General features: G+C 39.4%; 103 protein-coding genes and 1 pseudogene (1 of these 104 running past the window's edge). 49 read left to right on the top strand and 55 right to left on the bottom strand.

Annotated elements, in window-relative coordinates:
• Positions 1 to 474: pseudogene (locus KO511_RS19170) on the top strand (immunity 49 family protein); the annotation flags it as partial.
• Between the two features lie 73 nt (positions 475 to 547).
• Here KO511_RS19170 and KO511_RS19175 read toward each other — a convergent pair.
• Positions 548 to 775, bottom strand: a complete 228-nt coding sequence (locus KO511_RS19175; protein ID WP_215988996.1) for a glutaredoxin family protein — start codon at positions 773 to 775, stop codon at positions 548 to 550.
• Positions 776 to 882: 107 nt separating this feature from the next.
• Between KO511_RS19175 and KO511_RS19180 the strand changes: the two genes are divergently transcribed.
• Both KO511_RS19180 and KO511_RS19185 read left to right on the top strand, forming a co-directional pair.
• Entirely contained in the window at positions 883 to 1,386 is a 504-nt protein-coding gene (locus KO511_RS19180) for a M48 metallopeptidase family protein (protein WP_215988997.1), read from the top strand.
• Positions 1,387 to 1,479: 93 nt separating this feature from the next.
• Entirely contained in the window at positions 1,480 to 1,674 is a 195-nt protein-coding gene (locus tag KO511_RS19185; protein WP_215988998.1) for a hypothetical protein, read from the top strand.
• Positions 1,675 to 1,678: 4 nt separating this feature from the next.
• Here the strand turns inward: KO511_RS19185 and pilW are convergent, their stop codons facing one another.
• Entirely contained in the window at positions 1,679 to 2,356 is a 678-nt protein-coding gene (gene pilW / locus KO511_RS19190; RefSeq protein ID WP_215988999.1) for a type IV pilus biogenesis/stability protein PilW, read from the bottom strand.
• Positions 2,357 to 2,476: 120 nt separating this feature from the next.
• Here pilW and KO511_RS19195 point away from each other — a divergent pair, with 120 nt between their 5' ends.
• On the top strand, positions 2,477 to 3,280 hold the full coding sequence (locus KO511_RS19195) for an alpha/beta fold hydrolase (RefSeq protein ID WP_215989000.1): 804 nt from the start codon (positions 2,477 to 2,479) through the stop codon (positions 3,278 to 3,280).
• Between the two features lie 120 nt (positions 3,281 to 3,400).
• Here the strand turns inward: KO511_RS19195 and metA are convergent, their stop codons facing one another.
• Complete coding sequence (metA, locus tag KO511_RS19200; RefSeq protein WP_215989001.1) at positions 3,401 to 4,342, bottom strand: homoserine O-acetyltransferase MetA; 942 nt, start codon at positions 4,340 to 4,342, stop codon at positions 3,401 to 3,403.
• 125 nt (positions 4,343 to 4,467) lie between these two features.
• Between metA and KO511_RS19205 the strand changes: the two genes are divergently transcribed.
• The 3 genes from KO511_RS19205 (at position 4,468) to KO511_RS19215 (ending at position 7,542) form a co-directional block, all read left to right on the top strand.
• The gene (locus KO511_RS19205; RefSeq protein ID WP_215989002.1) at positions 4,468 to 4,845 is read left to right on the top strand and encodes an AAA family ATPase; all 378 of its coding nucleotides are present in this window, start codon (positions 4,468 to 4,470) and stop codon (positions 4,843 to 4,845) included.
• Positions 4,846 to 4,976: 131 nt separating this feature from the next.
• Positions 4,977 to 6,707, top strand: a complete 1,731-nt coding sequence (locus tag KO511_RS19210) for a glutamate decarboxylase (protein WP_215989003.1) — start codon at positions 4,977 to 4,979, stop codon at positions 6,705 to 6,707.
• 106 nt (positions 6,708 to 6,813) lie between these two features.
• Positions 6,814 to 7,542, top strand: a complete 729-nt coding sequence (locus KO511_RS19215; protein WP_215989004.1) for a protease inhibitor I42 family protein — start codon at positions 6,814 to 6,816, stop codon at positions 7,540 to 7,542.
• Positions 7,543 to 7,792: 250 nt separating this feature from the next.
• Here the strand turns inward: KO511_RS19215 and KO511_RS19220 are convergent, their stop codons facing one another.
• The 24 genes from KO511_RS19220 to KO511_RS19335 all read right to left on the bottom strand — a co-directional run bounded on the left by KO511_RS19220 (position 7,793) and on the right by KO511_RS19335 (position 37,813).
• The gene (locus tag KO511_RS19220; protein WP_215989175.1) at positions 7,793 to 8,758 is read right to left on the bottom strand and encodes a tripartite tricarboxylate transporter substrate binding protein; all 966 of its coding nucleotides are present in this window, start codon (positions 8,756 to 8,758) and stop codon (positions 7,793 to 7,795) included.
• 340 nt (positions 8,759 to 9,098) lie between these two features.
• On the bottom strand, positions 9,099 to 10,067 hold the full coding sequence (locus KO511_RS19225; RefSeq protein ID WP_215989005.1) for a glycerophosphodiester phosphodiesterase family protein: 969 nt from the start codon (positions 10,065 to 10,067) through the stop codon (positions 9,099 to 9,101).
• A gap of 116 nt (positions 10,068 to 10,183) precedes the next feature.
• The gene (locus tag KO511_RS19230) at positions 10,184 to 10,942 is read right to left on the bottom strand and encodes a protein kinase domain-containing protein (protein ID WP_215989006.1); all 759 of its coding nucleotides are present in this window, start codon (positions 10,940 to 10,942) and stop codon (positions 10,184 to 10,186) included.
• Between the two features lies 1 nt (position 10,943).
• On the bottom strand, positions 10,944 to 14,327 hold the full coding sequence (gene tssM, locus KO511_RS19235; protein WP_215989007.1) for a type VI secretion system membrane subunit TssM: 3,384 nt from the start codon (positions 14,325 to 14,327) through the stop codon (positions 10,944 to 10,946).
• Between the two features lie 2 nt (positions 14,328 to 14,329).
• The gene (gene icmH / locus KO511_RS19240; RefSeq protein WP_215989008.1) at positions 14,330 to 15,532 is read right to left on the bottom strand and encodes a type IVB secretion system protein IcmH/DotU; all 1,203 of its coding nucleotides are present in this window, start codon (positions 15,530 to 15,532) and stop codon (positions 14,330 to 14,332) included.
• 5 nt (positions 15,533 to 15,537) lie between these two features.
• The gene (gene tssK, locus KO511_RS19245; RefSeq protein WP_215989009.1) at positions 15,538 to 16,869 is read right to left on the bottom strand and encodes a type VI secretion system baseplate subunit TssK; all 1,332 of its coding nucleotides are present in this window, start codon (positions 16,867 to 16,869) and stop codon (positions 15,538 to 15,540) included.
• Positions 16,870 to 16,888: 19 nt separating this feature from the next.
• A complete protein-coding gene (gene tssJ, locus KO511_RS19250; RefSeq protein WP_215989010.1) occupies positions 16,889 to 17,371 on the bottom strand; it encodes a type VI secretion system lipoprotein TssJ in 483 nt (160 codons plus the stop codon).
• The gene (locus tag KO511_RS19255) at positions 17,371 to 18,309 is read right to left on the bottom strand and encodes an FHA domain-containing protein (protein ID WP_215989011.1); all 939 of its coding nucleotides are present in this window, start codon (positions 18,307 to 18,309) and stop codon (positions 17,371 to 17,373) included. Before KO511_RS19255 ends, tssJ begins: the two co-directional genes overlap by 1 nt.
• 4 nt (positions 18,310 to 18,313) lie before the next feature.
• Complete coding sequence (locus KO511_RS19260; protein WP_252724468.1) at positions 18,314 to 18,976, bottom strand: transporter substrate-binding domain-containing protein; 663 nt, start codon at positions 18,974 to 18,976, stop codon at positions 18,314 to 18,316.
• A gap of 56 nt (positions 18,977 to 19,032) precedes the next feature.
• The gene (locus KO511_RS19265; RefSeq protein WP_215989012.1) at positions 19,033 to 20,025 is read right to left on the bottom strand and encodes an ABC transporter substrate-binding protein; all 993 of its coding nucleotides are present in this window, start codon (positions 20,023 to 20,025) and stop codon (positions 19,033 to 19,035) included.
• Entirely contained in the window at positions 20,022 to 22,571 is a 2,550-nt protein-coding gene (locus KO511_RS19270; protein ID WP_215989013.1) for an MFS transporter, read from the bottom strand. The genes KO511_RS19265 and KO511_RS19270 overlap by 4 nt, the downstream gene beginning before the upstream one ends.
• 20 nt (positions 22,572 to 22,591) lie before the next feature.
• Positions 22,592 to 25,204, bottom strand: a complete 2,613-nt coding sequence (tssH, locus tag KO511_RS19275) for a type VI secretion system ATPase TssH (RefSeq protein ID WP_215989014.1) — start codon at positions 25,202 to 25,204, stop codon at positions 22,592 to 22,594.
• 61 nt (positions 25,205 to 25,265) lie between these two features.
• Complete coding sequence (locus tag KO511_RS19280) at positions 25,266 to 26,195, bottom strand: type VI secretion system baseplate subunit TssG (RefSeq protein WP_215989015.1); 930 nt, start codon at positions 26,193 to 26,195, stop codon at positions 25,266 to 25,268.
• Positions 26,196 to 26,213: 18 nt separating this feature from the next.
• The gene (gene tssF / locus KO511_RS19285; protein WP_215989016.1) at positions 26,214 to 27,965 is read right to left on the bottom strand and encodes a type VI secretion system baseplate subunit TssF; all 1,752 of its coding nucleotides are present in this window, start codon (positions 27,963 to 27,965) and stop codon (positions 26,214 to 26,216) included.
• Complete coding sequence (gene tssE, locus KO511_RS19290; protein WP_215989017.1) at positions 27,958 to 28,380, bottom strand: type VI secretion system baseplate subunit TssE; 423 nt, start codon at positions 28,378 to 28,380, stop codon at positions 27,958 to 27,960. The genes tssF and tssE overlap by 8 nt, the downstream gene beginning before the upstream one ends.
• Positions 28,380 to 29,774 carry a type VI secretion system contractile sheath domain-containing protein gene (locus KO511_RS19295; protein WP_215989018.1) on the bottom strand — a complete coding sequence of 465 codons (1,395 nt, stop codon included), beginning with the start codon at positions 29,772 to 29,774 and terminating at the stop codon, positions 28,380 to 28,382. The genes tssE and KO511_RS19295 overlap by 1 nt, the downstream gene beginning before the upstream one ends.
• Before the next feature lie 62 nt (positions 29,775 to 29,836).
• Positions 29,837 to 31,315 carry a type VI secretion system contractile sheath large subunit gene (gene tssC, locus KO511_RS19300; RefSeq protein ID WP_215989019.1) on the bottom strand — a complete coding sequence of 493 codons (1,479 nt, stop codon included), beginning with the start codon at positions 31,313 to 31,315 and terminating at the stop codon, positions 29,837 to 29,839.
• Positions 31,315 to 31,818, bottom strand: a complete 504-nt coding sequence (gene tssB / locus KO511_RS19305) for a type VI secretion system contractile sheath small subunit (protein WP_215989020.1) — start codon at positions 31,816 to 31,818, stop codon at positions 31,315 to 31,317. The genes tssC and tssB overlap by 1 nt, the downstream gene beginning before the upstream one ends.
• 19 nt (positions 31,819 to 31,837) lie before the next feature.
• On the bottom strand, positions 31,838 to 32,359 hold the full coding sequence (locus tag KO511_RS19310; protein ID WP_215989021.1) for a type VI secretion system tube protein Hcp: 522 nt from the start codon (positions 32,357 to 32,359) through the stop codon (positions 31,838 to 31,840).
• A gap of 35 nt (positions 32,360 to 32,394) precedes the next feature.
• Positions 32,395 to 33,765 carry an ImpA family type VI secretion system protein gene (locus tag KO511_RS19315; protein WP_215989022.1) on the bottom strand — a complete coding sequence of 457 codons (1,371 nt, stop codon included), beginning with the start codon at positions 33,763 to 33,765 and terminating at the stop codon, positions 32,395 to 32,397.
• Positions 33,766 to 33,977: 212 nt separating this feature from the next.
• Complete coding sequence (locus tag KO511_RS19320) at positions 33,978 to 34,280, bottom strand: PAAR domain-containing protein (protein ID WP_215989023.1); 303 nt, start codon at positions 34,278 to 34,280, stop codon at positions 33,978 to 33,980.
• Complete coding sequence (locus KO511_RS19325) at positions 34,277 to 34,846, bottom strand: DUF6931 family protein (protein ID WP_215989024.1); 570 nt, start codon at positions 34,844 to 34,846, stop codon at positions 34,277 to 34,279. The genes KO511_RS19320 and KO511_RS19325 overlap by 4 nt, the downstream gene beginning before the upstream one ends.
• A 3-nt stretch (positions 34,847 to 34,849) precedes the next feature.
• Entirely contained in the window at positions 34,850 to 36,832 is a 1,983-nt protein-coding gene (locus KO511_RS19330) for a type VI secretion system Vgr family protein (RefSeq protein ID WP_215989025.1), read from the bottom strand.
• Between the two features lie 183 nt (positions 36,833 to 37,015).
• Positions 37,016 to 37,813 carry a hypothetical protein gene (locus KO511_RS19335; protein WP_215989026.1) on the bottom strand — a complete coding sequence of 266 codons (798 nt, stop codon included), beginning with the start codon at positions 37,811 to 37,813 and terminating at the stop codon, positions 37,016 to 37,018.
• Positions 37,814 to 38,083: 270 nt separating this feature from the next.
• Between KO511_RS19335 and KO511_RS19340 the strand changes: the two genes are divergently transcribed.
• The 9 genes from KO511_RS19340 to queC all read left to right on the top strand — a co-directional run bounded on the left by KO511_RS19340 (position 38,084) and on the right by queC (position 49,002).
• Entirely contained in the window at positions 38,084 to 38,788 is a 705-nt protein-coding gene (locus KO511_RS19340; protein WP_215989027.1) for a GntR family transcriptional regulator, read from the top strand.
• 12 nt (positions 38,789 to 38,800) lie between these two features.
• Complete coding sequence (prpB, locus tag KO511_RS19345) at positions 38,801 to 39,700, top strand: methylisocitrate lyase (protein WP_215989028.1); 900 nt, start codon at positions 38,801 to 38,803, stop codon at positions 39,698 to 39,700.
• Between the two features lie 103 nt (positions 39,701 to 39,803).
• A complete protein-coding gene (prpC, locus tag KO511_RS19350) occupies positions 39,804 to 40,931 on the top strand; it encodes a bifunctional 2-methylcitrate synthase/citrate synthase (RefSeq protein WP_215989029.1) in 1,128 nt (375 codons plus the stop codon).
• A 240-nt stretch (positions 40,932 to 41,171) separates the two neighbouring features.
• The gene (gene acnD, locus KO511_RS19355; RefSeq protein ID WP_215989030.1) at positions 41,172 to 43,763 is read left to right on the top strand and encodes a Fe/S-dependent 2-methylisocitrate dehydratase AcnD; all 2,592 of its coding nucleotides are present in this window, start codon (positions 41,172 to 41,174) and stop codon (positions 43,761 to 43,763) included.
• A gap of 9 nt (positions 43,764 to 43,772) precedes the next feature.
• Entirely contained in the window at positions 43,773 to 44,957 is a 1,185-nt protein-coding gene (prpF, locus tag KO511_RS19360) for a 2-methylaconitate cis-trans isomerase PrpF (RefSeq protein ID WP_215989031.1), read from the top strand.
• Positions 44,958 to 45,016: 59 nt separating this feature from the next.
• Positions 45,017 to 46,894 (top strand): propionyl-CoA synthetase, encoded by a 1,878-nt coding sequence (locus KO511_RS19365; RefSeq protein WP_215989032.1) that lies wholly within the window; start codon positions 45,017 to 45,019, stop codon positions 46,892 to 46,894.
• A 94-nt stretch (positions 46,895 to 46,988) separates the two neighbouring features.
• The gene (locus KO511_RS19370) at positions 46,989 to 47,465 is read left to right on the top strand and encodes a GNAT family N-acetyltransferase (protein ID WP_215989033.1); all 477 of its coding nucleotides are present in this window, start codon (positions 46,989 to 46,991) and stop codon (positions 47,463 to 47,465) included.
• 173 nt (positions 47,466 to 47,638) lie between these two features.
• The gene (gene queE, locus KO511_RS19375; protein WP_252724456.1) at positions 47,639 to 48,307 is read left to right on the top strand and encodes a 7-carboxy-7-deazaguanine synthase QueE; all 669 of its coding nucleotides are present in this window, start codon (positions 47,639 to 47,641) and stop codon (positions 48,305 to 48,307) included.
• A gap of 11 nt (positions 48,308 to 48,318) precedes the next feature.
• Positions 48,319 to 49,002, top strand: coding sequence for a 7-cyano-7-deazaguanine synthase QueC (gene queC, locus KO511_RS19380; RefSeq protein ID WP_215989034.1), 684 nt, complete (start codon positions 48,319 to 48,321; stop codon positions 49,000 to 49,002).
• Between the two features lie 57 nt (positions 49,003 to 49,059).
• Here the strand turns inward: queC and KO511_RS19385 are convergent, their stop codons facing one another.
• Both KO511_RS19385 and KO511_RS19390 read right to left on the bottom strand, forming a co-directional pair.
• Complete coding sequence (locus KO511_RS19385) at positions 49,060 to 49,413, bottom strand: DUF2750 domain-containing protein (RefSeq protein ID WP_215989035.1); 354 nt, start codon at positions 49,411 to 49,413, stop codon at positions 49,060 to 49,062.
• Between the two features lie 79 nt (positions 49,414 to 49,492).
• Positions 49,493 to 50,686: a class I SAM-dependent methyltransferase gene (locus KO511_RS19390; RefSeq protein WP_215989036.1), complete on the bottom strand. Its 1,194-nt coding sequence runs from the start codon at positions 50,684 to 50,686 to the stop codon at positions 49,493 to 49,495.
• A gap of 173 nt (positions 50,687 to 50,859) precedes the next feature.
• On the opposite strand from KO511_RS19390, the gene yccX reads away from it, so the two are divergent.
• Positions 50,860 to 51,132 (top strand): acylphosphatase, encoded by a 273-nt coding sequence (gene yccX / locus KO511_RS19395; RefSeq protein ID WP_215989037.1) that lies wholly within the window; start codon positions 50,860 to 50,862, stop codon positions 51,130 to 51,132.
• A 4-nt stretch (positions 51,133 to 51,136) separates the two neighbouring features.
• Here yccX and KO511_RS19400 read toward each other — a convergent pair whose 3' ends face one another.
• From KO511_RS19400 to KO511_RS19425, 6 genes are all read right to left on the bottom strand, one after another.
• Positions 51,137 to 51,466: a TusE/DsrC/DsvC family sulfur relay protein gene (locus tag KO511_RS19400; RefSeq protein WP_215989038.1), complete on the bottom strand. Its 330-nt coding sequence runs from the start codon at positions 51,464 to 51,466 to the stop codon at positions 51,137 to 51,139.
• Between the two features lie 127 nt (positions 51,467 to 51,593).
• Entirely contained in the window at positions 51,594 to 52,262 is a 669-nt protein-coding gene (locus KO511_RS19405) for a Bax inhibitor-1 family protein (protein ID WP_215989039.1), read from the bottom strand.
• 198 nt (positions 52,263 to 52,460) lie between these two features.
• Positions 52,461 to 53,207 (bottom strand): amino acid ABC transporter ATP-binding protein, encoded by a 747-nt coding sequence (locus KO511_RS19410; protein WP_215989040.1) that lies wholly within the window; start codon positions 53,205 to 53,207, stop codon positions 52,461 to 52,463.
• Positions 53,208 to 53,228: 21 nt separating this feature from the next.
• Positions 53,229 to 54,326, bottom strand: coding sequence for an amino acid ABC transporter permease (locus KO511_RS19415; RefSeq protein WP_215989041.1), 1,098 nt, complete (start codon positions 54,324 to 54,326; stop codon positions 53,229 to 53,231).
• Position 54,327: 1 nt separating this feature from the next.
• Positions 54,328 to 55,533: an amino acid ABC transporter permease gene (locus KO511_RS19420; RefSeq protein WP_215989042.1), complete on the bottom strand. Its 1,206-nt coding sequence runs from the start codon at positions 55,531 to 55,533 to the stop codon at positions 54,328 to 54,330.
• 67 nt (positions 55,534 to 55,600) lie between these two features.
• Entirely contained in the window at positions 55,601 to 56,629 is a 1,029-nt protein-coding gene (locus KO511_RS19425; protein WP_215989043.1) for an amino acid ABC transporter substrate-binding protein, read from the bottom strand.
• A 462-nt stretch (positions 56,630 to 57,091) separates the two neighbouring features.
• Between KO511_RS19425 and KO511_RS19430 the strand changes: the two genes are divergently transcribed.
• On the top strand, positions 57,092 to 58,027 hold the full coding sequence (locus KO511_RS19430) for a precorrin-2 dehydrogenase/sirohydrochlorin ferrochelatase family protein (protein WP_215989044.1): 936 nt from the start codon (positions 57,092 to 57,094) through the stop codon (positions 58,025 to 58,027).
• 52 nt (positions 58,028 to 58,079) lie between these two features.
• Here the strand turns inward: KO511_RS19430 and KO511_RS19435 are convergent, their stop codons facing one another.
• A complete protein-coding gene (locus KO511_RS19435) occupies positions 58,080 to 58,565 on the bottom strand; it encodes a YajQ family cyclic di-GMP-binding protein (RefSeq protein ID WP_215989045.1) in 486 nt (161 codons plus the stop codon).
• Between the two features lie 19 nt (positions 58,566 to 58,584).
• Positions 58,585 to 59,637 carry a 3-deoxy-7-phosphoheptulonate synthase gene (locus KO511_RS19440; RefSeq protein ID WP_215989046.1) on the bottom strand — a complete coding sequence of 351 codons (1,053 nt, stop codon included), beginning with the start codon at positions 59,635 to 59,637 and terminating at the stop codon, positions 58,585 to 58,587.
• A gap of 224 nt (positions 59,638 to 59,861) precedes the next feature.
• Between KO511_RS19440 and KO511_RS19445 the strand changes: the two genes are divergently transcribed.
• Entirely contained in the window at positions 59,862 to 60,341 is a 480-nt protein-coding gene (locus KO511_RS19445) for a PaaI family thioesterase (RefSeq protein WP_215989047.1), read from the top strand.
• On the opposite strand, the gene KO511_RS19450 is transcribed toward KO511_RS19445, so the two are convergent.
• A complete protein-coding gene (locus KO511_RS19450; RefSeq protein WP_215989048.1) occupies positions 60,310 to 61,695 on the bottom strand; it encodes a hypothetical protein in 1,386 nt (461 codons plus the stop codon). The two genes, KO511_RS19445 and KO511_RS19450, sit on opposite strands and share 32 nt — an antisense overlap.
• A gap of 89 nt (positions 61,696 to 61,784) precedes the next feature.
• On the opposite strand from KO511_RS19450, the gene KO511_RS19455 reads away from it, so the two are divergent.
• Positions 61,785 to 62,621, top strand: a complete 837-nt coding sequence (locus KO511_RS19455; RefSeq protein ID WP_215989049.1) for a CvfB family protein — start codon at positions 61,785 to 61,787, stop codon at positions 62,619 to 62,621.
• Positions 62,622 to 62,667: 46 nt separating this feature from the next.
• On the opposite strand, the gene rsmF is transcribed toward KO511_RS19455, so the two are convergent.
• The 4 genes from rsmF to KO511_RS19475 all read right to left on the bottom strand — a co-directional run bounded on the left by rsmF (position 62,668) and on the right by KO511_RS19475 (position 69,901).
• Positions 62,668 to 64,092: a 16S rRNA (cytosine(1407)-C(5))-methyltransferase RsmF gene (gene rsmF, locus KO511_RS19460; protein WP_215989050.1), complete on the bottom strand. Its 1,425-nt coding sequence runs from the start codon at positions 64,090 to 64,092 to the stop codon at positions 62,668 to 62,670.
• A gap of 81 nt (positions 64,093 to 64,173) precedes the next feature.
• Positions 64,174 to 66,807, bottom strand: a complete 2,634-nt coding sequence (locus tag KO511_RS19465; RefSeq protein WP_215989051.1) for an MlaD family protein — start codon at positions 66,805 to 66,807, stop codon at positions 64,174 to 64,176.
• The gene (locus tag KO511_RS19470; protein ID WP_215989052.1) at positions 66,800 to 68,071 is read right to left on the bottom strand and encodes a paraquat-inducible protein A; all 1,272 of its coding nucleotides are present in this window, start codon (positions 68,069 to 68,071) and stop codon (positions 66,800 to 66,802) included. The genes KO511_RS19465 and KO511_RS19470 overlap by 8 nt, the downstream gene beginning before the upstream one ends.
• 33 nt (positions 68,072 to 68,104) lie before the next feature.
• Positions 68,105 to 69,901: an ABC transporter ATP-binding protein gene (locus tag KO511_RS19475; protein ID WP_215989053.1), complete on the bottom strand. Its 1,797-nt coding sequence runs from the start codon at positions 69,899 to 69,901 to the stop codon at positions 68,105 to 68,107.
• A gap of 85 nt (positions 69,902 to 69,986) precedes the next feature.
• Here KO511_RS19475 and KO511_RS19480 point away from each other — a divergent pair, with 85 nt between their 5' ends.
• The 14 genes from KO511_RS19480 (at position 69,987) to rmf (ending at position 90,803) form a co-directional block, all read left to right on the top strand.
• Complete coding sequence (locus tag KO511_RS19480; RefSeq protein ID WP_215989054.1) at positions 69,987 to 70,460, top strand: GAF domain-containing protein; 474 nt, start codon at positions 69,987 to 69,989, stop codon at positions 70,458 to 70,460.
• Positions 70,461 to 70,560: 100 nt separating this feature from the next.
• Positions 70,561 to 71,190: an RNA chaperone ProQ gene (gene proQ, locus KO511_RS19485; protein WP_215989055.1), complete on the top strand. Its 630-nt coding sequence runs from the start codon at positions 70,561 to 70,563 to the stop codon at positions 71,188 to 71,190.
• 17 nt (positions 71,191 to 71,207) lie between these two features.
• On the top strand, positions 71,208 to 73,223 hold the full coding sequence (prc, locus tag KO511_RS19490; RefSeq protein WP_215989056.1) for a carboxy terminal-processing peptidase: 2,016 nt from the start codon (positions 71,208 to 71,210) through the stop codon (positions 73,221 to 73,223).
• A 130-nt stretch (positions 73,224 to 73,353) separates the two neighbouring features.
• Positions 73,354 to 74,016, top strand: coding sequence for a hypothetical protein (locus KO511_RS19495; protein WP_215989057.1), 663 nt, complete (start codon positions 73,354 to 73,356; stop codon positions 74,014 to 74,016).
• 287 nt (positions 74,017 to 74,303) lie between these two features.
• The gene (gene pepN, locus KO511_RS19500; protein WP_215989058.1) at positions 74,304 to 76,910 is read left to right on the top strand and encodes an aminopeptidase N; all 2,607 of its coding nucleotides are present in this window, start codon (positions 74,304 to 74,306) and stop codon (positions 76,908 to 76,910) included.
• A gap of 91 nt (positions 76,911 to 77,001) precedes the next feature.
• Positions 77,002 to 77,220 carry a DUF2835 domain-containing protein gene (locus KO511_RS19505; RefSeq protein WP_215989059.1) on the top strand — a complete coding sequence of 73 codons (219 nt, stop codon included), beginning with the start codon at positions 77,002 to 77,004 and terminating at the stop codon, positions 77,218 to 77,220.
• A 188-nt stretch (positions 77,221 to 77,408) separates the two neighbouring features.
• Entirely contained in the window at positions 77,409 to 82,250 is a 4,842-nt protein-coding gene (locus KO511_RS19510; RefSeq protein ID WP_215989060.1) for an NAD-glutamate dehydrogenase, read from the top strand.
• 83 nt (positions 82,251 to 82,333) lie between these two features.
• Positions 82,334 to 83,344: a quinone-dependent dihydroorotate dehydrogenase gene (gene pyrD, locus KO511_RS19515; RefSeq protein WP_215989061.1), complete on the top strand. Its 1,011-nt coding sequence runs from the start codon at positions 82,334 to 82,336 to the stop codon at positions 83,342 to 83,344.
• 175 nt (positions 83,345 to 83,519) lie between these two features.
• The gene (locus KO511_RS19520; protein ID WP_215989178.1) at positions 83,520 to 84,071 is read left to right on the top strand and encodes a cell division protein ZapC; all 552 of its coding nucleotides are present in this window, start codon (positions 83,520 to 83,522) and stop codon (positions 84,069 to 84,071) included.
• 469 nt (positions 84,072 to 84,540) lie between these two features.
• Positions 84,541 to 86,664, top strand: coding sequence for a bifunctional 23S rRNA (guanine(2069)-N(7))-methyltransferase RlmK/23S rRNA (guanine(2445)-N(2))-methyltransferase RlmL (gene rlmKL, locus KO511_RS19525; protein ID WP_215989062.1), 2,124 nt, complete (start codon positions 84,541 to 84,543; stop codon positions 86,662 to 86,664).
• 11 nt (positions 86,665 to 86,675) lie between these two features.
• On the top strand, positions 86,676 to 86,918 hold the full coding sequence (locus tag KO511_RS19530; protein WP_215989063.1) for a glutaredoxin family protein: 243 nt from the start codon (positions 86,676 to 86,678) through the stop codon (positions 86,916 to 86,918).
• Complete coding sequence (locus tag KO511_RS19535) at positions 86,896 to 88,812, top strand: ABC transporter ATP-binding protein (RefSeq protein ID WP_215989064.1); 1,917 nt, start codon at positions 86,896 to 86,898, stop codon at positions 88,810 to 88,812. Before KO511_RS19530 ends, KO511_RS19535 begins: the two co-directional genes overlap by 23 nt.
• A 5-nt stretch (positions 88,813 to 88,817) precedes the next feature.
• A complete protein-coding gene (locus KO511_RS19540; protein ID WP_215989065.1) occupies positions 88,818 to 90,464 on the top strand; it encodes a DUF3466 family protein in 1,647 nt (548 codons plus the stop codon).
• Between the two features lie 165 nt (positions 90,465 to 90,629).
• Positions 90,630 to 90,803 (top strand): ribosome modulation factor, encoded by a 174-nt coding sequence (gene rmf / locus KO511_RS19545; RefSeq protein WP_114785731.1) that lies wholly within the window; start codon positions 90,630 to 90,632, stop codon positions 90,801 to 90,803.
• Between the two features lie 80 nt (positions 90,804 to 90,883).
• Here the strand turns inward: rmf and fabA are convergent, their stop codons facing one another.
• The gene (fabA, locus tag KO511_RS19550; RefSeq protein ID WP_215989179.1) at positions 90,884 to 91,402 is read right to left on the bottom strand and encodes a bifunctional 3-hydroxydecanoyl-ACP dehydratase/trans-2-decenoyl-ACP isomerase; all 519 of its coding nucleotides are present in this window, start codon (positions 91,400 to 91,402) and stop codon (positions 90,884 to 90,886) included.
• 91 nt (positions 91,403 to 91,493) lie between these two features.
• Positions 91,494 to 93,137, bottom strand: a complete 1,644-nt coding sequence (locus tag KO511_RS19555; protein ID WP_215989066.1) for a S16 family serine protease — start codon at positions 93,135 to 93,137, stop codon at positions 91,494 to 91,496.
• 169 nt (positions 93,138 to 93,306) lie between these two features.
• Between KO511_RS19555 and matP the strand changes: the two genes are divergently transcribed.
• Positions 93,307 to 93,753: a macrodomain Ter protein MatP gene (gene matP, locus KO511_RS19560; protein WP_215989067.1), complete on the top strand. Its 447-nt coding sequence runs from the start codon at positions 93,307 to 93,309 to the stop codon at positions 93,751 to 93,753.
• A gap of 9 nt (positions 93,754 to 93,762) precedes the next feature.
• Positions 93,763 to 94,074, top strand: a complete 312-nt coding sequence (locus KO511_RS19565) for a DUF3634 family protein (RefSeq protein ID WP_215989068.1) — start codon at positions 93,763 to 93,765, stop codon at positions 94,072 to 94,074.
• Between the two features lie 80 nt (positions 94,075 to 94,154).
• On the opposite strand, the gene KO511_RS19570 is transcribed toward KO511_RS19565, so the two are convergent.
• Positions 94,155 to 94,337 (bottom strand): hypothetical protein, encoded by a 183-nt coding sequence (locus tag KO511_RS19570; protein WP_125321347.1) that lies wholly within the window; start codon positions 94,335 to 94,337, stop codon positions 94,155 to 94,157.
• A 577-nt stretch (positions 94,338 to 94,914) separates the two neighbouring features.
• Between KO511_RS19570 and KO511_RS19575 the strand changes: the two genes are divergently transcribed.
• Together KO511_RS19575 and KO511_RS19580 are read left to right on the top strand one after the other, a co-directional pair.
• Positions 94,915 to 95,682, top strand: a complete 768-nt coding sequence (locus tag KO511_RS19575; protein ID WP_252724457.1) for a substrate-binding periplasmic protein — start codon at positions 94,915 to 94,917, stop codon at positions 95,680 to 95,682.
• 109 nt (positions 95,683 to 95,791) lie between these two features.
• Positions 95,792 to 96,109 (top strand): hypothetical protein, encoded by a 318-nt coding sequence (locus tag KO511_RS19580; RefSeq protein ID WP_215989069.1) that lies wholly within the window; start codon positions 95,792 to 95,794, stop codon positions 96,107 to 96,109.
• 31 nt (positions 96,110 to 96,140) lie between these two features.
• On the opposite strand, the gene KO511_RS19585 is transcribed toward KO511_RS19580, so the two are convergent.
• Complete coding sequence (locus KO511_RS19585; RefSeq protein WP_215989070.1) at positions 96,141 to 96,473, bottom strand: hypothetical protein; 333 nt, start codon at positions 96,471 to 96,473, stop codon at positions 96,141 to 96,143.
• Positions 96,474 to 96,714: 241 nt separating this feature from the next.
• Here KO511_RS19585 and KO511_RS19590 point away from each other — a divergent pair, with 241 nt between their 5' ends.
• Positions 96,715 to 97,722 carry a substrate-binding domain-containing protein gene (locus tag KO511_RS19590; RefSeq protein ID WP_252724458.1) on the top strand — a complete coding sequence of 336 codons (1,008 nt, stop codon included), beginning with the start codon at positions 96,715 to 96,717 and terminating at the stop codon, positions 97,720 to 97,722.
• Between the two features lie 27 nt (positions 97,723 to 97,749).
• Here the strand turns inward: KO511_RS19590 and KO511_RS19595 are convergent, their stop codons facing one another.
• A complete protein-coding gene (locus KO511_RS19595; protein ID WP_215989071.1) occupies positions 97,750 to 98,289 on the bottom strand; it encodes a DUF2726 domain-containing protein in 540 nt (179 codons plus the stop codon).
• A 267-nt stretch (positions 98,290 to 98,556) separates the two neighbouring features.
• On the opposite strand from KO511_RS19595, the gene KO511_RS19600 reads away from it, so the two are divergent.
• The 5 genes from KO511_RS19600 (at position 98,557) to KO511_RS19620 (ending at position 101,410) form a co-directional block, all read left to right on the top strand.
• Entirely contained in the window at positions 98,557 to 99,084 is a 528-nt protein-coding gene (locus tag KO511_RS19600; protein ID WP_215989072.1) for a Dabb family protein, read from the top strand.
• 173 nt (positions 99,085 to 99,257) lie between these two features.
• Positions 99,258 to 99,401 (top strand): hypothetical protein, encoded by a 144-nt coding sequence (locus tag KO511_RS19605; protein WP_215989073.1) that lies wholly within the window; start codon positions 99,258 to 99,260, stop codon positions 99,399 to 99,401.
• Positions 99,402 to 99,505: 104 nt separating this feature from the next.
• Complete coding sequence (locus tag KO511_RS19610) at positions 99,506 to 99,955, top strand: DUF302 domain-containing protein (protein WP_215989074.1); 450 nt, start codon at positions 99,506 to 99,508, stop codon at positions 99,953 to 99,955.
• A gap of 174 nt (positions 99,956 to 100,129) precedes the next feature.
• Positions 100,130 to 100,627, top strand: coding sequence for a hypothetical protein (locus KO511_RS19615; protein WP_215989075.1), 498 nt, complete (start codon positions 100,130 to 100,132; stop codon positions 100,625 to 100,627).
• Between the two features lie 234 nt (positions 100,628 to 100,861).
• Positions 100,862 to 101,410, top strand: coding sequence for a hypothetical protein (locus KO511_RS19620; protein ID WP_215989076.1), 549 nt, complete (start codon positions 100,862 to 100,864; stop codon positions 101,408 to 101,410).
• Positions 101,411 to 101,634: 224 nt separating this feature from the next.
• Here KO511_RS19620 and KO511_RS19625 read toward each other — a convergent pair whose 3' ends face one another.
• Complete coding sequence (locus KO511_RS19625; RefSeq protein ID WP_215989077.1) at positions 101,635 to 102,093, bottom strand: hypothetical protein; 459 nt, start codon at positions 102,091 to 102,093, stop codon at positions 101,635 to 101,637.
• A gap of 220 nt (positions 102,094 to 102,313) precedes the next feature.
• Between KO511_RS19625 and KO511_RS19630 the strand changes: the two genes are divergently transcribed.
• Together KO511_RS19630 and KO511_RS19635 are read left to right on the top strand one after the other, a co-directional pair.
• The gene (locus KO511_RS19630) at positions 102,314 to 102,592 is read left to right on the top strand and encodes a hypothetical protein (protein WP_215989078.1); all 279 of its coding nucleotides are present in this window, start codon (positions 102,314 to 102,316) and stop codon (positions 102,590 to 102,592) included.
• A gap of 15 nt (positions 102,593 to 102,607) precedes the next feature.
• Complete coding sequence (locus KO511_RS19635; RefSeq protein WP_215989079.1) at positions 102,608 to 102,781, top strand: hypothetical protein; 174 nt, start codon at positions 102,608 to 102,610, stop codon at positions 102,779 to 102,781.
• A 592-nt stretch (positions 102,782 to 103,373) separates the two neighbouring features.
• Here the strand turns inward: KO511_RS19635 and alr are convergent.
• Positions 103,374 to 104,591, bottom strand: a complete 1,218-nt coding sequence (gene alr / locus KO511_RS19640) for an alanine racemase (RefSeq protein WP_215989080.1) — start codon at positions 104,589 to 104,591, stop codon at positions 103,374 to 103,376.
• Between the two features lie 12 nt (positions 104,592 to 104,603).
• On the bottom strand, positions 104,604 to 106,235 hold the full coding sequence (locus KO511_RS19645) for a methyl-accepting chemotaxis protein (RefSeq protein ID WP_215989081.1): 1,632 nt from the start codon (positions 106,233 to 106,235) through the stop codon (positions 104,604 to 104,606).
• A 368-nt stretch (positions 106,236 to 106,603) separates the two neighbouring features.
• On the opposite strand from KO511_RS19645, the gene KO511_RS19650 reads away from it, so the two are divergent.
• The 3 genes from KO511_RS19650 (at position 106,604) to KO511_RS19660 (ending at position 111,255) form a co-directional block, all read left to right on the top strand.
• Positions 106,604 to 108,445, top strand: a complete 1,842-nt coding sequence (locus tag KO511_RS19650) for a carotenoid oxygenase family protein (RefSeq protein ID WP_215989082.1) — start codon at positions 106,604 to 106,606, stop codon at positions 108,443 to 108,445.
• A gap of 65 nt (positions 108,446 to 108,510) precedes the next feature.
• Complete coding sequence (locus tag KO511_RS19655; RefSeq protein ID WP_215989083.1) at positions 108,511 to 110,124, top strand: D-arabinono-1,4-lactone oxidase; 1,614 nt, start codon at positions 108,511 to 108,513, stop codon at positions 110,122 to 110,124.
• A 90-nt stretch (positions 110,125 to 110,214) separates the two neighbouring features.
• Complete coding sequence (locus KO511_RS19660; protein WP_215989182.1) at positions 110,215 to 111,255, top strand: hypothetical protein; 1,041 nt, start codon at positions 110,215 to 110,217, stop codon at positions 111,253 to 111,255.
• Positions 111,256 to 111,346: 91 nt separating this feature from the next.
• On the opposite strand, the gene KO511_RS19665 is transcribed toward KO511_RS19660, so the two are convergent.
• The 5 genes in view from KO511_RS19665 to KO511_RS19685 are tightly spaced (at most 6 nt apart) and all read right to left on the bottom strand, a layout consistent with a single transcriptional unit that may run on beyond the window.
• Positions 111,347 to 112,174, bottom strand: coding sequence for a hypothetical protein (locus KO511_RS19665; RefSeq protein ID WP_215989084.1), 828 nt, complete (start codon positions 112,172 to 112,174; stop codon positions 111,347 to 111,349).
• Positions 112,167 to 112,613 (bottom strand): hypothetical protein, encoded by a 447-nt coding sequence (locus KO511_RS19670; protein ID WP_215989085.1) that lies wholly within the window; start codon positions 112,611 to 112,613, stop codon positions 112,167 to 112,169. Before KO511_RS19670 ends, KO511_RS19665 begins: the two co-directional genes overlap by 8 nt.
• Complete coding sequence (locus tag KO511_RS19675) at positions 112,603 to 112,998, bottom strand: hypothetical protein (protein WP_215989086.1); 396 nt, start codon at positions 112,996 to 112,998, stop codon at positions 112,603 to 112,605. Before KO511_RS19675 ends, KO511_RS19670 begins: the two co-directional genes overlap by 11 nt.
• A 6-nt stretch (positions 112,999 to 113,004) precedes the next feature.
• Entirely contained in the window at positions 113,005 to 114,324 is a 1,320-nt protein-coding gene (locus KO511_RS19680; RefSeq protein ID WP_215989087.1) for a FliI/YscN family ATPase, read from the bottom strand.
• Positions 114,308 to 115,343, bottom strand: partial view of an EscV/YscV/HrcV family type III secretion system export apparatus protein gene (locus KO511_RS19685; RefSeq protein ID WP_215989088.1) — the 3' portion only. The gene runs 1,010 nt beyond the window's last position; the window shows 1,036 of its 2,046 coding nt (coding positions 1,011-2,046); its start codon lies beyond the right edge, outside the window — the gene reads right to left on this strand; the stop codon is at positions 114,308 to 114,310. The genes KO511_RS19680 and KO511_RS19685 overlap by 17 nt, the downstream gene beginning before the upstream one ends.

Consider the following 115,343-nt stretch of genomic DNA (forward strand, 5'->3'; position numbering starts at 1 on the left):
CGCGTGCTGTTTCGCTTAGTTAGAGCATTTTTTATTGACGATGACCCAGTGCCAATGGGTGAGCGGATCAATGATTTGGTGCGCTACTCAAGCCCCGAGTATGTTGGTGGAGAGTTAGTGCAAGATTACACCAACTATTTGCTCTTGCCATTGGCTGAGCTTTTGGTGTCGATTCATCACCCAGAAAGGGAAACACGCTATCCAGCTAAGCTTAAGCAAGCGTTGGAGTGTCATATTCAATATTACACTGATGTGGGTAAAGCGGATTCACCCAGTATTAAAGGTGATACAAAAGGCTGGTTTACTATTTGGATCACGGCGCTGGCCGCGCACGCTTTTGAAGCGCGCGGCCTTGAGCCCACCATTGATAGTGAATATATGCCGCTGTGGCTGGTAAAAGGTGAGTTTCCAAAGTTTTATGCCCTAGACCCAGAGCATAAGCAGTTATTCCCTCACCAAGCTGAAGATGCCTAAAAGGCCATAAACCCAAAGCCCCTTAGCTTAAGTGCTAAGGGGCTTTTTTATGCGCTCGGTTAAAACTTGCGCTTTAACTTTTATACATCTTCTCAAAGTTACTCTGGTTCCAACCAATCATGTAACGGTCGCCAATTTTAATCACAGGAAGAGAGCGAGCGCCAATTGCATCAAGTTCTTTACGGCCGCGCTGCATTTTGGCATTGGTGAGGCGGTATTTGTAGCCTTTAGAATCCAAGTATTTTTGCGCATCTTTACAGTGTGGGCACTTGTCTGCGACATATAGGACAAGTCGTTTCATGAGGTGTTCCTACTAATTGATTAACTGCTGAGTGTAATCAAAAGGGGATGAATGGCAAGCTTGAATCCAGTAGAATTTGGTGATTAATGGGCAAAATGAGTATAAGAATGGATCCCGCGCTTCGGTATATACAAGGCTACCCAGAGCATATTATTGCCCCAGTGACGCAGATGTTTGAGGCTAAGCGTTTGCTAACTTGGTTTAAAAAACGCTATCCCGATAATCACCATATCAAAAGTGAGAAAGCGTTATTTGAGTACACAATGGCGATTAAAAATCGCTATATGAAGAAAACGGCGCCGCTTAGAAAAGTAACCTACGATAATAAAATACACGTGATCAACAATGCGCTAGGTTTGCACACGTATGTGGCGAAAGTGCACGGCGGAAAAATAAAATCCAACAATGAAATCAAAATTGCCAGCGTGTTTAAAAACGCGCCCGAGCCGCTGTTAAGGATGTTGGTTGTGCATGAGTTAGCCCATTTAAAAGAAAAGGAACACAACAAGGCGTTTTATCAGCTTTGCTGCCATATGGAGCCGGATTATCACCAACTTGAACTCGATGCTCGATTATTTATGATAGTGCAGCAGATAAGTGATTCGAACTAGGCGTGAATCATAGCGGCTTAAGTGCGTTTATAAAGCTATTCTGATCAATAAAGCATTGGTGTTAGTGCACACGATAAAGAGGATACTAGGCTCATGGAAATCGAAATTTATCTGCCATGTGATCCTGAGTGGTTCTGTGACACATTGCTCGTACTATTTGCAGCACTTTTTCTTATGGGGCTTATTGGTTTTGCTTTTATTGTTCGCAATGAGTACTTAAAAATTCAACGATCTTCGCAAGTGAGGAAACGTCGTAAAACGCCCTTACAGCAACGAAAAAAACAATAGGGAGCTATTTCGGCTGTGTTTTTAGCGGCAATTTTTTCTTTTCTATGTCGGCTAAAAGTGTGAGCGAAAGAGGGTGTTGACCAAATCTATGCTCAAACTGGTTAATATGAGCAAGCGCCGCATCAAAATGGCCGCGCTCTATTTCTAATTGGGCTAAGTTTAACAGGGTTTGTGGCCGATTTGGATCATGTGCCATGGCTAGGCGTAAACTGACAATTGCCTGTGAAGGCTTGCCCTCTTTTAACCAGCATAAAGCGGCGTTTTCGTAAGAATCGGCAATGCGATAATAATCGGGCTGAGTAACAGCCTTAGCAAATTGTTTTTGAGCAAGCTGATATCTTGACCGTTTGCAGAGGAAACTGCCGTAATCATTCAGAGTATTGCCATTGTTTGGCTCACTTCGCTGGGCATTCTCATACATCTTTTGCGCTTGTTCAAATTCTAAAACTGTTTCTAGATAATGTGCCATCGCAAGTTGCGAGCGATAGTACTTGGGCGCATGCTCAAGTGCCATTTGAAGGTTTTGCTTGGCTTTGACCGTATTTTTTTGTTGCAGGTAACGCATACCAAGTGCAATTCTAGCATCGGCTTTAAGCCGTTGGTTTGAATTAACAGCAGGACCCGTTGTTGACGTCACACAGGCAGTGAGGAAAACAATAGTAAAGACGATGAAAACGCGCATTCTAATTCAGTATTTTTTAGATTAGTTTGAATGTATTACGCTTAAGCTCCGGTCTCATCATTATCGACACATTTGTGCGTGTTGAATGGCAAGAATAAAAGCAACATAAGGAAACAAGGTGTGAGAAAACAAGTGGTTTGCGCGACTATTGTGAGCTTTTTGGCGGGGTTGTCGATTAAATCTTCACTGGCTTCAGAATTAGACACGACAACTCACTATACCGATGAAGGTATTGCTTATCTTGAACTCGGTAATCCAGCGAGTGACTATCGTTTGATTTTTATCCATGGCTCACCAGGTAGCAAGGAAGGTTATCAGGACTATTTGGCAGACCCTTGGTTGTTAGAGCATGCCCAATTAATATCTGTGGACCGAATAGGTTATGGTCAATCTCCTAATCGTCTTGAAGCAAAAATTAGCCAGCAATCAACACTTCTTCAACCACTGCTTGCCAAGGACAAGAAGAATATTGTGGTGGGTCATTCTCTTGGTGGACCAATAGCACTGTCGTTAGCCCTTCAAATTCCTGAGTCAGTCAGTGGTTTGGTGTTTATTGCACCTGCGTTTGATCCAGAATTAGAAACACCAAAGTGGTACAACATACTCGCTGATACTTGGTTAGTGAGTTTGTTTCTGAACCACAACTGGTCGATGTCTAATGGAGAAATGATGTCGCTTGCCGATGAATTAGCACTATTGAGTGCTAAAGATTGGCAAAGTTTAGACAACATACCAGTGACTTTGATCCATGGTGACGAAGACACCATTGCCGACCCAGACAACTCAGAGTTTGCGATGGAACATTTAACTGGCAATTTAAAGAAATTGGTCAAAGTTGAAGGTGAAGGACATTTCATTTTGTGGAAGAACCCAGCCAAGATCATTGCTGAAATAAAGCAAATGCTCGAATTAATGCAAAAGTAAAATGAAGCTCCACGCTGATGGCTAAATGGAAGGCTGCAAATGATAGGTTATTTGGACTAGAGCTGCTAAGTTAACTCACTTAAGGCGGCTGGAATAATTCAGCCGCCTAGCTAAGCAGTATTAATCATCTTTAGTAAAGTTTGCTTCGCTAAATTGATTCAAGTCATACGGTGTTTGCTGGTAAACACAATAATTGAGCCAGTTGGAAAACAACAAGTGTCCATGGCTTCTCCAACTGGCAATCGGTGGGTTATCTGGATTATTGTTGGGGTAGTAATTGACTGGCATTACAGGTTCTATTCCTTCACCAAAATCACGAATATATTCATGATGTAGCGTAAGCGCATCGTACTCAGGATGTCCGGTAACAAAGACATTACGCTTGTCTTTGGTCGAGGCGAGGTATACGCCAGCCACATCCGATGTTGCTAAAACATCGAGGTCAGTATGCTCTTCTAAATATTGCGGTGAAAAATCAGCATAACGTGAATGTGGGGCAAGAAACGTGTCATCAAAGCCGCGTAGTAATGGGTGAAAGGCTTGATGAGTTTGGTGATGATACACACCAGACAACTTTTCTTTACGTGTACGTTTAGGCAGGTCATAAAGAAGTTTAAGTCCAGCTTGCGCCGCCCAACAAACGTATAGGGTTGAGGTGACGTGCTCTTTTGCCCACGCCATAATGGTTTGCAGATGCTCCCAATAAATTACATTTTCAAACTGTACTAAGCCAAGCGGGGCGCCTGTAATGATCAATCCATCAAAGTTACGGTCTTTAATGGCTTCAAACTGTCGGTAAAAGTTATTGAGATGCTCAGTAGGTGTATTCTTACTAGGCCTATCGTCAATACGAAGCAGTTCTATGTCTATTTGCAGTGGGCTATTAGAAAGCAGACGAAGAAATTGAGTCTCAGTTTCAATCTTTTTGGGCATAAGATTAAGAATTAATACCTTAAGAGGCCTGATTCCTTGAGTTGAGGCCCGTGACTCAAGCATGACGAAAATATTTTCATGACGTAATACATCACTCGCAGGTAGTTGATCGGGGATCTTAATTGGCAAAGCTTACTCCCTTGGCTATTTGGACGTCTATACATCCAAAATAGCGTAAGTGTATTAAAATGTCGATAGTATTCTTATGACGTTTTACGTTAAAGTTGGAGCCTTGTTATTCGAATTGGTTACTTATGACACTTAAATTAACAATTGTCCGTGGATTGCCAGGATCTGGAAAAAGTACCTTCGCCAAGACGTTGGGTGTGAAACACTTCGAAGCTGATATGTATTTCATTAACGAAAAAGGTGAATACCAATTTGATTCAAATGCAATTTCAAAGGCACACGCTTGGTGTAAAGAAAAAGTTATTCAGAGCTTAAAGAATCGAGAGAGTGTTGTTGTTGCCAATACCTTTGTTAGGAAGTGGGAAATCATCCCTTATTATAAATTAGCTAGTCAATATGGTGCAGAGTTTGAAGTGATCGAATGCCAAGGGGGTTTTGATAACATTCATGATGTGGATTCAAATACGATTGCAAAAATGAAGAAGCGCTGGCAAAAGTGGTAGCGGAGCATTGGTGCGTTAGTCATTTTAATTCGAAGATTCTCTAATGCCTTAATACCTATATGAGCTTGTGTTCATACAATTTGCTTCCTATGCTCAATGGGTTTTAACCAAATAAAGTCAAAGGGCAACAAATGGGAAACATTAACGATATTGAACTTCAAACAGCAAGTACACCGACCTATGGTCGAAGATTGTTCAAAGAGGAGGCACCGACACACAAGATTCCCGATATTGAGCATGATCCACAAGCTGTATACCGATTTATACGAGATGAACTTCAATTAGATGGTAATCCAACGCTGAACATGGCGTCGTTTGTGACCACAGTCATGGATGAAGAAGCGAATCAACTTATCCGCGATAATCTAGGCAAAAACTATATTGATGGTGAAGTTTACAACCGGACATTAGAGATAGAACAGCGTTGTGTAAGAATGCTGCTCGATCTTTTCAATGCACCACATAACATGAAAACTGCCGAAGATCTTGCTCTCGATAAAACCACCCGAAGTGGGTGGGGTACGGTTGCCATTGGTTCTTCTGAAGCACTGATGCTTTGCGCGCTTTCCCACAAAGAGCAATGGAAAAAGAAACGTAAAGCACAAGGTAAAAGTTACGATAAACCGAACATTGTGATTGGTTCCGACGTTCATATTACCTGGGTCAAATACGCTCAATATTTTGATGTTGATATTAAATGGATACCAATTAGCGAAGCTAATAACTTTGTCATCTCATCTGAAGAAGTGAAAAGAGCCGTTGATGAGCATACGACCTGTGTTGTTGCTGTTATGGGGACATCTTACACTGGGCAGAACGATCCAGTAGAAGCGATCAATGATGTGCTGGTTGATATTAAGAATGATTCGGAAAAAGGCTGGGATGTACCTCTTCATGTTGATGGAGCAAGTGGCGGCTTTATTGAACCCTTCCGTGATGATAGCCAAGTGCCGAGATTAAATTGGGATTTCAGGTTAGAGCAAGTGAAAACCATCAATGTTTCTGGTCATAAATTTGGCCTAGTCTACCCTGGAGTTGGCTGGGCATTATGGAAAAACTTCCATGAAATCCCAGACAAACTGTTTATAACCACCAATGTTCTTGGCTTTGATGAATCGACTTACAGCCTTAACTTCTCACGCGGCAGTGCTATGGTACTCGCTCAGTACTACAACTTTTTACGACTAGGTAAAAGGGGCTACAGTGCGGTTGTACAAAACTTGATGTCATTAGCGCATGACTTATCCAATGGTCTAGGCTCATTGCGTTTGACGGTGACTGAACATGACAAAAACACGGGTGAAGAGGAACCAGGTAACATCTTGTTTAAAGACAAACCTATATTTACAGTCATCAATGATGCTGAATACTTTCCTGCTTCCGTTGTCAGGTTAAATTTGAAATATGATGGACAAGATAAGCCATTAACAGATGATGATATTGAAAATTACCTATACTCTGTTCACGATATTTCAGACAAGCTTAAGCAGTCTAATTGGGTGGTCCCCGCTTTTACGATGCCGCTTGAAAAAACACCACCCATCAAAGACGAAAACGATAATGTCATCAAGCCTGCGAATCAGGATGTACCAGCTATTGCGGTTATGCGTATGGTGGTTAAAGAGGGCATTAGCAGAGATATGGTTAGTATACTGATCCAGAACTATGCTGACGCAGTGATAAAACTTGAGCAACAAATTCGTGGTATTCAAAATTCTGATAAGGAATACAAAGCAAGTATCACTTTTGACCAAGAGGCTGCCTGTGGTGCCGTTGATTTGGTTGAGGTCGCATGTTTGAAGCTGCAATACACACAGAAAACCTCAGTCACAGCATCAAGAGTCGCGCTTGGCGCTAAGTAGTTTATAGCCGTGCTAAAAACTAGGTTTTAATGCGGCTTGGCTTAAATGCGAAGTACAGTACAGCTAAACATTTTCTTTCAATTGAATATCAAGTTAGGAGAAAGCGATGAACTCATTGCAAAAAAAGCATGTGCAAAAAGGCAGTATATTTAAAATTGAGCTTAAAGGAAACCAATCTACAGGTTACCGTTGGTGCTTAAAAACACTTCCGAAAAGTCTCATATTGGTAGGTGAAGATCAACACGCAGATCTTCATCTACCTCATATGGTTGGTTATGGTGATACGCAAGTATTCTTTTTAAAAGCCGTAGAGAATACACAAGTTGAAGAAGTTCTAGAGTTTGTGAATATGCGAATACGGAATGAAGACTTAAAAGATATGAAAGTGATGAGCTACAGCATCACAGTTAGTGAATGTGACACAGATGTACCTTACCAAGTAGTCAATAACTACTTCTACAGTGGGCATATTCCCAAAAATGAACAGAAATACTATGTGTTTAGTTCTTTGGAAGAATTTCAGCAGGTATTCTCTCCGGCGGCAACCATGGGACGTCAGGTTTGGTTGACTAAACAAGACTTCAAGAAGAATATTGTTTTGGCCGTGGTAGAGCCACAAAAAGATGCGACCACTGAATACCGTTTAGATGCGAAGCCATTCATTAAGAATGATATGTTAGTGATTGATTATCATACTGAAGACACTAAGACACCTGGAACTGAGTATCGCTTTAGTGAAATTTTGATGGTATCACGCGGTGACTACGATTGCGTCGAATTTATTGCTAATGGGAATAAAGTACAGGTACCAGTTAAAGAAGAAACAACCGCTTAAAATAGTAGGTGGGTAGTTTGACCTTTTTTCCTCAAAAGAAATGCCAGCTAAGTTGGTATTTCTTTTTTATCTGCTTTGTCGTTATCAACCCAATCATTGCGATTTTTGGTGGTGAGAGATAGCTATGCTCCCATAGGAAATTTAGTTTACCGCCGCTGTGCACTGGTGTTCTACGCAAGTTTTCTTCCATCAGGACATAATAATGGCTTTCTATTTCATATACGGGTGGAATGGATAGGGAGTATCTTACCTATTTTAGAAAACCCAGTTTACTTTTCAGATGGCGCATATACCTTTCTTGACCTTCAAGAAAGGTATGAAAATCTTTATCTGCTTTGTAGTTGTCAATCCAACCATTATGGCGCTTAATTTTCTGCCATTCATCAGTTTTGTACATTTTTTGCAGTGCATGATTCCACTTGTTGACTTGCTCTTGGCTGGCCCCCGGCGCTGCAAAAAAACCTCGCCAATTAGCGAAAACGGTATTGTTACCATACTCAGTTAGTGTTGGAATATCAGGTGCAAAATCTAGGCGATTTTGTGCTGTGATAGCAAGGATTTTCATCTGTCCGGATTTAGATAACTCAAGAACCTCACTCAACCCTGTTGATAAGAGTTCCGCTTCATTCGAGAGTAACGCCTCCGTTGCTCTTGCGCCATAGGATGCGTAGTGTATTTTTTGTGGTTCAAAACCTTCGTTTTTTAATGCTAAGGCTATAACTAGATGGTCCATGCTTTCTCGCGCAGAACCACCCGCAATTTTAATTTTACTAGGGTTATCAATAAAGTCTTTAACAACATCTACCCAACTTGTGTATTTGGAGTTAGCGGAAGTGACTATGGCGCCGTAATCAGCGATGGTAGCGGCGACAGGGGTTAAGTCTCGAAAAGATTGAGGAAGTATTCCGTTGAGCGATCTGACTACAATGGGTGTCGAGTTTACCATTAAGGTGTTTGGTTGACGTTTGGCGGTTTCAATTAGATGGGAAATGGCTTTACCACCACCTCCTCCTGATAAATTTTCAAATGACACTTGGTCAACAATCCCTTCTTTGACTAATACATTACCAATGCCTCTAGCAGTCCTATCCCAGCCACCACCGGCTCCCCCAGGTATGAGAAAATGCAGTTTATCAAGATCTACTGCAATAGATTGGCTAGTTAAAGGAGCTGCAATAATAAATGTAATGAGGGGTAGCTTGAATCTATTAAATATAGTTTACGTCCCATATACGTTAGTTTGCCCAAAATTGAGAAATCTATATATTATTTGCTCACGGGCTAGACTGCTTTAAACTAAATGAGGGCTTAACATTATTTATATGCAACCAATTTGTCAATGGTATGTTTGATTATAAAATAATGACTTAAGCGCAAATCTTGCATAATTAGCGACGGTTGGCTTGAGAAGAATACGCATGTTTAAATGCGCTTGTTTATTATTGAGAGGTTTGTGCTTAGAAAATGACTAGGCTACAAACCTCCTCCTATGATTGGAATACTTTATGTGAATAAATTTAGCTACGAAGGTGAATGTGCTCTAACGATATAAAAGACTATTCACATATACTGAGATTTTGTGTCTCATTTCCATAGCACTGAGCTGCTTTAGGTGAATCAACCATGACGGCGTATACACCTAGTGATTTAGCATATTGGTAATCATCTAGGTTATTGACGCCGATTAAAACTATGGTGTTATCACCTGCCTCAAAACATGTAAAATCCTTTTTAGACCATTTGAAAGTGGTCTTCGTTCGGCCTTCTCCCAGCATAAAATGCTCAACCACCTCTACATTTCGTACTAACTCAAATGCATGCCAACCAGGCTGCTCATCTGGAGCTTTACATTGGTTGGAGAGTTTACTGCCAAATAAAATATCTCTTGTTTCAGCGCGACTTTTGAAAATATTTAGAGATGAATATTTTTTGGCTGCATCTGTATAGGATTCCGATGTTGAATAAATACGAGTTCGGTCGACTGAGTCGGTTTGTTCAATAACATCTGCGACGCTTTCAATGTACCTTTTAGCTTCTGCATCTGGAGATTTTAAATCAATGAAGAATTCTGTATGAGGAAACTTAACTAATACTTCCTTTAATGTTGGAATCTTGTACAAGTTGTCATTGTCAGATACTTTATTTTTATAAAATTCATAGCCAGCATCCAACGTTGCTAAATCTCTAGCCTTCATAGAAGACACTTTTGTTGGTTTGGTAAGTTCAGTTAAAGCAGCTAGATCACTCGGTCTATAAAGCACTGGAATGCCATCTTTTGATAACTGTACTGTGATCCAAATAATATGCGCACCACGTTGAATAGATGACTCGATAGTTGGTAGGGTATTCTCTGGGCCATCTGCGGCCCCGCCTCTATGGGCAATGATTAAAGGATTACGATCTTCTGATATGTCATTTACATCATCGGACAATTTTGAAGATATTTCGTTGGGTATGGTTTCTGAGAAGGTAAACCCTATATGACTAAACATAAGCAAAAATAATAAAATCTGAATTTTTTTCATATCCATCTCTATGAACAAAGACTATTGGCCCAATACATAATTGACGGGTAATAGGCCCCTGATATAAACCCGCCTTATCCATCATAAACCATGATTGGTAGGCTTTATATCCGGTATTAACCTGAGTTTTTATCTTTTAGAGGCAGACAGACTAGCTGTTGAGCGTATCTGATCTGTTTAAAAATTAATATTTGGTATCGACTGAAAAGGCTTTCTAACATAGCAGGGTTGTTTGTTTTAACAAAGTCTATTAAAGAGAGCTCAGCGAAGGGGTGAGTTTGCCACATAGTTTGTAGAGAAATAGCCAGTGAGAAATAGTCATGTTGTGGTGATGCCTCTCCAGTTCGTAAATATGGATTTAAGGCACAGAATTTAGGAGTGAGAGAAGGGTTGCAATGGTGCTGATAGTACAAGCCAATTTTCATGATACTGCCTAAATCAATCAATTTAACCTGCCGATCAGATGTGATAATTAGATTTGAGGGTTTGATATCTCCATGAATATAGCCTGTGCCATGTAAAGCGCTTAATGCTTGCTCTGCGCTATTGATGATCAATTTTTTTGTATCAATATCGTGATTATCCACACCATCGGATAAAGAATCAAAAAATTCCAAAATTAGCCAATCGATGCCACTATTCGAACCGTAATCCAAGTATTTGGGCCAATGCAGAGATCTATAGCGATGAAGAAACTCAGCTTCAGTTTTTAGCTGCTGCTTGGTTTGTATGGTATATGCAAATTTAACTATGCTGAGGCCATAATAGGGGTGGGTTGTTAGATAAGTTTGTTGATTGATTAATGAGTACTGGGATATGCCCAATACTCTAAACACGGTTTTTATTTTGTCGCCAAATTCAGTTGGCTCATTCATATCAAATGCTCGATGGCAGTGAGAAAGCTGAGAAAAAATTGGGTACAAATGGGTTATTTTGTCCCTGGGTCTTTATGCTCAACTGAACCTGGCTATCACCGTACTTAATTGCCAATTCTGTCTGTTGAGATGTCGCTGATGCGACTCTGGGTTCTATAAGCCTAAACCATGCCCAGTTGCCTTGGAAACTTTCTGAGGCGATATTGTTGGCCTGAGCTTTAAGTTGAAAGCCAACGGAATCCTGTTCGATTGCTGCAGCGCTCCAGCTTTGTTTAGTCCATAAACGTGGCCCGTGCTGGTAAGTAAAAAGAGGCTTTTCTCCTTGGATAATAAATTCCGTCACATCGGGACTCATTTCCTTAGCTTTTAGCTGGAACTGAAGTGACATACTCTGCGGATCGGCCAAAAACAAAGCACTGCGAATATCACGTGCTTTAGCCATCATTTGCCATACTAAAGGATCTAATGCAAAGCCGGTGTTTGGTAACAATCCATAAAGGTAAGGAGCTCTCTCTTCTGTGGAAAAGTTTTTTAACTTGGTTTGGTAGTATTGATCTAAGGTTCCATCTAACTTGAAGAAAGTGGCAACGTCGGCTGTGCTGGCATCTGAACTAGCCCTTTTGTTGAATGGATAATAGGCTGCAATCGTGGTTTTGTATGGCTGGTAAACCTCTGTTTCCCAAGTGGTATTGAGATAATCGTGGGCTAGACTCATTACGAGCTCATTGGATTGTTGTGTTATTTGACTCAGAATTTGCTGCGAGAATGAAGGTTGTGATGCTTCTTGCTGAGCCAAAACGGAGATTGGATTGCTAGTTTTTATCGTTGCCGTGAGTGCTTGATAAGCGACTTTTTGTGGTTCATCTGCTTGGTAGAATTTGTCTAACCATGTTTCAGCTTGGGTCACTTTACCAAGCAGAGAATCAATGGGCTTGTTTCCTTGCTCGTCTGTAGTGACTTGGTCATGGAATCGTTCAAAAGCGAGTTGAATTTGTCGTGCAGATTCTTTTTTGTCAATATCTTGTTCCGCTGGTTGAGCGTTTTTATCTTTAGTCGGTGTTTGTGGTAATTCTACAGAGGTGTATTTACTTATTGTATTATAAAGTAATGCCAAGGGGTTGTTTGACGCAGTTGTCAGTAATGCCAAGGTTTTTTTTAGCTCGTCAGCATTGGATACATTGGCTATTTTGATATGAGAAATAAAATCACGCCAATAATTTATATAGTCACTCTGATATCTTTGTTTTAAGTCCCGGCTAATACGATACATTTCTGAAGCACTAGGGGAAGTACCAGCAACACCTTCATATGCTTTTAGAGCTTTTTTTAAAATTGGTGAGTCGACCGATAAATCTAATTCATTAAAACCAGAAGGGGTATATAAATAAGGTACCATGTAGCCTGCATAGTTTGGTGAAAAAGACATCAGATTCTGAAAATTACTACCTAACTCTTGGCGGATATCAATTCGTTTTGAATAAACTGATGAATTGAGAATATGCTGGTAAAGCAGGGTTTCGACCCCTGTTTGGCTGATCACTTTTTTTGCCAAGTGCTCCAGTCCTAAATTTGCTTTAATAGGGACGAGGCCTTGAGCAAAAACATCATCAAGTAGAATTCCCAGTTGGGCAATATTAACACTGTCAGCTTCACCTTGTTCTTCTAAAGTGGTAATAAAGTACTTCTTAAGCGCAGCAATATTACTTCGATCAACATTAAACAGTAAGCGATAGTTGTTTAATAGAGATAATGTTTTGGCTTGATCTTCCAAGTTCACATAGACAAACAAATCTTTTTCCAATGTATTTTCCATTGAAGTGATCAGGACTCTTTGCAACTCGTCGTAATAAGCAGTTCGTACGTCATTGACAATACTTGAAGTAGGCATGAAAGGTAATGTATACCATGGCTTGGGCTCTAGGTAGAGTGTATAAATTCGGTTAAGAGAATATAGGTTGGGTATGTTATCTGCCATGTTTTCGATATTGTAAGGTTGTGCTGAAATGGCTTCTTTATACCGCTCAAGCATTGAGTCAGCTTCTGCTTCTATTTTACTTTGATAATCGAAATCTAGTTTTATGTCGATGAGAACAAAAGAAAACAAACTTAACCAAAATAGGGTATAAGCTGTTTGCATCGTTAGTAGTAGGTTTTCTTTACGTCGGTTGACACCTACAAGTTCATGCTCATTGATGATGGTATGTGTCATCAAATGTTGAGCAAATAAAGTTTGTTGTACAGGGATTTGTTGATGTTGCTGAAATTGCTCATACCCTAAGTTTTGATTTACTACATTCGCTAAGACGTCATGTTGTTTTTGAACAACACCGCTATGCGTAAAATAGAAACCTCTAAAATTTAGGCCTTCTTGTAACTGTTCGCCACGATATAGACGGTACAGAAACTCCCATAAACTTTGTTTAAGTAAAGCAAATTGGTATGGAGCTGAACAAATAGCATTGCGATAATCTTGATTCAACTGGGACACTAGTGCAGAACTCATATTCGAGAGTAATTGGGTGATGAGGTTATCGTATTCTTTGTTAAACCAATCGGCTTCAATACCGCCATGAACCAAAATGGGTGAGGTCGCACCAAATACGTCATTTCTTTTTGCTTCATCAAACCCTGAGAAAAACTGGCAGAAGTCGTTAATTTGTCCCATCTGGGTAATGATATTGTAAATAGGAAGATTCAAACCAAAAACACGATTGAACCCCTTAATCTGTGACTTAATCTGATCCGCTTTTTGCGTAATTGTCTCCGTTGATTCTAATAACTCTTTCACATCTGTCGTCAGAATAATGCCATTGAGAGCTTGACGTGGACGCCACTTATTTAGGTTTTGACATAGCGTTTTAACATAAGAAGTATGCTGTTCTTCCCCTAAACTTACCGAGATAAGAATGGAATGATCACTGAGCCAAAATAAAATTGGGAATTCAATATCATTGCCAAAATCATCAACTTTATATGCTTCATAGCCCATTTGAGTAATCGTACTTTTGTCTTTTATAGGGTTATCGCTGAGCAGAATATAACAGGGAAGATCATAGCGACTAAACAGCCGTTTTTTTCTTTTTTGGATGCTTAACATTGATTTAAAATGCTTTGTAAGCAACTTACAACGTTTGTTAATCAATGCTTTTTCTTGATCGGTTGTTTTAGGTTGTAACTTTCTTTTTGAGAGTTGCCAATAAAGAAATAAACCGAGTACTAAAGAAGTCAATAAGGTTATCAAAACACCTACTAAAGTATGGGTAGGGTAAGCGAACCTCCAAGTTAACAGGCCACCTAAAACACAAATGGCGGCGACAAGAAGGAATGTCCAGAGCAGGGAACTTAGCCTGTTATTCTGTGATTGGGACGAATTTGATTCTACCATTGCTAAGGAGCCTCTGAAGTATTCTTGGTATCACTTGTTGTTTTGCTTTGTACTATGATTGCTTTGATTGAATCTTTGTCGTAGTACCAGTCTTTTATTTCTTCTGCTTGCCGAGGGGAATCGCTGCGTACAATGACACGGTAGTAAGAACGTATTTGTTCTACGGTAGGCATGTAGGCTGACGGCGATAAACTTTTAATGAATGAGTTGGCATTTTTTTCTGATGAGAATGTGGCTAGTTGAACTAACCAACCAGATTTACTGGTTTTAATACTTGGTGGTGGTATTGCGTCTATCATTTCGACTTTACTTGCTTTTTTGGGTGGAACTACTAAGTCATCATCTTGGCTGATAAAAACAATATCTTTTACCTCTCCAGACAAAATATAGCGATCGCTAAATGATGGTAGAGTAGTAAAGTCTCGAGCTCTGGGAGGAAGAGTCTCTTTATACCAAAAGTGAGTAAGGCCGATACTCAGCGCAATTAACGTGCTGAAAAATAATGTAGTTAATAGATAATGTTTACGCCGAATAGGTTTACGTGCTTTAGGCTGTTTTACTCTAGTTCGACAATGAATACCATTACTAGTGCGATACTGTGCGATAACTTGCTCAAGTTGATGGGTGAAAATTTTGAGCTGCTCACTACCTGTTTCTCGATACTGACCTTTGAAACCAATGTTAAGAAATATATAAATAACTTCCAGTAAATCGATAAGTTTATGAGGCTGACGTATTGCTTTTTCTGCAACGGTAAAAAACAATTCACCGCCATTACGCATCCCGAATAATTCACTAAGTAATGTCTTATTTTCCCAACAACGTTTTTCTCCCCACTGACTATAAATAATGAGCTCGTCTAACACGACAGCGTATAAAAAGCATAGCTTATCAATGACGGCCACAGGGTAAGTCAGTTCTGAACCTTTTGCCTTGATATCATTGATGCTGTTAGCAAGTTGATGTCTTAGAGTTGTTACATCTTGTGGTTCGGGAAGAGTCGATACCTTCAGTGTTGTAGCAAGTAATTCGCTACTAATATTGAGTAGTTGATTTTCAGCCTTATTGAAGTCATTGAGAACATTATGTTGATTTTTGGACGCGTTGATAGGCGTCCAATATGATGTGTTATCTTCATTAACCTTTTCAGTAAATTCAGACTTATCAGTATTCCAAACTAAGGTTTCTTCGTCTAAGTAATCCATGTGCATTACCTCAACGCATACAGCATAACGTCTAGTTCGTTTATGCGAGTGTCAACATGCAAAGCGATAGCATCACGATTCTCTAACATCTCTAGCCACATTCTATCTGAAGTATCGACTTCAAAGTAGGCAACGCCTTGCATTGGTTTGAGTTCACTCGGAGCGACAGGAAGAGGGGCAAGTTTTATGCCTGATAAGCTATTTCGCACTAGTTCAACTATTCTTGCATTGTTGCCAAGCTTGGCAGCGATTGGAAATAATTCATTTAGCTCTGAGCTACTAATATTAGATTTAACGGCCAGAACAAAGCGACGATTTGATACGCTGGCAGTATCTTTGATAAGTGTTCTTAAAAGACGACGCCTTTCAAATAATGAAGAATCCCAACTAAATTCTACAACAGAATCTTGTTGAACCATTGTTAGCATATTTCGGAGGTTGGCAAACAGAGGATTGAAGCTCTCATACAGTTTTTGGTATTGCAGACTACTACAAGATTCAGGTATCGCAGGTGTCAAAGCCATAATTTGAGCCTCAAATTTCCTCAGCTCTAAGTAAATATCATGAGTTTGAAACTTTGGGTTGTTAATTGTGAGTTCGAACCAAGGGAGCCATGTATTTAATGTTTGTAACCATAAATAATCCTGCATCATTGACTGCGGACTCTTTTGGCCTTGACCGGCTTCAATACGTTTAAGTAAGCTATTGGCTCTGTTTGCAGATAGTGCGTGTATCTCCTTCATTCTTTCAACTAATAACATGGATGCGCCATAATGAAGACATGCAGGGATAAAAGAACGGTCAAGAACTACTTCACCAGATTCAATACATTCCAGTATTTTTGCTATTGGTATAAGAGTAAAACCAGAAGTATCTTCGCCTTCAATTTTTATCGAGACATTTAATTGGGCAACATCTATTTCAACACTGGCATTCTCAGAAGTGGAGGTATCAAACACATTTATTGATTGTGTAATGTACCGACTTTGTTCTGACTCATCGTGACCATAATCGTTGTTCCCTTGTAGAGATATTGGCAACGCTAAATAAGCAATCGTTTCGATCGTTCCTTGTGGTATGTCTCGCGCAATTTCTTCTTTGAGGTCAAATTGTGTTCCATCCGGAAAAACACCCGATGAAGAAGATACTGAGAGTTTACCAATTTTGAGTAAACTATGATTAACTGTTAACTCAGTCACACCATAAAAGGGAGAAAACCCTGCCAATGTCTCAATGTTTTGGCGAATATAATTTTGAACATAACGATCCTGCTGCTGAAAATGCTGTGGGGCAATAAACATGCCTTCTTGCCATACTACTTTTTTAAATGCGTCCACGTAATTCCCTCAAATATGATTAAAACAGTTTCCACCAGGGTGAGTCTGGCTTGATCACTTCTAATTTCGTTTTATCGCCTGAAATGCTCAATTGTAGATATTCATCCGAACTTTGGGGTAACACTGAAACCGATTTCGGCTCACTATTTTGGTAATCAATAAACTCGACTAATATTGCTACATACTGAGTTTGGCTATTGATATCTAGAGTGAGCTTGATGTCGCTGCCCGGTATAACTATTGGCAATATCTGCTTGGATATTAGATTCGCGCTAAGTAATTGAATATCATTACTATACAAATCTATAAATGGTTGTTGTTTAAACATTTGTGCATCAGTCAGTTGATATAATCTTACTACCACAGGATTCGAAGTATTGGATTCTGACGGATTAGTCGATTTATCAGACTGTATCGCTAAAGAGTATTGTGCCACCACGGGCGCTGGGTCAGATGAACATCCAACCAAGAATAAAGCCCAAACAAAACACCACTTAGACATTATTTTTCCTCTCTATTTTTTTGCATGTTTTCCATGAAGAGAGCTTTAAATTGGCGTCTAAAATCACCATTTTCCTGACGGTGCTGGAAGTGTTTCCGATAGATTTTCCAGTATTTTTTCTCTTTACTTGTAAAAAGTGAACCAGAAATATAATCATTAAATTGTCTTTCTAACTGGCTGGGTGCAAATTCATTCAGAAACTGATCAACGGTTTGATCAAGTGCTTTAAATAAGACTTCATGATGCAACGCAGGGTTGGCTAGGTACTTTTGGTTTTTCTCCGTTATCGATAGTATCTTTTCCAACGAAGTTTCTATTGGAGTGTCAGGTTTTGAGCTGGCTGGTAGTAATTCAGAGCCGTTTGATTCATGAACTATTGTAGGATTGGAGTTGTCATCTTCTATATGCTGCGAGATGAGTTCATCATCTAAATCTTTGAATGGGTCGGCAGCAAAAGGGTCGTCACTAAGAACATTTTCTTGAGCAAAATCATTGGTTTTTTCACTCGATATTGAGGGCGAATTTTCTTCAAGAAAGTCAGTTTCATCATTATCAAGTTGTAGTTCAAAGGGTTCAGAAAACAAGGGTTCGACCTCGATTGTCTCTTTGGGTTGCTTAGATGAAACTAAAGTGGAAACCAGCATGGTATACCGTTCTATTTTAAGAATGTCACCATCATTGAGCGGATATTCTTTCTCCTTCACCATGGTCTTATCATTGAGCGAAATCGAATTCTGCCCAGTGCTTTTTACACAGAAACCACTGCCTGTGTAACGAATGCTACCGTGGACTCTTGAAATACGCTTGCTTTGATCAGGCAAGGATATGTCACATGAAGAAGAACGACCAAAATCGCCCCCTGCTTCAGGTAGGTACACGACTCTAGAAGTGACTACCTCATCAGAGGGTACAGAGATCAAATGAATGCTTATTGTCATTTGTTTACCCCTCACATTTTAAAATTGCTGAATTAAATGCTGCTAAAAAGCCCGAATATTTTTTGAGAAAATGATTGGAGAAGTAGACTCCCATAGGCTTAGAGTCTTTGAGCTTAGACTGAAAAAAATCAAAAGGAAGTGCGGCGGTTTCTAACTCCCGATGAAATACTTTTTCATCTTCTAGTACTACGTCAATTTCCCTTTGTTTCAATAGCTTTAATAATATTTTAGCATCTCTAGGTTGTTTAACGACATTGAAGCCATTACGTTTTAGCCAAAACCATTTACTGGATCCAAATTTGGCTGAAAAGTTGAGGTTTACCTTAGTGAGTTCGTTAATGTTTGGTTTAACGCCTCGACCAAAATACCAACGCAGTCTTTGTTGGGCTATAGCCGTCGACAATGTTGCATATTCATCACGTTCAGTTGTTTGTGTGGCTATAAAAAATCCGTGTTGTAGACCGCTTTGCACTCGTAACTGTGCGTCAGACCAAGCTGTCATCGTAATTTGATAAGGTTGGCCCATATTATTTAAAGCACATTTAACTTGGTCGAGTGCTAATCCTTGCATTTTACCATCAATATAGCCTTGATAAGGTGGCCAGTTTTGTGTGGTTAACTGAAGGCGAGCAGGCCCAAATACTGCTTGAGCCGATACAGCAGTCATAAGAGTAGAACTGAGTGAAAATATTATGAATAATACAAAATACGGCATAGTCTTTTTCATTCATTTCCTCCAATTAATTCGGAGATTTTCAAAATTGAAACCGGTGGATAATAGTCAAGTTTCTGAGCTGCTCCCACGTTGACTATGTAAGAGTATTGAGTCAATGATTCGATTGGAATTTCACTAGCAGGGAATTGTCCTGTTAGAATTTGTTCTGCTTTATAACCTGCAAATTGGCCTGCATTATAGTAACGACTGACAATACCAAAGAGAGCGTCATTATTTCGTATTGGTGACTCTGTAGCTGAAAAAGTGGCGATGCCGTTTTGATGAAGGTTATCCACGATGTTTTTACCCTGACTTATGATGTACGAATCGGGTGGTAAGTATGCTAACTGGACACCATCTTCTTGCATCATGCTTACGACCTTATCTATTGAACCCGAATCTGGTTTATCATTTCTTGTTCGAAGAGGGTATAGAAATACATCTTTTTTAAATTCTGACGAAAGTGCTTGAATATTCCTAGCCGTCACCACTGAGTTGTTTTCTAAAGGATTGAACATAATACCGATAGTTTCTAGTCCTGAAAGTTGGCTAATTGCTTTCAATTGAACAGTGTGAGGAACAATATGGCTAACGCCTGTGAAATTTCGATGGGAACCTTTAAGAGAGTTGACAATCTTAGATCCCACTGGGTCAGTGACAATGCTGAAAACGACAGGTGTGTTACTCTGTTGCCTAAAAGAACTTGGGTAGTTTTCAGTGCCAAGTAAACCTAGCGTAATTGTTGTACCGAATGTGTAGATTAAATCTGGACTTAATCTATCAGCGCTTTTTAAGTGATTTGCTAGTAATTCTTTATCTCGCTTTGCATCCAAAATCGTATAGTGAGCCGATATTTTGTCGGATAGGTAATCCATGAAACCTCGCTCGGCGTCAGTGATTCCTCTCCAAAGCACCATGACAATATGTTTATCGCCTTTAGATGGTTCTGCTGGTGCTTCAAACGGCAGGATAGCCAGTATAGCTAAAAGTAAAATTCTCATTCCACTACCTCCATTTGTTTTTTGTCTTGACGGATGAAGACGTTGTAACAGCTCAGAAAAATGATAGAGCTTATAAATAACGTAACACCGAACAGCATAATGGTGCTTTGAAAGCCTAGAATGCTTAGACATAAGCCTGCTAACAGAGGCCCAGAAATATTCCCGATTCGTTCGATTAACCGGAATATCCCGATGGTTTTCCCTTTATCTAAATTTGACTCTCCTAAAAGTTCTATAACAAGTGGCACTTGAGGTGAAACTCCAACGCCATGAGCGACACCAACTAAAATGACAATCAATAGTAGTCCTAGAGAACCAGGAAGTGCAACAATGCTCATCAATGCAACTGCCGACAAAATACCACCAACAAAGATGAAAGTGATTTTGTTGTTCCACTTATCTATCAGTATTGCTGAAAGCGGCGCAAAAAATACTATGGATAAGCCGTATGTCATCATAATGCGTCCTGATACAGCATTATTTTCTCCAAGAGATTGCAAGTAAACAGGGCAGATATAGTACAAAAAGCCAGTTAAAATAATTTTAGCAGGTATGGCACTGAAGAAGACAACAAGAGCAAAGTATTTATTAGTCAGCAGAGCTTTAAAGTCAGAAAGCTTGACAGGTTTGCTGGTAGAGTTTGGTCCGCTGCGGTCAAATACGCTAAATACCAGCATCACTCCTACTATGGCTAAAATTGAAGATAGCAAAAATGTCATAGAATAGCCGAGCTTGTCAGCTAATATTCCACCGATGGCTGCGCCACAAAGTGAACCAGAGAAAAACGCTGAAGCAAACGTCGACATACCTTTAGTTCTATTGTGAGAAGCTGTTGTATCAGTGATGTATCCCTGAGCTGAGATAAACACAATACCATAGCCGATAGCTGTGATTATGCGGGTGATAAGCAGAATTTCAATATTTGGGCTTAAGGCAGTGGTAATAAGGCCGCCAGAGATAATGATGCCGCCTATCGTAAGAGATTTTCGTCTACCGACTTTATCAGACCAATGCCCAGCAAAAGGTAAAGAAATTGCCCAGAAAAGCATGAAAAGTGAGATAGATACCCCAGTGACTAATTCCTTAGGTATTAAATGGAATGCACTTGGTATGTTGGTAACAAAATCCGGGAAAAAAGCCAGAGATGTAGCTTCAGCAAAGATCATGATAAAGAGCGGTAGTCTAACAAAGCGATAATCCTGAATGTTCTTACTTGAAAATGTTTTGTCATCGAATGTTCTTTGCACCAACGGATTCAGTTTATTTAATAATATGCTGAGCTCATCATTAGATTGAACACGAACGAGATGAGGGTTTTGTTGTCCTTCATCGATATTTATTAGCTGCTTTATTTGTTTCCATGGTTTGATAATCATCGCGTTACAAACAAATAAAATAATTTCGATTACAAACAGGCCAGATGCTACGAGGACCGTTAGTATATCCATAATGCTATCTTTAATCATTTGTGGAATAATATTGGTATCTGCCATCATTTGAAGCTGAATCGTCCCTGTATTACCTATGGGGATAGACAATAGACTCGCATCCTCATAATTTGGAAATACTTCTGGATATTGATAGATGGCATCTAGATCCTTTTCTATACGAATAGATAATAGCTCCGGATGATTGCTTATATAGGAAGCAAACTCTTGTTCCAATCCCGTTAACCTGTTTAGAGGCACGCCTTCTTCAACTAAGCGACTAACCATGTTTGAGAGAGTATCTCCAATGAGGTTAGATTTTTGTTCTAACTGTTCTTGGTATACTGCAGAAAACGTGCTCAATGACTGATACGAACTACCAAGATTGGATGCAATAGTTAAAAGGATCGCCAAAATGATAATTAGTAGCGGAAAATACTTGGCACGAAAACGCTCCCAACTTGAGCGAGCTTTATTGAGAATAATAAGATCTTTTATTGACTGGAGAATTTGTCTGTCAGGTAAGGCCTCAATATTAGTTAGGTCCGTAGCAGACTTGATTTTACTCAGTAGAAAGTCAAGTAAAGTATTTAGTATTAAGTAGCCTAAGACTGAAGCCACTAGAACCCAAAGCAAAGTGTATATTATTTGCTGAGAAAGCAAATTGTTTTTGATTTCATCTAAGTAAAGCGGTGAGTAGTAGAGTCTTAACTCCCCCTCTTTAACATTGAATGTATTATTAATATCGGTGGTGATCAGTCGGTCAGAGTCAAATTTAGCGACGCCTGTTGTAAACAATACCTCATCATTATTGTTAACCACTTGTATTTTGTTAATTCCATCAACCAGTTCAGAACGCCTTTCTATTAGGGCTTGAATGTTTGAAATGGAGGATAAAGGTAACCCGAAACTTATCGCTTGACGGATATCATTGTCCGTTTCATCCACGACAACTTGGAAGGTAGAGTCACTGGTTTGGGTCAGTCTTTTATCAAAGTTGAGATAGTTTAGCGTTGTATTAAGGCCATTAGAGAACAGCAAGACAACGACGATAGCAAAAATCAATTTGAATCGTAAGGAGATAAATCGTTTTGAGCTATTTTTATATCTAGTATCCATCTTGCTGTTCAATCTCATACTTATTGGATAGTTAACTCAAAACCTGTTTCGTCGTTTGCCGCTATGACCGACACTTGAGTAATAGGTTGTTGTAAACTCAGTCTATTAATACATTCCTCTGCAAGTTTCGGCATTAAGGATCGGTTGATGATCTGTTCAACCGCTCGTCCACCTGTTGTAGGGTCAGTATTCTTGGCCACCACATAGTCTATAAACCCTTTATCCCACGTAAAAGAAGCTTGGTATTGTTCGGCCAACTTTTTCTTAATCCGAGCAAGAGATATTTCTGTAATTTTAGAGAGCTCATCATCATTGAGTGGATAATAGGGGACAATAGTAGTTCGGCCTAAAAATGCAGGCTTAAAATAGTGCTGTAAGTCTGGTCGTATAGCTTCGAGTAACTCGTCATTATCTAATCGTTCACTATTGCCGGCACATGCATCGCAAATTGCTTCATCAGCAGCGTTGGACGTCATAATGATGATGGTATTTTTAAAGTCAATTGTGCGGCCTTCACTGTCTTTAATATGTCCTTTATCAAAAATCTGATAAAATAAGTCGTGTACTCCAGGGTGAGCTTTTTCCATTTCATCCAGTAGAAGTACAGAATATGGATTACGACGTATAGCCTCTGTTAAAACGCCACCTTCTCCAAAACCAACATAACCTGCGGGTGAGCCGAGCAGCATAGAAATCTTATGCTCTTCCTTAAACTCAGTCATGTTGATAACTGTCAGATCACTGTTACCACCGTATAATTGTTCCGCAAGGGCCATAGCTGTCTCTGTTTTACCAACGCCACTTGGACCACACATTAGAAATACACCGATAGGTTTACGATTATCTGTTAATCCTGCACGTGATATACGGATCGCTTTAGCCAGCTCTTGTTTAGCAACATTTTGTCCAATAACGCGTTTGTCGAGTTCTTCCTCTAATGATAAAAGGCGGGCTATTTCATCACTCATCATGTTACCAACTGGGATACCTGTCCAATTAGCAATCACTTGAGCGATTGTATTGTCATCAACCATTGCATTTACAAGAGGTTCATCTCCTTGCAATATCGTGAGTTTATCGATCAATTGATTAAGTTTATCTTGTTGTGATTTGTCGACTTTATCACTGGCTTGAGTATCACTGATTTCTTGCTGGAGTTGCTTTATATCATCAACAATCTCAACTTCTTGTTTCCATCTTGACTGCAAACCCGTTAATTTTTTTTCATTTGTTGTAATTTGTAAGGTTAGTTGATTTATTTCGTCTTCAGCGCCCCCAAATAAAGCATTTTCTTTCTCTAGAGCAGATTTTTCATTATGTTGATAACGAATAGTTTGCTCAAGGGATTCAATAACTTCTGGTTTTGCCCCCTGTGTTAATGCAATACGTGCACTGGCAGTATCTAAGAGGCTGATGGCTTTATCTGGGAGTTGACGGCTGGGTAGATAACGAATGGATAAATGGACGGCAGCAGCAATCGCTGATTCAGCAATAAAGGCACCATGATGTTCCTGTAAAGAGGCAGCGATGCCTCTGAGCATTTGTTTCGCATCTTCTGCACTTGGCTCTTCAATAGACACGACTTGAAAGCGTCTCGTAAGAGCTGGGTCTTTTTCAAAATATTTTTTATACTCAGCCCAAGTGGTTGCGGCAATTGTTTTAAACTCTCCGCGAGCTAATGCAGGTTTAAGTAAATTTGCCGCATCATTTTGACCAGCGGCACCTCCTGCACCAATTAGGGTGTGAGCTTCATCGATGAACACGATAATAGGTACTTCGCTATTTTTTACTTCGTTAATGACATCTTTTAAGCGGTTTTCAAATTCACCTTTAACGCTCGCTCCTGCCTGAAGCAGACCTAGGTCTAAAGAGTGGATTTGTACACCTTGAAGCGCACCAGGAACTTCATTTTCAGCGATTCTTAGAGCTAAACCTTCAACAACAGCGGTTTTTCCAACGCCAGGTTCCCCGACCATAATTGGATTGTTTTGTCTTTTTCTGCAAAGAATATCTATGGCTTTACGAACCTCGGTATTGCGTCCAGATATAGGATCAATTTTACCATCTAGAGCTTGCTGGGTTAGATTCGTTGTGTATTTGCTTAATGCATCATTGCCAATAGGAGCGGTAACATCACCTCCAGTACTTTGGGGACTGGTTTTCGCTCTGGCAACAGCCGCTTTGTTGGTGAGTCCTTGTAATGACTCTAAGGAAACACTTTGTAGGCTTTCCAGTTGAAGTGTGTTCATGCCTAGTACATTTTGTTGGAGTAGTGCTTGGATAAGGTGCAGGCTGATAATCTCACCATGACCATAATTGACAGAAGCAAGCATCCAAGCATCTTTGACAATTTCTGTAAGTGCTTGGCTTAAGGTTGGTTGACTTTCATTTCCTTTAGGCAAGCGAGAGATCTTAGAAGATAACTCATTTATTAAATTATCTTGGGACAAGTTTTGTGACTGGATAAGATTAGCAAGGTGCTTGTCTTGTTGAGAGATAAGCTGCAATAACCAGTGTTCGGTCTCAATTGAAGGGACATTTTGATTCATAGCTGCGCCTGCTGAAACTTCAAGTGCTTGTTTCAACTCAGGTGACAGTTTAGCGACTAAATTTGTTAGTGTAACTTGCGTCATACCATTTTCCTTGTATTTCAAAGGCAGTTAATACCTAGCTCATCGTTTATCCTAAAGTTGTTTACTTCAGAAGAATACTTACTGTTTGTTGAGGTTTTCTTTCCGGCGCAAGGCAGTCTACTTCACCCAATTTTGCCGCATTGTGTTTGTTACTAGAAAGTCTTGGTCGATTTAAATATTCTCGCTTCACATTAAGGTAAACTGAGGTTGACGTATTATCACCAAGGTAATGTTGAATAACCTCTTTCATGTGTTTTGCGAGTAATGGATCTGATTGTATTGTGACAAGCTCACTTTCAGTTTTAGGAGTGATATACACCAGAAGGTGACTAAAGTGAGTTAAGCACGTTTTGCCGAGTAAAAAACCATGGCCCACTCGACTATTAAAATGTGCATCTTTACCTATCCGAGTCAAAGAATCATAAGGTAATTGGCGTCTCTCATTGACTTTTGTTGAGACATTTATATCAAAAGGAAAGTAATCATTAAGTATCTGCGAAAGCGTGCTTAAGTTTCTTTGCCCTTGATTGAGAAGCATCGAATATTGGAAGTACTTTGCATGTGATTTGCTCAATGCTGCAAGATTGTTGAGTAAGGATGTTTTTTGGGGCTGTAATTCATTTTGAACCACTAGCCAAGCACCTGCCTCTAAATGGCTAACTAATTCAAAATAGCGTTGATTGAATACATCAAGAAAATTTTTTAAAGCGTGATCATCTCGATGGAGAGCAGATAGCAGTTCTTCATAAATATAATTTGGAATGACGCCTTTGACACCTGATAGAGCCTGTTTTGCTAGCCGAAGTTTAAGTCGATTGTTTTTTAACGAGAAGTATTGAATCTCACTAGCATCGCCTGTAGGCATGGCCTCAGCTTTTAATTCAAGCTTAACTCTAGTTGGACTCTGGTTTATCCAGTGCGATAGTAATCTCATCGCTTGAGCGAAGTCATATTGTTGGGGGTATTGGCTTAAATCGCTTATCAAGGACATAGTCTTTCCAATTAGCAATTACATTGCTAACTGACTCCCATGTATTTTAGGGTAGCGTTTAGAAATGCCATCCCTACCGTATATTTTTACGGAAAGTTGAATATACCGATCGAAGCTACAAAATTGTTGGAAAAAACGATTAAGTACATCGCTAAAAGCAAGAAAGCTGTTTTGTGTGTCAAGTGTCAATTCGATTTCACTCCCAGGTGAGAATACATTTTTCCCCATGATTCGTATCGCGGAAACCTGTGATTTAACAGATACATTGTGTATTGTCTGGATTTCTTCTGCGGATAGTTGTTCTCTACTGCATAGCAATAGCATCTGCTTTAGTTTCTCGGTAGGGTTTTCGGCATGTAATAAAGATGAAAAGTTACCATTTAAAAGTCCAACAAACTGCCAATGAAGGTTTAAATTCTGTTCTCGTCCAATTGGTGCCGTAGGTGGGTAAATAGCGGTAAAAGTACCGAGTATATCGATATTCTCGGTACATTCCATTTCTCCATTAATCCCGCAAGCTTGTTTACCATTTGTGCAAAGTAAGTTCGTGCCATATAACTTACTAAACTCCAACTCTTGAGTTGGCTTGAGGCTAATGGCAAGCCTAAATTGTCCAGATAAGTCTCTTGCACTTTGCCAATAATCAGCGGTTTGATCAGATTGATAACTGTCACGAAATAATGGTATTAACGGTTTTTCTCCTTGCGGTGTTATTTCAAATACCCTTTTTACTTCAACGATTTCTATGTCACTATCACTATGAGCATCTGCATTGACAGGTATGGTAAGGCAACGTTGGTCATAGCTTGTTGGCTCTCCAGTTTGTTCAAATAAATTGATTGCAGGGATAACATCAAGTTTAAACACATGATTATCGAACAATCTCATGAACTCTGCTGGAATGGCATTCATAAATAAATTGAGTTTGATTTCAGAACTGTCAATTTTTTTTGCCGCTTCACCAAAATCTTTTAGACGAAAAAATTGACGTTTTTCTTTGAAGAAGAAAAACTCACTGATGAGTTGAAAGCCAGAAAATTGATTCCCTTTTTGTGGTAAAAAAAGAAATTTAAGATCGCTAATACGACTTTTTAATTTTTCTGCTGGCAAAACGATGTGCTTATCGCAGCTTATATCTGAAATGGATATTGCTTTCGTTTGACCAAGTAACAACTCAATTATAGAGTCAGCATTATTTTCGAAGCCTTGTACAAATAAATCTAAATCTTGGTGGTTCAGTTGTGAAAAAAGAATGCTAGGGTCACCTGTTGATAGTGAAAGCTGAATGACCGCTGTAGATTGTTCTGCTCCTGCTGGCCGATTAAATTTAAAAGGAGCACTCGAAGCTGTAGTATCAAATAGCTTAAAAGGTGCCGTTTCTAAAGTATCGATTGTAGTGAATTGACACACTCTACCTTTTGCATCGGAGGTAAAGTGGGATCCTTTGGGAATAATTGTCGATTCAGGTGAGTCACCTTGTGAAGATAAATGCATGTAGGCAACGCTGGGTATGGTTTGAGTATAGCTCGGGTAGATAACATTCAGTAATCCTTCGATCACTTCAGGCAATTGTTCAGAGAGTTGTTTTTCTATAGTTGCGTTCAAAAGAGCGACACCATCTAGTAGCCGTGCAAGGCTTGGATCTTCAATTTGTCCTTGATGGATATTAAGTCGTTCTGCATGTTCGGAATGTTGTTGACCAAATTGCCCGAGTGCCCGGCGTACAAATGTCAGCTCTTGCTCAAAGTAACGCATTAAAGGATCAGTCATAGCTGTCCTCCGTCATGATTGTGGTTAGATCATTAAGTGAAATCTTGGAGTCAAAGATAAGTTCTTGTTCACCTTTCGACGTGTTGGCTCTAGCAATAATGTTAAATACTAATGCGTTTTCACTATCGTTACGTTCTAATAGTTCGACCATGACCTGCGAAAGGCGAGGTTCAAAGTGACGTATATAACTCTCTAAGCGAATCGAAAGTTGAGCTTGATCTAGGCTAGCACTGAGTAACTGTACGTCCTCAATACCAAAACGAAGGTTCGAGCGCTGTAGTTGGCTGAACCTATCATCGATGTTCAATAACGGTGACTCTGACTCAAGCAGTTTGATCAGGTGATATTTGATATCGTCTATCTCTTCTTTCTGAGCGTATCCCTTTGATTCTATGAATGCCTTCCAAAATCCCACTAGGCCACCTCATCTAAATCCGTGGTGAGTATGACTTCACCAGTAAAGTGATCGTATTGATATTGAGGTACAATTCTTAATGTGCATATAAAGCTTCCGGGGTGAGTCTCTGACTCTGTCACAGATATCTTAGCGAAGCTAAGCGGGTATTTTGCAAGTGTCTCTTCATTAGCATAGGTGACATTACTGGAGAACTTTTCAATCCATTGAGTCAAAAAAAGCTCGCATTCAGATGCTGTATTAAAGCTGCCTAGCATTTCACGTACCTGTACTTTTAAATAATGAGCAATACGACAAGACATTAGGCTGGTTTGGATCTGGGTTAACACCTTATCATTATCAGATTTTCCGCTTTGCCATATGGAGTTATTGCCATTGAAAAAATATTTATCTGTTAGAGGGCTTTTGGTTAGGGGAATAAAACCATGCTGAGCATAAAATTTTGATATTTCACCAAATAATACCACATTTGTCTGCGGCTCTCGGATAAACAAACAATCATGTTGGTCAATATTAATTACTGCACCTTGAGATTTGTCATTCCAACGAGATTTAAGAAAACCAAACCAATTGACTCTATGATATTCACGCATAACCGTTGAAATAAAAGCAAATCCTGCATTTCCCCATAGCCCTGTTCCAAGCTCATTGTAAATAAAGCCTACTTTTGTATTTTGGTATCGATACCGCATACGTATTGATGGCATAACAAAGCCAACAAAACGACAACTCTGTTTGCTACGAAGCGACTGCCATGCTTGAAAATCAGGCCCCGAAATGATTTTCTCAATTCTGTTTATGTCGGAAATCCAGTCGGCACCAGATTCAACAAAAAACTTATCATTTGTTGAGAAAATCATGGGGCATAATGTGGACTCGCCAAGTTTACTGATGAGTTCAACGGTAAATAAATCGTCATAGTCAGAATCAAAGTCCATATCGATATCAACTGGGTGGGTGAATAAAATACATCCAAATGGCTGGCCCCCCAGAGTATTAAGCTCTTTGTTGCCAATTTTGTTGAATAGACTCGACGCCTTAACATTATATGCTTGATTGACATCAGCAGAGACTTCTTCCCAGTGCATATCAAGCACTTTAACTCGAACGCGTTGATTATTTACAGGCAAGCCTGCTAAGCCCTGCAAGCCTAACCAACTGCTGTGAAGTTGTGCAAAGTCTTTGTGATGTATAATTTTGTCCATTTGATGAGACAGCTTTTGATCTAAGAAAGCAATTAACTTAGCGATAAAATTGATAAGAGAAGGTTTGTTGGATAAAGCACCTGAATCTATTTCAGACAACATAGACAGCGCCTCTTTGAGAAAGTCGCTGTTTGTGTTGTCTAGTTTCGAAAACTTTTTTTGCCAATCAATATTGAAGTTTGCTTGCATACGACTCTTAGAACTAAAACAAAAAAAGAATTAAGGCCGGAATTACCCGGCCTCAGATTCGTTTAGCCTGGGATTTTGGCAACCATGCGTACCGACGTTGTCAGCTCTTCTAATTGTAACCAAGGCCTCAGATGAGCAACCGCAGAATATGAGCCAGGACGACCAGGTTGTTCTACAACCTCGATTCTTGACTCACAAAGTGGTGTTTTAGCTCGTTGTTCATTACCAATTGCACCAGCATTGGTATATTGGTCTATCCAAAGTTGTAGCTCTCGCTGTATGTCTGGTGCTTCTAAGTTAGAACCTAGCTTATCCCGTCCCATTACTTTTAAGTAATGTGCAATGCGACTACTAGCCATGATATAGGGTAGGCGAGCAGAAATTGAAGCATTTGCTGTTGCATCGGGGTCAGTATAAGTTTTCGGTTTTTGCGCTGTTTGGCCACCAATAAAAACACCATAATTTGAGTTTTTATAGTGAACAAGAGGTAAGAATCCTAAGTCACTGAGTTCTTTTTCTCGTTCATCAGTCAGGTTGACTTCGGTAGGGCATTGCTGAACAAGATCTCCTGCTTCGGTTTTGTAGGTAAGGTTAGGAAGATTCTCGACCTTCCCGCCGTTATCTAGTCCTCTGATTGATGTACACCAACCCGATGCCGTATATGCTTGAGTCATCTTCAGTCCAAGTTCATACGAGGCATTAGACCAAACCAGCTGGTCATTGCTTGATGGGTTCGGATTACCATCCATATCTGTATCAAGCTCTTCATAGTTGAACAGCTCAGTACCTAGTCCTTTTTCACCGTATGGTAAACGAGCTAAAGTTCTTGGCAAAGTAAGAGTTACGTACCTTGCATCATCACTCTCGCGAAATGCATTCCATGCGGCGTAGGCTGGTGAATCAAAACCAGCTGCAATAGGCTTGCCTTCATCAAATGTTGTGAAATCGTTAAACTCAAACATTTGTGCATTAGCCGCGGCGACAAAGGGTGCATGGCATGCTGCTGCGACCTCACCCATATAGCGCAGTAGAGCAACATCTTCATCTTTTGAGCTAAATTCATAGTCGCCGATGAAAGTACCGTAAGGTTCTCCACCTGCGGTACCAAACTCTCCCTGATAAACAGCATTAAAAAATGGGCTACGGTCGATTGCTGGTGCGTCTTCAAACTGATCAAGAAGCTCTTCTTGAGTAAAATCAACCATTTTGATTTTCAAGTCACGACCAAGCTCGCTTTCTTTTACTAGCTTTTGTAGACCACGCCAAGAGCCTTCTAACTTCTGAAAGTCTTTCTGTTGCATCACTTCAGACAGCTGTTTCGATAGTTGTTTGTCGATGTCTGATATTGCATTTTCAATGGTTTTAGTAACATTTTTGTCCCATGTTACGGTTCCAGAAAGTGCTTGCTCAGCAAGAACGGAGAAGAGCTCTTTAGTTGTGTCAGCTGGAGTTTGAGTCGTCGCTTCTATTGCTCTATCAAGAAAACTCAGCGAACCCTCGGTGGCTTCAGCTTGTGGTTGATTTTCAGCTTCTGTGCTCATTATTCACCTCCTTCTTTACTTACACCTAGCTCTTCAGACAGTGCAGAGATTGTGTCAGCGCTTTGTAACACTTCTTTTAGTAATTTTTCGAGATCTCGTGAGCGGTCTGCTTTGGAAAGAAGTACTTTGAGCTGGTTACGGGTTTCTACAAGTTTTTTGAGAGGTTCTACTTGCTCGATGATAGCCTCAGGTTCAAAGTCTTTCATTGATTTAAACTTCAATCCAGCTTCAAATTGACTGTCATCATCAGCAAGTACGTTGTCAACTTTTAGAGACAATTCAGGACCTACACGTTTCATTACAGTATCAAAATTGTCTTTATCAACGTTATAAAAGGTGCGATCTTCAACGTCTTCTTTATCTTGTTTATGGCCAGAATAATCACCAATTACCCCAACCACGAAAGGGAGTTCTTTGGTTTCTACGGCGCCATTAGTTTCCACATCGTAAGTAATACTCACGCGGTTTTTACTTACACGTTTGTGCTGGGAATTCAGTGCCACACTGGGCCTCCTTACTTAATTAACTTGCTGATGAGGTGATTTTTGCCGTGGTTGCATCGAAGCCAACTTCTGGTCCTTTTTCAATTTTTCCACCTTCGCCTTCGATATAATAAGCTTTAGAAATTTTAGTGTATGTAAGGGAAAAAGATTCGTTCGGCAGGCTACCGTCAGATCCTGCAGAATTGTAACTAGATATACGCGCTCCTGTAAGAGTAGTTATTTGGTATGGATCGGCCCCAGAACCTTCACGGTTTGGTTTGGTCATAACAATTTCAACACTTTTACCTTCGGGACCAGGGGCGTACAAGAAGGTTTCAATATGTGGTGTTGCACCATCACATCCACGGGTAATATTAATTTCGCCCAATGCAACCATTCCTTGGTCTGCGTTGTTTGCATTACCGACATCAATACCCACACCACGTACTGCATTCCAAGATACAGTATCAATAGCAAAGAACCCGTCTTTACCATTAATTTTTTCTACTGTTGCGGCACCTTTTGGGGTAGTACCATCAATTCTCATAAATATAGAAGCCATTTTGTTCTCCTTTGCTAATTTAGCATGTTATGTTTTTACCATTCGAAATTACTAATACCACTATCTGGTTGAGTCGTATCACCCTCAGTTTTAGGAGGCCTTTCGTTGTATGTGGCAGACTCAGTTGAAGTCTGTATTGTCGGTGCGTTTACATCCGTCTGTGCAAGCTCAGATGGTTGTGAAAGTGCTTTATTTGATGCTGCGGTTATACGGTTTAGCTTAGCTGGTTCTAAGTTATCCATACCTGAAACCTGATTAATATGGGTAATAGCACCTGAGTTACCGCCAGTCATCTCGTTTAAGAGTTCAGGTAAGCTCATGTATCCCCATCGAATTGCTCGCTCTAGCAAAAAAGGGATAGGGCTATGGGGTTCAGTTTGCTGAAAAAATTGTGAAATTTTGCGCAGTTCGTGAAACGCCTGATCGCGACTCGTTATTATGCCGGCTATTGAGGTAGCTTGATTATGATTAGCTTCTTCCACTAAGGCATTATCAGCACTTGGTAGTGTCGATTGTGCATTAGTGGCGGGTACACTAGGCACTTCTGAGTCAGAGGAAGTTTGACTTTGTAAAGTTTGATGATTAATCAGATTGAAGTTACTGTCTAATGGCCATGGTGCAAATCGATCGCCGACTAAATATTGTATTGCTTTGAGTAATTCGGAAAGATTCGCTTTTGCAAACTTAAAACTAACGGGAGATAGGCCCACTTTTTGACATTCTTGTGCAATAAGTTTTTCGGCGGCATTTAAATTTTGATATGCGATAGCGAGATCTCGTACAACATCTTCTATCTCGTTTGAATATAACGAGTAAGCTGTCTCTTTAAGTTCTGAAAGCGTACCACTTCGTTCAGCCTGCAAAAAATCACCAAATGTAATGTGTCCTATTAGATCGGTCAATTGCAACGGCATAAAAAGTGCGGTCGAGTCTTGGCTTTCACCAACGAGTTGGAGCAAGGGTTTGATACGAAACTCAATCAACTCTTTATTGCGCCCTAATTCATCCTCACTTTTGATTTTATCCAAAGGAAGTTGAGGTTGAAGAGTTTCCCAAAATGATTCGATAAATTCGACTAGGACTTTAGTAGATTTTGCTAGATTACTATAAGGAGACGATGTGAACAGCTGACTGGTAATGAACCACCCTAATAATTCAGTATCTTTTGTTTGCGAAGTTAGGGCGTCAAATGTGGTGGTGCGCACTAAATTCCAGTTTGTGTCATTCGCTTCGATTAAGGATTCATTGCTGGAAGCATCAGGAGTTTCGATTAACTGACGAAATGATGATTGTGCCGTATTGTAATGATTTCTCAAAGTACGATAGACACTTCGATCCAATTTGAGGTAGGTACCTGATGGCTGTTCTTCCGATATAGGTTTCAATAATGCTTCAGTATCAACCATACAATGTCCGTCATTAGATGCTAAAATAATTTATTAAGTATTCAATAACTTAATTATTAAAAATATTTGTGCATACCAGAGTCTAGTCTGTTTTGGCAGAAAAAATTCATTAAATTCATTATTTTATTAAAAAAGAGATTTAAATCAGGAAAATGACCCTTAATTATGTCAATTTGGTCAATTTAATTTTTGATCATAGTGAGTTAGAGTCATTAACCTCCTATTAACACAGTAGGCATGCCTAATACAATTGAACCACCATGTGCAGTAGTATCGCCCATTCTTGCGGCAGGCTTACTATTGATTAGCACAGTTGCACTTCCTTTTATAATTGAATCAGGTGGGCCGACACATACACACATATCTCCTAGTGTTGCTGCTGGCATGCTTCCAATCAATACAGTTGGCGCTCCTGGTCCAGTTATTGGACCTCCTACATGCGGTATAGGTGGGACTGCGGGAGTTTGCATTGGGCACACATGCATATCGGTAAGTCGGGCAGCAGGCAATGTCATTCCAATCCTCCATTTCCACCATTAGCAATATTAAGCGCTGATGTAATAGCATTTTCATAATAGACTGCTGTTTGATCCCAATTTGGCAGTGCGGCTGCATGGTTTATGGAACCAGCGACGGCTTTGGAGTATAAAAATGGGTCTGGTAACACTACCGGCAAATCCGGTGCAACTATACTCCCTGAACCGTTCCAAAATACTGCTTGGCTTGCCCAAGATGGTCCACAATTTAGTTCTAGCCTGTTAGCGAGTAGTTCCGACTTTCTTCGAAGTTCCTCTGAAGGGGCCAATGCCCAGTGTTTTGATGTATTTAATGACATTTTTTGAACATCATTCCATACATCATTACGTGATGATAAGCAGCATAAAGCCCACCAAATACTTTCTCGAACAGGTAAAGCATGGGCAAGAAATTGTACTAAGTCATAATTGAGCTCAGCTTTTTGTAGGTGGATGATTACTTGGTCTATTGGAAGATCTTCACCAATGATTTCCTTTGCATCATCGGAGGCTTGGAATCTTGGCATAATTTGAGTACTACTTTGATAGGGAATTTTCTTATACATAGTTTAATTGACCTTAACAATTGCGCCTTTTAACTCGCCTAATAAACCGCCATCGAATGTCCCTTTGAGGCCAGATTTAAACTCTGCGCCTAATGAACCTTCAGCGCTTAGGGTTGTACTCGCTTTTATCTCCACGCTGAGTCCCTTAATACTGTTTGAACTTGTGGCCTCAAGTGCAGTTGTTGTGCCTGATAGCTTATTTGCTGATGTAGCCTTACTCGTCACATTAGTCCCCTCTAGGTTGAGAGAACTACTTGCTTTGATATCTATATCGGTGGCTTCTATTGATATTGAAGAAGAAGACATTGATATTTTGCTGGAGCCCACTTTAAGGTCAATAGTGTCATCGGCTTCAAGTGTAATAGATTTAGCAGAACCACTAATTGCCTTGGTAACCTCTAAACTATAATTATCCTCTGTTTTAATTGTCATCGCCTTAGTGACGGTTTGATTTAGTTCGCCTTTGACTGTTTCCGTATGATTATTTTCAACTTCTTGGGAAATATCTTTGGCGGCATGGAGATATATAAGTTCATTATCTTTTTTGTCATCAAAATAAAGTTCGTTTGCTTCTGCAGTTAACTTCGTTTTTATACCGCTTTTAGTCGTGTTTGCTTCTTTGTACGGTGGAGCATTCTCGCTGTTATATACACTTCCTGTAATAATAGGTTGATCTGGATCGCCATCGATAAAGGAAACTAAAACTTCCTGTCCAACCCTAGGAATAAATTGGGCCCCATAGCCACTTCCTGCCATCATTTGAGCAACTCTGACGTAGCAACTTGTTTTGTCTCCACTTGACTCAGTGTCCCAGTGGAATTGGATTCTAACTCGGCCTTGCTCGTCTTGATTTATTTCCCCAGCAGTGGAGCCTGCAACAGTTGCACTTTGCAAACCTTTGACTATCTGTTTTCCCCTTGGTCTTGGGTAGGTTGGTGTTGATTTAGGAGTAAGCTTAACTTCTGTTGTGCATTGAACATCATTTTTGTAGTGAGTTGATATGCCAATCACCGAGAAATCACCCAATTGGTTTTTGTCTAAATGGCTATCTAGACTAAACCAAGTCGCAATATCGAACATGTCATGTTTCGCATGTGCTACGACTGACTGATAATCTTGTTCAAGATGTTCAATACGTCTTTTAGCAAGGTTACTAGATAGGTCTGTCATGTCACGACTAATTCCTAATTCAGGATAAAAAGAGGACGTCAATTTTGTATTGTTAGCGATAGTATGACTACTATTTTTGGCTTTGCTTGTAATGAGCTTGGATTGTGAATAGTCGTAAGAAGTTAATTCGATACTTGCTCCATGAAACGACATAATTGGAATCCAAGAATGTATCAAAGGTAGGCTACCAGACGGGGTTTCTTGCATATCAAATTTCGCAGCATCGGCCTTATCAAAAGGAGATGTTGCATCTTGAATAACCAAGATATGATCGCCTGTTTCATGCTCAAAATAGTAATGCAGTCCTTCTTCTGCAAGTAATCGAGCGACGAAATCATGATCAGACTCGTTATACTGAAGGCAATATTCTCTTTTTGTTGAAGGTAAGCTAGAAAGTTTATATTTTCCTTTGAAGCCTGCAGTATCGAAAATATCGCTAATAATGTCCTTTGTAGATTGTGTTTGATAGACTCGAAATGAGTGAGTGTGGGTAAGTAGCCAGAACCAAGGCCTAAGTGTTAACTTATATTGCATGAACTGTAGATTAGCATCTAATCCCATTTGCTCTATACGCGCGATTACACCATTAAAGGTCCGCTGCAGTTTGTTGCTACCAGATTCATTGCTATAGCGGTTGATGGTCAATAGCTGTCCAAGCTGCTCTTGAGAGCTAAAAGTTGAAGACACAATAGTGGCAGTTATTTCAAAAGATACCGATAAAGCTTGAGTCACGATAAAATCACTGACTAAGTGCTCTTGGTTTTTATAATCTTTTGCAGAAATTAAGCTAGCTGATGCTGAGTATTTATCAGCCATAGGATATCCTTGTAATTTTATGAAGAATAAAAGTCTTACAAATTATGCTGTTACGTATAGAACATAGCGATTTAATAAAAAGTAGCAGTAAATCGAGCGTAAATAAATCCTACTAGTTGGGAGAACATGTGATTTATATTCGAAGTATGCTTAATGTGTGAGCTACATTGATATATTTTTATTTTAACGACTATCTACCACTAATAATTTCGCCTCGGCATAGGCAAAATCCATACTCTCAGCTTCATTTTTACTCTGCAAAATGGAATCGACCGATGGAAGGATCACAAAGAACACCAAAGGCTCATGATGAAGAGCGCGCCAGAGAGTATCCAAATGATTTTTTTTATGGACACTCATGTTAATGGTGAGCACTAAACTTTCTTCAGCAAGGTTTGAATGAAGGATGTTTCCCAATTCATGTACTGCTCCCCAGAGTGTATTAAGCGATCTTTCTTGTGTACTTTTCAAAAAAAACTCTAATTCAAGATCTCCTGAATCATCATGTACTGTAACGCTTAAACGATGATTAACTCTCAGCCCCTTGGTGAAGGGGAGATGTTGCAGATTATTATTGAGGATTTCAGATGATAATGGACAAAGCTGAACAGAATTAGCTGGCTGTTGACTTGCATACATTTCACAAGTGAATTGTTTTATGACTGCCTCTAATCCGTTGTGAAAGTAGGTATTTTGAATATCTTTTATTGAAGTTGCTGAGCTTGTAATAGCCTCTGAAAATATTTTAGACGCGTTATTATTCACGGCCTCATGGTCCGAAACATTAACATAATCGTTCGATTTAATTGCCTTCCTCACAACATTGTTTGTGTCGATAATGGTTACACTATCATCCGTATACACGCTGTCTCTAAATAAGGGATAGTATGGCTCTCGATCCGTAAGAGAAAATAAAGAACATGCAGTAATATTTAACACCAGTAACGTTAGAGCTATCGTTTTTACAAAATGTGCATTCATTCGATTATCAACTTCCCTACTGGTCCCAGATAAGATAGTAGGCAGATACTTGTGTTAATTCATAGCTTTGGTTCTATTACTGCGCAGTTAGTTCACAAAAATGATTGAACGAAGAGAGGCAAGTTTCTTAAAAGTATGATCCATTAATGATATATGCTACCAGTTTGTCCTGATTGTCGACAATGGTATTGATTTATGACATTTATTTTGGGTATTTTGTATTTTTGGACTTAGTATTGTAGACAATTAAGTTAAAGATCATAAGTAAATATGAATGATGAACTCGCCTACCGTATGGAAACGAAGCTCAAAGAAAGAGAAAGCACCAAATCTGAAAATTTAACGGAGCTTTTGATAGACGTTATCGTTGCTGGAACGCTTGAGCCTGGTAGTAAAATTTCTGAACCAGAATTAGCCAAGCGTTTAAAAGTGAGTAGAGGTCCATTAAGAGAAGCTTTGATGCGAATTGAAGGTTTAGGACTTATCGAGCGTATCCCGCATGTTGGTGCGAGAGTTGTTAAGCTTTCAACTCAGAAATTGATAGAAGTATATTCGGTTAGAGAGGCTCTGGAAGGGATGGCTGCTAGATTAGCCGCTAGACACATATCGGATGATGAGATCTTAAGATTGGAAGCCTTACTTGCAAAACACTCTAGACATATTGATGAGGTTGATGGTGGGTCTTATTTCCATCAGCAGGGAGACTTTGATTTCCACTATCGCGTTATTTTAGCAAGTCGAAATAGCAAACTGATATCTTTACTATGCGATGAATTATACCACTTACTGCGTATGTATCGATATCAGTCCCCGCGGTCTCAATCAAGGCCTATAGATGCATTAAACGAACACAAATTGATATTGAAAGCGATAGGAAATCGTGATGAAGAATTAGCAGAACTTCTGATGAGGCGACATATATCAGACAGCAGAAAATTAATTGAGCAACGTATTTCAATAACTCACAATGATTAGAAGGACATTGTCATGAGTTTATCTCAAGGTGCAAAATTCAGGATTGCTATAGAGCAAAGCAGTCCATTACAGATTGTCGGCGCAATCAACCCCTATTGTGCAATGATGGCGAAAAACCTCGGACATCAAGCGATTTATTTATCTGGCGGAGGCGTTGCAAACGCTTCATATGGTTTACCCGATCTCGGCATAACCTCGCTTAATGATGTCTTAGTTGATGTTGAGCGCATTTGTAACGCTTGCGATCTCCCGCTGTTAGTGGATATTGACACCGGTTTTGGAGGTGCATTCAATATCGCACGTACGATAAAGGCAATGGAAAAAGCGGGTGCTGCAGCAGTGCATATGGAAGATCAGGTTGCACAAAAACGATGTGGACATAGGCCCAATAAGGCCATAGTGAGTCAGAAAGAGATGGTTGATCGTATCAAAGCAGCCGTAGATGCTCGCCATGATCCAAGTTTTGTGATCATGGCACGAACCGATGCTCTTGCGATTGAAGGCATGGATAAAGCCATAGAGAGGGCAATTGCTTGTATTGAAGCAGGAGCTGATATGGTTTTTCCTGAAGCGATGAATAAGCTTGAACAATATACCCAATTCTCCAAAGCGCTGAAACAAGCCACGGGAAAAGAGGTTCCTATATTGGCCAACATTACTGAATTTGGTCAAACACCTCTCTTTGGTACACAACAGCTGGTGGAAGTAGGCGTTAGTATGGTGCTTTATCCATTAAGTGCATTTCGTGCGATGAATAAAGCAGCAGAAAACGTATATGCACACCTATTGAAAGAGGGAAACCAAGTAGAGCTTATTGAGTCTATGCAGACGCGAAACGAATTATATGAGCATCTAAACTATCATGTCTACGAACAAAAACTAGATCAACTTTTTTCACAGGAAAATAACTAATCATAGGCAAAAACTCATCTATCAAATGATTCAATAATGTATTTTTTTTGGTAACCATTAGGTTCCAGTAAAGAGAATTAGCTAGACAGAAAAGGAGTTCTATATGTCGACCAAAGAGTTAGCTGGGGCTGGCCTAAGAGGGCAAAGTGCCGGAAGTACTGCTTTATGTACAGTCGGAAAGACGGGCACAGGCCTGACATATCGAGGGTATGATATTGCAGACTTAGCAAATAACGCTCAATTTGAAGAAGTGGCGCACCTCTTGTTACGTGGTCACTTACCAACTCACCAAGAATTGGATGCCTATAAAACAAGATTAATAAGTCTACGTGGCTTACCTGATGAGGTAAAAAAAGCGCTTGAATTATTGCCACGTCATGCACATCCAATGGATGTTATGCGTACGGGCTGCTCAGTTTTGGGAAACATAGAACAAGAACTTAATTTCGTTGAGCAACTCAATGCAACAGAGAGAATGTTGGCTTTATTCCCAGCAATCATTTGTTACTGGTATCGTTATAGTCATGATGGTGTGAGAATAGATACAGAAGACCAATCTCAGAACTGTATTGGCGGGCATTTTCTAAAAATGTTGACTGATAAAGAACCCAGCACACTGCACAAACAAGTTATGCATTGTTCCCTTATTTTGTATGCTGAGCATGAGTTTAATGCATCTACATTCGCAGCAAGAGTCTGCGCTTCAACTTTGTCTGACATACATTCTTGCATTACCGCAGCGATTGGTACCCTTAGAGGCCCTTTGCATGGTGGAGCGAATGAAGCGGCAATGGATATGATTCAGGATTGGCAGACGCCTGAAGACGCTGAGTCTAATATCATACGAATGCTAGCTAACAAAGACAAAATTATGGGCTTTGGTCATGCTATATACCGTGAAAGCGATCCTAGGAATGCATTGATTAAACGTTGGTCAAAAGAGTTATCTGAGCAGGTTGGTGATAAACATCTTTATGCTGTTTCAGAACGTGTAGAAACCGTGATGAAACGTGAAAAAGGATTGTTTTGTAATGCTGATTTTTTCCACGCATCCGCATACCACTTTATGGATATTCCTACTAAATTATTTACCCCCATATTTGTTATGAGTCGTCTTACTGGCTGGGCTGCTCATGTCTTTGAACAGCGTTCTAATAATCGAATAATTCGCCCATGTGCGGATTATACAGGGCCAGAAGCTCAGGATTGGTTACCTATTGATAAGAGGTAAAAGCGAGAGTGGTTGCTTTGTAGAGGTTTAGAGTTGAATACTGAGCCTCTTTGTCTGTAAAAGACCAAGTTGAGCCATAAGTCGATTCTACTTTTGGCTTTTATTCTTCCAACGGCCCTCTTTATAAAGCTGCTTTCAAGCTAGCCATTACCAACATATTTCCTTTATCTACCTAAATCTCTATCGTTCTGACTTAGAAAAAAATTCAGTCCAGTACGATATTTAGATGGAAACAACACTATGAGTTGTACAGTGAACATAAATTACCGCAAATCACTTCCGGAATCTGATTTAGATTTTTTTGATGCTCGTCAAGCCATTAATGATATCTCTCCCGGAGCATATAATCGCTTGCCTTACACTTCTCGAATTCTTGCTGAGCAACTGGTTCGAAGGTGTAATCCACAGACTTTAGTCGCATCACTTAAGCAGTTAATTGAGCGTAAGAGAGACTTGGATTTTCCATGGTATCCAGCACGAGTTGTCTGTCACGATATTTTGGGTCAAACCGCTTTAGTAGATCTTGCTGGTTTAAGAGATGCCATTGCTGATCAAGGTGGAGACCCCTCAAAAGTAAACCCTGTTGTTGAAACTCAACTGATTGTTGATCACTCTTTAGCTGTTGAGCATGGTGGATACGATCCCGATGCATTCGAAAAAAACCGAGCTATTGAAGAACGCAGAAATGAAGATCGTTTTCATTTCATTGAATGGTGTAAAACCGCATTTGAGAATGTCAGCGTCATTCCTGCTGGGAATGGTATTATGCATCAAATTAATCTTGAAAAGATGTCCCCAGTTGTACAAGTTAAAGATGGTATAGCTTACCCAGATACGTGCGTCGGTACCGACAGCCACACTCCCCACGTTGATGCTCTTGGTGTAATTGCAATTGGTGTAGGTGGGTTAGAGGCTGAAACGGTTATGTTAGGGCGTCCTTCTATGATGAGACTCCCGGAGATCATAGGCGTGAAGCTGATCGGTAGGCGAAGTCCTGGAGTGACAGCGACGGATATCGTTTTAGCTATTACCGAATTCTTACGTAAATCGAAAGTCGTTTCTTCTTATCTTGAATTTTTTGGTGAAGGTGCCAGTAGTCTTACGATAGGAGATAGAGCGACTATCTCTAATATGACACCAGAGTATGGTGCCACCGCCGGAATGTTTTATATCGATGAACAAACGATCCGTTATCTGCAATTGACAGGGCGGGACTCACAACAGGTAGCATTAGTCGAAAAATACGCGAAACAAACTGGACTTTGGGCGAGTGATTTAAAGGAAGTTGAGTACGAGCGAGTGTTGGAATTTGACCTCTCATCTGTCACTCGAAATTTAGCTGGTCCGTCTAACCCGCATCGTCGTTTACCCACTTCAGATCTTACAGCTAAAGGGATAGCAGGCAAGTGGGATAATACAGAAGGGCGCTTACCTGATGGAGCCATTATCATCGCCGCTATCACATCCTGCACTAATACAAGTAATCCAAGGAATGTTATTGCGGCTGGACTGGTGGCTAAAAAGGCAAACCAATTAGGTCTAGAGCGAAAGCCTTGGGTCAAATCGTCTTTTGCACCAGGTTCTAAAGTAGCCAAGCTCTACCTTGAAGAAGCTGGATTACTGCCAGAAATGGAAAAGCTTGGCTTTGGAATTGTTGGTTATGCCTGTACAACTTGTAATGGCATGAGTGGCGCTTTAGACTCAAAAATTCAGCAAGAAATCATAGACAGAGATCTGTATTCTATAGCAGTGTTGTCTGGTAATCGAAATTTCGATGGCCGCATTCACCCTTATGCTAAACAAGCCTTTTTGGCTTCTCCTCCTCTCGTAGTGGCTTACGCTATTGCTGGGACGATTCGATTTGATATTGAGCGTGATGTGCTAGGCCAAAGCCCAGATGGTGACCCTATTTATCTGCGAGATCTTTGGCCAACTGATGAAGAAATTGATCAAGCTGTGGCTGATTATGTTAAGCCTGAACAATTTAAACAAGTTTATATACAGATGTTTAAGCTTGATAATCAGGAGTCGAATGTTACCCCACTCTATGATTGGCGAAAGATGAGTACCTACATACGCCGGCCACCATATTGGGAAGGAGCTCTTGCTGGTAAACGTACGTTATCTTCAATGAGGCCGTTAGCTGTCTTAGGAGATAATATTACAACTGACCATTTGTCTCCTTCAAATGCAATACTTGCATCCAGTGCAGCGGGTGAATACCTTTCCCAAATGGGCGTTCCTGAGCAAGATTTTAATTCTTACGCGACACATCGTGGCGATCATCTTACTGCACAACGTGCCACATTTGCTAACCCCAAGCTGTTCAACGAAATGGTCAAAGACAATGGGGAAGTAGTTCAGGGATCTTTTGCCCGCATTGAGCCGGAAGGGAAAGTATCTCGTATGTGGGAAGCGATTGAAACTTATATGGAACGCAAACAGCCTTTGATCATTATTGCAGGTGCAGATTATGGTCAAGGTTCGTCACGAGACTGGGCGGCAAAAGGGGTTCGCTTGGCTGGTGTTGAAGTCATAGTTGCGGAAGGGTTTGAGCGAATTCACAGAACTAATCTTGTTGGAATGGGGGTGTTACCTCTCGAATTTAAGCTGGGTGAGAACCGAAAATCTTTTAACCTTGACGGTAGTGAAATTTATGACGTAACAGGAAATATCAAAGCAGGCGCAGACCTTAACTTAATCATTACACGCAAGAGCGGCGAACGTTTAGAGACATCAGTCATATGCCGCTTGGACACACAAGACGAGGTCTTGGTTTACGAAGCTGGTGGTGTATTACAGCGTTTTGCTCAAGATTTTCTTGCGCAGTAGGGAGGAGCAATGGTAAATCATCGAACCAATCAAATAAAGGTTGCGGCAACTTATATGCGCGGTGGAACGAGCAAGGGCGTATTTTTCAATGTGAACGACTTACCTCCCAAAGTGCAGAATGCTGGGAAAGAGCGTGATGCGTTTTTATTACGGGTAATTGGCAGCCCTGATCCTTATTCAAAGCATATTGATGGTATGGGGGGAGCAACGTCAAGTACCAGCAAAGTGGTTATTCTTTCCCCAAGCACTCGATCTGGACATGATGTCGATTACTTATTTGGCCAAATTGCGATTGATAAAGCATTGGTCGATTGGAGTGGCAATTGTGGCAACCTTTCTGCGGCGGTAGGACCTTTTGCTATACACGCCGGATTATTGCCACCCGATCGCATTCCTAAAAATGGTACCGCTGTGGTCAAAGTATGGCAATCCAACATCAACAAAACTATTGTCATTCATGTTCCTATCAAAGATGGAAACGTACAAGAAACCGGTGATTTTGAGTTAGATGGGGTTACTTTTCCTGCGGCAGAAATTCCAGTAGATTTTATGTCGCCAGCAGACGGAAAAAGTAACATGTTTCCTACCGGAAACTTAATCGATGAACTCGTTGTTCCAGAGGTCGGAACATTTAATGCAACGTTTATAAACGCAGGTATACCGACCATATTCTTACAAGCAGACTCGCTCGGTTATTCAGGGACAGAGCTTCAAGATGATATCAATAATGATCAAAATGCTTTGGATAAATTTGAGAAAATTCGAGCTCATGGGGCATTAAAAATGGGCATTATTAGCAACATCGAAGCGGTTGAAAGTCACCAGCATACGCCCAAAATAGCATTTGTATCTAAACCTAAGAGCTATCGTGCATCGAATGGTAAATATATTTCTGAAGGCGATGTAGACCTACTGGTTAGAGCCCTATCTATGGGTAAACTTCACCATGCCATGATGGGGACAGCCGCAGTGGCAATTGCTTCTGCCTCAAGTGTCCCCGGAACACTCGTTAATCTAGCCGCAGGTGGCGGTGAAAAACACTCGATCACATTTGGACACCCGTCTGGTGTATTAAAAGTTGGCGCTATTGCGATCTGTAATGAGGAAAGCTGGGTTGTTGAAAAAGCAGTAATGAGCCGAAGTGCGCGAATAATTATGGAAGGTTTTGTTCGTGTCCCTTCCGATATTTTTTAGAGTAAGTCTGTGAATAAATACAGGCCTCAAACTTATCTGGGCATACTGGAGGAATCGATATGTCTGCTTATCAGAAAGAATATTTATTGGCCAAGGAAGATCCCAAACAGTTTTGGCAAAGCCAAGCTGAGAATATCAATTGGTTTCAAAAACCTACCAAAATTTTAGAGTTTGATAACAATGGCATTGAACGCTGGTTTTCCGATGGCGTTCTAAATACATGTTGGTTGGCGCTAGATTATCATTGTGAGCAGGGTCGAGGCGATAATGTAGCTCTAATTTATGATTCTCCGGTTACAGGAAACAAAAGCCGATACACATATAACCAATTACGAGATCAAGTGTCGAAAATAGCTGGAATGCTTGCTAGTAAAGGGGTAGGTAAAGGCGATCGAGTGATTATTTATATGCCAATGATCCCTCAAGCTGCTATGGCTATGCTGGCATGTGCAAGACTAGGTGCAATCCACTCCGTGGTATTTGGTGGTTTTGCTCCTCATGAACTTGCGGTTCGAATTGATGATGCGCAACCTAAAATCATTCTGACTGCATCCTGTGGTATTGAGTTCACAACAGTGATCCCATATAAGCCTCTCGTTGATAAAGCTATTGAAAAAAGTAACTGGAAACCGGATACAGTAATTGTTTATCAGCGACCTCAATGCCTGGCCGAATTAACTCAGTCCTATGACTTAGATTGGAATCAAGCTTATGAACAAGCCCAACCTCATTCCTGTGTACCAGTCTTATCTACTGATCCATTATATATTCTCTATACCTCTGGCACGACTGGCAAACCTAAAGGTGTGGTGAGGGATAATGGTGGTCATGCTGTTGCACTCAAATACTCTATGGGAGCAATTTATAATATTGCCGAAGATGGTGTGTATTGGGCTGTTTCTGATGTTGGTTGGGTATTGGGGCATTCTTATATTGTGTATGCGCCTTTGATCCACGGTTGTACAAGCGTTTTATACGAAGGTAAACCAATCAAAACACCTGATGCTGGTGTTTTTTGGCGTGTATGTGCAGAGCATAAAGTGAATGTCTTGTTCGCTGCACCAACGGCTTTTCGTGCGATAAAAAAAGAAGACTCTGAAGGTACACAAATTAAAAAGTATGATTTATCTCCATTGCAGGTGATCTTTATGGCGGGTGAAAGGCTTGACTCACCCACTATGAATTGGACACAAGAAAAAACGGGTAAACCTATTATCGACAATTGGTGGCAGACTGAAACGGGCTGGCCCATCGTTGCCAATCCAATAGGAATAGAGCCTATGCCTGTTAAAGCTGGTTCATCCACAAAACCAGTACCAGGTTACCATTTGGACATTCTTGACGGCCAGGGGGAGGTGTTAGGGCCTAACCAACAAGGCTTTATAGCAATAAAACGGCCTATGCCTCCAAGTTGTTTACCTACTATATGGCGTAATCACGATAGGTTTAAGTCTGGTTATTTAAATCAATTTCCGGGTTACTATATAAGTGGTGATGGCGGGTACTTTGATAGTGATGGGTATCTATATATTATGGGTCGAATTGATGATGTAATTAATGTAGCTGGCCATAGGCTATCTACAGGGGAAATGGAAGAAGTAGTGGCAGGGCATCCTGCAATTGCAGAATGTGCGGTTGTTGGGATAAGTGATGAACTTAAAGGACAGCTACCATTAGGTCTTATAGTTTTAAAAGATGGAGTTAAGGTGAGCGATATCGAACTGGAAAAAGAGATCATTGATGTCGTCCGTGAGAAAATTGGAGCTGTTGCATGTTTTAAACAGGCACTAGTTGTTGAACGCTTACCCAAAACTCGTTCAGGGAAGATTTTACGCAAAACTATCCGCCAAATAGCAGATGGAGAAGAGTATACTTTACCTTCAACGATTGATGACCCTACAAGTTTAAATGAAATTGAAAAAATTTTAGAACGCTAGATGATTGAATAACATATAGGTAGCCTTTAATATTTAGGGCTACTTAGTGATATAAGGTCGCGATTTGCAGGCTTCTGTATGTAAAAGGTTTACTATGAAAAATGTTATAACTAGAGTCGCGCATAGCAATGATTTGGAACAACTCAATGAGTTAATGTTCAAGCTTCATGATGAGCATCACCTCAAATGTCCAGACCACTTTAAAACAGCCCAAGAAATCGAGCAGGATAAAAGTATTGCTAGATACATCAATGCCCCCGATTGTTTTGTATTAGTTGCTTGTGTTGATAGTAATATCGTTGGCTTTATTACAGCCCATTTTTGTGAGTTAATATCGAGCGTAAGTAAACCAGTTCAAATGGGAAGTGTGGATGAACTTTATGTAACACTTAAAGCGAGAAAATTTGGCGTCGCTACACAGTTATATCGAGATGTTGAGAAACGTTTTAATGAATATGGGGTAAAGCAAGTTTTCGTTGAGGTATGGGATTTTAATCAAGCTGCACTACAATTATACCAAGACTTAGGTTTTGTACATCATATTCATTGGTTGCGTAAACCTATAATTTAACTTCACATTTTTAATGTATTATCTTTTAAACCTTGCCATATATCCGTTTACTCAATAAGCAGAACACGAAAATATTGTGAACGATCTATTTCTGATTTAGTTGACCTTCGTGTTGCAGTCATTTAAGGTCTCGGTCCGGCATTAGACAGATGATGATTTAGGCTGAGATTAAGTTGTACAAAATTAACGAAATGTTTGAAACCATACAGGGTGAGGGGGTTTTCACTGGTATCCCCTCGGTGTTTATTCGTCTTCAGGAGTGTGCTGTAGGCTGCTCTTGGTGTGATACAAAGCATACTTGGGATGCTACGCCTCAAGATGAACGTTCTCTTAAAGAGATTTTGACGAAAACCCAAGATTTGCCAACGTGGTGTAGTGCTTCATGCGTTGACATAATCGAACAATATCACCAAGTAGGTTATCAAGCTCGTCATATTGTAATAACAGGTGGGGAGCCATGTATTTATGATTTACGACCACTGACAGAGGCGTTTGAATCAATTGGTTGCCAATGCCAAATTGAAACCAGTGGTACATCTCCTATTTTAGCGAGTGAAAACACCTGGGTGACAGTGTCACCTAAGGTGGCAATGAAGGGGAAGTTACCGATTTTGGATAGTGCTCTACTGCGTGCGAATGAAGTTAAACATCCAGTTGGTACGATGAAAGATATTGAACAACTGGATGAATTGATAAAGCGAGCCGACATTGCGCATACTACAGTCATCGCTCTTCAGCCAATTAGCCAGAAACCTCGAGCAACTGAGCTCTGTATTAGCACATGTATCGAGCGTAACTGGCGACTTTCAATTCAATCCCATAAATATTTGAACATTGCTTAAAGGTCATAAGAATGAAAAAAGCTGTAGTCGTATTCAGTGGAGGGCAAGATTCAACTACTTGCTTAGTTCAAGCACTCAATGAATTTGATGAAGTTCATGCGATTACTTTCGATTATGGACAAAGGCATAGCTTAGAAATCGAAGTTGCTCAAAGCTTGGCTAAGGAGTTAGGGGTAGCGGCCCACAAAATTATGGATGTCGGTCTACTCAATGAACTTGCAATCAGTTCTTTAACTCGCGATGACATCTCAGTTTCACACGAAATCCAGGATAATGGTCTGCCGAATTCCTTTGTCCCTGGCCGTAATATTCTGTTTTTAACCCTTGCTGGTATCTACGCTTACCAAATTGGCGCAAAAACCATTATTACAGGAGTGTGCGAAACGGACTTTTCAGGATACCCTGATTGTCGTGATAACTTCGTTAAAGCAATAAATACGGCTCTTGTACTGGGAATGGACCTTCAACTTGAAATCTCAACACCTTTAATGTGGCTAAATAAAGCGGAAACTTGGGCCCTTTCTGACCAGTGCCAAGCTTTAGCCCTTATTAAAGAGAAAACTCTAACTTGTTACAATGGTGTTATTGGTGATGGCTGTGGAGATTGTCCTGCATGTGAACTCAGAAATGCAGGGTTAAAAGATTACCTCAATCACCGTGAAGCTGTCATGGCATCTTTGATGAACAAACAATAATAGTTAAATATAAATATGCCCTCATAATGTCTCAGAGGGCATATAAACAGTCTTCAATTAATCCAGATACATTTTAGCTAACTCCGCAGGCTCTATTTCTTTTCCTTCGAGTTGTGAGTTCCAGTTCGTACCCACTAAAACACCATCTTCCGATAATGTTAGCAGCCAGTCTTCGACAAAAATATCGAGTGGGATCTCCAAAACTTCAAAATCCGCCCACTCTTCCACATTATGTGCTTGTGCGTCTTCTTTAGAAGACCAAAAAGGCATAACTTCGCTACTCTCAAACTCAGTAGAGTCACAAGATAGCCAACCCTCGTCATTACGTAGCCCCCACACTAAATTGTTTTGTTTAGTGTCCGCTACAAAAAGCTCTAGGTTAGCTTGAATGTCAGAAGTTAAGTTGCTCATCGCGTTTTTCTCTTCATGGTAATTATGGAATAGGGTAGCACTCTTATCGTGAAAGCTAAATAAAAAACCAGATATTCTATTAGAGGACTTTGCAAGCAAATCCTTTTAGATAAAAACCTTCAGGATAGGCTGTATCAGTTGGGTGATCGGCTGATTGTTCAAAACGCTCCACAAATTTAACTTGACGTCCTGCATCGAGTGCTGCATCAGCAATAATCTTCTGAAATAAAGCTTGCTCCATTAAGCCAGAACATGAATAAGTGAGCAGTACGCCACCTGGCTTAATGATCTGCATAGCCAACATGTTTATGTCTTTGTAGCCACGACAAGCACCATTTAATTGCGCTTTATTTTCAGCAAATTTTGGTGGATCCATGATAACAACATCAAATTTCGTCCTTTGGTCACGATATTCACGAAGTAATTTAAATACGTCAGCATTCAAAAAAACAGCTCGCTTTTTGGAAAGGTCAAATTGATTAAGTTCTGCATTGTACTTTGCGATTTCAAGTGCCGGTTGGGATACGTCGGCATTGATTACACGTTTTGCACCACCTTTTAATGCATATAAGCCGAAACCGCCGGTATAAGAAAAACAGTTTAAGACTTCTTTGTCTTTACAATATTTTATTGCCTGATTGCGGCTATCACGCTGATCGAGATAAAATCCAGTTTTATGGCCACTCACAATATCGACACTAATTTTTACATCATTCTCTTCTATTACTAGCGATGGTGGTGGTGCTTCACCGTACAAAACACCTGTACGTTCAGTCAGTCCTTCTTTCTTTCTCACAGACACATCAGAGCGTTCATAAACATTGTGACTGGGGAAGACTGTTAAAAGAGCATTAGTGAGTGTTTCTTTTTGGTATTCTGCTCCTGCACTTAGCAGTTGGCACACCAAGTAGTTTTGATATTTATCGATTGTTATACCGGGTAAGCCATCAGACTCTGCAGCTACTAGACGGAAGCCTGTAAGACCATCGCGCTCAATAATTTCTTGTCGTAAGAGTAGCGCTTGTTCGATCCGTTTTACAAAAAACGTTAAGTCGATATCTTGTTTATCGAAGCTCCAAATTCTCGCACGGATTTGTGAGTGTGGAGAGTAGGCGGCTTTTGCTAGCCAAGTACCATCGTGAGTAAATACATCTATGGTTTCGCCTAATGACGGTTCACCTTCTATTTTTTTAATACCACGAGAGAAAATCCAAGGGTGTCTTCGTTTTAGAGACTTTTCACGGCCTTTCTCAAGATAAATAGCTGGGGTCATTATATTGCTCACTCGAATATCAAAGGTCGGCTATTGTCGTGGAAGTCTATGAGAAAATCAAACAAAACCAAAAGTTAGGATCTTTATATGAACTTTGGTGTTGGTGCCGTTATACATTTGCTTAATGTATTCATTTTATGTATAAAAATTGAAGTCATAATGTGGAAAACAATATGGATGCACAGTGTGAAAAATTTACCATCAGTGGGGTTGTTCAAGGTGTCGGGTTTCGCTACTACACGTCCCATGAAGGGACGAAACTTGGATTAACTGGCTATGCGAAAAACCTCAAAAATGGGGATGTTGAAGTGATCGTTTGTGGCCGAAGTCAGCAGATAGCTGAAATGGAGAAATGGCTGCAAGTCGGCCCTAAGACATCTTTAGTTAGTTCGGTAAAGTCAGAGCCTGTACCTTATGTATCATTTACGGACTTTGAAATTTCATAGCTACCTAAAGACACTTTGCTGGTTTTGGTAAACCTGCTAGTTTGGTGGCTTGTTTGGCAGGGCCTTGTTTGAATAACTTAAATAAATACTTGCTGTTTCCTTTCTCTGGTCCATGAGCTTTTCCTATCGCTTTAACCAGCATTCTTACCGCAGGTGATGTGTTGAATTCTTCATAAAAACTACGAACAAAATGAATAACTTCTAAATGATCTTCAGTAAGTTCTATATTTTCTTGTTCTGCTAGCAGTGAAATCATACCTTCCTCCCACTGAGTATGATCTAGAAGGTACCCCTGTGCATCAGTTAGGATAGTTTTGCCTTTATACTCAAACATATGCATATTATCTTAAATTAGTATGACGAATAGGGTACTTAGCTTGGTTGAACATCGCAATACATACGACAATAAAAAGCCCAGAAGAATGACCTTCTGGGCTACATCTAAAAAATAAGTCTATGAATTAGTCATCATTCATAATACCTAAAATCGTAAGCAGGCTAGTAAACAAGTTGAGGATGTTTAGGTACATTGAAATGGTGGCACTAACATAGTTAGTTTCTTCACCTCGTACAATGCGACTTGTGTCGTACAGTATGAATCCTGAGAATACAAGTGCTGACATGCTGCTGATTGCTAATTGACCAATTGTAGAACCTACAAAAATATTGATGATAGCAGCGACAATGACAATAATCAGTCCCGCAATTAAGAAGCTACGCATGAAAGAGAAATCTTTCTTAGTGCTGATTGTATAGGCAGATAAACCAAGAAATACCATGCCCGTTAATCCAAGAGCTTGAGCAATAATGGACGGACCATTTGTGATTGAAGCATAATGGGTTAACATCGGCCCTAAAGCCCCACCCATTAGTGTTGTAAAGACAAAAGTCCATACTATGCCCATCGAAGAGTTGATACTTTTGGGTAAAGCGAAGAAAAGAATACCTATGGCAGCAATTTGCATTACTAGGGCCATCATAGGTGAAATACCCATAGCCATTGTCGCTAGTGCAGCGATAGCACTAGTGACTAGTGTCATAGATAGAAGAAAGTAGGTGTTCTTAAGTGTTTTGTTGATCTCAAGTGCATTAGGTGCACTTGTAGAACGTGTAAACATAGGGCTGTTCATAATATTCCTCGTAAGGTTTATGTTTATAGCTATATTTATGGGGGCTAGCTATGAAAAAATCAAGCCTTAATGCTATATGTACCTGTATCTATCGTAAATGAATAGCAAAATAATGTATCAATAAAGTTGTAACATAATATAACAAAATTTATACAGACATGATGCAGAGTCAGTGTTTACAATTTTATATATAAAAAATTAATGACTTAAAATCTGAGCAAGGAAGTTTTGTGTTCTATCTGATTGAGGGTTTTCGAAGAAATCGACAGGGTTGTTTTCCTCAATAATCTCACCAGCATCCATAAATATGACACGATCTGCTACTTCTTTCGCAAACCCCATTTCATGAGTTACGCACAGCATCGTCATTCCTTCGTCAGCCAGCTCTACCATCACATCGAGAACTTCTCGAACCATCTCTGGATCTAATGCGGATGTGGGTTCATCAAAAAGCATAACTTGAGGGCTCATACATAAGGATCGAGCAATCGCTACTCGTTGTTGTTGTCCGCCTGACAATTGCCCCGGAAATTTCTCGGCTTGGTCAGGGATTTTTACTCGCTCTAGGTACTTCATCGCGATGTCTTTAGCCTCATCTTTGGGGAGTTTTTTCACCCAGATAGGGGCTAGTGTACAATTTTCTAATACAGTGAGGTGTGGGAATAGATTGAAGTGCTGGAAACACATACCGACTTCTTTTCGGACTGCCTCTATATTCTTTAGGTCTTCAGTAAGTTCTTTTCCCGATACAATTATCTGACCTTTTTGATGCTCTTCAAGTCTATTAATACAACGGATCATGGTCGATTTACCAGAACCTGAAGGACCACATATCACGATTCTCTCACTTTTTTTAACACAAAGATTAATATTTTTCAGTACATGAAACTCGCCGTACCATTTGTTCATATCTTTAATCTCAATCATCAACTCTTGCTGTGTCATAACATGTCCTTGAGCTTTAATTTATCGTTTATGGCCAGTGTGAAGTTTGTTCTCGAGCCATATGGAGTATCGAGACATTCCAAAACAAAATACCCAGAATACCAACGCAACGAATACGTAACTTTCAGTAGCAAACCCCAACCATTTTGGATCAGTGTTTGCCGCTTGTCCTATACCCAATACGTCAAACATTCCGATAATGAGAACTAAACTAGTATCTTTGAAAAGGCCAATAAATGTGTTTACGATAGAAGGAATGGTAATCTTTAGTGCTTGGGGTAACACTACCAAGCCCATTTTTTTCCAATAACTTAGTCCTAGAGCATCAGCGGCTTCGTATTGGCCTTTTGAAATGGCTTGTAAGCCCCCTCTGATAACTTCAGCCATATATGCTGCGCTGAACATTATTACACCTATTAGCGCACGAATAAGTTTATCAGTATCAGAACCTTGGGCGAGGAAGAGTGGTAACATCACGGATGCCATGAAGAGAACTGTGATAAGAGGGACCCCACGCCAAATCTCTATGTAAACGGTACAAATACTCCGAATGATTGGCATCTCTGAACGACGTCCAAGTGCCAATGCAACACCAATTGGAAGCGATACTACAATTCCGACTAGAGCAATGATTAAAGTGACGAGAAGCCCTCCCCACTTGTGAGTATCAACCACTTCAAGGCCAAACACACCACCATAGAGAAGGGCTGCAATGATGAAGGGGTAGATGCTAACAAAAAACAAGCATATCCAAATGCGTTTTGGTGTTTTCTCATAGGCTAGTAGTGCTGTAAATATTGCCAATGTAAAATAAAATATACGAGGGCGCCACAGTTCTTCTTGCGGATAAAAACCGAACATGAACTGTTCCCAACGCACACTGATAAAGACCCAACAAGCCCCTTCTCGTGAACAGTCTTCTTTTGTTGTTCCGATCCAATCAGCTTGTAGAATTGCCCAATCAAATATATTCCAAATGAGCGATATAGCTAAATAAGCCAAAATAAGCGTAACAACCGAATTAATAGGACTGCTAAACAAATTTTTTCGCAACCATCCTACAAAACCAATGGTATTAGCAGGTGGCGGTAAATCTGGTTGAAATTGATGTATATTCATTTCATCTCTCCACCAAAGCAACTTTGCGGTTATAGATATTCATAAGGGCAGAGGTCATTAAACTCAGTGATAGATATACGGCCATCGTCATGGCAATAATTTCTATAGCTTGCCCTGTTTGGTTAAGAGTTGTTCCAGCAAATACTGAGACTAAATCTGGATAGCCGATCGCCATAGCTAAAGATGAGTTTTTGGTTAAGTTGAGATATTGGCTTGTGAGCGGTGGAATAATTATTCTTAATGCCTGTGGAACGACAACAAGTTTTAATGTCCTAGATCGTGGTAGGCCAAGAGACATTGCCGCTTCTGTTTGGCCATGGCTTACAGCATTAATACCAGAACGCACAATCTCTGCGATGAATGAGGCAGTGTATATACTCAAAGCAAGTAAGAGTGCTGCTAACTCTGGGATAATACTAATACCACCTTGGAAGTTAAACCCCTGCAACTTAGGATATTCTGCTGAAATTGGCGACCCCATTGCGAAATAAACTACCAGAGGAAATACAAGTACTAAGCTAAATGTAATTCTCCCCATTGGTGTTTGTTGTCCAGTTAAACGCTGCTTGTTTTGGGCCCAAACATTAATGAAAATAGTAGTCATTATTCCTAGCGCAAGGCACAAACCAACCACAAAGGCACCATTTTCGAACACCGGTGAAGGGAAGTATAAACCACGTACATTTAAAAAAACTGCTTCACCAAGGCTTAGGCTTTGTCTTGCTGAAGGTAAAACTTGAAGAACAGCAAAATACCAAAAAAATATTTGTAAAAGCAAAGGAACATTTCGAAATATCTCAATGTAAACGGCGGCTAACCTACTAACCAACCAGTTTGAAGATAAACGAGCTATACCTACAACAAAGCCTATTAATGTCGCTAAAATAATGCCTAAAACTGAAACCAATGCTGTATTCAAAAAGCCTACAACAAAAGTTCGGCCGTAAGAAAATGTTTCGTTATATTCAATCAGTGATAAACCAATACCAAACCCAGCTTCTTGAGTAAGAAAGCCAAAACCAGTGGCGATTCCTCGAGCTTCAAGATTAGTTAGGGCATTGTTGACAATGGTGTAAAAGAAAAAAACCAACGCTAGGATAGCGATGATCTGAAACACGACTGACCTAAACGTAGGGTTATAGAAAAGGCTAGTTCTCGAGTCGTGTCTGGGCTGCATATTCGGTTCAGTAGTATTATTGGGTTTCATACCGCTATAACCTCAGATCCTTGATTATAAAAAGGGCGGGAAAACCGCCCATTTATATTTTAGCCTGTTAACGAATTGGTGGGGCATACATAAAACCGCCATCACTCCAAAGCGCATTAACACCACGAGATATTTGAAGTGGAGAACCACTACCTACGGTACGTTCGAAGCTTTCTCCGTAATTGCCTACCTGTTTAATTATTTGATAACCCCAGTCATCGCGTATACCTAAGCCTTTACCTTTTGGACCTTCAATACCTAAGATTCTCTTCACATTTGGGTCTTTAGACTTTAGCATCGCTTCAGCATTCTTAGAGGAAACGCCATACTCTTCAGCGTTTACCATTGCTGCTAATGTCCATTTACCAATATTGAACCATTGGTCATCTCCTTGGCGAACCACGGGGCCAAGAGGTTCTTTAGAGATAATCTCTGGTAATACAACAGCGGAAGCTGGATCTTGCAGGTTTAGACGCAAGGCATAAAGCCCTGATTGGTCTGTAGTCAAAACATCACAACGTCCTGCGTCAAAACCTTTTGAAGTTTGAGCTGCCGTGTCAAAAACCACAGGCTTGTACGACATACCACTATTCCTGAAGTAATCAGCTAAATTGAGCTCTGTGGTAGTACCGGACTGTACACAGACTGATGCGCCGTTAAGTTCTTTGGCGCTTTTTAGTCCAAGATCTTTTTTAACCATGAAACCTTGACCGTCGTAATAGTTTACTCCGACAAAATTCAAACCAAGCGCTGTATCTCGATGTAGTGTCCATGTTGTGTTGCGTGACAATACATCAATTTCACCAGACTGAAGTGCAGTAAAGCGTTCTTTCGCTGTTAAGGGGACAAATTTAACTTTAGCTTTGTCACCAAGTACGGCTGCAGCTAGAGCTTGGCAATATTCAACGTCAATACCTTCCCATTCGCCTTTAGAGTTCGGGTTAGAAAACCCTGGTAAACCTGTACTGACACCACAAGTGAGGAAACCCTGCTTAGTCACTTTTTCTAAGGTGCTATCTGCTGCAGATACGCCTGTAGACATCAGAGCAGCCGAAGCCGCTACAAATGAAGCTATAAATGTGAGTTTGTTTGCCATTTGAATCCTTCCTGTATGATTCGTGTTAAGTTAGGTGTTACCTATTGCAACGAATGAAAAAGCGTTGTATATCAATATTTATTGGTCAATTACTCAAAAAATTGACTTGTATATAAATCAAACATTTATAAGAATAGGAAAATATCGTTAAATTCTCAAATATATCATTTATCAAAGGTTATTTTGTGAACCAAGTATCAATGAGTACTCTAACAATGATTGATGATTAATCACTTCAGGGTAGTGTTAGACTTCACATTAATGATTCAATGGAGAACTATACCCGCAAAGTCTAGTTATATAGCAAGAAAATTTGCTGATCTCTTGGCTTGCAAAGGATAATGTTGTTATTAGCAGGTTGTATAGTCGTAAGTTTTGCAGCTATTAATCCAAGCTGTATTTTTGTATCACACTTTTGATAGTATCTTGTGTAATAGTTAGTAAGTTTGCTTAAGGATAGAAATGCAATATTTTCCACTGTTCATGAACCTTAGAGATCGACCAGTTTTGGTCGTTGGCGGAGGAGAGGTCGCTTGTCGTAAAGTTGATAGCTTAGTCCGAGCAGGAGCAAGAGTTTCTATTGTTTCACCTCAAATAACTTCCTTCTTACAAAATTTAGTTGAGTCTAATGAATGCGATTGGATTCAAAATTTTTACTCTAAGGAATTACTTAATAGTAAATATTTACAGGTTTGGGCGACAACAGATAATCCAGAGTTGAATCATCGAGTTTATGATGATGCTAAATCTATGGGAACACTAGTAAATGTAGTCGATGACCAGCCCTATTGTGATTTTATTACTCCTTCAATGATAACTCGTGGCAGAATTCAGATTGCTATATCAAGTGGGGGAGCTTCTCCTGTACTTGTCCGTAACATTAGAGAGCAGCTAGAGGCGAGCTTGGCATTCAATCTATCCATGTTAGCGGACTTCGGCTTATCCAAACGAAGTGATATTAAACAGCATCTACCTTCTGTGGGTGAACGTCGTAAGTTTTGGGAGAGGTTTTTTAGTAGCCCTAGAGTCAGTAATGCAACTGAGCGCTCTCAGCTAGAAAGCGAATACTCTAAGGCATTTTCACAGGGTATTATTGAAGACTGCCACATAACTTGGATTGATTTCGGTCCTGATGTAGAGTTGCTGCCGATAAAAGCACTCAGATTAATGCAACAAGCCGAGTTGATTTTATTTGATTCAAAGTGCCCTTATGAGTTTATCGATATCACTCGAAGAGATTCAGAAAGGCAAGAGTACGTTAATGATACTGATCTTTCAGACAAGCTTGCCAAAGCAAGAGAAAAGAATTTACGCGTCATTGTACTTGTTTCGTCAACTACTACAAAATATAACTTATTGATAAATAGTGACTTGCATATCCGTTTGGGAACCGTTTGACATGAAAACTCCAAGCTCTAGGTAGAGGGCTTGGAGTTTATCTAGATAGACTTTAGTCGCGGAAATTTTCGTATTGAAAAGGTTGGCCCAATTCAGCATTTCGAATCATCGTAATTGTAGCTTGTAGGTCATCTCTCTTTTTACCTACTACTCTCACTTTCTCACCTTGAATTGATGCTTGAACCTTAAGTTTCGCATCTTTAATCGCTTTAACGACTTTTTTAGCAGTAGGGGTATCGATACCTTGCTTAAATATAACTATTTGTTGCCATTTCCTGCCTGATGCTTCTTCGTCTTTTGCTTCCATTGCATTAACATCAACACCTCTTTTAGTAAGATGTGAGCGCAAAATATCTCGCATTTGTTTTAGTTGAAAATCACCTTCTGCATTAAGCTTTACCGACTCATCTTTTAGCATTTCAAATGAGGCTTCAACGCCACGAAAATCAAAACGAGTTGTTAACTCACGAGAAGCGTTGTCTACCGAATTACGAAGCTCAACAGTATCAATTTCAGATACAATATCAAAAGATGGCATTGATCATTTCCTCTATTATTTAAACGCGTGATTTTACTGCATTAGATAGCAAATCTAACATCATAACCGTATCTTCCCAACTAAGGCATGGGTCGGTAATGGACTGACCATAGACTAAATTATTAATGTCATGCATAGGTTGATTACCTTCAATAATAAAGCTTTCTGCCATAATACCAGCAACCTGATTTTTTCCAGATATGATTTGTTCACAAATATCCTGCGCTACATCCAATTGTTTTTTATGTTCTTTTAGACAATTTGCATGACTAAAGTCGACAACAAGTCGCTCAGGAAGAGCGAAATTTGCCAATTGTTGACATGCAGAGTCCACTGACTCGCTGTCATAGTTTGGTCCTTTGTCACCACCTCGAAGAATGACGTGGCCGTACGGATTTCCACTTGTGCGGTATACTGTCATACGCCCATTTTTATCGGGTGAGTAAAAATAATGTGAGGCTTGAGACGCACGAGTAGCATCAATAGCAATTTTTACATTTCCATTGGTAGCATTTTTAAAACCAACTGGGCAAGATAAAGCTGATGCCATTTCTCTGTGGATCTGAGACTCTGTGGTACGGGCACCAATTGCCCCCCAAGAAATGAGATCAGCAATATACTGACCTGTAATCATATCTAGAAATTCAGTTGCAGTAGCTAGACCAAGTTTGTTTATGTCCAGTAATAGTTTACGTGCCTTGTTTAAACCGGTCTCTAGAGCGTATGAGCCATCAAGGTTTGGGTCAGTAATTAAGCCTTTCCAACCTACTACTGTGCGTGGCTTTTCAAAATATGTACGCATAACGATGAACAATTCATCCTGGTACTTTGCCTTAATACTAACTAAACGCTTTGCGTAGTCGAGAGCAGCCTGTGTATCATGTACAGAACAAGGTCCTACAATAACTAACAAGCGTTTATCTTCACCAATTAGCATTTTTTCGACTTGACGACGGGATTCAGCGACATGCTGTGCAACATCTTCAGTTATTGGGTGGGCACTCCCAAGTTCTGCGGGTGTTGGCATTGGCCCTAGCGGTTGAGTTCTTAATTCATCGGTTTTAATTGGCATAAAAGCGCCTGTTGTATTTATCGCGAGTCGGTAAAGATAGCGGAAACATCACGACTAATAAACCTCTAGCATAATATTCTTGATGTTATTCTAATTTAAAATTCCTAATACAGTTGTTATTTATTTTTATATCATGGTTTGTAAGTTATAAGTTCTAATAAATCATTGACATTAGCTTTAATTCATTATCAACTAAGAGTATGCAACCAGATGTCGGACCAGTTATGATTTCATCTCTTTCCAAGGCTAATATGTATTTGAAACTCTTCGGATTTTTTAAAGTTCCGCTCATTTGGTTATGCAGGCCGAAAATTTTGCGATTGGATGAACAGATTGTAGAAATTAAAATACCACTAAAAAGGAAAACTAAGAATCATCTAAACAGTATGTACTTTGGTGTTTTAGCCATAGGGGCAGATGTTGCGGGTGGTTTTATGGCGATGAACAAAGCAAAATCAAGGGGACACACTGTCTCTTTGGCGTTTAAAGCGGTTGATGGAACGTTTCATAAAAGGCCTGAAAGTGATGTGCATTTTTCATGTCACGATGGTGAGTTAATCGATGCTATGTTGGATGAAACTATCGCGACAGGGCAGAGAGTCAATAAGCAAGTAAAGATTACTGCTACTTGTCCCACATTACACGGAAATGAACCGATGGCTGAATTTCTACTTACTCTGTCGCTAAAGAAAGTGGCTGCGTAGGTGTGTCGAGATCAACTTGCTCAATTGCGACAATCTTGTTTCTGTTCAGAACAATTTTCCAGCGGTAGTAGATGGGTTCACCGCTGTGATTAAATTCTTTGGCAATTAAATTAACTAAATGCCGTTTTTCGACCGCCTCTTGACTTACTTGGTTGTTATTTAATGTGTAAACTTTATTTGAACCTTTATCCATCAATCGCATTAGAGGACGCATACTAAGCATCATAGATTCTCGGGTTTCTTCATAGCCACTCATAAATTTTGAGGTTGACATCTCTGTTTCACAGCGGTAATGAAGCACTTGCTCTTCTCTTTGCACGACACGTTTTTTTCTAATCATTTGTATTCGGTCAGGAAGTTTTTGTAAGCTTTTGTAATCCAGCCACTCTAGTTTTTGTCCTACGGCTTTATTTGTAGTGGGGTCAAGGTAATACTTTCTCCACTTAGGGCGTCCCTTACGAATCCATCGCCACATAACATCTCGAAGATCATCTTTGAAAATTTCACGTAGTGCATAAACAAAAGACATCCAAATAATAAATGAGACGGTGATTTCTCCCCAATAATCACGGGCAAGAATGGCTGTAATGGTGACAAACACCATGACAAAGCCAGTCGATGAACCTTTAACCACGCGTTTCATATTTTTTCCAAGAGACTGGGTTTTCGCTTTTAGAACTACAGGGTGTTCTATCAATCGACGTAGTAACCGCATTTTGTTACTCAATCTTGTTACATCGTCACGTACACTTTTAGAGTTATAGTTATTTAACTTGCGATGTGCGGCTTCTTTCTCCACAATTGCAAGTAATCTTTCTTTGATTGTCTTATATTCATTATCTCTCGGCATATGAGCGACTAATGACATGAACCTTTGTCCCGTATACCAAGAAAGATAGTTGTCGATATTGGCATAGTAACGTTTTAAGCTTTCTTCATATGGAATGCCTCGCCTGAGTTTTTTTAAAATATCCAGTGCAAGTTCAATGACTTCATCAACTTCTTCACCAGTAATGATATCACTGTTATGTTTGTTTAATTCATTGACGGCTTTATCTAAAGCAATAACATATTGATACGCGAACAAGCTGATACTTACACGGTATTGAGTTGATGAAAGTCTACCACGCTTAGCTAAGCGACTGTGTACCAAAGGAAGAAGTGTTTTATCACTGAAATAAGCACGCTCTTGTACTATTGATTCATAATAAATTTCAGTTTCTTTTAGTACGTTTGGGGTAAGACCGAGTTCACCTGGGACAAAAAAATAGAGGTCAAGGTCTGACTTTTTTGATGAAGCCATTGAATGTGAAATCTTAAGTGTGATGCCGTCCTGCTTATCAACGGTGATCAAAGAATACTCCTGAAAAAATTCTTTTTATCTGGCGAAAGCATAACAGAGTTTCGGTATAATAACCTAAAATTTAGTAAGAGACCGTTGAAATGATTAAAGTTGGACAGATAAACCACTTGGAGATAGTTAAGAAAGCCGATTTCGGAATATTCCTTGACGCAGGTGATTATGGCTCAAGCTTATTGCCAAATAGATTTGTTCCATCCGGTGCTGAAATTGGTCAATTCTTAGATGTATTTTTATATTTTGATTCTGACAATCAACTTGTTGCCACAACAGAAACTCCTATTGCTCAAGTAGGCGAATGGGGAGTGATGAAAATTGAAGGTGTCAATAGTATTGGAGCGTTTGCAGCTTGGGGAATAAAAGACAAAGATTTGCTTATTCCATTTAGTGAACAACGTACTCGCTTTACCGTGGGACAAGATGTTCTTGTCTATGTGTATACAGATAAGGCTTCGGGTCGCATTGTCGGTACAACAAAATTTAACAAATGGCTAGATAACACAACTCCTAAATATCAATGTAACCAACAAGTTGACTTGATTATTGCAGAGCGCAGTGATCTTGGTTTCAAAGCTATCATTGAAGGCCAACATTGGGGCATGATTTTTAAGTCGGATGTCTTTGGAAAGTTATTTATTGGAAAGAGGCTCAAAGGATACATTAAGGCTGTACGTGAGGACGGTAAAATTGACCTGACTTTACAAAAAGTAGGGGTGGCCAAAATGGACGATCTCAGCCAAAAAATTATTGATTTACTTGAAAAGAAAGGAGGATACATACCTTTAAATGATAAGTCTTCCCCAGAAAGTATTTTCTCTACTTTTAGAACCAGTAAAGGTACCTTCAAAAAAACAATCGGTGGATTGTATAAACAAGGTAAGATAACGATAGAAACGCAAGGAATTCGGCTTAACCCTTAACCGGGAATTTGTTTTATTGCCCACTAAAATCTAGTGGGCAATTGACTCAGAATAGATTTTTGTCTCTAACCAGCTCTCTTGGTAAACCGTTTTTTAAACGATTGCCAACCCACTTTCCTAGGCCTATCACATCATCACCAAGCTTAACAATCACTTCACCTTTTCCTGACTGATTTACTGGCCTAATATCTCTCCCCATAAACCATTCTCGAGCTTCAGCAATGGTGAGTTCGATGCAATTAAGTTCTTTCCCTGATGCAAGAGTAGTCGCAACTTGATGCTGCCAACGATAACCATTTTTGTGGGATTCTGCAATCTTGATCCCCATTCTGGAAAACCGAAATGACTCTAATAATGGCTCCAAAGCATTTGGGAATAGCCACACGTCGCTATCTCTGAGCCATACACATGATTTTTCTGGTAACTCAATATTCAAACTCGCATAAAGATTGCTAGCAATGTGATTTTGAACTTTATTAGTTGCTTTTTTATAAGGGAACTTTCCAAGGCGTTTATTAACCTCAGGTGCTTTCACTGTCCCCAGCTTTTTAAGCTTTGCAACAAAAAAACCTTCACAGTCAAATGTTTGTGGGAATACATGCAAGAACCCATGTTCTGTGATTGCTTTTTCTGCACCATCAAATAGTGAGTCTAGAGGCTCAAAATTGATTAAGCCTTGGTATTTATCTTTCAAATATAAACAAACTTGCTGATTTTCTTCAACACTTAAAGTGCAGGTTGAATAAACCATTACTCCACCTGGTTTAAGTGCATGAAAAGCACTATCAATAAGATCTTTTTGAGTCTCAGAAATAGTCAGTACAGTTTCTTTGCTCCAATTCTTCATTGCATCAGGATCTTTACGTACTGTTCCTTCACCAGTGCATGGTGCATCGATAAGTACAGCATCAAAGCATTCTGGAAGCCAGCCACCGAATACTCTTCCATCATAGTTACTTAGCGCTGTGTTCCGTATTCCACAGCGTTGTACGTTAGCATGAAGTGCTTTAACACGGCTGGATGAAAATTCATTCGCTACAATTACGCCATTATTATTCATTCGTGCCGCAATTTGAGATGTTTTGGAACCGGGTGCTGCTGCCATATCAAGAACAGTATCAAACTCATTGTACTGATTATCGAACAATGCCGACACTGGCATCATTGAACTTGCTTCTTGGATGTAAAATAAGCCACACATATGTTCAGCAGTATTACCAAGCGGTGTGACGGATTCATCAGCTTCAATCCAAAACCCCTCTTTACACCACGGGATAGGGGAAAGTTGCCAATTTTTTTCCGAAGCACGTCGAGTAAAATCACTAATAGAAATTTTAAGCGTGTTTATACGGATACTTTTACGAAGTGGCCGTTGGCAAGCGTTAATAAAACTAGAAATATCCAGTCCATTGGGCATGATTGCCTTCATTTCTTGCAGAAATTCTTCAGGCAAATAGACGTTTTGATGCAAAGTAATGTCTCGTGCACGTAAAGATGCAAGATTATAACGGATTAAAAGACAAAACGCAGTTTGAATACTGCGTTTTTAGCTCTATGGCTTAGGAATCGGTGTCCGCCACTTTTTCCACGTATTTTCGGGTGATGTATATAAAAAGAAAGATTGCTCTTGCTTTGCGATAGGTTGAAGTGGGACATTATCAGGAGTGGAAAAAGTAATCCCTCCCTTAATTATACTATCAATGGTACCTGCCTTAATATTAGCGCCTCCAAGCCCAATCGAAACATCAACACCTGAGGTATTCCAAAATACGCTGTTTGTTCTAATAAGATAGGCGTATTCAGGGTCGATAGAAATAGTTGATACTACGCGATCAGCAAGCTCACCAAGGCCGACCTTGATGACTCGTCCAACTTGCATTTCTCTAAACAGAACTGGTGTACCTATTGTTACTGAACCAAGAGTTTCGCTTTGTAATGTGAATGGGATACCATCTGTATCCGATTGTTGTTTATGTAAAATAAACTCGAAAGCAGCGTTTCCTTTACCAGGTTTTACATTAATTGCGGGTGCCCAAAAATTTTGTAAGTTTTTTACACCACTCAAACCTAATGTCGGCTGAGCTATCCAAAAGTAGCTACTTTCCTTAGCGAGTATATCTGCGTATTTAGGGAGCAGACGTAGCTCAATAGTGACTTTATCATGCTTAAAATCTGGAGTAACAGATATCGCTTCTCCAACTTTTATACCGTTGTACTTTACGCTCGTACCATTAGAGATGTGGTTCTCTCCTTTGGCGACTAATGTGATAGTCCGGCCATATTTTCTAGCGGTTTTGAAGTCTTTATATAATAGCCATTGTTCGCCACGCTTGTTTTCGACACCAGGTATCGAATCAAAGGCGATACTGCCTTGAATTAACGATTTTAAAGGGGCGGTTTTAACACTTATACCATTAAGACTTGCGTCTATATCAATACCAGAGTAATTCCAAAACACGGTTTCTTTATTCAACAAATGCTCATATTGTTTTTCTATAGTAGCCGTAATTACAACACCACTTTCAACTAGGTGAAAATCAGAAATGCGGCCTACTTTAAGGTTCTTATAAAGTAAAGGGCTGCCTTTACTTATGGCAGGTAACTGTTCAGCCAAAAGTGTGATGCTTTCTGAACCTGATATATTATATTGAGCTAACTCTGCCAGTGATTGATTGGGGTATAGAACATATTGACTTTGTCGAACACTTTCACCATCACTGACAAAACTAATGGATCCTGTTAGTAATTGTTTAGCTGGAGGGACACTGATATTAAGTCCTGACTGAGTCAGCTCTGCAGTTGCACTGCCAGTCACAAAAAAGCGATTTTCTGCTTTTATAAGGGGAGCATAAGTAGCATTGATGAGCAAATCAAAATGAACTTTATCCCCAGCTAAAGATACACTCGTCACTTCACCTACATTAATACCCTTATATAGAAGATTTGCACCCGCCTCAAGGCCAAATGAATTTTCAGCGATTAAAGTGACGACAATAGAGTTAGGTTGTTGCTTATTAAATTGCTCTTTTCTAATTGCTGTAAAATAGCGAGAACGTTCTCCTTTTCCTGCTACGAGAGTTAGGTAGTTACCTCTGATCAAATTAGTTATATTTTTAACCCCAGAAAGAGAAACTTTTGCTTCTTCAAGTATAAAATGACTTCCACTGGTTAGAATATCAGAAAATGCTGGTTCAATAGCCGCTAACGCGACTATCTCTTTTCGACCATTACTAAATTGTAAGTCACTGATTTGTCCAATTTTGATACCACGATACATTATTGGGGCACCAGAAGGGCTTATTTTATTGTTATCTGGAAGTGTGATTTTTATTGGGATTCCCCGACCTGCTGTTTGTAAGTCGGGGTACAACCTAAACCGACTATCATTGGATACTGGCTCTCCACCATCAGGAGAGTCAACAGCAATGGAACCGCCAATTAATGAACTAAGACTGTCTAACTTGAGCTCAACTCCATGAACCCCGATATTCGCACCCAAACCGCTAACATTCCAAAAACGGCTATCATCAGTGATAATATTTCTGTACTCGTCATGAATTGTCGCGTGAATAAGAACATTCTTTTCTGCTTTATCAAGTTGATAGCTATAAACTTCACCTATTGGGATTTTTCTGTAAACGATTTGTGAGCCTATCGAAATCCCATCAAGCTCTTCGGCCCTCAACGTGATATTTAAGCCATCAGGAGCTCGAATGTCTGAAGGAGGGCGCTCAAGAGCGGTGAATTTTGTTTCTGGTTTTGCTGGGGAATCGCTTGGTTGAATAGCAATATAATTACCCGATACAAGAGCATCAAGGCCAGATATACCGGAAAGGCTAGCTGTTGGTTTTACCATCCAAAATAAAGTTTTTTGGGAAAGAAGTTTTGTAGCTTCTGGGTATATATCAGCCTCAACATAAATACTAGTTAGGTCATCAGATAAATTGATATCACGGACTATGCCTACTTCAAGCCCGTGATAACGTATAGTTGTTCTGCCTGCAATTAACCCCTGTGCATCAGAGAAGTGTATTTGAATGCGTTCACCTGCATCTTCTATCGCTTTCAAAACTAACCAGCCTGTCAACACTAAAGCTAATATTGGAAGCAACCACAAAGGAGATATTCCTTTATTAGACTTTACTTCAGGTGAGTAAGAGGGTTGGTTTGAAGTTGAGTCAGCCATTTAATGTGTCTTCTCTTTGCTCTGTTTTGTATTCTACGGAATGGTCATCCCAAATAAGCCTAGGATCAATGCTTTCCGCTGCAAACATAGTTAGCAATACCACAAGGCCAAATGCGACAGCACCGAAACCAGGAGTAAAATCTAGTATTTGACCTCGGTCAATGACAGTCATCATGATACAAATGACAAACAAGTCCATCATTGACCAGCGTCCTATCCATTTTATAATAAAATATATGGTCATTCTTTGACGGCGAAACATTCTGCGTTTGAATTTGATTGAAAGCAACAAGTAGCTCAATCCTAGAATTTTAGCAACAGGGACGATGATACTGGCTATGAAAATAATCAGTGCAATACCCCACATATCACTCTTTAGCAGTGACACAACACCAGAAAAAATGGTGTCCTCGATACGCCGGCCATTGGTTATCAAAATTGATATTGGTACCAAGTTCGCTGGAAAAATAACGATAGTTGCCGCAACAATGTACGCCCAAGTTTTCTGTATCGAACGGGATTTACGACGAGAAATAGGTTGTTTACAGCGAACACATAAATTATTTGTAGGCTGAGAAAGATGACAATGAAGGCAATGAAGTTCTTTTTTATTAAAATGATAACTAAGCTCAGTTCTAAACTTTTCCCAATAACCGTGAACACTCACACGAGTCACTAGTAGGACGGTCATAAGCTGAAGTAATACGAATCCATACAAACCGATACCCATGTGGATATCTGAATAGTCTTGAAGTTTAAAACAAGAAATCGCAATGCTAACAAGAAAAACATCAATCATGACCCACACTTTTAAGTGTTTAATAGTGTAAAGAGCATATTTTAATATACGAATATTATTAAATTGTAGTGCTAAATGAGCGGCTACTACTGAAAAACATAGTAAAAATGGTGCAATAGAACTACAAAAAAGTATTAATAGTGATAGAAAAACAAAACCCTCATCATATAGGGTCAATATACCAGAAGGTAAGGTTGCTGGTATCATTACCCCAAATAAGCGTATGCTAATAAAGGCAAAAAAATGTGAAGGAACATATAGCAGTAAACACGCGATGGCAATGGCTAGATTACCAGAAAGAGAAGGGGATCCACCTCTATAAAGGTGTATGCCACAACGAGGACAATAGGCACTTTTTCCTTTTTCTAACAAGATAGAACTTATAGGAAGATCACAGCCGTGACACAAACGAGTATGTGGCATCGCTTGTGTTACATTCTTAGGCTCTGTGCAAGGAGAGATCATTCCCCAGACCTATAATTCATGAATGGACTATATCTAAGCGTGAGATTGAGAGTTCCCATATAAGGTTTGATATAACCCTTCTTGTTTAACCAACTCAACATGTGTTCCTGCCTGTGTTACTTGGCCATCTTCTAAAACATAGATCAAATCAGCCTGCTTTACTGCAGACAAACGATGAGCAACGATCATAGTAGTGCGGCCATCCAAAAACTCATTCAAGGCTTTATGAAGGGCAGATTCTGTAGATGTATCTAGGGCTGATGTTGCTTCATCTAAAATAACAAATTTGGGGTTGGTCAAAACCATACGTGCAATTGCTAATCTTTGCCTTTGGCCTCCAGATAACCGAATCCCATTTCGTCCAATTGGTGTATCAAGCCCATCTTTCAGTTGGCAAGCAACATCAGCCAATTGTGCCACTTCCAGAGCATGCCAAAGTTTAGCATCCTCACATTCAGAACCAAGCGTGAGATTATGCCTTAAACTGTCATTAAATAATATAGGTTGCTGTAATACAACAGCTATATGCTGCCTAATTAAGTCAAAACCTATAGAATCGGTTGGCTCACCATTAAACCTAATAACCCCAGAATCTTGGCGATATACTCCAATAAGCAATTGAATTAGAGTTGATTTTCCACCACCACTAGCCCCCACTAAGGCAACTTTCTTGCCTGCAGGAATGTGAAGATTAAGGCGATTAAATACCGTGACTTCATCATTATAAGAGAAGTCGACATTTTCAATAGTAATGTCTACTTGCTTGTTGATAATAAAAGGATTGACAGTACTTAGAGGTCGCTGTTCTTCTTCTAAAGTGAGCAAGGTATTTATTCTTTGTAATGCAGCTTTCGCACTGTACCATGAAAACTGAATACCTAGTAACTCTTGAACTGGACCTAACATAAACCAAAGATAACCGAAAACAGCGAAAATTTGTCCAATAGTCAAATCGCTAAACAGGACCATCAGCATTGCAACTGCTCGAAACAACTCAAACCCTAACAGAAATAGTAGAAAAGAAAGGCGTCCTGCTGCTTCTGATTGCCACGTATATTTGTCAGCATCTAGACGAATTTGGTTTGCATGCTGTTTTAGTTCTGTCAGAAATTCCCGTTCTCTGTTGGCTGCGCGTAGTTGGTAGATTCCATCTAAGGTCTCAACTAATCGGTTTTGAAATCGTTCGAAAGATTGATTCTCTTTCTTTTTAAGATGTTTAACTTTGTTACCAAGCTTGCGTGAGAAATATATGACAATAGGATTAACTAAAAGTATAAAGAGTCCAAGGTGCCATTCAAGCCATAGGAGTACGCCTGCCGTACCGAGCACAGTCAACAAACCGATGAGAAACTTACTCAATGTAGCGCCAATAAATTTATCTATGGTTTCTACATCGGTAACTAAGTGTGCATTAATACCACCACTTCCTCTGGTTTCATATTGTTTCATGCTTATACGGCCAAGTTTATCAAGCATTTTACTGCGCATCTGATAAGTAATACTTTTCGAAACAAGAGTAAACTGTCGTCCTTGAAGGATGTTGAGTGCCTGGCTCATGGTTCGCATAAGGATGACCAGTCCTAAGGTCAGAAAAATATAGCCTGTAGGGGTTTGTAGATAACTGGGTAATACAGAATTCATTACCTCGATACCTTTGGCAGGTTGATTGAGTAATACTTCATCGACCATTAGCGGCATTAATAAGGGAATAGGCACGCTCAACAACGTAGCTAAAATCGCTATAACATTCGCCAAAACAAGCCGAGGCTTGTGTTTTTTTACTTGAGTTATCAGCCAAGAACGGCTAATTATATTTTCTCTTTCAGACATTATAGTGAGATTGCTTTTAATTTTATGATGTTTGATTAATTGTACGTTGATTCATCAATCAAGTCTTATTAAATCGGAATTTAGTATGAAAATGGAACAGTATGAAAGATTAACTAAACAAGCCCTATTGCTTATCGAATCAGAAAGAGATCTCATAGCTAACCTATCCAACTTAAGCGCTCTTCTGAATATGGAACTTGATGAAGTAAACTGGGTCGGTTTTTACTTGATAAAAGGTCAAGAACTAGTTCTAGGCCCATTTCAGGGTTTACCCGCATGTGTGAGAATTCCGATAGGACATGGTGTGTGCGGAACGGCGGTAGAGAAAAAACAAATCCAGAGAGTGAATGATGTGCATCAATTTAATGGTCATATCGCCTGTGACGTGACAAGCAACTCAGAGATTGTTATTCCGTTTAAACTAGGTGAATGTATAGCTGGGGTGCTGGATATTGATAGTCCTGTATTAGGGCGTTTTGGTGAAAATGATGAACACGGATTAACATTTTTGATGAGTAAAGTAGAAAAGATGCTTAATTCACACGCTATCAGTGCATAAATTCAATATTGAGTGTGGTTTTTCGTTTTCAGGTCACTATAATACCTGAAATATTTATCTGAATGCTCGCGGACGATACCGCATTTAACCAGGACCCCTCATGGAAAACACTGAAAAGTTAAAAAATAGCAAAGAAGTGATTGCGTATATTGCTGAATGTTTCCCTAAGTGCTTTACTTTAGAAGGTGAAGCAAAGCCGCTCAAAATTGGTATTTTTCAAGATCTTGCGGAACGTCTTACTGATGACCAAAAAGTGAGTAAAACTCAGATTCGTGCAGCATTGAGACAGTATACTTCTTCATGGCGTTATCTACATGGTGTTAAAGCTGGTGCTATTCGTGTTGATCTAGATGGAAATCCAGCTGGTGAGTTAGAGGAAGAGCATGTTGAGCATGCAAAAACAGCATTAGCTGAAAGTAAAGCTAAAGTGCAGGCTCGTCGCAAAGAGCAAGCTCAGAAAGTAAGAGAAGAAGGTAAGGCGAAAGCGAAACCGGCAAATAAAAAGCCACAAAATCGTCCACAACAAAATAAAATGAACAACAAGGTTAATAGTCCCAAGGATACACGTGCTCTGACTGTAGAAGAAATTACCATTGGTAATCAAGTCAATGTCAATATGGGCAAAGGGAATATGGCTGCAACCATTGTTGAAGTTAATAAGGAAGATGTGCGTGTTCAACTGCCTAATGGCCTACAAATGGTTGTAAAAGCGGAGCACCTACGCGCATAAAGGAGATACTCCTACGCATGAAATGCCGTTCAAAAATGTCGCTGATTGCTGCTAGCTTATGGCTGGCAGCATCTTCAGCCTATGCGCTTAAAGCCAATGTTGCTTTAGACGATCTACCAGTGTTAGCCCCTGAAGCTCAACACTCTACAGCAAGTAAACGAGTTACATCTCGCTTTACTCGTTCCCATTATAAGCACTTTACCTTAAATGATGAATTTTCTGAGGCTATATTTCAGAGATATATTGAATCTCTGGATTTTAACCGCAACATATTCACTCAAGCAGATGTTAAATCATTTAAGAAGTGGGGTGGTAATATAGATGATCAATTGAAATCTGGGGACAATCAGATAGCTTTTGATGTCTATAATATGTCTCTTAAGCGCCGTTATCAACGTTTCGTCTACGCCTTATCCCTGCTAGATAAAGAGATGAAGTTTGATATCGATGAAACTATAGAGCTAGATCGGAGTAAATCAGCTTGGCCCAAAGATACTAAAGAGCTCGATGATCTTTGGAGAAAACGAGTTAAGTATGATGCTTTAAATTTGAAACTGGCCGGTAAAGATTGGAAAGAGATTAAAGATGTTCTAAGCAAGCGCTACAATAATGCACTGAAACGTCTTAGTCAGACTCATAATGAAGATGCATTTCAGTTGTATATGAATGCATTTGCCAGAGAAGTTGACCCGCATACAAGTTACCTTTCACCGCGAAATGCAGAACAATTTCAAACCGAAATGAACTTATCATTGGAAGGCATTGGTGCCGTATTACAAATGACCGATGACTATACTGTCATTCGTTCGTTGGTTGCTGGCGGACCTGCATCTAAAAGTAAACAGCTCGATGAAGGCGATCGCATTATCGGGGTCGGTCAAGACGGAGAAGATATTGTTGATGTCATCGGTTGGCGTTTGGATGATGTTGTGCAGCTTATCAAAGGTCCAAAAGGCACTAAGGTTAACTTACAAGTTTTGCCAGAAGGGAAAGATGCAAAAACTAAAACTGTCATTATAGTAAGAGATAAAATTCGGCTAGAAGATCGAGCCGTTAAATCGGATATAGTAGAAAAAAACGGTAAAAAAATTGGTATTTTGGAAGTACCAAGCTTTTACGTCGGCCTTGCTAAAGATACAGATAAGCTCATTATCGAGATGAAAGAGAAAGGCATAGATGGTCTTATTGTCGATTTGCGTAACAATGGAGGTGGGGCACTAACTGAAGCAACGTCATTATCTGGTCTTTTTATTAGCAGCGGTCCTGTTGTCCAGGTTCGAGATAGCTATGGAAGAGTCAATGTAAATAGCGATACAGATGGTAAAATTAGCTACGATGGCCCAATGACTGTTCTGATTAATCGCTACAGCGCATCAGCTTCAGAAATTTTTGCGGCGGCAATGCAAGACTATGGACGAGCTATTATTCTGGGTGAAAACTCTTTTGGTAAAGGGACTGTACAGCAGCACCGCTCCCTCAACCATATCTACGATTTGTTTGATAAAGAGTTAGGCTATGTCCAATACACGATTCAAAAGTTCTACCGTATAGATGGTGGAAGTACTCAGAATAAAGGTGTCGTACCTGACATAGCATATCCAACGCCTATCATTCATAGTGAAACAGGTGAAAGTGTTGAAGATAATGCTTTGCCTTGGGATAGTATTGACAAAGCAAATTACAAAGTGTTACAGCGTAACGATAAGTTAATTAAAAAGCTTAATTCCAATCATCAATCGCGAGTTTCAACTGAGCCTGAATTCAAATTCATCTCAGAAGATATTGCAAAGTATAAAGCTGAAAAGGATGACAATACTTTATCACTTAGTGAAAAAGCACGTAAACAGGAGAGTGATAAAGCTGATAACGCACGTCTAACGCGAATAAATCAGAGGCAAAGTTCTCATGGCGAAAAGTCATTCGAGTCTCTAGAGGATATTCCGAAAGATTATGAGGCACCAGATGTTTATCTCGATGAGTCAGTTGCGATAATGGTTGATTTACTAAAGCTTTCACCAAAAAAAGTGATTTAATTAATTACAAAAATAAGCATAAGCGAGCCGATAATAGGCTCGTTTTTTTTTCATTTAGCGTGACCTAGGTCGTAATTTTCGCATAATTGGTCTTCAGTGCCTAAGCTTAAAGAAAAGAGCGAGGTGCAATATGAGATGGATTGGTGTTTTGCTTATATGTTTTAGTCTGCCTTGCCTTGCTAATGAAGTCCACGACAACAGTGATTTAACTCAGTTTGACCAACCATTTTTACTCGGTGACTGGTACCTTGTAAATCCTAACCCAGAACAATCAGAAGAAAACTTTTTAGCTATTAAGCTGAGTTTAGATTCTAACTACAGCTTCAAAATTGATATTCAAAAGCGAGATTATTCCGTTGATCATTGGGAAGGTCTATACACGGCGAATGAAGATACTCTTATTCTCGGGCTCAATACCGAAGAACCTCAGATATATGATTACTCGAGCAACCATAACATGCTAAATTTGAATGGTGTTGTTTTCACTAAAGCACTATCAAATTCGCTAGCAGGAATGTGGTCAAGCGCTAAGCTGAGTGGGCATGAATTTGTGGCTAGTGAAGTCGAACAAATGGATTTGATTTTACAACCTGATTTTGTATTCATGTTTAGGGTCAGTAATGAAGAGGGCGCCGAAGCGATCCACAAAGGTGTTTATTATACTGAAGGTGAACATCTTGTTCTGCTTTACGAAAACGGTGAACACGAAACTAGATATAGTCTAAATAGCGATATACTGACTTTGGAAATGGAAGAAGGAGCACTTTATGCGGTACTTAATCGTATAAGGTAATCGATTAGTAGACTCAATTTGTATGAGTTATGAACGAGGTATTGACATATAATGCCTCGTTTTTTTTTTATTCTCAGGTTAAGCTAGATCTCATTGAAAGAACCAAACTCTAGCGCTCAATATAAAATCTTTTATACTAAGATACCGTCCTAGACTCTCTTTCTCCCAATTAGCTAGGTAGCAGAAATATTGTTTCAAAGAACACATGTTCAGCGGAAGAGCATGCAGTCTGCACATTTTGTTAAAAGACCTGGTATTACTTGCAAATTAGTCAGAAGGACTTAGATATGTCTCAAACACCTCAAGCCAAATACCGTAAAGATTACTCATCCCCATCTCATACCGTTACCGAACTCGATCTTATTTTTGACCTTTATGATAATAACACGCTTGTTACGGCAACCTCTAAGATAAAGCAGCTCAAAGAAAATAATACCCTCCATCTTGATGGTGAACACCTCAAGTTAGTAAGCATTGATATAAATGGAGAAATGTGGACTAGGTATGAGGAAGTAGAAGGTGGCCTCCTTATCTCATCGCTTCCGCAAGAGTTTGAGCTAAAAATTGTTACAGAGTTAGATCCTGAGGCTAACACGGCTTTGGAAGGTTTGTATAAATCAGGCGGTGCATTTTGCACTCAGTGCGAAGCAGAAGGTTTTCGAAGAATTACCTATTATTTAGATCGTCCAGATATCCTAGCAAAGTACACAACTAAAGTTATTGCTGAAGAAGAACAGTATCCATTTTTACTAAGCAATGGAAACCGTATAGCAAAGGGATCACTCGATAACGGTCGGCACTGGGTACAGTGGCAAGACCCTCATCCAAAGCCTGCTTACTTATTTGCTTTAGTAGCAGGCAACTTTGATGTTCTTCGAGATAATTATGTGACTAAATCAGGACATAATGTCGAACTCGAAATTTTCGTGGATGAAGGTAACCTTAATAGGGCATCTCATGCGATGACATGCTTGATTAACTCTATGAAATGGGATGAAGAAAGATTCGATTTTGAATATGACTTGGACATCTACATGATTGTTGCGGTTGATTTTTTCAATATGGGTGCAATGGAGAATAAAGGCCTAAATGTTTTTAATTCAAAGTTTGTTCTAGCCAATGAGCAGACTGCTACTGATAATGATTATCTAGGTATAGAAGCCGTCATAGGTCATGAATATTTTCACAACTGGACGGGGAATCGTGTTACCTGCCGAGATTGGTTCCAACTGAGCCTGAAAGAAGGACTAACTGTATTTAGAGATCAGGAATTTTCCTCAGATTTGGGCTCTCGAGCTGTAAATAGAATAAACAATGTTCGTATTATCCGTGGCCCACAGTTTGCCGAGGATGGCAGTCCAATGTCGCACCCAATCCGCCCTGAAAAAGTTATTGAAATGAATAACTTTTACACTCTAACCGTCTATGAGAAAGGCAGTGAAGTTATACGAATGATACATACTTTACTTGGTGAAGACCGTTTTCAGCAAGGTATGAAATTGTACTTTAACCGTCATGATGGTACCGCAGCAACATGTGAAGATTTTGTTTCTGCAATGGAAGATGCATCTGGTGTTAACTTACAGCAATTTAGATTGTGGTATAGCCAATCAGGAACTCCAAGAGTATCGATAGAAACTGAATATGATGCGACTAAAAAGACATATGCTTTAACTGTGTCTCAAAACACTAAAGCAACATTTGATCAGCAAGATAAACAGCCATTGCATATTCCACTAAATATAGAGCTATATAATGGAAATGGAGAAGCCATTGAGTTACGTTGTAATGGAAATTTAATCGATAACGTTTTAAATATTACTGAAGCAAAACAAACCTTTGTTTTTGAAAAAGTAACAGAAAAACCAATACCTTCTTTACTACGCGATTTTTCTGCTCCAATTATTTTGGAATATGATTACAGCGATGAAGAACTCGCTTTCTTAATGGTACACGCTAATAACGAGTTTTCGCGTTGGGATGCCGGGCAAATGTTATTGGCTAAGTATATTCGTCATAATGTGAATGAGGTTCAAGCGGGTAAAAATACTGAATTACCTCCTTCTTTAATAGATGCATTTCGTGGGGTATTACTTTCAGATACTTTAGAGCCGGCACTCATTGCTGAAATTATGGCACTTCCAAGTCATAACGAAGTTTCTGGCTGGTACAATCAAGTAGATGTAGACGCCATCGCACAGGTTCTGAAAGAAATCAAAATTACACTTGCAAAAGCTCTTGAAGATGAATTTAGCGCGCTTTATTACAGTTTAAAAGAAAAGCGATATACAATCTCCCATAAATCAATAGGTAAACGCTCCTTGAGTAATACAGCTCTATCGTATCTAGCTTACACACAGCAAGGAAATACTTTAATTGAGAAGCAATATTTTTCAGCAAACAACATGACAGATACAATTGCAGCTATGAGTTCCGCAAATAGTGCTCAACTTGAATGTCGAGAAAAGCTGATTGCAGACTACAGTGAAAAATGGAAGCATGATGGCCTTGTCATGGACAAATGGTTTGCACTGCAAGGAAGTAACCCTGAAAAGAATGCGTTAGAAGTGATTAAAGCAACCATGCATCATGAGACATTTAGTATTAAAAACCCAAACAGAGTAAGGAGCCTTATAGGATCGTTTCTCAATATGAACCCTGTTCGTTTCCACTCAAAATCAGGTGAAGGATACCAGTTTGCTGGTGAGGTCCTTAGAGAGTTGAACAATAGCAACCCTCAAGTTGCTTCTCGCCTAATTGATCCATTACTTAAGTACCGCAAATATGATGAGGTTCGTCAAAACCTTATTAAAACAGAACTAGAAAAGCTTAAATCGATGGATAATTTAGCCAATGATCTTTATGAAAAGGTAAATAATGCATTAGATTCTTAGGTTTGTCACAAAGCAGTGGCATCGTTTGCTGCTGCTTTGTATCCATAGAAAGAGGCGTATCCAAAAAACACTTTGTAACGTATAAATTAGAATGTATCAGTACTATTTTTCACTCAACATCTCATATCAATCCTTCCTAGCACACTATAATGGGGCTGCAAGTAATGTTCTGGTTGTTACAGATCAAGGCTTGCGTTTGCAATTACCTGCTACTAGGTTCAGACCTTTCCTTAGCCAAATAGGTCTCAATGGGCGTTTTCGTCTGACAACTGACCAAAACAATAAGTTTATAAAGTTGGAAATGCTGTGAGCACTTGATTCTATGTGACTTTAAATAGAACCTTAGTCACATTATTAAACATTTCACCTCTTACTACTCCTAAAAGAATTAACTATTTGTCAATAAAGCTTTTACAATAAAGCGGCATTACCCGTGTTAAGCACTATGCTTACAACAGCCCTCAAAAATACATAAAATTCGAATTGTGGAGTGTGATTATGACCGCGCGTGAAACTCTGATGCCGGTTCTGCTTGAAAAGGTCTACAAACTGATTCAAGACAAACTCGAGCTTGCTCATCAACCCCTTGTCACTCAACTTGCTCAGCATTTATTTAGCAATATCTCTCATGACGACCTTGTCGAAAGGAATGAATCTGATCTTTATGGTGCGATAATTAGCCTTTGGCACCATATAAATGAAAAGAAAGCTGACGAAGTTTCAGTGAGAGTGTTTAACCCAACTGTTAGTCGTCAAGGATGGCAATCCACCCACACCATTGTAGAAATTGTTGTTCCGGACAGCCCTTTCTTAGTTGATTCTGTGAAAATGGCCTTGAGTCGATTGGATTTAGCATCCCACTTGATGCTTCATGGTCCAACACAGATCGAACGTAATAAAGTAGGTGATATAACTGGCATTAATAAGGGCAAAGGTACGCTTCAATCCCTTTTCCATATGGAAGTTGACCGACTTAGTGCAAAAGAAACCATGACTTCCTTACGTGAAGAACTTGAGAAAATCATATCAGATACAGCTCTAGTGGTTCATGATTGGCTACTCATGGTAGAAAAAGTTGAAGAAGTTACAAACCAAGTTGAAGCTCAGAAAGACCATATAAAAACCGATCGCAACCGTTATGAAGAGACCGTTAAATTTCTACGATGGTTAGGCGATCATAACTTTACATTTATGGGGTATAAAGAGTATGACCTTGTACATGTTGACGGTGATACAGAGCTAAGGCCGACTGCTGATAAAGGTTTAGGCTTATTTGCTAACCGTCACCGTGTGCGCAGCGTTAAGTTGTCTGAATTCCCAGATTCGGCACGCCTTGAGGCAAAAAAACCCTTCCTGCTAATCATGACTAAAGGTAACACGCCTTCACGTATTCACAGACCAGCCTATACCGATTATATTGGTATCAAGAAGATTGACAAAGACGGTAAGGTTGTTGGTGAGCACAGATTCACAGGCCTTTACACATCAGCTGTCTATAACCAAAGTGTGGAAAGCATTCCTCTCATACGCGAGAAAGTTGAACGTATATTGGTATCAAGCCGATACCGTGAAGGTTCATACGCATTTAAAGCTTTACATAATATCCTCGAAAATTATCCTCGTGATGAGCTACTTCAGGCAAATGAGGATGAGCTGTTGGAAGTGGGGATGGGCGTAGTTCAGATGCAAGATCGTGACATGCTACGTTTGTTTATTCGTAAAGACCCATTTGGTCGTTTCTTTAGTTGTATGGTTTACGTAATAAAAGACAGATACAACACTGAGCTAAGACGTAAAACTCAACAAATACTCAAGCAATATTTTGGTTGTGATAACGAAGTAGAGTTTACCACCTACTTCTCTGAGAGTCCGCTTGCTAGGACACATTACATTGTTCGTGTTGATAACAACAACATGGATGTAGACGTGAAAATGATCGAGCAAAATTTAATGGAAGCATCTTCAACTTGGGACGATCGTCTTTCTGATTCGATTGTAGCGAATTTTGGTGAAAGTAAAGGACTTCCTTTAGCAAAAGAATACTTACATGCTTTTCCCCGTTCGTACAAAGAAGACGTTTTACCTGGTTCGGCGTTAGCAGACATTGAACGTATAGAATCACTCAGTGATGATAATCGGCTAGGTATGCTGTTTTATCGGCCTCAAGAACTAGCCTCAGACTCAAAATCCGTACGATTCAAACTTTATCACCGTGATGAACCTATTCACCTATCCGATGTTATGCCAATGCTTGAAAACTTAGGACTACGTGTGATTGGTGAATCACCATATGAAGTCCGCAAAGCAGACGGTCATATATATTGGATCCTAGATTTCTCAATGCTACACAAAAGCGAAAAAACCGTTGATCTTCGTGAAGCTCGAGATCGCTTTCAGCAAGCATTTGCCGCAATTTGGGCTGGAAATCTAGAAAGTGATGGATTCAACAGACTTGTTTTAGGAGCATCACTTACTGGTCGTGAAATTTCTATCCTTCGCGCTTATGCGCGATATATGCGCCAAGTTGGTTTCCCATTTAGTCAACAGTATATAGAGGAAACCCTCAGCCATTACCCTGAATTAGCAAGATGTTTAGTAGCTTTATTTGTGAAGCGTTTTGACCCTAAATATAAAGGCAGTCAAAAAGGTCAGACTGAATTGATTAAGTCCATGACAGAGCAACTCGATCATGTTGAAAGCCTTGATGATGATCGTATCATTCGTCGTTATATGGAAATGATCACTGCGACCTTGAGAACAAACTATTATCAATTAGATGCGAACAAACAACCCAAACCTTGGCTTTCCTTAAAGATGAAACCAAGCGAAATACCTGAGATCCCACAGCCAGTTCCTGCGTTTGAGATCTTTGTTTATGCACCTGATATTGAGGGTGTGCACTTGCGAGGCGGTAAAGTTGCACGTGGTGGGTTGAGATGGTCAGATCGCCAAGAAGATTTTCGTACCGAGATTCTTGGCTTAGTTAAAGCTCAGCAAGTTAAAAACACCGTTATTGTACCTGTGGGAGCAAAAGGTGGCTTTGTCTGTAAACGCCAGCACACTTTGAGTGGTAGAGATGAAATCTTTGCCGAAGGTCAACGATGCTATAAACGCTTTATTCGCGCATTACTTGATGTTTCGGACAACATTGTTGAAGGTGAGGTTAGTCCACCTAAAAATGTTGTCCGGCATGATGAAGATGACCCATATTTGGTTGTTGCTGCTGATAAAGGTACTGCAACCTTCTCAGATTTAGCGAACTCAGTCTCTGATGAATATAATTTCTGGCTCGGTGATGCCTTTGCGTCCGGTGGTTCTAATGGTTATGACCATAAAGCTATGGGTATTACAGCTAAAGGTGGATGGGAATCTGTAAAACGCCACTTTAGAGAAATGGGGATCGATTGTCAGACAACTGATTTCACAGTAATCGGCGTAGGTGATATGGCGGGTGATGTATTTGGTAATGGGATGCTACTTTCAAAGCATATCCGTCTCCAAGTCGCATTTAACCATCTGCACATTTTTATTGATCCAAATCCGGACTCTGCGAAAACTTGGAAAGAGCGTGATCGCTTATTCAAACTCCCTCGCTCAAGCTGGGAAGACTACAATACCAAATTGATTTCAAAAGGTGGCGGTATATTCCCACGGCGCGCTAAATCGATTTCGCTAACTCCTGAAATCCAAAAGATGATAGGTACTAAAAAAACGTCTTTAGCGCCGAATGAACTGATTAAAATGCTTCTTAAAATGGAAGTAGATCTTTTGTGGAACGGTGGGATCGGGACTTATGTGAAGTCTGCAACCGAGACTCATACTGACGTAGGAGATCGTGCAAACGACGTATTACGCATAGATGGTCGAGACTTACGAGCTAAAGTTGTGGGTGAAGGCGGCAATCTTGGTATGACTCAATTAGGTAGAGTTGAGTATGCACTAACAGGTGGCCGGGTAAACACCGACTTTGTCGATAATGTTGGTGGGGTAGACTGTTCGGATAATGAGGTTAACATCAAAATCTTCCTCAATGGACTTGTTGCAAATGGTGATTTAACCGTTAAACAACGCAATAAAATCCTAGAGTCAATGGAGGATGAAGTTGGCGAAATTGTATTAGATGACGCGTATTGCCAATCTGAATCTATTTCAGTAACTGAACAACGTGGCACGGGGTTAGTTAAAGAGCAAATTCGTTTCATTCATGATATGGAAAAAGCAGGCCATCTTGATCGCGCTTTAGAGCATATCCCAGACGACGAGACCTTATTAGAACGAGAGAAACTTGGCCAAGCCCTTACCAGACCTGAATTAGCTGTCCTCGTTGCCTATGGCAAGATGGTTTTGAAAGAGGATCTAGTTCATGATGATATTTCCAATGATGACTACCATGCTCAACAATTAGTTAACTATTTCCCAACTAAATTACGATGTGACTATGTCCAGCAAATGGATAGTCACCCATTGCGTGCAGAAATTATAGCGACTGCATTAGCAAATCAAATGGTTAATGAAATGGGCTGTAACTATGTAACTCGTATGCAAGAGGAAACTGGCGCACACATAGTCGATATTGCTAATGCTTACGCAGCTTGTCGCGAGATTTTTGGTTTAGACAAAGTTCTAACATCACTACGTGCTCTTGATAATAAGGCTTCTACGGATGCTCAGTATGACATGATGTTTTATGTACGCAGAACAATGCGACGTTTGTCTCGTTGGGTGTTGCGTAATAGAACAGGTCGGCAGTGTGTGAAAGCTCTTGTTGAACTTTATCAAGGTGATGTAGAGAATATCAACGCTAAGCTGAATAGTATACTTGTACCTGCTGAAGTTGAAGAACATAAGCAGATGGCGCAGTCTTGGATTGATCAAGGAGTCACTCCAGAAACAGCCATTTACGTGTCACGTCTATCCAGCCTTTATTCAGTATTGGATATCTCAACAGTATCTCGTGAGAAAGGCATTTCAGTTGAACAAGTAGCCAAACTTTACTTTAACTTGGGTGATAGATTGTCATTACATTGGTTCCTAAACCAAATCAATGCTCAAGCGGTAGATAACAATTGGCAAGCACTAGCTCGTGCGGCATTTCGAGAAGATCTGGATTGGCAGCAACGTCAGCTTACTGGCCAAGTACTAAGTTGTAACTGCGTTCCTGAGGATTTGAATGTGATGAAAGCACTTGATGAATGGATCTCTAGTAACGAAGTATCATTACACAGATGGGAAAACATTCTTAACGAATTCAAAGTTGGATCAGTACATGAATTTGCTAAGTTCTCAGTTGCATTACGTGAGTTAATGTTACTCAACTTAAATTGTGCAGCTAACGAGTAGTATTTATCTTTCATTGAATTATGCGGTAAAACAGTAAATAATATAGCCCCGTTCGTACGGGGCTTTTTTCTATCGGAGGCACAATGCTTTACCGTCTAGCCAGAACTGGCTTTTTTCAACTTGATGCCGAAAAGGCACATGATCTTGCAATTGAAAACTTTAAACGTTTTACAGGTACACCTCTTGATCTTATGTACCGCCAACAACTTCCTAACCGCCCAGTAGAATGTATGGGAATCACTTTCCGCAACCCTGTCGGACTTGCTGCCGGTTTAGATAAAAATGGCGAGTGTATAGAAGCTTTTGATGCTATGGGTTTTGGTTTTGTTGAAGTTGGAACAGTGACACCTAAACCTCAACCAGGGAATGAAAAGCCGCGGCTATTTCGACTAATAGAAGCAGAAGGGATCATTAATCGAATGGGTTTTAACAACCAGGGTGTAGATAACTTGGTTGAAAATGTAAAGAAGGCAAGCTTTAACTGTATTCTTGGGATTAATATAGGTAAGAATAAAGATACTCCGATTGAAAAGGGGGCAGAAGACTACCTAATTTGCATGGATAAGGTCTATCAGCATGCTGGATATATTGCTGTCAATATATCTTCTCCTAATACTCCAGGATTACGATCGCTCCAATACGGTAATGCATTAGACGAGCTTCTATCAGATTTAAAACAAAAACAAACAGAACTAACCGATAAACACCAAAAATATGTCCCACTCGCATTAAAAATTGCTCCTGATTTGAGCGATGATGAAATAAACCAAGTTTGTGATTCATTAATAAAAAATAAAATGGATGGAGTCATTGCAACCAATACCACACTTGATCGTAGTATTGTTGAAGGAATGAAATATGCGGATGAGGCAGGGGGCTTAAGTGGGCGACCCGTTCAGTCTAGAAGTACAGAGGTTGTTCGCCTTTTACACCACAAACTAAAAGATAAAATTCCAGTCATCGGAGTAGGTGGCATTGACTCTTTTGTCGCTGCTAAAGAGAAAATGATGGCAGGAGCTCAGCTGATCCAGGTATATTCTGGATTTATATATCATGGCCCTACACTTGTTCGAGATATCGTCAAAAATCTTTAGTTGAAATATGTGACAATGTCACTATGAAATAAACGTATTTACTTGGATTTTTTAAGAGGAAATGATTACTCATTTCCTCTTTTTTTTCATTACATAGTACATAAAATTTGACTAGCAGTATTTTTGGGTAAGAGTTTTGTTTACCTTAAATTGAATTTTATACGAGATTGAAATGATGCTTAAACCGAGCGATAAGTGGACTTGGTATTACGATGACACACAACAGCACTTGATGCTGGATCTTGGTGACGACATCATTTTCAGGACAAACATGTCAAAAAAATTGGTTGTAGATTGCGCAATTGGTATAAATGAATTTTCAGTCGATGATGCTTCTGCTTTCCAAACATATAAAGAACAGATCTCACATCTTAATCTTTCAGAACCCAGACAAGCAGAGCTAGCACTATACTGCGTATCGGCTAAACGCTTTCACAAGCCTGTTCAGCCCAAAAGTTGGTTTTTTAACCCTGTAGCCTGCGGTGAACAATCGCCTGAAGAAGGCGACTTTATAAAGCTTTTAAACAACCATAGTGAAGGCTATTTTATCGTGCTGGAAGTAGGGGATAATGCCAGCTTGTGTGCATTGGTGGATATAGCCCCTTTTGTTCTAGACGGCAAAAAGTCTCTTCAATTCGGTCAAGCAATTAAAGTTATGCATGACCGAATGTCTATAGTAAACCAAACTTTAACCCAACCATCACACTCAATAGCATTGGTGAGTTAACTCTTTTCATTTTTTTGGTTTCACTTCTGCATCGGCTTAAGCGCCGATTTTCTTTAATTTAAGATCCCTTACTTAACAAATCAGTAAAAAATAATCACTATTTTTATCAATAAATAAGGTAAAAATAGCTTGCCGTATCGCCCAAAAACCTCAAGTATTCCTCTATTAGCTCATTTTTGTAACTAAATAACCAGAATAAAGCCATCTGGTATATACCAAAATGGTAGTGAATAAGTATTTACTACCACGACACTTCAGGTTTTGGTTGACTATTTGATAAAAAATCAATATTTTTTGAAATAAAACAGCACCAGACTATCTGATATTGTCATAGGGGTTGCCTAAGCAAAATTATGGTTGTTTTTTGCCCACTCAGGGGCTTTCATTAGAAGAATAGCAAGGAATAGGCTAACCAAATGTGGATGATGCAGGTATAATCATCCGTCTTTACCATTTATTTAAGAACACTATGCATCAATATCTTGCGGTTACATCCAACGGACTAGAAAACCTGTTAGTTGAAGAATTAAGTAAACTAGGGATAGAAAACGCCAAGCCTGTTCAAGCTGGAGTAAAATTTAGTGCTTCTAATGAACAAGTCTATCGCTGCTGCTTATGGAGCCGCTTAGCATCTCGATTTGTTAGAATTCTGTCGGAGTTTACTTGTAATAATGATATGGACTTATATCTTGCGAGTTCGGCAGTAAATTGGGTTAAACAATTTCATAGTTCAAACAAGTTTATTGTTGACTTTAAGGGAACTAACCGAGAAATTCGCAATAGCCAATATGGCGCGATGAAGGTAAAAGATGCAATAGTGGATTGCTTTAATAAAACAGGTTTACCAAGGCCATCGATCAGCAAAGATCAGCCAGATCTTCGAGTTCACTTAAGACTCCATAAAGATAAAGCATTACTGGGTATAGATATGGTAGGTGGCGGTCTTCACCAGCGAGGTTATCGACTCGAATCAGGAAAAGCCCCATTGAGAGAAACTCTTGCAGCAGCGCTAGTTCTTCGTTCTGGTTGGGATATGCAGGAGCCTCTCTTAGATCCTATGTGTGGCTCAGGAACACTTCTTATTGAAGCTGCAATGCTCGCTTCGAATATCGCGCCAGGAATCAAGCGTGAGAAATTTAGCTTTGAAGTTTTAGAAGACTTTGAAGCACAGACTTGGACAGAAATTAAAACAGAGGCATCAGTTCAAGGTAGAAAAGGTGTCAAAAAAAATGACACTAAGTTTTATGGTTTCGATAATGATGCGGGCATGGTTCAAACAGCAAAAGACAATGCACGTAGAGCTGGAGTCGATTCATTAATTACTTTTGAGCTCAAAGATGCCAGTGAATTAAAACGTCCATCCGATTTCAATTTAGGTATTATTGTATCAAACCCTCCTTATGGTGAAAGACTCGGCACACACCCTGGCTTGATCGCACTTTATACGGCATTCGGAGCTCAATTAAAGTCAGAGTTTAGAGGCTGTAAGGCTTCAATTTTTTCAAGCTCCGAAGAGTTACTGAGTTGCTTACGTATGAGGGCAGACAAACAATACAAACTCGATAATGGCTCATTACCCTGTCACCAAAAAAATTATGCTATTTCCAGTAAGGTTAACTCATCCACCAGTGACAGTGTCACACAACCTGCAATAGCCCCTGATTTCTCAAATCGCCTTAAAAAAAATATTGCCAAGATTGCAAAATGGGCAAAGAAAGAGCAATTAGATTGTTACCGAGTCTATGACGCGGATCTTCCAGAATATAACGTAGCCATTGATGTTTACTTAGACCATCTAGTTATACAGGAATACGCTGCACCAAAAAACATTCCTGAGGAAAAAGCAAAACTTCGTCTTACCGATATTATCCGTGCATCAATTCAAGTTACTGGAACTGATGCAAATAAAGTTGTCTTAAAAGTGCGTGAGAAGCAAAAAGGGCGCTCACAGTATCAAAAATTATCGCAACAATCACAAATTATGACTGTGTCTGAGTATGGAGTTGATCTTATTGTTAACTTGCATGACTACTTAGATACTGGCTTATTTCTCGACCACAAGCTGACACGTCAAAAAATTGGACAATGGGCTCAAGGTAAAGATTTTTTGAACCTATTTGCTTACACTGGTTCTGCAACAGTTCACGCCGCTTGTGGGGGAGCGAAGTCAACAACGACAATCGATATGTCGAACACTTATCTAGAATGGGCTCAAGAGAATATGAAACTCAACGGCCAGATAGGGCGTCAACATAGATTTGAGCAAGCTGACTGTTTACAATGGTTGGAAACAACAAATTCCCAATTTGATTTGATATTTATTGATCCACCCACATTTTCCAATTCAAAAAGAATGCAACAAACTTTTGATGTTCAGCGAGACCACATCCATTTGATGAAAAATCTCAAAAGACTTATTCGTCCTGAAGGAAAAATCGTTTTTTCAAATAATAAGCGACAATTTAAAATGGACATGGATTCAATGAAAGAGCTAAATCTAGACGTACAAAATATCTCTGCACTAACACTGCCGCTCGATTTTTCTCGCAACAAGCATATCCACAATTGCTGGATTGTTTCTCATAGCAATTAATGGAATTAAAGATGGTCACACTATACAGCACTGAAGGATGTCACCTTTGTGAATTGGCTAATAGTCTTTGTCAACAGCTCAATATCGACCATATGGTGGATACTGTAGACATTGCACTCGATGATGATTTATTTAGTCGTTACGGCGTCACAATCCCGGTATTGAGCATCAATAATAGTGAACTTAAGTGGCCTTTCGATTTACAACAATTACAAACGTGGTTAGAGAATAATGGCATTACTTACCATAAATAATGGTCTGCTAGCTTATGGCGATCATCCTTTGCTTGATCATGCGGACTTTAACCTTCAAGAAAACGAACGTGTTTGCTTGGTAGGTAGAAATGGTGCTGGAAAGTCAACATTAATGAAGATTTTAGCCAGTGAAGTTATTCTTGATGATGGCAGACTTAACGTTACACAAGACGTGGTCATTTCACGCCTTGAACAAGATCCACCTCGAAATCAGGATGGTACTGTATTTGATTATGTCGCAGGTGGCCTTGCTGAAGCTGGTGAACAATTAAAGATCTATCAAGATTTGTTGGATTTGATCGCTGTCGAACCAACAGATAAAAATATTAATAAACTAACACAGATACAAGAACAACTTGAACATTCAGGTGGTTGGCGTTTTGAGGAGCGAATCAAAAATGTGCTAGCAGCACTCAAACTTGATGGCAATACAAAGCTTACCGAATTATCTGGAGGATGGCAGCGCAAGGCTGCATTAGCGAGAGCATTAGTTCGAGAGCCTGATGTCTTACTACTCGATGAGCCTACAAACCATCTTGATGTAACAACGATTGAGTGGTTAGAGAATTTTTTAAAAGATTTTCGAGGGTCGATAATTTTCATCTCCCATGATCGAGCATTTATTAAGTCAATGGCGACTCGTATTGTTGATCTAGATCGCGGTAAGCTAGTTTCATTCCCAGGGGATTACGAAAATTACCTTGTTGAGAAAGACGAAATGCTGCGTGTTGAAGAAATGCAGAACACTGAGTTTGATAAAAAACTAGCTCAAGAAGAAGTATGGATACGACAAGGTATCAAAGCACGACGAACACGTAACGAAGGCCGGGTCCGAGCGCTCAAAAAATTGCGCGAAGAACGTAAAGATCGCCGTGAAGTTCTAGGAAAAGCTCAAATTCAAATAGATGATGGGTCTCGTTCAGGTAAAATCGTATTTGAGGCTGAAAACATTTCCTTTAGCATCGATGGGAAACAAATCGTTAACAATTTTTCATTCAATATAATGCGTGGTGACCGTATTGCTCTTATCGGTCCAAACGGCTGCGGTAAAAGCACTTTACTTAAGTTATTATTAGGCGATCTCCAAGTTGACTCTGGTAGGCTACATTGTGGAACCAAGTTAGAAGTTGCCTACTTTGATCAGTATAGAGAGCTATTAGATCCAGAAAAGTCTGTGATTGATAACTTGGCTGATGGTAAACAAGAAGTCATGGTTGGTGGTCGTCAGCGGCATGCTTTGAGTTATCTTCAAGATTTTTTATTTGCTCCCCAAAGAGCAAGGACACCTGTCAAAGCATTGTCCGGTGGAGAAAAAAATCGACTATTACTTGCTCGTATCTTATTAAAACCCAATAACTTACTAGTATTAGATGAACCGACTAACGATCTCGATATTGAAACATTGGAACTTTTGGAAGATTTACTTGCCAATTATCAGGGCACCTTGCTTTTAGTTAGCCACGATCGCCAGTTTGTTGATAACACAGTAATGACAAGTTGGATTTTTGAAGGTGAAGGTGAGGTTGAAGAGTTTGTCGGTGGTTACCATGATGCGCAGCAACAACGTGATCAAAGCCGAAAAGCTCGCAACTCTAAAGGGCAAATTCAATCTGAAAAGTGCATTGAACAACCTCTTAAAACTAAACCAATATCAAGCAAAACGAAGAAGTTATCTTATAAACTTCAACGCGAACTTGAAGAGTTACCAGCAAAATTGGAACAGCTAGAGGTTGATATAGAGTTAACTCAAGAGAAGGTGAATTCTCCAGATTTCTTCTCTAAGCCTATAGAAGAAACACAACCAATTTTAGATACGCTTGCTGCTTTAGAGCAGGAGCTTGAGATTGCTTTTGAGCGTTGGGAGACGCTCGAAGCAATGCAACAGGAAAGTTAATTCACATGAGCAAGACTATTTTTAAACTGTCATCTGTTACCTTAAGCCTTTTTGGCTCTTTTGCCGCTAATGCTGCTATTTATACCATCATAGAGATTGATGAGTCCCAAAATAACACCTATGGGTTAGGTGGCTATACAACGGAGTACTACGGAACTGCAGTTCAAGAGGGTACAAGTACGAATGCGACACTTGGGTGTTTCGGTAGTGGTTGCTCTAGTTCCGGGTTCCCAATTTCTGCAGAGACGCGTAACTGGAAGGAAGGGATCAGTTATAGAGAAGAAGTACCATTTGCAATGGATAATTCCTTTATCTATCCCGACAGTCAATCAGAATTTGAGAGCTATTGTCTAAATGAGCTTGGATATAAGACTTGCCAATCCTGGGCTGAAGATAGGTGGGCAGGATACCAAAAAGAACTTGACGGAACTTATACCAACTCGATTGCCTTTGTCGAAGGCTCTACTTCAGTCAGTGGTGAAAACGCTGTAATAAACAGTTTTAGTGGGACTGAGTCTGTAGGCAATAAAAGAGATGGAGGAAAGAGGAACGTTGCTTTTATAGGAACCACAGATTTAAATATACCGTCTGGTGCTATCGAAACCAAAGCTTGGAAATCTGATGGTACCTTTACGGTCGGTAGTGTATCGAGAGAGCAGGCTACAGAGAGTAACGGAACTCGATCCTCCTCTAAAGCAAGCATTTGGGGTAACAGCCCACAGATTTTAGAAATAGGCTATGGCAGTGGAGGGGTGACCCAAGATAAAAATGTACTAGGTCAAGCAAGTATTAGAGATTTTGTTATTGATGGAACTACCTTTTTTGGTGTCGGTTATAATACGTACTCTAATCAAAGGATGGACGCTTCTGTTTTTGTCGGTGATATGAGTGCTGACTTAACAGATGTTACAAAGTGGACTTTCAATACGAATCCTATTTCAGGTGCAACAAGTGGGACAGACTATATTTACAGTAATTCGGTGGTTAAGGCTGTCAACGATAATTTTGTGGCAGTTGGAAGCGCCAAACGTTCAGGTAAATCTCCTGAAAATCGAGTTTCGCAAAATAGGCTTTTTTACATTTCTGATATAAGATCTTCACCAGCAGCTAACTATTTCAGTGGTGGTATATTCTTTTCAAATGCTGGAGGCACAATAGGCTCAATCAACAATTTTAATGAAGTAGTTGGTAGTGTCGACATCCAGAAGCATGATGAAAGAGATGGAAAAGAGAGGGAAAAGAGAGGGTTTATCTACCCACTTAGTGCTACGGGAACTGATACATTTCGCAGAACTATTTTCGCGAACCAAGCTTGGATACTCGATGATTTAACCAATAATGGTTTGGTCTCTTCTAACAACAATACTTACCGTATTCTCGAAGCCACCGATGTAAATGATGCTGGTGTTATTTCTGCTACTGCCAAAAAGTGTGCTGGTAGTTACGACACTACAGAAATGGATTCTTACTGCCAAGGTGGGACAATTGGTGTTGAAACCATTGTCGCTGTAAAATTAATTCCAATTGAAGATGCAACTAACGCTGATATACAACCACGAAGCTTTCGTTCAACCACTGTAGAGCGCAAAGGTGGCTCTCTGACCTGGTTTGCTTTACTACTCATAGGGTTATTAGGGTTCCGCAGGAAATAGGATAAATTTCAATCTTAGGCACAGGTTCAAATTTTTGGATCTGTGTTTTTTTCCACCTTGAGAAAGGTGGAATTTTGGACGATCCTTAATTGTGGAGAGTAACAAAAGCTCCACAAAAAGTTAATAGTAGTACGTTAGAAAAACGATATGTATGAGGACGACACTATGAAGAGACAAAAGCGTGACCGCATGGAAAGAGCACAATCCCAAGGGTATAAAGCAGGCTTGAATGGCCGCTCAACGGACTCATGTCCTTACCAACAAATGGATGCTCGATCTCATTGGCTTGGTGGTTGGCGCGATGCCAGAGAAGATAGACACTCTGGTCTCTACAAATAAAAATACACAATCCACATACGACAAAAAGCCCCATAACCTGGGGCTTTTATTATTGTGATTGGGTCCTAAAGTCACTTCACCTAGAAAGAAGATGTGTCTTGGAATAATCCTACTTTTAGATCCTTGGCAACGTAAATTTCTTTACCATCAACCAACACACGTCCGTCAGCTAAGCCCATTACTAACTTACGATTTACAACTCTTTTCATATGTATTTCATAAGTGACTTTCTTCGCTGTTGGTAGAATTTGACCTTTCAATTTCACTTCGCCAACACCTAATGCGCGACCTTTCCCTTTCCCGCCAAACCAGCCGAGGAAGAAGCCAACCAACTGCCACATCGCATCAAGACCTAGACATCCAGGCATTACAGGGTCACCTGGAAAATGGCAGTCAAAGAACCAAAGGTCTGGAGTAATATCAAGCTCTGCCAGAATTAGGCCTTTACCGAAATCGCCTTCGGTTTCAGACATCTTAGTCACGCGGTCCATCATCAGCATATTTGGTGCTGGTAACTGTGGGTAGCCCGGGCCAAATAGCTCACCTTGACTAGAGGCTAGTAGATCATCACGGTTATAAGAATCACGTTTGTTTTGCATCATCAATCACTCCAAATTTTGATAGCTGCATGTTAGTGAACAGGTGTACGCTAAACAACTCCGATGAGTTGTAATGTGAACATTGTTTGCACTATAAGAACCAGTTTTTGATGCGTTCCACAATTCCCAGTGGATGTTCATGTTTTTCATAACTTTCTATCCGTTGGGCTATCTTATGAATCACACTTGTTTCATCATCACCACGAAATGGTTTACCCATTATAATGGGTATAGTCTCATCAACTGTCTCTACAGACCAGATATGAAACTCATTACTTTTAATACTCGCGACAACTTCCTTATTTAATGCTAGGTGCTTCAAATTTGTTTTAGGAATAATAACACCTTGTTGACCAGTTAAACCTTGGTGTTTACAAACACGATAAAAACCTTCTATTTTTTCATTTAAACCACCTACAGCCTGAACACGACCGAATTGGTCCACAGCTCCGGTCACCGCGATCTGCTGATTTATAGGATAATCAGATAATGCACTAACAAACGAACAAAGCTCTGCGAGGGTCGCACTATCTCCATCCACTTCGCAATATGACTGTTCAAAAACTACGGAAGCTGAATAAGGCAGTGGTTCATCTAACTTTAACGCACTTGAAACAAACGCTTGCATTATCATCATGCCTTTAGCATGAAGATTTCCTCCAAGTTCTGCTTTGCGTTCTACATCCGATATATCGCCATCACCAAAATGAATAACACACGATATACGAGCGGGTTCTCCATAAGATAGCGGGTGTCCAGATACATCAATTACGGTCAACCCATTAACCTGCCCAATGCACTCGCCTTGAGTTTCGATAATGACTTGTCCATCCAAAATATCAGAGAGGGCTCTTTCTGGCAGATAAGCTTCACGCTGGTATTTAGCGTCCAGTGCTTGATCAATTGCCTTTTCATTGATAGTAATACCGTCAGTGTATAAGCTTGCCTCCTGAAAAATAGACAAATACCATAGTGGTTCAATTGGCATATAACGCTGATCTTCACTATAACGAGCACCCGCAACCATTACCCTGTGTACCGCATCAAAAGATAGAGACGGTAAGTTAAACGTTTTTATCAAAGACGATAAGAAACCTAAGTAGTGTTCAACAGAATGCTTGGTAACATTCATATCGTGTTCGATCTCAGTGTAATTCGCAATACCACTGTAGAGATCGCCGTCCATATATTCCAAATCTGCAATTTGGTCTCTGTTTCCGACTACTACTAGCTTTACAGAAAACGAAGAACTCGGCACTTGGTTAGCGAGATACTTGGGCGTAGAAGATATAGGGCTGACAGGTTCGCCTAAAAAAATCGACTTAAATATCGGCCAACTGCTCGGATTGGCAAGTAGCATATTTGCTGAGACAATAAGAAAACCGTCATTTATTTTTTCGACTAAGCCCGTTTTCTGTACTGTAATCTGTCCAGTTTTATTACATGAATAAGAACCTAACAACTCACCCATATTGATACTTTCAGTCGCCATCACCGGCTTGTTGGTCAAACTTGATAAAGCATGCTGGATACTTGACCGATAGAAAGCATTATCAGGGGAATTAACAACAAGCATTTTAGCAAAGCCCTCAATAGCGACTAATGTAGAGAGTGCTTGTTTAAGGCGAGGCTGGATGTCTAAAAAACTGACTTCGGATAAATTCTCAAACTTTGATATTATGTCGTCAAACTCGATATATTGTGGGGTGAGTGCTCGCCAATTTTCTTGCTTCATCAATAGTGTTCATATGCTTGGTAAGGTTTTAGATTATATAAAAAATCCTTTAAGGATGACATAACAAATTTTTCGAATGATCCAAGTAGATTAATTCTATAATTGATGTTGAAACTCTAATTAAGCTGAGTTACGCTGTAACCATAGTTGAAGTGAGACTGATTTAATCATGAAATACCAACAACTTGAGAATTTGGAATGTGGCTGGAAATGGAGCTATTTGATAAGTAAGTGGAAAAATGGTGAATCAATTACTTGTCACCTAGATTCCAGTGAAGCACAGAGTGCCATTAAAAAGCTAAAAAAGCTTGAATCTGAACCTACAAAAGTAGAGGATTGGATAGAGCAGCACATGTCACAAGAACTTGATACTAAGCTTAAACAAGCAATTAGAGCAAAGCGCAAGCGCCATTTTAACGCGGAGCAGATTCACACTAAGAAGAAATCAATAGATCTCGATTATCGCGTTTGGGAGAAGTTATCTACTCGCTCTAATGAACTAGGATGCACTTTGTCAGACGCTATTGAATATTTACTTTCAGAAGCTTCACGAAGTGAGAAAGCGAGTAAAGCTGTGAGCAGCTTAAAAGAGGATTTGAGCAAACTACTCGATTAAGGAGGCGATATGCTATATGTTATTTTGGTTGCAGCAATGCTTATCTTTTGGCTCGTAGCTATTGATAGACCTGTGTTACTTATTAAGTTTAAGTCTGGTCTGGTCGTTAAACAAAAAGGGCACTTACCAGCAACTTTCCGTCAAAGCGTAGTTGAAATAGCCAAGCAAACTCCATTTGATGGCCAATTCAAAGTTTACCAACAACGCAGCGGAGCAAAACTTGTATTCTCTAAGCAGATGCCAAAACCAGTGCAACAACGCATTCGCAACGTATTTCCACATCAAAGCTTTCGCTCTAGAGGTAAAAGGAAATTATATTAACCAAATCTCGGTCTATGAACGATTTTTAGTTAAACAGGTCAAAAAGCTCTCTGATGGCACAAAGAGCTAAATAATGTTGTTTAAGATTCAATAACAATATCAGAATCTTCTGTGGTAAACAGGTTAGCTTTATTTTGTTTAATCAATTGGGCTGCATAAGAGGGCGTAACTGCGTGTAGGTCACCTTTTGCTCTTAATGTATAAGCCTCCCACGCCTGATCTCGATATTTGCCAGTCTGAGTATATTGAATAAGTACTTTCATCTCGACCTCTCTTGTCAATGACTTGTTAATCTATCTTTAACAATACTGATATAGATCATATTTTTCACCTGCTAAAACTGAAACCTAAGATTCTCGTCGAGAATAGTTAACTGTGGCATGAGAATCGCTATAAGTACTCTCAACATTATTGGGTATCGACATAAATAGACTTACAGATTAAAAAATAAAATAATACGATGTTTTAAAAAATCATAAGCAATTGAATTTTATGAAATAGAAATTATTTCTGATAAATTTAGAGTCGTAAAAACTAATTAAAACCCATAAAGCATTCATAACATAATCTTTTTCGTTTTATACACATACTTTAGATCTCATAAATTATGCATTTTTTGCAACAAGTCACATATGCGAAAATTATAGGTTTAATAAAATATATAATTTGTTACCTTAAGCGCGCTTTGGGAATGTGTCCCAATGCCTTACGTTTGCTGTTTCGGGTAACAGACCGACTCTAATAGAGTCGGTTTTTTTATTCTCATTAATTGTGATCAGAAAATTTCGATCTGTCAGTCAAAATCTACCTATTCTTAAAGAGGAAAAGGAGGTAATTGATATGATACGATTAACGTTCGGTGTATACATTGTTCTCATGTTAATTGTTCCCATTAAGGCATGGTGTCTAACCATCAAATTAGCATATTCTGACATTGAGTCTTACCCATTTCAAATGGGTAGTGGTGCAGATATTGCCAGTCCTCCCGGTCTATCAATAGATATACTCAATCATGTTGCTGTCGAACTAAAATTGGATATTGAATATTTACGTTTACCTGGTAAACGAGTTTTACAAGAGATAGCAGCTGGTACTGTAGACGGTGGTTTTATATTCTCTTATAACCAACAACGTGCACAATATGCGAAATACCCAATGAATGAAGGTAAGCCTGACGGTAGTATGCGTATTGCTACTATTGGCTACTACTTCTATGCATTAAATGAACAACCCGTTGACTGGAATGGCGAAAAGCTTGCTAATTCAGATTACAAAATTGGTGCTCACCTTGGTTATTCAATAGTGAAAGATCTGCAAAAAAAGCAGCTAAAGGTTCATGAAGTTAAAACCACAGAGCAATTATTCAGTATGTTAGAACTTAAACGTTTACCTGTCATAGCAGTTCAAGATACTACTGCACAACAGTTTTTGTCTAGCCACACAATTCAGACTATAAAAAAAGTTCAGCCAGCCATAAAAACGAAGGACTATTTTTTAGTTTTGAGTCATAAGTTCTTAGAAAATCACCCACAAATTGCTCAAAACATTTGGCAGCAAATTAAGGTTTCCAGGGAGGAAGTTGTTAAAAGTCAAGATATGAAATACTAAAACTTTAGATAAAGTCTCAATTCATTCTCAAAGCACCGTTGCTATTTTTTTACTCAAAAAGTAGACTTCACACAACAATATAATACCGAATGTATAAAGGAAGGTGTATATGTACCAAGTCACTATTCCAGCGATGACAATTTTAATGCTTCTTATGAGCTCTACCGCACTATCAGCAACAAATCCGAATATTGAATTCATTAGTAAAGCTTCGTGTAAGATAGGAGGCTGTAAAATGGTTTGCACAACCTCAGACGGTAAAAGCAATGTGAAAGCACAGGGTATAAACAGTGCAGAAATTATTACCTATAAAAGTGGAACTGTTCAGCATAACCTAGTTATTGGTTTTCAAAAAATGGTGGTAACTTCTCCTTCAGGTACAGAGTCATGTTCGTTAAATAATATTGACAAAATAACAACGGAATAATTACACGTAGTTGCAGCCGTAATATTCATAATTACAGACACCGCTTCATTGCGGTAGAAACTGCATTACTATCTATAAGCAATTGTATTTCATGAATAAAATGCTTATTTTTATGATAAAAAACATCGCCAGTAATTAATGTCTGATTAACCGCTTCACAAACGAGAGCAGAGCTAGAGCTTTTTAGTAAAAAACCCGGCTGTCTTTGCCGAATTTTGACCAATAAATCACCAAGATTCATTAATTCAATTAGAATCGTGCTTTGCTCTAAACCCTTATTATGCATATAAGTTTCCCAGAACCAAATAATCAGGTGATCTTCACAAGCGATTGTTTTACTACTTGGAAGGTTTTTAGTGTCCATTTAGAGTTAACCTTTTTAGGTAGTGATATGGATAATCGTAGCCATATAGAAAGTAAGATTAAACTGTAATGGAACTCTATCAAAATAATTGAATATCAAAAAGTGATCATTTTGCAAATTTGCATTCATGACATAGCCCTGACGTAGAGTTTGCACTTAGTTCCAAAAACACGTTTTATAGACTATTGTTTATTCAATTAAAGACTAACTTGCTAGCTAACTAATCGAAGAGACTCAAATTATGTCTTGGGCAAAATCCAGTTTCGTTTTAATTTTATCTTTCTTTACTATAGATTTTTCTGTTGCAAAACAATACAGATTTGCAGTCGTGCCTAAAGAAGAGAACAATCCTTTTTTTCAAGCCAGCAGGGAAGGGTGTGAAGCCGCTGCCAAAGAACTAAGTAATGTTGAGTGCATTTTTCGCGGTCCTAAAGGAGTCGATGTTCGTAAGCAAGATAAAATAATTGCCGAGCTTGTAACTGAAGGAGTAGATGGAATAGCAATAGCCGTAGCTCAATCAAATTTCATTTTAGAAAACAGTATAAAAAGGGTAATTTCTGCTGGTATTCCTATAGTAACTTATGACTCTGACTTTCCTTCAGCAACCATACTAAGAAACCCTAATTTGAGATCTGCTTATATTGGTACTAATGATTTTGAACTAGGCAAATCTCTTGGAGAAGCTTTAAAAAATCAAAGACCAAATGGTGGCACTATTATCATTCAAAGCGGACGTTCAGACTCTCCAAACCTCAATCTAAGAGTAATGGGTATACGGTCTGCATTGTCAGGGATAGACTACGATACTTCACCAGGAAAACGCTTGATGGGAGAAAATGGTTGGACAGAATCGGGGAAACCACTATATAACTTTGGCTCTTTTGAGCAAGCACTAACAGATCTTCAAAATGTTCTTAACTCGCATAAAAATAGAAACATACATGCAGTAATTGCTGTTGGTGGGTGGAGCCAGTTCTTGTCTGAATACCGAAATGTAACTGAACCATATGCACAAGCAATAAAAGACAAAGAAATCATTATCATAACCGCGGATACAGCAGATGAACAATTAGTGTACTTAAAAGATGGGCTTGCTAATGCCAATGTAGGACAAAACCCCTATGAAATGGGTAAGCAAGCAATATTTACTCTTTATAAGTTGGTAAACAAGCAATCTGTTGAAGAGATTCAATATATACCAATGACGTATTGTAACCAAGAAAACTATAAAAATTGCACCAAAAATTAACTTATAAGTATCCGAGTAGCATAACTCCTACTGTGTTGTACAAAGGGTTTTAAGCTCTACTTGATCACCATATAATTGCCGCTCTATTTCATCATAATTATAAGATTTTGCAGTTGAAAAACGAATTATGTTCAAACCAGCCGTTTTAGCTGCTTTTTCGACATAGTTTTCAGTTTTCAGATCTTTTTCTTGTGTGTCATTGATTAATTCAATAATAGTATTTACTTCAAGTGTCATTGGATTACAAAGAACAAAGTCTACATTCTTTCGTGACAGTTTATTATAAGCTCTCTGCCATTCACCACTGCTATAAAATCCTTTTTTGGGCCTCATCAAATCAGCAGCTCTGACTTTGGCAAAAATTATTTCTCTACTTTTTACAGCTATTGATAATGTACGATAAAATTCCAGCTCTTCAGGGCATGAAAACAATAGATGCGAGTCATACTGAAAAGTATTTTTTTTACTTGATGTGTCGGTGCCTTCTGGTGTTTTTGTTGAGCGCGTCAATAAGGATACGATAAATATTATGGCGAATAGAATAGTGATACAAAAAAGTAATAACATAATTACTATTTCCTAGAAATACTGAGACCCAATAAATGACATCATTTAAACACTTTCATTTGTCGCTACCAACGCATTTATAAGCGGATTTTTATTTATAAAGTATCGCTCAAATTAACTCTTATTTTTAATGTGGTTTATGTTGTTAATTGAGGTAAGGACTGCCTCCTTACATTCAACCTATAAAAATTTTTGTTCTTGTATGAAATTAATAACAAAAACATCAGGTCTTATCATTTCATGTTGTAATAAGTTGAGGAAAAACTAATGAAAACCGCTTTAACTATGGGCATTATAGGCTCGATTTCTTTTTCAAGTTTAGCTCATATGAACGATAACCAAAATGAATATGCCAGTAGTGCTAAAACCATCTCAAAAGAAAACTATGAACAAAAAACTCAGCCTGATTTTGAAAATGGCACAACAAGACATATTGTTCTTTTTGACTTAAAAGATGGCATAACACAAGGTCAGAAAAAGGAGATTGTTACTAGGTTCCTAGCCTTAAAAAATTCAAAAAGAAATGGCAAGTCCTATATAGAAAACATAGAAGTCGGCGCTGAAAACATTAGCAAAGAAGGGCAGGGAAAGGGTTATGATCTTGCATTTATCGTAAGCTTCACATCCAAAGGGGATCTTAATTATTACGTAGGTACACCCGCGATTTCTGACTCTGATTACTTTGATAGTAACCATCAAAACTTTAAAGACTTTGTCGGGCCTTTGTTGAAAGTCAGAAAGAACGCAGATGGCAGTGATTATGTTGGTGTTTTAGTTTTTGATTATCAATTGTAAATTGTACAAATGAAATAACGTCTTTAAATCAGTATTTTACAGTCAAGCCAGTAGGATTTTACTGTCTATTCAGTGATTTTTCTTCAGATCGATGATGATACATATTTTGAGTATTTGAGATTAATGTTATTAGTATCTTTCTTATTCAAACCATTAATTAAGGTTCTATCCCTATGAAAACATTAAAAATACTATCGATTGCTGCAATACTGTCGAGCTCTAATTCTTTTTCTCAACCCAGTATTGGCTATGGAATCGATATCATTAAAAATAACACATCATCTTTCACGGCTGGGCCATGGGATAGAATCAGCTGAAAAAAACGTTACCTTATTAAAGAAGTAAAAAGCCAAGTATTGCTTTCGTTTCTAATCAAAGCGAAGATAATGAATCATAACCAAAACATTAAGTGAGACAATGTATGTTCAAAACTGCAACTGCCATATTAAGTGTTTCAATGCTCTCCTTTTACACTTGGGCTGAAGCTAGTGTTATTAGACTATCTAGCCCACATTCAGTGGCTCAAACTACCAATCAATTCGTTGCTAATATCCAAGAAAATGGGTTTAACGTTTTTGCTCGTGTCAACCATCAAGACAATGCTGAGAAAGTAGATATGTCACTTAGGCCAACAGAAGTAGTAATTTTTGGCAACCCGAAAGTTGGCACCAAACTTATGCAATGTGCTCAAGAGACAGCTATCGATCTTCCACAAAAAGCACTCATTTATGAGGATGATAAAGGAAAGACTTGGATTGCATACAACAATCCTATGTACCTAAAAAAACGTCATAATATTGAAGGCTGCGATAAAATACTCACTAAGATAAGTGGTGTATTAAACAGTTTAGCGAGCCAATCTGTTAAATAAGTAACGTTATAGTATGAAAAAGATCGTCAAAGAAGCGGTCTTTTCATTCTTCCCTTCAAGGAAGTAAATTGTGAATTTTCTTGATTAAACAAGACCTCGCATCCGATCTACTTGAAAATTTGCCTCGCATCTTTATCATGGCCACATCACCACATTGTTAATAACCAAAGACCTATGGCCAATAGCATTTCCACAATACCAACTACTTGGACTAACTCGATATCCAATGATTTGGAGTCAGTAAACAACAAATCGAATATTTCAATAATTCAACAAGTTGAAAACGATCTTGAACAAATCGATATAATTATTGCTTTTATAAACGGACTGGAAAAAAATGCTAATTTGCTTATTTTACTTATGCTTCTAGCTAAGCTTAAAACGCAGGTTATACTGACTATACTTAGTAATATTCCAAATGATTCTATCGCGCTCGCTCTGGCTAAATGCCTTAAAAATTTATCTAAAAAATTGGAAAGTATGCAGTCTGACGGAATACTTGACTTTGATATTGGGACACAGGTATCACCTGAATTCTTAAATAGTATTTTAGTAGATACTATCTCTAGAGTTCTAACAGATAAAGAACTAGACGAAGTTAATTCAATTGTTCAACAATTAGCAACACTCCAGCAAACCTTAAAGTACTGGCTTAAGGACTTATCTATCTAAGGGCTAATAGAGAAGACATTGTCTCAATCTTATGTTTAATAGAAAAGAATAAAGATGTAATTAGAGTAGGGGGCCTCGTTATTCTATTTTTCCTTAATTAAAAATCAGATTTTAATTCATGCAACTTCATCAAAATTATTGTCATATTACTTGCGAGACAAAAGCGATCAATTAATGATATAAGATAAAGCGCATATAAGCACTCGTCTATTGATAACATATATGAGAATAAAAATGAATATTTCGACGTTAATGGCTTTACCATTTTTAACCATTTCAATCGTAGCTCATTCAGGTACTAGCATTGATTTTATCTACCCAACAATCAACGGAGATCTAGACAAAACAATGCAGGTACACTGCACTGTGGGAAATCATCAATTTTCTGGCAACCTACTTGAAAAAGCAGTTCGATTTGAAGTAATTGAAATGCTTGATAGCAGCTATTTAGGCTCACACAGTATCAATTGTAATACAATTTTTTTAAATCAATCGTATCAAATTCGCTTTAATGTGGTTAAGTTTAATCAGGGTGAATACGGAAGTTTTGCGCCTAATTATAATAGCTCTGGATTTGCCTCAGGTGTAAAACTGACAAAGTCTAGGTCATCGTGTTACAAGCCGGATGACTTTGTTTTTGATGAAGTTTGTCTGAGTGAGTTTTATGGCAATAACACTTATTACTTAGACGGAATATTAGGTCAATTAGATACTCAGTGGCACTTTGATGATAGTTATTCATCATCGGTAGGAGTTTTCTTATTAGACAACCCACAAGACTGATATTCCCTTTGAAATGGATACTTGTATTAACTGGCCCATACCTTATTGTGTATTATGGGTCAGTCAGTGTTATTTTGAGCGGTTTGCCAACCGCCTAGACTACTCAAAGAGTGGACTAGAACATGGAAGATATATCTGACTATTATAGCAGCAATAGGAGAGGAGACCTCAACTAATGCGTAGCTAAACCAATTACTAACACAATAGATTGACATAGGAGACTCCTATAGTGATGTACCTAGTGTTTTCAAAGAGCGCTCCCAGCTTTGCCTTACAGAGGTAAACTTTTTAGTTGAGAAGGTAAAGGTATCATTATTGTAAGTAACGTTGACTTCTGAGTTGCCAGAAAAACGTTGCTTTACAAATTCTTTACCTTGCTTAGAGCGGGGGATCCAAACCAAAGCACCTGATGAGCAGTAGGTAACATAGTTTACCCACTGATAGGCCACTTTGATTTTCTTTGATTTAGGGCGGCTAGGGCAGAAACGATCTGAGTCAACCAATGCTATAACAGTAGGAGTCTTACCGCTGGATATCAAATTTGCTGATATATAGCTGCTTTCCTTTGACCTTATGTAATGTGAGAGGCCTTTAATTGTCCAGTTGTTAGTATCGTCAGGTTCAATCATATCAGCAGAAACCAAACAAGATGCTAAAGACAGTAATGTTACATATTTCGTCACTATGTTTCCCCAGTAATAAAAGCTAGTAGGGATGTTTACATAAAACGCAAATACATATCAAATATGATGCTTATTGTTATGATCCAATTGTGACACATATAGAGTGCAGCAGTATTTCACGTATCCCCACGAAACGGGGCTCCTCGATTATGAGTGTAGACTCATATCTCAATTTGTTGTATGAATACAATATTCAAGGATTTTCTAGGAGTAAGAAAAAGTGGTAATCGATACTGTGTATTTGGCTAGAATTTTGAAGGCTTTCCGTGAATCAAAAATTGCTCACATCAATATTTCTCAGATAAAGGAATCTTTAGGAGAAAAGCATTTAACAGAAGAGCTTTTGTATCATTTTCAAATTTTAGTTGAAAATCGTCTAGTCAGTAACAGTTTGTTAGAAACGGGCTCAATGGGGTCATTGGGCGTCAACTGTACGATAGATAATGAACTAGTTGCAATCGATGTTCCGCTAACCAGAAATTTTAACCAAACTCGATGACCTATAAGGAAAGCTATGAATATCAATCAACTAGATGACCAGTTTCTTAACCAAGAGCTTGAGCAATTCGTTATCATCATGCAGGGTTGGATCAATGGAAAAGATATTGATCCTGATGCTTTAGATTTCATTCGTATGAGAATGGAGTTACTTCAAAGTCAAATCTCTAGGCAGTCTGACAAGGTTTAGCTAATGGATAACAAGGTTGAGAACAACATGACCATGGTGGTAATAATCATAGCAATGCCGCACTAAGCCTTTACCGTTAATTGATTGATTAAATATTTTTGTATTATCTTTTTAATTATTTCTGGGGATTTTTCTAATATCTTTGCCCAAAATGGATTTACGACATCGGCATATTGCAAGGATGCATCTATCCTAAATTGCACCCACACACCTTGGTGCGCATTATGTATGTTATGTTAAATAATGTGTTTGATGCTTAAGAGTGCTGCTACACTCTTGGTCTATTATGATTTTACAACTTGGTATTTAAACTGGTATTGAACATAAGTTTATTTACCATAAAATACCTAATATCTAAGTAGTTCATCTAGCGATGCATCACTTAGATATTAGTTAAAAATTTCATATGGTGTAAACCTTGGTTACTCACATTGAATTATTGCTTGTTAAGGAATATAAACTCTAGGGTTTGCTGCACCCCAAACAGTAATACCTAATATCTAAGTAGTTCATCTAGCGATGCATCACTTAGATATTAGTTAAAAATTTCATATGGTGTAAACCTTGGTTACTCACATTGAATTATTGCTTGTTAAGGAATATAAACTCTAGGGTTTGCTGCACCCCAAACAGTGTAGAGTTCAGGAAATATAAGATCTGCATTATTTTCCATTTCACTAATGCTTATTTGTTCTCTTGCTTGCTCACCAAAAAGCGTAACTTCTTGCCCTGGGGATACACCTTTGATATCTGTAACATCTACCATCGAGGTATTCATTGACGTTTTTCCAACTACAGGCGCTCGCTGACCGTTAACGATGACATTAGCACTATTGCCCATTTTTCTAGGATAACCATCTGAATACCCAACCGGTAAGTTGGCCAATACACTGTTACGTTGAGTGACAAAACTACTATCGTAACCAACTGTTGAATTGGCTGGTACGTTATGTAGTGATGCTACTCGAGTTTTAAAACTGACGATAGACGGATATTCAGGGTTTGTTGGTAGATCTCCGTAAAGAACACCACCAGGCCTCACCATATCTAATTGAGCCTCCGGGACATTGAGCGCTGTATATGAGTTGGAGACATGTAGCAAAATATCATCTCGATTCAAGGTTGAGTTTTCAATCAGCCAAGATGAGTTTTGTTTAAATTCAGCAAGTTTGCTTCTCACTTCTTCTGCATCATAATTAGGAAAATGCGTCATTATTCCCACAACATTAACACTGCTATTATTAGCGAGCTCAAGTGCTTCTTGTTTGCCAGTGTTTGTCGTCATATCAACACCATTTCTAGACATACCTCCATCATTTAGTGCCAAATGAACATTCACTCGTTTTTCTAGATTGAGATCCTTAATTTGATTCGCTTGGTGCACACTGCCAATAAGCTCTTCAACATTAAAATCTAGCGCTTGTTTAATTTCATCAATGTCTGCAGAACGAACACGAACCAATTGTCCTCTGAATCCGCCGTCTCGGACAGCTTTCGCTTCGGCGTTACTAGCAATTGCGATGCAAGGAACATTTAATTCTAAAATGGTAGGCATTAGACCTCGGATTCCATTTCCATAGGCATCAGCCTTCATCACTACACATAATTTAGTGTTTGCATTTAAATGAGAACGAAATTGCGCCATATTTTGCTTAAATTGACCTAGACTGATTTCAAGCCATGCGTTGGACTGGCGAACTTGATCCATACTAGGAGGTGAATCAGGTAACGCGACTCTTGCAGAATGACCGGCTAATGGAAAAAGTACTGCCGCTACAGCAAGTGATACCAATGTAGCTTTAAACATCATATTATCCCCTACTCAATCCAGTTTAAATTTGCCCATCGCCTGCTGAAGTGAAGATGACAATCTACTGAGTTCAACACACCCTTTTGCCGTATTCTCCGAGCCAGAAGACACAGATTGCGCAGACAAATGTATACTTTCAATATTTGAACTAAGTTCCTCTGCCACGCTATCTTGTTGATTACATGCACTAGCAATCTGAGTACCCATATCTGCAATTCCTGAAATGAATTCATTTATTGCGGTCATTAATTCTTGAGATTGATTGCCTTGCTCTACACATGTTTCAATCTGTTTACGAGAACGGTCAGTGGTTTCTTTTGCCTGACTTGCTATCGCTTGCAGCTTGTCAATAATGTTAGTAATTTCACTAGTTGAGTCTTGGGTGCGTCCAGCTAATGTTCTTACTTCATCTGCTACAACAGCAAATCCGCGACCTGATTCTCCAGCTCGTGCAGCTTCTATTGCAGCATTTAATGCAAGTAAGTTGGTTTGATCAGCAATATCACGGATAACGTCTACTATTGTATTTACTTGATTGGATTGTTGCTCGAGGTCAGCAACGTTACTCCCTGCTTCACCAATTATCTTTGCGACATTTTCTATAGACTGAACCATGATTTTCGTGTTTTGAGCCCCTTCTTGAACTTTTCCGTTGGCTTCATTAGCTTGTCCAGCAGACACCTCTGTTGTTTGCGCCACATCTGCTACAGATGACTTCATCTGACTCATTGCACTGGCTACATGAGTTACCTGAGATTGTTGTTCCTGCATTTCTTTCGCTGACTTGTTAGATGTCTGAGTCATTTCATCAACAGCACTACCCAATTCTTGAACGACCGTAACACTCTGATTAATAAGCTCTCTTAAGTTTTTCTGCATCCTGAATGAGGCATCTGCAAGATCACCAAGTTCATCATTACCGATTTTTGAACTATCAAGCGTTTTTGATAAATCACCCTCGGCGATCGCATTGGCTTGTTTAACAACGGCGGCAAGAGGATTACAAATAATCTTAGTAAGAAACATCGTAATAATAACCATCACAACAACAATGAGAGCATTAATGACCATCGCTAAATTACTTAGATTGTCAAGCGATGATAAAATGTGTTCACGATTACTATTCATTGCACCTTTAAGGATCCCCACCAGGATATTGATATCCGCCTCTACTGACTCAAAGTCGCTGAGCGAGTTTGCTATTATTGGATAGGCCGTATCTTTATCCATAACTTTCATAGCCTGATCAAATGCATCCATAGTTTTAAGGTAACCCTGCCATTTCTTTTGCAAACGGTTGTATGTCTGCTCTTCTTCTCCGGGCCAAACTGTTTTGCCATACGAAGCTAGTTCTGCATTGATTTGATCTCTAATTTTTTCATTGGAAGTAATAGTCGATTGAATCTTTTTTTGATCACTCATTGCGAAAACCGCAAACTGGGCTCGACGCCAAAGAGACATTTTGTCTCGAACGAAATCAACTTGTTCAACTGCAGGAAGTGTGTCATCAGTAAAGTTAAGAAGTTCAGCTTTATTGTTTCTGAGCTCACTCAAAATCATGAGACCAAAACCCAGATTCATAGCAGCAATAATCCCAAACGAAAATGCGATTTTCTTACCAATTGAAAGGTTTTTGATAAACATAAGTAACTTACCTTGTCCAAGTGCTTTTATCCTTAAAACGAAGCGCTTGGAACGTATTCTTAGACCCTAATATTGAGTGGGTTTTATTCACACTCAATAATAACCAAACACTCAATAAAGATAGGCAAGGATAGAATAGATAGCGAATCTTCTACATATATGCATTGATTCCTTAGTTACTAGGTGACATCAAATACAGCCCAAAACACCTCATAAATGCATCTTTTTATTGACTTAAACCTGTGTAATTAAAGGTAATATTTCAGTACTTATCTGCCATAATTCATAGTTCCCTACTTTTTCCAATAAGGTTGAAAAATTTCTCCTACTGTCAAATGTATTCACTCTAAAACATGTAATTTCACAATATGCAAAGACGTACATTTTTGAAAAGCTTGGCTGGAGCTGCATTTGTACCCGGTCAATTATTTGCTTCTACAGGGTCTGTAAGTTATCTTTTTCCAGAATCTATTATGCACGCTGACGTCAGCCCTTCTAGCGGTGATCTGCACTTACTCTATGGGCAACTACCTGATGACATCACAGGCCATGTATTTTTTGCTGAAGGTATCCCTCTTGAACAAGATCACCTTAGTCCAAGCGGCAGAGGGGCGTTAAGTCGAATTGATTTTTCACCAGAGAAATCGTCGTTTATTCGCAAGATGATTGATACCCCTTCAGCAATCATGCAAAAGCATATTGATTACTGGCCCGATAAGTTCAACCTCCTCGGAGGTATGGCTTATCATAGCCCTACCATGGGGTTTGTAAATTACTGCAATACTGCGCCTAATTATCTCGGTGATAACAGATTTGCGCTCAGTTATGAGGGAGGTGTTCCTTATGAGTTTGATGCCATGACTTTAGATCTTATTACACCAATTGGTCATTACGATGAGTGGCAAAGTAGCTTACCTCCATGGATGGATGCTTTAACACCTGATAAATGGCTATTCCCACAAGTGCGCACGACAGGACACCCCTACTTTGATCTCGATTCAGATGAATGCTTTACCATCAATTACGGAGGAAATGTCTCAAATACTGGTACTAAAGATGGCTTTATCCGCCTATTAAAGTGGGATAAACAAAGCCAGCTAAGAGCCTGGAGCGTTGTCGGCCGTGATGGTAACCCAGCATTTATTGCAGCAACTGCACACTCGTTAGGAGTGACACGTAATCACGTGCTTATTTTCGAAACCGCTGCTCAAGTTGAACCAATGAGAATGATTGGTATTCGCTCTGTCTATGCTCAGCAGCATCGAACGCCTGTTTGGGTAATCCGTAAAAAAGACTTGCTAGAAAGCCGTGACATTGTCACGGCTGATTATATAGAGCTAGATTTTGATACCTCAGATGTAATGTGTAACTACGATGATCATGAAAATGAAATAACCATTTATGGCCAATACCTAGGAGCAATGGATAAATCCGAACCCCAATATATTAGGGATAAATTATTGTTCGGCGGAAGAGTGTCCAATAACCTAGCAGGTTATCCAGCTGCTCCTGTCGATGTTGGAGGACTGGTTCGTGCTAGGATTCAGGTCAGCAGCAACTCTGTAAACGAAATCAAGGGTGATTTCAGGCTCATTAGAGATGACCAACTATTTTGGGATATGAATGATCCTGCCTATCGAGGACATTTTCAGTTTCCAGAGCAATTTGACCATATTTATTGGGCTGCGGTCGGCTACCGAAAGGGTCATGTCATAGAACGTGTTGCAGACGCTTATGAGGATTACCCCAACCGCCTTTTCACCAACAACTCATTACCACAACAAGATCAGCCCTCAGCATTAATACATATGGATTGTCGTCAGATGTCTGTAACCGATGCCTATCAGTTTCCTACTGACTGTGTGATGAGAACTCCACAATTTATAGCTAAACCTAATAGCATTGGACAAGATCAAGGTTATGTTTTTACCGCTGTGGTGCGTAAAAACCCAAGCAATAGTTCAGGTAATGGTAAGGAGATATGGCTGTTTGATGCTCAAAACCTCGCCCAAGGACCTTTAGCTATATTAGGTCACCCTGAGTTGAACTTTGCTACCACTAATCATGCACTTTGGGTCCCAAGTATTGGCCCAAGGCCTTTTAATACTTATAAAGCTGATATCGCAGAATTTTTTACTAGTCGAGCTCCCAAGCATCGTCGCGCTGTTCGTCAAGTGATTGAGCAGCAGATTCTACCCAGATTTGGCTGATTATATAGCGTTAAGTTTGATGTTGTAAATGCCTAATGGAACTAAGCCTTAAAAAGGAATATTTGATGAAAATTAGAAGTTTAGCGTTAAGTACTGCGTTAATATTAACCGCTTTTGGAACAGCATATGCTCTACAAAGCGAAGAGCCTGAAAATAATATTTCCAATTACCAAGGAACCTATACCTGCTATCCAGAGGTTATCTATGACCCTCATTCAATTGAAGGTGTCCAAGAGGTTGTTAAAGATGCACTAATGCGTGGAAAGAAAGTAATGACAGGAAATCGTAAGTTTGCCAGTCAAATTGATGCAGCTTGTGCGGGTGATGGACAGGTACAATTAACCCTTAAAAATATGGATAAAATTGTTCATTTCGATTCAAATAATCACCGTATTACTGTTGAAGCTGGAATGAGGTTTAATGATTTGAGCTATTTTCTTCGTGAACAAGGTTATGCCATTAACATGGTCACGGAACTGGCTATTTTCACCATAGGTGGAATGCTTGGTAGTGGTACTCATGGCTCTACTTTAGAAAAACCAAGTAACATGCTTGCGGACTACGTAACACAACTTAAAATTGTCGACGGTGAAGGTAATGTCCGTATATTGAGTGGCGACTTACTTGATGCTGCGAGAGTCAATTTAGGTGTACTAGGAGTGGTTGTTGAAGTTACTCTCGCGATAGAAGATGCATTCAAAGTTAAAGCGGAAGTAACAGGATACCGTGACGATAGTGGGCTAGAAGATAAAGTACTAGATATCGCTCGAAATAATTATTCCGCTAACATTGCTTGGTTCCCAGGCCTTGGCAGATATACCACTACGCTATACAACCCCGTACCACTCGAAACTCAAGGGCAAGCATACAATGCTCAAGCCGATGTTTCGGACGCAGAAGAGTTTTTCTTTGGCTTATTGTTTAATGCTGCGCACGAATTCCCAGGAGCAGGCTTACAATGTCTTGCTGCAACAGCCCGCTATAATGCCAGAGCAAAATCCTATTTCCGGGATAGTGTTACCGGTAAAAAAGTTGACAATCCTGTAGGTTATTCCGATCAAATGCAATATTTCAAATGTAAAGATCCTGATAAGTGTATCTGGGATAGACTCCCTATTGCCCTTCAAGAAGTAGCCATTGATATTGAACGATTACCAGATTGGATAAGTGATGTAAGGAAGATTGTTGCAGAACACCCTAGGACTTGTTTTCCCCTAAATGGTATATATTTTCGTTTCGGTAAAGCATCGAACAGTTATCTAGGAATGAGTTCCGGGCGCGAAAGCGCGTTTGTCGGGATTGAATATACACTGAGACAAGAAGGTAAAAAAGAACCCAAAAATTACTTCGTCAATCTTGAAATCGAGCAGATGTCGTTACGAAAATATAACGCCCGTCCTCATTGGGGGAAAAACTCAGTTGCAATATTCGAGGATATGCCTTCTCGATTCCCAATGTGGCCCGAATTTTTACAGGCCAAAGCTGAATTGGATCCTCATAATGTGTTCTCCAATCCTTTCTGGGAAAGAGTCAGTGGGGATATACCAATGGAAGACTATTTAACTCCAGGGTGTAATGTTCGAGGCGAGTGTTATTGCCAAACGGATGAACACTGTCAGTCTGGTACGCAGTGTAAGGAAGGACTTTACTTCTCCCAAGCTCGCATATGCCGCAAATAACCAGGACGTTCGGCCGTATTTCATTACGGCCGAACATCAGCCTATAAAACCTAATTGAACTACACGGAACGTTTGACTATGACCTTCAAAATGATACCGTCGATCATTGCTCTCCTATGTACTTTATTTTGCTCAGCACTTAATGCAACAACATTAGATGATCTTAAACCTCATGTGCCAAGCTCTGATAAAACATGGGCAGAGCAATGGTTCTATAATGTAGCAGTACCAGATGTGGGCTATTTTAAAATAAGCTTACAAACTTATATTGCCCCTGATTTTACTATTTCAACACCTAAAGCTTATGTTCATCTGGCTTTCACACCACTTAATGGAAAAACCGTCAAATACGATATTTTTCGAGATGAACTCATCTTGAAAGGGTTTGATGATGTTAAGAAATTTCACTATGAGATTCCCGGAGTAGTGGTGGCTAATCAAGATCAGTTACAAGTTACTTACAATGACTTTAACTTTACCATGAGATGGGATGGTGAACATGCTTACTACTGGCGAGGTGCAAACCCCGGGCAAACACCGTTTGGTATAATACCAGAAATCCCTGGGGTTGGAGGAAAATGGTTCCTTTACACTGTTGGAACGCCGATTCAATACACTTTCTCTGATGGCATACGTTCACTATTTGGTTCAGGTTACGCACAAGTTGATAAGGGCTGGTATGACAAAGAATCCAGTGCAGGCATGATATACAGTATGGGACTCTCTGATGAACTCTACTATATGTTTACAGGTGCTAAGGTCGGTACATCGAACATTGAACTTTGGGCCGGTAGATACATATCTGATAAATATGATCTTATCTTTTATCCTGCCATAGGCAACCTATCGGTAAAGCGAGAGTATGACTCTTGTTCAGGCTATTTCAAACTCGAGATGAATAAAATACGATATCGAATGATTATGGAAGTAACATCGCCGTTTGAGAGCTTTTACCCTTTGGAGTTTCCTTCAGTCATCATCTTTGGTGGGGAACAAAAATACATGAAGTCAATGAAGGCAAATGTACAATTCTCTCTTTACGAATTTGGTCAATTAGAAGAATCAATTTCTATGGACCAAGCATTATTGGAGTTCAGTGGCCCATTTTATTGTGACGCACTACCGAATTAAACAATGAAGCGGAAAGTACCCCTTTCCGCTTATATCGCATAAACTTACTGTATGAAATATTACTATTATATAAGCCAAACACTAGTAGGTACTAAGCTTCATTCTCAAGTTTTTGATTAGTATAAAATACAACTCCATCTTGACTAACTAGTAACTCTCCTCTGGCAACACATTGACCATTGGAAATAAGTTTACTCTCTACCTCACAAATTAAATCTGCTTCAAAAACCTGGGTGTTTTCAAGTAACAATATATCTTGTAAGTTCATATCAAGAGTCGCAATCTGAACGTAGCTGACTTGATCTGTTAAAGAATATGGAGCATATAATTTATTCACAAACCAAGTCTTTTCTTCATGATATTGAATGCTCGCGATGGGCTTTCCCCACCACAAAATAGCGGTACCTGAATCAGGGCTGTGACCATCTCTCAACCATACCCCCTCACCTTCCAATACTGGCTTAGGATCAACCATATAACCAGATATTAATGGGACCTTGACTTTAATAGGGGGAGCAGAATAGGTAGTCCAACTGACTGTCAGGCGTTTTATCCACGTAGGTGAAAAGCCCACAAGAACAAATTGATAACCATTACATTGAACAACCGGATATATGTCACTCGGTAAGCTAGCAGCCTCTCCTTGAGTATTAATGTCTCTGACAAATGGAACACTCACTATAGAAAAAAGGCTTGCAATCATCGCTGGCATTAAGTCATCAGGAACTGAATTTAATGAGGAAATTTGCGTAACACCCGCAGCCCAGTCAGAGTGGCTACACCAAATCCCACTTTTAGCATCCCCACGATAGGACCAAAACGTTCCTTCTTCCTGATTAACTCTCTGAAGGGATAGGTAACAATTCTGATTGGTCAAGCCCGAGCCTATAACTTTTGCCAAATCAATTAGATTATTCATAATTCATTATCTCCATTTGGAATCGAATTTTTGACTGAGATAAACGAGCGGCAATCTTAGGCGCCATACGAGTAATTGCTTTATTTTGCTTGTTATTTTTAGGTTTAATCCTAAGCGTGACAATCTGACTTTCCCATGAAGCAATGATAGTTAGTCCCATCATGGGTCCATTTAACAAACGAAATGTAAGGCTATTATCCCCCCTAAGTATTTCAGCATTGCGCCATGTTACTATGTGATTAACTTCAGAGAGTTGATTCACAACTGACTTAGTCAAACAAGTAGAAAGTTCATTTTTACCATCACGATTCTCTATTCCATCTCTACTAGTAAATAAAGAAACAAATTTTTTTCGTAACTCAGGATCAGAATCACGCCTTGAAGTTACACCTTCAACACGCCAATCACGTGAAGAACATGGTTCAATTTTATTGCTCATAAAGGACCCCTTTTAGCTTTTCTTGCCCCTTAATTAATACTGCTTTCTGACGGATTAATTCAGCTTTTTCAATATTCAGTTGCTCAACACGTTTATCCCAATAATCTATTTTTTCAGCCCTTGATCTTTCTTGTGCATATTGGCTATGTTTTTCACTTAGTAACTGATTAAGTTCATTACGGCTTAGCGGCTGTTGTGGTTGATCTGAAATAACAAGTAACTCTCGAGACTCAGACCATAATTGATAAGCGTCTTGACGCTTTTTTTTACAGTTTATTTGCTCTTCATCTAGATTATTCCATTGAATTTGGAGCCTTTCTTCTTTACGTTTACGAAGAGTGATGAGTTGCTTTATAAACGCACTTTCTTCTGGGGTGAGTTGCATCGCTCTTTAACTCGCACATAAGTAATTTAAATTTTTTAACGTTTCTTTAAATGGTGAAATTTCAGTGGTGTCTTGACACAAAAACCGTTCCATCTCAGAAAACTTGTCCACAGCTTCGTCTGTCATCAGATCTTGGCCACGTTGATATTCGCCAACTCGTATTAACAATTGAACGTCTTGGTATAGGGCAATTAGATGCCTTAAATGCTTAGCGTCACTTTTGTGCTGCTCAGTCACAATCTGATCCATAACTCGGCTTACACTCGCGTTAACATCAATTGCCGGATAATGACCTGCCCCAGCAAGTTTCCGCGACAAGACAATATGTCCGTCTAAAATAGAGCGTACTTCATCAGCTACAGGTTCATTCATATTGTCCCCCTCAACCAATACGGTATATATCCCCGTAATGCTGCCTGTTGGCGCTGGCCCTGCCCGCTCAAGCAATGAAGCTAATTGAACAAACACACTAGGTGGGAAGCCATTCGCTACAGGGGGTTCTCCAGCAGCCAATCCAATTTCTCTCCCTGCTCTTGCAAAACGAGTTACTGAATCAACCATTAGTAATACATTTTCCCCTCGATCTCTAAAAAACTCAGCAATTGTAGTTGCTGTAAATGCGGCCTTCATGCGCTCAAGAGGTGGTTTGTCGGATGTTGCTACTACAAGCACTGTCTTTTTTCTAACTTCAGGAGGTAGACAATATTCTATAAATTCACGAACTTCTCTGCCTCGTTCTCCAACCAATGCTAAAACGATAACATCCGCATCACAGTTTCCAGCAAGCATCCCTAAAAGAGTACTTTTTCCTCCACCAGCAGCGGCAAAAATACCCATCCGCTGCCCAACACCTAAAGTAAGTGTCGAGTCTATCGCTCTAACTCCGGTTCGCATCACTTTACTAATAAGTTTACGTTTAAGTGGATCTGGTGCATCTCCCTGATTATCATGCCATTGACCTAGCCAATCCCCTTGCTCCATAGGTCGCCCTAGGCCATCAACAACTCGCCCCAAGAGCTCTGGGCTAACTTTTACTCTGTGTCCATGCCCCAGTGATTCAACATGCATTTCGGTACCAATACCTGTTGTACTTTGAAATGGAGAAAGCCACGCTTCCTCTCCTTTAATGGCCACTACTTCGGCTTGAAGCTTGCTCCCTATCAAGCAAAGCTCTCCTAGTTTAGCTTCAGGTAAGGTCGAACGAATTAAAGTCGATGTGACTTCAAGGATCTTACCGAAGCGACGAAAAGGCTTCACATCAGGTAGATCTGGAAAAAGCTCTTTTTCAAGAGTTTCTGTCAACTGAATACTATCCAGTAATCGCATTAGGAACCTCCGTTAAAATATCAACTTGGGCAATAACTTTAATGCTCGCATCTTCACCTATTTCTTGAAATGAAAGTACCGGCGTCATGGGTATTGATGGTTCAATAATTTTTCTTAAATATCGTCTTACATCTAAAGATGTAGAGATCACACATGGAATATGGTCAGGTAAATTATCTTTAATCATTGCAATAATTTTTTGTTCATCTGCTGGCTCGAGGGCGCTATATGACCCAACCGCAGACTGACGTATCGATTCACGAATCAGATTTTCTATTGCATCACCAATTAAAATCATCGGTATCCAACCTTCTTTGGCAGTGAACTTGCGCCTGATATGTCTTCTTAAAGCAACTCGCACATACTCTGTTAACATGATTGTGTCTTTTTCTTTAGATGCCCATTCAACTAGTGTTTCAAATATTGTCCGTAAGTCTCGAATAGAAATATTCTCTTCTACAAGGCGTTGTAATATTTCTGTTATTTTGCTTACAGGCAATAACCGCTGTAACTCCTTTACCAGCTCAGAGTAACGCATCTCCATAGAGTCCATAAGGTAACGAGTTTCCTGTACACCGAGGAATTCTTTGGCATAGTGCTGTGTAGCTGCTTCAACAAGATAGTTAACAATTTCATTACCTTGATAATATTCGACTTCAGACTGCTCAATAATCGCCACAGAGTTTAACGGATACCAATGCAACATTTGCTGGTTAAAAGGCAGTTTGCTTTCTTGTCCGTCTATTCCATCAATATTTTTCAATACTAAAATTGTTTGTTCTGGAATATTGAGCTTGATGATTGGCTCTTGGTATAAAAATAACTCAAATTCATCGCTTTTTTCATTTCGTAAGATCTGAATCTGAACTTCAGGTAATGGTAATCCAAGTTTCTCGAACAATTTCCATCTAAGTGTCTGTAATGATTTGGCGAGATTATCTTCCATCAGCTTATTACCTATCGCTAACATTAGGGGCACAGCGCCTGGCGCCATATCTTGGTTATTGCCCTCATCTGAA

The organism is Vibrio hepatarius (assembly GCF_018860525.1).
GTDB lineage: Bacteria > Pseudomonadota > Gammaproteobacteria > Enterobacterales > Vibrionaceae > Vibrio > Vibrio hepatarius_B.

What these genes read in the sequence shown, in the direction of transcription:
- KO511_RS19175 (WP_215988996.1), bottom strand. Translation starts at nt 775, where the DNA reads ATGAAACGACTTGTCCTATATGTCGCAGACAAGTGCCCACACTGTAAA.
- KO511_RS19180 (WP_215988997.1), top strand. Translation starts at nt 883, where the DNA reads ATGGATCCCGCGCTTCGGTATATACAAGGCTACCCAGAGCATATTATT.
- KO511_RS19185 (WP_215988998.1), top strand. Translation starts at nt 1,480, where the DNA reads ATGGAAATCGAAATTTATCTGCCATGTGATCCTGAGTGGTTCTGTGAC.
- pilW (WP_215988999.1), bottom strand. Translation starts at nt 2,356, where the DNA reads ATGCGCGTTTTCATCGTCTTTACTATTGTTTTCCTCACTGCCTGTGTG.
- KO511_RS19205 (WP_215989002.1), top strand. Translation starts at nt 4,468, where the DNA reads ATGACACTTAAATTAACAATTGTCCGTGGATTGCCAGGATCTGGAAAA.
- KO511_RS19210 (WP_215989003.1), top strand. Translation starts at nt 4,977, where the DNA reads ATGGGAAACATTAACGATATTGAACTTCAAACAGCAAGTACACCGACC.
- KO511_RS19215 (WP_215989004.1), top strand. Translation starts at nt 6,814, where the DNA reads ATGAACTCATTGCAAAAAAAGCATGTGCAAAAAGGCAGTATATTTAAA.
- KO511_RS19225 (WP_215989005.1), bottom strand. Translation starts at nt 10,067, where the DNA reads ATGAAAAAAATTCAGATTTTATTATTTTTGCTTATGTTTAGTCATATA.
- KO511_RS19230 (WP_215989006.1), bottom strand. Translation starts at nt 10,942, where the DNA reads ATGAATGAGCCAACTGAATTTGGCGACAAAATAAAAACCGTGTTTAGA.
- tssM (WP_215989007.1), bottom strand. Translation starts at nt 14,327, where the DNA reads ATGGTAGAATCAAATTCGTCCCAATCACAGAATAACAGGCTAAGTTCC.
- icmH (WP_215989008.1), bottom strand. Translation starts at nt 15,532, where the DNA reads ATGGATTACTTAGACGAAGAAACCTTAGTTTGGAATACTGATAAGTCT.
- tssJ (WP_215989010.1), bottom strand. Translation starts at nt 17,371, where the DNA reads ATGTCTAAGTGGTGTTTTGTTTGGGCTTTATTCTTGGTTGGATGTTCA.
- KO511_RS19255 (WP_215989011.1), bottom strand. Translation starts at nt 18,309, where the DNA reads ATGACAATAAGCATTCATTTGATCTCTGTACCCTCTGATGAGGTAGTC.
- KO511_RS19260 (WP_252724468.1), bottom strand. Translation starts at nt 18,976, where the DNA reads ATGACTGCTGTATCGGCTCAAGCAGTATTTGGGCCTGCTCGCCTTCAG.
- KO511_RS19265 (WP_215989012.1), bottom strand. Translation starts at nt 20,025, where the DNA reads ATGAGAATTTTACTTTTAGCTATACTGGCTATCCTGCCGTTTGAAGCA.
- KO511_RS19270 (WP_215989013.1), bottom strand. Translation starts at nt 22,571, where the DNA reads ATGGATACTAGATATAAAAATAGCTCAAAACGATTTATCTCCTTACGA.
- tssH (WP_215989014.1), bottom strand. Translation starts at nt 25,204, where the DNA reads ATGACGCAAGTTACACTAACAAATTTAGTCGCTAAACTGTCACCTGAG.
- KO511_RS19280 (WP_215989015.1), bottom strand. Translation starts at nt 26,195, where the DNA reads ATGTCCTTGATAAGCGATTTAAGCCAATACCCCCAACAATATGACTTC.
- tssF (WP_215989016.1), bottom strand. Translation starts at nt 27,965, where the DNA reads ATGACTGATCCTTTAATGCGTTACTTTGAGCAAGAGCTGACATTTGTA.
- KO511_RS19295 (WP_215989018.1), bottom strand. Translation starts at nt 29,774, where the DNA reads ATGCAAGCAAACTTCAATATTGATTGGCAAAAAAAGTTTTCGAAACTA.
- tssC (WP_215989019.1), bottom strand. Translation starts at nt 31,315, where the DNA reads ATGAGCACAGAAGCTGAAAATCAACCACAAGCTGAAGCCACCGAGGGT.
- KO511_RS19310 (WP_215989021.1), bottom strand. Translation starts at nt 32,359, where the DNA reads ATGGCTTCTATATTTATGAGAATTGATGGTACTACCCCAAAAGGTGCC.
- KO511_RS19315 (WP_215989022.1), bottom strand. Translation starts at nt 33,765, where the DNA reads ATGGTTGATACTGAAGCATTATTGAAACCTATATCGGAAGAACAGCCA.
- KO511_RS19320 (WP_215989023.1), bottom strand. Translation starts at nt 34,280, where the DNA reads ATGACATTGCCTGCTGCCCGACTTACCGATATGCATGTGTGCCCAATG.
- KO511_RS19325 (WP_215989024.1), bottom strand. Translation starts at nt 34,846, where the DNA reads ATGTATAAGAAAATTCCCTATCAAAGTAGTACTCAAATTATGCCAAGA.
- KO511_RS19330 (WP_215989025.1), bottom strand. Translation starts at nt 36,832, where the DNA reads ATGGCTGATAAATACTCAGCATCAGCTAGCTTAATTTCTGCAAAAGAT.
- KO511_RS19335 (WP_215989026.1), bottom strand. Translation starts at nt 37,813, where the DNA reads ATGAATGCACATTTTGTAAAAACGATAGCTCTAACGTTACTGGTGTTA.
- KO511_RS19340 (WP_215989027.1), top strand. Translation starts at nt 38,084, where the DNA reads ATGAATGATGAACTCGCCTACCGTATGGAAACGAAGCTCAAAGAAAGA.
- prpB (WP_215989028.1), top strand. Translation starts at nt 38,801, where the DNA reads ATGAGTTTATCTCAAGGTGCAAAATTCAGGATTGCTATAGAGCAAAGC.
- prpC (WP_215989029.1), top strand. Translation starts at nt 39,804, where the DNA reads ATGTCGACCAAAGAGTTAGCTGGGGCTGGCCTAAGAGGGCAAAGTGCC.
- acnD (WP_215989030.1), top strand. Translation starts at nt 41,172, where the DNA reads ATGAGTTGTACAGTGAACATAAATTACCGCAAATCACTTCCGGAATCT.
- prpF (WP_215989031.1), top strand. Translation starts at nt 43,773, where the DNA reads ATGGTAAATCATCGAACCAATCAAATAAAGGTTGCGGCAACTTATATG.
- KO511_RS19365 (WP_215989032.1), top strand. Translation starts at nt 45,017, where the DNA reads ATGTCTGCTTATCAGAAAGAATATTTATTGGCCAAGGAAGATCCCAAA.
- KO511_RS19370 (WP_215989033.1), top strand. Translation starts at nt 46,989, where the DNA reads ATGAAAAATGTTATAACTAGAGTCGCGCATAGCAATGATTTGGAACAA.
- queC (WP_215989034.1), top strand. Translation starts at nt 48,319, where the DNA reads ATGAAAAAAGCTGTAGTCGTATTCAGTGGAGGGCAAGATTCAACTACT.
- KO511_RS19385 (WP_215989035.1), bottom strand. Translation starts at nt 49,413, where the DNA reads ATGAGCAACTTAACTTCTGACATTCAAGCTAACCTAGAGCTTTTTGTA.
- KO511_RS19390 (WP_215989036.1), bottom strand. Translation starts at nt 50,686, where the DNA reads ATGACCCCAGCTATTTATCTTGAGAAAGGCCGTGAAAAGTCTCTAAAA.
- yccX (WP_215989037.1), top strand. Translation starts at nt 50,860, where the DNA reads ATGGATGCACAGTGTGAAAAATTTACCATCAGTGGGGTTGTTCAAGGT.
- KO511_RS19400 (WP_215989038.1), bottom strand. Translation starts at nt 51,466, where the DNA reads ATGTTTGAGTATAAAGGCAAAACTATCCTAACTGATGCACAGGGGTAC.
- KO511_RS19405 (WP_215989039.1), bottom strand. Translation starts at nt 52,262, where the DNA reads ATGAACAGCCCTATGTTTACACGTTCTACAAGTGCACCTAATGCACTT.
- KO511_RS19410 (WP_215989040.1), bottom strand. Translation starts at nt 53,207, where the DNA reads ATGACACAGCAAGAGTTGATGATTGAGATTAAAGATATGAACAAATGG.
- KO511_RS19415 (WP_215989041.1), bottom strand. Translation starts at nt 54,326, where the DNA reads ATGAATATACATCAATTTCAACCAGATTTACCGCCACCTGCTAATACC.
- KO511_RS19420 (WP_215989042.1), bottom strand. Translation starts at nt 55,533, where the DNA reads ATGAAACCCAATAATACTACTGAACCGAATATGCAGCCCAGACACGAC.
- KO511_RS19425 (WP_215989043.1), bottom strand. Translation starts at nt 56,629, where the DNA reads ATGGCAAACAAACTCACATTTATAGCTTCATTTGTAGCGGCTTCGGCT.
- KO511_RS19430 (WP_215989044.1), top strand. Translation starts at nt 57,092, where the DNA reads ATGCAATATTTTCCACTGTTCATGAACCTTAGAGATCGACCAGTTTTG.
- KO511_RS19435 (WP_215989045.1), bottom strand. Translation starts at nt 58,565, where the DNA reads ATGCCATCTTTTGATATTGTATCTGAAATTGATACTGTTGAGCTTCGT.
- KO511_RS19440 (WP_215989046.1), bottom strand. Translation starts at nt 59,637, where the DNA reads ATGCCAATTAAAACCGATGAATTAAGAACTCAACCGCTAGGGCCAATG.
- KO511_RS19445 (WP_215989047.1), top strand. Translation starts at nt 59,862, where the DNA reads ATGATTTCATCTCTTTCCAAGGCTAATATGTATTTGAAACTCTTCGGA.
- KO511_RS19455 (WP_215989049.1), top strand. Translation starts at nt 61,785, where the DNA reads ATGATTAAAGTTGGACAGATAAACCACTTGGAGATAGTTAAGAAAGCC.
- KO511_RS19465 (WP_215989051.1), bottom strand. Translation starts at nt 66,807, where the DNA reads ATGGCTGACTCAACTTCAAACCAACCCTCTTACTCACCTGAAGTAAAG.
- KO511_RS19470 (WP_215989052.1), bottom strand. Translation starts at nt 68,071, where the DNA reads ATGATCTCTCCTTGCACAGAGCCTAAGAATGTAACACAAGCGATGCCA.
- KO511_RS19475 (WP_215989053.1), bottom strand. Translation starts at nt 69,901, where the DNA reads ATGTCTGAAAGAGAAAATATAATTAGCCGTTCTTGGCTGATAACTCAA.
- KO511_RS19480 (WP_215989054.1), top strand. Translation starts at nt 69,987, where the DNA reads ATGAAAATGGAACAGTATGAAAGATTAACTAAACAAGCCCTATTGCTT.
- proQ (WP_215989055.1), top strand. Translation starts at nt 70,561, where the DNA reads ATGGAAAACACTGAAAAGTTAAAAAATAGCAAAGAAGTGATTGCGTAT.
- prc (WP_215989056.1), top strand. Translation starts at nt 71,208, where the DNA reads ATGAAATGCCGTTCAAAAATGTCGCTGATTGCTGCTAGCTTATGGCTG.
- KO511_RS19495 (WP_215989057.1), top strand. Translation starts at nt 73,354, where the DNA reads ATGAGATGGATTGGTGTTTTGCTTATATGTTTTAGTCTGCCTTGCCTT.
- pepN (WP_215989058.1), top strand. Translation starts at nt 74,304, where the DNA reads ATGTCTCAAACACCTCAAGCCAAATACCGTAAAGATTACTCATCCCCA.
- KO511_RS19505 (WP_215989059.1), top strand. Translation starts at nt 77,002, where the DNA reads ATGTATCAGTACTATTTTTCACTCAACATCTCATATCAATCCTTCCTA.
- KO511_RS19510 (WP_215989060.1), top strand. Translation starts at nt 77,409, where the DNA reads ATGACCGCGCGTGAAACTCTGATGCCGGTTCTGCTTGAAAAGGTCTAC.
- pyrD (WP_215989061.1), top strand. Translation starts at nt 82,334, where the DNA reads ATGCTTTACCGTCTAGCCAGAACTGGCTTTTTTCAACTTGATGCCGAA.
- KO511_RS19520 (WP_215989178.1), top strand. Translation starts at nt 83,520, where the DNA reads ATGCTTAAACCGAGCGATAAGTGGACTTGGTATTACGATGACACACAA.
- rlmKL (WP_215989062.1), top strand. Translation starts at nt 84,541, where the DNA reads ATGCATCAATATCTTGCGGTTACATCCAACGGACTAGAAAACCTGTTA.
- KO511_RS19530 (WP_215989063.1), top strand. Translation starts at nt 86,676, where the DNA reads ATGGTCACACTATACAGCACTGAAGGATGTCACCTTTGTGAATTGGCT.
- KO511_RS19535 (WP_215989064.1), top strand. Translation starts at nt 86,896, where the DNA reads ATGGCATTACTTACCATAAATAATGGTCTGCTAGCTTATGGCGATCAT.
- KO511_RS19540 (WP_215989065.1), top strand. Translation starts at nt 88,818, where the DNA reads ATGAGCAAGACTATTTTTAAACTGTCATCTGTTACCTTAAGCCTTTTT.
- rmf (WP_114785731.1), top strand. Translation starts at nt 90,630, where the DNA reads ATGAAGAGACAAAAGCGTGACCGCATGGAAAGAGCACAATCCCAAGGG.
- fabA (WP_215989179.1), bottom strand. Translation starts at nt 91,402, where the DNA reads ATGCAAAACAAACGTGATTCTTATAACCGTGATGATCTACTAGCCTCT.
- KO511_RS19555 (WP_215989066.1), bottom strand. Translation starts at nt 93,137, where the DNA reads ATGAAGCAAGAAAATTGGCGAGCACTCACCCCACAATATATCGAGTTT.
- matP (WP_215989067.1), top strand. Translation starts at nt 93,307, where the DNA reads ATGAAATACCAACAACTTGAGAATTTGGAATGTGGCTGGAAATGGAGC.
- KO511_RS19565 (WP_215989068.1), top strand. Translation starts at nt 93,763, where the DNA reads ATGCTATATGTTATTTTGGTTGCAGCAATGCTTATCTTTTGGCTCGTA.
- KO511_RS19570 (WP_125321347.1), bottom strand. Translation starts at nt 94,337, where the DNA reads ATGAAAGTACTTATTCAATATACTCAGACTGGCAAATATCGAGATCAG.
- KO511_RS19575 (WP_252724457.1), top strand. Translation starts at nt 94,915, where the DNA reads ATGATACGATTAACGTTCGGTGTATACATTGTTCTCATGTTAATTGTT.
- KO511_RS19580 (WP_215989069.1), top strand. Translation starts at nt 95,792, where the DNA reads ATGTACCAAGTCACTATTCCAGCGATGACAATTTTAATGCTTCTTATG.
- KO511_RS19585 (WP_215989070.1), bottom strand. Translation starts at nt 96,473, where the DNA reads ATGGACACTAAAAACCTTCCAAGTAGTAAAACAATCGCTTGTGAAGAT.
- KO511_RS19590 (WP_252724458.1), top strand. Translation starts at nt 96,715, where the DNA reads ATGTCTTGGGCAAAATCCAGTTTCGTTTTAATTTTATCTTTCTTTACT.
- KO511_RS19595 (WP_215989071.1), bottom strand. Translation starts at nt 98,289, where the DNA reads ATGTTATTACTTTTTTGTATCACTATTCTATTCGCCATAATATTTATC.
- KO511_RS19600 (WP_215989072.1), top strand. Translation starts at nt 98,557, where the DNA reads ATGAAAACCGCTTTAACTATGGGCATTATAGGCTCGATTTCTTTTTCA.
- KO511_RS19605 (WP_215989073.1), top strand. Translation starts at nt 99,258, where the DNA reads ATGAAAACATTAAAAATACTATCGATTGCTGCAATACTGTCGAGCTCT.
- KO511_RS19610 (WP_215989074.1), top strand. Translation starts at nt 99,506, where the DNA reads ATGTTCAAAACTGCAACTGCCATATTAAGTGTTTCAATGCTCTCCTTT.
- KO511_RS19615 (WP_215989075.1), top strand. Translation starts at nt 100,130, where the DNA reads ATGGCCAATAGCATTTCCACAATACCAACTACTTGGACTAACTCGATA.
- KO511_RS19620 (WP_215989076.1), top strand. Translation starts at nt 100,862, where the DNA reads ATGAATATTTCGACGTTAATGGCTTTACCATTTTTAACCATTTCAATC.
- KO511_RS19635 (WP_215989079.1), top strand. Translation starts at nt 102,608, where the DNA reads ATGAATATCAATCAACTAGATGACCAGTTTCTTAACCAAGAGCTTGAG.
- alr (WP_215989080.1), bottom strand. Translation starts at nt 104,591, where the DNA reads ATGATGTTTAAAGCTACATTGGTATCACTTGCTGTAGCGGCAGTACTT.
- KO511_RS19645 (WP_215989081.1), bottom strand. Translation starts at nt 106,235, where the DNA reads ATGTTTATCAAAAACCTTTCAATTGGTAAGAAAATCGCATTTTCGTTT.
- KO511_RS19650 (WP_215989082.1), top strand. Translation starts at nt 106,604, where the DNA reads ATGCAAAGACGTACATTTTTGAAAAGCTTGGCTGGAGCTGCATTTGTA.
- KO511_RS19655 (WP_215989083.1), top strand. Translation starts at nt 108,511, where the DNA reads ATGAAAATTAGAAGTTTAGCGTTAAGTACTGCGTTAATATTAACCGCT.
- KO511_RS19660 (WP_215989182.1), top strand. Translation starts at nt 110,215, where the DNA reads ATGATACCGTCGATCATTGCTCTCCTATGTACTTTATTTTGCTCAGCA.
- KO511_RS19665 (WP_215989084.1), bottom strand. Translation starts at nt 112,174, where the DNA reads ATGAATAATCTAATTGATTTGGCAAAAGTTATAGGCTCGGGCTTGACC.
- KO511_RS19670 (WP_215989085.1), bottom strand. Translation starts at nt 112,613, where the DNA reads ATGAGCAATAAAATTGAACCATGTTCTTCACGTGATTGGCGTGTTGAA.
- KO511_RS19675 (WP_215989086.1), bottom strand. Translation starts at nt 112,998, where the DNA reads ATGCAACTCACCCCAGAAGAAAGTGCGTTTATAAAGCAACTCATCACT.
- KO511_RS19680 (WP_215989087.1), bottom strand. Translation starts at nt 114,324, where the DNA reads ATGCGATTACTGGATAGTATTCAGTTGACAGAAACTCTTGAAAAAGAG.